Annotated in this window: 97 protein-coding genes, 10 tRNA genes, 1 other RNA gene and 1 pseudogene (1 of these 109 only partly in view); 28 read left to right on the top strand and 81 right to left on the bottom strand. The window is 67.6% G+C overall.

The window, feature by feature from the left end:
• The 9 genes from MKD50_RS06900 to MKD50_RS06860 all read right to left on the bottom strand — a co-directional run.
• On the bottom strand, positions 1–366 hold the start of the coding sequence (locus MKD50_RS06900) for an ABC transporter substrate-binding protein (RefSeq protein WP_115703712.1). It extends 678 nt beyond the left edge of the window; the window shows 366 of its 1,044 coding nt (coding positions 1–366); it begins with the start codon at positions 364–366; its stop codon lies beyond the left edge, outside the window.
• A gap of 178 nt (positions 367–544) precedes the next feature.
• A complete protein-coding gene (locus tag MKD50_RS06895; RefSeq protein ID WP_252666711.1) occupies positions 545–1,561 on the bottom strand; it encodes a Bug family tripartite tricarboxylate transporter substrate binding protein in 1,017 nt (338 codons plus the stop codon).
• A 52-nt stretch (positions 1,562–1,613) separates the two neighbouring features.
• On the bottom strand, positions 1,614–2,585 hold the full coding sequence (locus MKD50_RS06890) for a hydroxymethylglutaryl-CoA lyase (RefSeq protein WP_240072294.1): 972 nt from the start codon (positions 2,583–2,585) through the stop codon (positions 1,614–1,616).
• On the bottom strand, positions 2,582–3,778 hold the full coding sequence (locus tag MKD50_RS06885) for a CaiB/BaiF CoA transferase family protein (RefSeq protein ID WP_115703717.1): 1,197 nt from the start codon (positions 3,776–3,778) through the stop codon (positions 2,582–2,584). Before MKD50_RS06885 ends, MKD50_RS06890 begins: the two co-directional genes overlap by 4 nt.
• 189 nt (positions 3,779–3,967) lie before the next feature.
• The gene (locus MKD50_RS06880) at positions 3,968–4,873 is read right to left on the bottom strand and encodes a LysR family transcriptional regulator (RefSeq protein WP_012353186.1); all 906 of its coding nucleotides are present in this window, start codon (positions 4,871–4,873) and stop codon (positions 3,968–3,970) included.
• A gap of 76 nt (positions 4,874–4,949) precedes the next feature.
• Entirely contained in the window at positions 4,950–5,564 is a 615-nt protein-coding gene (recR, locus tag MKD50_RS06875; protein WP_010814257.1) for a recombination mediator RecR, read from the bottom strand.
• Between the two features lie 7 nt (positions 5,565–5,571).
• A complete protein-coding gene (locus MKD50_RS06870) occupies positions 5,572–5,904 on the bottom strand; it encodes a YbaB/EbfC family nucleoid-associated protein (protein WP_062800650.1) in 333 nt (110 codons plus the stop codon).
• Positions 5,905–5,972: 68 nt separating this feature from the next.
• Positions 5,973–8,270: a DNA polymerase III subunit gamma/tau gene (locus MKD50_RS06865; RefSeq protein ID WP_252666710.1), complete on the bottom strand. Its 2,298-nt coding sequence runs from the start codon at positions 8,268–8,270 to the stop codon at positions 5,973–5,975.
• Between the two features lie 120 nt (positions 8,271–8,390).
• Positions 8,391–10,877, bottom strand: a complete 2,487-nt coding sequence (locus MKD50_RS06860; protein WP_252666709.1) for an adenosylcobalamin-dependent ribonucleoside-diphosphate reductase — start codon at positions 10,875–10,877, stop codon at positions 8,391–8,393.
• Between the two features lie 167 nt (positions 10,878–11,044).
• Between MKD50_RS06860 and ffs the strand changes: the two genes are divergently transcribed.
• An RNA gene (gene ffs / locus MKD50_RS06855) (signal recognition particle sRNA small type) lies at positions 11,045–11,143 on the top strand.
• A 186-nt stretch (positions 11,144–11,329) separates the two neighbouring features.
• On the opposite strand, the gene MKD50_RS06850 is transcribed toward ffs, so the two are convergent.
• The 3 genes from MKD50_RS06850 to MKD50_RS06840 form a co-directional block, all read right to left on the bottom strand.
• A complete protein-coding gene (locus MKD50_RS06850) occupies positions 11,330–14,947 on the bottom strand; it encodes a UvrD-helicase domain-containing protein (protein ID WP_252666708.1) in 3,618 nt (1,205 codons plus the stop codon).
• A complete protein-coding gene (locus tag MKD50_RS06845; RefSeq protein ID WP_252666707.1) occupies positions 14,944–17,817 on the bottom strand; it encodes a PD-(D/E)XK nuclease family protein in 2,874 nt (957 codons plus the stop codon). The genes MKD50_RS06850 and MKD50_RS06845 overlap by 4 nt, the downstream gene beginning before the upstream one ends.
• A 150-nt stretch (positions 17,818–17,967) precedes the next feature.
• Positions 17,968–18,240, bottom strand: coding sequence for a hypothetical protein (locus MKD50_RS06840; protein WP_115703724.1), 273 nt, complete (start codon positions 18,238–18,240; stop codon positions 17,968–17,970).
• Positions 18,241–18,702: 462 nt separating this feature from the next.
• On the opposite strand from MKD50_RS06840, the gene trxA reads away from it, so the two are divergent.
• The 6 genes from trxA to MKD50_RS06810 all read left to right on the top strand — a co-directional run bounded on the left by trxA (position 18,703) and on the right by MKD50_RS06810 (position 25,388).
• The gene (gene trxA / locus MKD50_RS06835) at positions 18,703–19,029 is read left to right on the top strand and encodes a thioredoxin TrxA (RefSeq protein WP_029046118.1); all 327 of its coding nucleotides are present in this window, start codon (positions 18,703–18,705) and stop codon (positions 19,027–19,029) included.
• A gap of 180 nt (positions 19,030–19,209) precedes the next feature.
• Positions 19,210–20,472, top strand: coding sequence for a transcription termination factor Rho (rho, locus tag MKD50_RS06830; protein WP_012353193.1), 1,263 nt, complete (start codon positions 19,210–19,212; stop codon positions 20,470–20,472).
• 76 nt (positions 20,473–20,548) lie between these two features.
• A complete protein-coding gene (locus MKD50_RS06825) occupies positions 20,549–21,400 on the top strand; it encodes a M90 family metallopeptidase (protein WP_115703726.1) in 852 nt (283 codons plus the stop codon).
• Between the two features lie 195 nt (positions 21,401–21,595).
• Positions 21,596–21,856 (top strand): type B 50S ribosomal protein L31, encoded by a 261-nt coding sequence (locus MKD50_RS06820; protein WP_012353195.1) that lies wholly within the window; start codon positions 21,596–21,598, stop codon positions 21,854–21,856.
• Positions 21,857–22,120: 264 nt separating this feature from the next.
• Complete coding sequence (locus MKD50_RS06815; protein WP_252666706.1) at positions 22,121–23,908, top strand: ArnT family glycosyltransferase; 1,788 nt, start codon at positions 22,121–22,123, stop codon at positions 23,906–23,908.
• Positions 23,909–24,035: 127 nt separating this feature from the next.
• Positions 24,036–25,388 (top strand): MATE family efflux transporter, encoded by a 1,353-nt coding sequence (locus MKD50_RS06810; protein ID WP_252666705.1) that lies wholly within the window; start codon positions 24,036–24,038, stop codon positions 25,386–25,388.
• Between the two features lie 228 nt (positions 25,389–25,616).
• Here the strand turns inward: MKD50_RS06810 and MKD50_RS06805 are convergent.
• From MKD50_RS06805 to gltX, 7 genes are all read right to left on the bottom strand, one after another.
• Positions 25,617–25,693 (bottom strand) — tRNA-Asp (locus MKD50_RS06805).
• 69 nt (positions 25,694–25,762) lie between these two features.
• Positions 25,763–25,838: transfer RNA gene (locus tag MKD50_RS06800), tRNA-Glu, on the bottom strand.
• Positions 25,839–25,943: 105 nt separating this feature from the next.
• Positions 25,944–26,019 (bottom strand) — tRNA-Ala (locus MKD50_RS06795).
• Between the two features lie 192 nt (positions 26,020–26,211).
• A tRNA-Asp gene (locus tag MKD50_RS06790) sits at positions 26,212–26,288 on the bottom strand.
• Positions 26,289–26,358: 70 nt separating this feature from the next.
• A tRNA-Glu gene (locus MKD50_RS06785) sits at positions 26,359–26,434 on the bottom strand.
• Positions 26,435–26,500: 66 nt separating this feature from the next.
• Positions 26,501–26,576: transfer RNA gene (locus MKD50_RS06780), tRNA-Ala, on the bottom strand.
• A gap of 292 nt (positions 26,577–26,868) precedes the next feature.
• Positions 26,869–28,269, bottom strand: coding sequence for a glutamate--tRNA ligase (gene gltX, locus MKD50_RS06775; protein WP_240072302.1), 1,401 nt, complete (start codon positions 28,267–28,269; stop codon positions 26,869–26,871).
• 262 nt (positions 28,270–28,531) lie between these two features.
• Between gltX and MKD50_RS06770 the strand changes: the two genes are divergently transcribed.
• Entirely contained in the window at positions 28,532–29,461 is a 930-nt protein-coding gene (locus tag MKD50_RS06770) for a patatin-like phospholipase family protein (RefSeq protein ID WP_252666704.1), read from the top strand.
• Between the two features lie 74 nt (positions 29,462–29,535).
• Here the strand turns inward: MKD50_RS06770 and MKD50_RS06765 are convergent, their stop codons facing one another.
• The 5 genes from MKD50_RS06765 to MKD50_RS06745 form a co-directional block, all read right to left on the bottom strand.
• The gene (locus MKD50_RS06765; RefSeq protein ID WP_115703736.1) at positions 29,536–30,216 is read right to left on the bottom strand and encodes a C40 family peptidase; all 681 of its coding nucleotides are present in this window, start codon (positions 30,214–30,216) and stop codon (positions 29,536–29,538) included.
• Positions 30,217–30,624: 408 nt separating this feature from the next.
• Entirely contained in the window at positions 30,625–32,238 is a 1,614-nt protein-coding gene (locus tag MKD50_RS06760) for an ABC transporter ATP-binding protein (RefSeq protein WP_420703894.1), read from the bottom strand.
• A gap of 44 nt (positions 32,239–32,282) precedes the next feature.
• Entirely contained in the window at positions 32,283–33,419 is a 1,137-nt protein-coding gene (locus MKD50_RS06755) for an ABC transporter permease (RefSeq protein WP_062800670.1), read from the bottom strand.
• Positions 33,416–34,465, bottom strand: a complete 1,050-nt coding sequence (locus MKD50_RS06750) for a microcin C ABC transporter permease YejB (protein WP_115661775.1) — start codon at positions 34,463–34,465, stop codon at positions 33,416–33,418. The genes MKD50_RS06755 and MKD50_RS06750 overlap by 4 nt, the downstream gene beginning before the upstream one ends.
• A gap of 52 nt (positions 34,466–34,517) precedes the next feature.
• The gene (locus tag MKD50_RS06745) at positions 34,518–36,419 is read right to left on the bottom strand and encodes an extracellular solute-binding protein (protein WP_240072303.1); all 1,902 of its coding nucleotides are present in this window, start codon (positions 36,417–36,419) and stop codon (positions 34,518–34,520) included.
• Between the two features lie 209 nt (positions 36,420–36,628).
• On the opposite strand from MKD50_RS06745, the gene fabI reads away from it, so the two are divergent.
• A complete protein-coding gene (fabI, locus tag MKD50_RS06740; protein WP_115703742.1) occupies positions 36,629–37,417 on the top strand; it encodes an enoyl-ACP reductase FabI in 789 nt (262 codons plus the stop codon).
• Between the two features lie 94 nt (positions 37,418–37,511).
• On the opposite strand, the gene MKD50_RS06735 is transcribed toward fabI, so the two are convergent.
• From MKD50_RS06735 to MKD50_RS06700, 8 genes are all read right to left on the bottom strand, one after another.
• Complete coding sequence (locus tag MKD50_RS06735) at positions 37,512–38,756, bottom strand: MFS transporter (RefSeq protein ID WP_115703744.1); 1,245 nt, start codon at positions 38,754–38,756, stop codon at positions 37,512–37,514.
• Between the two features lie 186 nt (positions 38,757–38,942).
• Positions 38,943–39,392, bottom strand: coding sequence for an ion channel (locus MKD50_RS06730; protein WP_115703746.1), 450 nt, complete (start codon positions 39,390–39,392; stop codon positions 38,943–38,945).
• 10 nt (positions 39,393–39,402) lie between these two features.
• Positions 39,403–40,452, bottom strand: a complete 1,050-nt coding sequence (locus MKD50_RS06725) for a DUF2955 domain-containing protein (protein ID WP_115703748.1) — start codon at positions 40,450–40,452, stop codon at positions 39,403–39,405.
• Complete coding sequence (locus MKD50_RS06720; RefSeq protein WP_115703750.1) at positions 40,442–41,617, bottom strand: HlyD family secretion protein; 1,176 nt, start codon at positions 41,615–41,617, stop codon at positions 40,442–40,444. Before MKD50_RS06720 ends, MKD50_RS06725 begins: the two co-directional genes overlap by 11 nt.
• Positions 41,618–41,627: 10 nt before the next feature.
• Positions 41,628–43,169 carry an efflux transporter outer membrane subunit gene (locus MKD50_RS06715; RefSeq protein ID WP_252666703.1) on the bottom strand — a complete coding sequence of 514 codons (1,542 nt, stop codon included), beginning with the start codon at positions 43,167–43,169 and terminating at the stop codon, positions 41,628–41,630.
• A 17-nt stretch (positions 43,170–43,186) separates the two neighbouring features.
• A complete protein-coding gene (locus MKD50_RS06710; RefSeq protein WP_115703754.1) occupies positions 43,187–44,290 on the bottom strand; it encodes an AI-2E family transporter in 1,104 nt (367 codons plus the stop codon).
• A gap of 293 nt (positions 44,291–44,583) precedes the next feature.
• Positions 44,584–44,660 (bottom strand) — tRNA-Arg (locus tag MKD50_RS06705).
• A 51-nt stretch (positions 44,661–44,711) separates the two neighbouring features.
• Positions 44,712–45,977 (bottom strand): GGDEF domain-containing protein, encoded by a 1,266-nt coding sequence (locus tag MKD50_RS06700; RefSeq protein WP_252666702.1) that lies wholly within the window; start codon positions 45,975–45,977, stop codon positions 44,712–44,714.
• A 409-nt stretch (positions 45,978–46,386) separates the two neighbouring features.
• On the opposite strand from MKD50_RS06700, the gene MKD50_RS06695 reads away from it, so the two are divergent.
• A tRNA-Pro gene (locus MKD50_RS06695) sits at positions 46,387–46,463 on the top strand.
• Positions 46,464–46,583: 120 nt separating this feature from the next.
• Here the strand turns inward: MKD50_RS06695 and MKD50_RS06690 are convergent.
• Positions 46,584–47,327, bottom strand: coding sequence for a DNA polymerase III subunit epsilon (locus MKD50_RS06690; protein ID WP_252666701.1), 744 nt, complete (start codon positions 47,325–47,327; stop codon positions 46,584–46,586).
• A 111-nt stretch (positions 47,328–47,438) separates the two neighbouring features.
• Complete coding sequence (locus MKD50_RS06685) at positions 47,439–47,960, bottom strand: hypothetical protein (RefSeq protein ID WP_115703759.1); 522 nt, start codon at positions 47,958–47,960, stop codon at positions 47,439–47,441.
• A 591-nt stretch (positions 47,961–48,551) separates the two neighbouring features.
• On the opposite strand from MKD50_RS06685, the gene infA reads away from it, so the two are divergent.
• From infA to MKD50_RS06670, 3 genes are all read left to right on the top strand, one after another.
• Positions 48,552–48,773 carry a translation initiation factor IF-1 gene (gene infA, locus MKD50_RS06680; RefSeq protein WP_008641674.1) on the top strand — a complete coding sequence of 74 codons (222 nt, stop codon included), beginning with the start codon at positions 48,552–48,554 and terminating at the stop codon, positions 48,771–48,773.
• 199 nt (positions 48,774–48,972) lie between these two features.
• Positions 48,973–49,449, top strand: coding sequence for a SixA phosphatase family protein (locus MKD50_RS06675; RefSeq protein ID WP_252666700.1), 477 nt, complete (start codon positions 48,973–48,975; stop codon positions 49,447–49,449).
• 159 nt (positions 49,450–49,608) lie between these two features.
• Positions 49,609–50,451, top strand: a complete 843-nt coding sequence (locus MKD50_RS06670; RefSeq protein ID WP_252666699.1) for a GNAT family N-acetyltransferase — start codon at positions 49,609–49,611, stop codon at positions 50,449–50,451.
• A gap of 70 nt (positions 50,452–50,521) precedes the next feature.
• Here the strand turns inward: MKD50_RS06670 and ppx are convergent, their stop codons facing one another.
• A complete protein-coding gene (ppx, locus tag MKD50_RS06665) occupies positions 50,522–52,054 on the bottom strand; it encodes an exopolyphosphatase (protein WP_240072312.1) in 1,533 nt (510 codons plus the stop codon).
• 154 nt (positions 52,055–52,208) lie between these two features.
• Here ppx and ppk1 point away from each other — a divergent pair, with 154 nt between their 5' ends.
• On the top strand, positions 52,209–54,335 hold the full coding sequence (gene ppk1 / locus MKD50_RS06660) for a polyphosphate kinase 1 (RefSeq protein ID WP_256461655.1): 2,127 nt from the start codon (positions 52,209–52,211) through the stop codon (positions 54,333–54,335).
• A gap of 52 nt (positions 54,336–54,387) precedes the next feature.
• Here the strand turns inward: ppk1 and phoR are convergent, their stop codons facing one another.
• From phoR to MKD50_RS06605, 11 genes are all read right to left on the bottom strand, one after another.
• Complete coding sequence (gene phoR / locus MKD50_RS06655) at positions 54,388–55,770, bottom strand: phosphate regulon sensor histidine kinase PhoR (RefSeq protein WP_252666698.1); 1,383 nt, start codon at positions 55,768–55,770, stop codon at positions 54,388–54,390.
• 112 nt (positions 55,771–55,882) lie between these two features.
• Positions 55,883–56,590 carry a phosphate regulon transcriptional regulator PhoB gene (phoB, locus tag MKD50_RS06650; protein WP_012353221.1) on the bottom strand — a complete coding sequence of 236 codons (708 nt, stop codon included), beginning with the start codon at positions 56,588–56,590 and terminating at the stop codon, positions 55,883–55,885.
• Positions 56,591–56,618: 28 nt separating this feature from the next.
• On the bottom strand, positions 56,619–57,323 hold the full coding sequence (gene phoU, locus MKD50_RS06645; protein ID WP_062800696.1) for a phosphate signaling complex protein PhoU: 705 nt from the start codon (positions 57,321–57,323) through the stop codon (positions 56,619–56,621).
• A gap of 47 nt (positions 57,324–57,370) precedes the next feature.
• Entirely contained in the window at positions 57,371–58,159 is a 789-nt protein-coding gene (gene pstB / locus MKD50_RS06640) for a phosphate ABC transporter ATP-binding protein PstB (protein ID WP_012353223.1), read from the bottom strand.
• A 51-nt stretch (positions 58,160–58,210) separates the two neighbouring features.
• Positions 58,211–59,113, bottom strand: a complete 903-nt coding sequence (gene pstA / locus MKD50_RS06635; protein WP_252666697.1) for a phosphate ABC transporter permease PstA — start codon at positions 59,111–59,113, stop codon at positions 58,211–58,213.
• A 5-nt stretch (positions 59,114–59,118) separates the two neighbouring features.
• Positions 59,119–60,087, bottom strand: coding sequence for a phosphate ABC transporter permease PstC (pstC, locus tag MKD50_RS06630; protein WP_115703771.1), 969 nt, complete (start codon positions 60,085–60,087; stop codon positions 59,119–59,121).
• Between the two features lie 88 nt (positions 60,088–60,175).
• Positions 60,176–61,207 (bottom strand): phosphate ABC transporter substrate-binding protein PstS, encoded by a 1,032-nt coding sequence (pstS, locus tag MKD50_RS06625; RefSeq protein WP_115703773.1) that lies wholly within the window; start codon positions 61,205–61,207, stop codon positions 60,176–60,178.
• 219 nt (positions 61,208–61,426) lie between these two features.
• On the bottom strand, positions 61,427–62,770 hold the full coding sequence (glmM, locus tag MKD50_RS06620; RefSeq protein ID WP_240072316.1) for a phosphoglucosamine mutase: 1,344 nt from the start codon (positions 62,768–62,770) through the stop codon (positions 61,427–61,429).
• Between the two features lie 62 nt (positions 62,771–62,832).
• Positions 62,833–63,624: a dihydropteroate synthase gene (gene folP, locus MKD50_RS06615; RefSeq protein ID WP_252666878.1), complete on the bottom strand. Its 792-nt coding sequence runs from the start codon at positions 63,622–63,624 to the stop codon at positions 62,833–62,835.
• A 206-nt stretch (positions 63,625–63,830) separates the two neighbouring features.
• The gene (ftsH, locus tag MKD50_RS06610; protein ID WP_012353229.1) at positions 63,831–65,714 is read right to left on the bottom strand and encodes an ATP-dependent zinc metalloprotease FtsH; all 1,884 of its coding nucleotides are present in this window, start codon (positions 65,712–65,714) and stop codon (positions 63,831–63,833) included.
• A gap of 157 nt (positions 65,715–65,871) precedes the next feature.
• A complete protein-coding gene (locus tag MKD50_RS06605) occupies positions 65,872–66,537 on the bottom strand; it encodes an RlmE family RNA methyltransferase (RefSeq protein WP_092309409.1) in 666 nt (221 codons plus the stop codon).
• 264 nt (positions 66,538–66,801) lie between these two features.
• On the opposite strand from MKD50_RS06605, the gene MKD50_RS06600 reads away from it, so the two are divergent.
• The gene (locus MKD50_RS06600) at positions 66,802–67,305 is read left to right on the top strand and encodes a YhbY family RNA-binding protein (protein WP_115703781.1); all 504 of its coding nucleotides are present in this window, start codon (positions 66,802–66,804) and stop codon (positions 67,303–67,305) included.
• Positions 67,306–67,389: 84 nt separating this feature from the next.
• On the opposite strand, the gene MKD50_RS06595 is transcribed toward MKD50_RS06600, so the two are convergent.
• The 15 genes from MKD50_RS06595 to gloB form a co-directional block, all read right to left on the bottom strand.
• Complete coding sequence (locus tag MKD50_RS06595) at positions 67,390–67,893, bottom strand: DUF4149 domain-containing protein (protein ID WP_115703782.1); 504 nt, start codon at positions 67,891–67,893, stop codon at positions 67,390–67,392.
• A 54-nt stretch (positions 67,894–67,947) separates the two neighbouring features.
• The gene (gene greA, locus MKD50_RS06590) at positions 67,948–68,424 is read right to left on the bottom strand and encodes a transcription elongation factor GreA (protein WP_115703784.1); all 477 of its coding nucleotides are present in this window, start codon (positions 68,422–68,424) and stop codon (positions 67,948–67,950) included.
• Between the two features lie 248 nt (positions 68,425–68,672).
• Positions 68,673–71,921: a carbamoyl-phosphate synthase large subunit gene (carB, locus tag MKD50_RS06585; protein WP_115703786.1), complete on the bottom strand. Its 3,249-nt coding sequence runs from the start codon at positions 71,919–71,921 to the stop codon at positions 68,673–68,675.
• Positions 71,922–72,010: 89 nt separating this feature from the next.
• Positions 72,011–72,688 (bottom strand): leucine efflux protein LeuE, encoded by a 678-nt coding sequence (gene leuE / locus MKD50_RS06580; RefSeq protein WP_252666696.1) that lies wholly within the window; start codon positions 72,686–72,688, stop codon positions 72,011–72,013.
• 35 nt (positions 72,689–72,723) lie between these two features.
• Positions 72,724–73,860 carry a glutamine-hydrolyzing carbamoyl-phosphate synthase small subunit gene (gene carA / locus MKD50_RS06575; protein WP_115703788.1) on the bottom strand — a complete coding sequence of 379 codons (1,137 nt, stop codon included), beginning with the start codon at positions 73,858–73,860 and terminating at the stop codon, positions 72,724–72,726.
• A gap of 334 nt (positions 73,861–74,194) precedes the next feature.
• A complete protein-coding gene (locus MKD50_RS06570; protein ID WP_240072318.1) occupies positions 74,195–74,605 on the bottom strand; it encodes a RidA family protein in 411 nt (136 codons plus the stop codon).
• A gap of 48 nt (positions 74,606–74,653) precedes the next feature.
• Complete coding sequence (locus tag MKD50_RS06565) at positions 74,654–75,079, bottom strand: acyl-CoA thioesterase (RefSeq protein WP_115703792.1); 426 nt, start codon at positions 75,077–75,079, stop codon at positions 74,654–74,656.
• Positions 75,076–76,779: an AMP-binding protein gene (locus tag MKD50_RS06560; RefSeq protein WP_252666695.1), complete on the bottom strand. Its 1,704-nt coding sequence runs from the start codon at positions 76,777–76,779 to the stop codon at positions 75,076–75,078. Before MKD50_RS06560 ends, MKD50_RS06565 begins: the two co-directional genes overlap by 4 nt.
• Positions 76,780–76,828: 49 nt before the next feature.
• A complete protein-coding gene (locus tag MKD50_RS06555; protein WP_252666694.1) occupies positions 76,829–77,998 on the bottom strand; it encodes an acyl-CoA dehydrogenase family protein in 1,170 nt (389 codons plus the stop codon).
• A 6-nt stretch (positions 77,999–78,004) separates the two neighbouring features.
• On the bottom strand, positions 78,005–78,856 hold the full coding sequence (locus MKD50_RS06550) for an enoyl-CoA hydratase family protein (protein ID WP_240072321.1): 852 nt from the start codon (positions 78,854–78,856) through the stop codon (positions 78,005–78,007).
• Positions 78,857–78,890: 34 nt separating this feature from the next.
• On the bottom strand, positions 78,891–79,694 hold the full coding sequence (locus MKD50_RS06545; RefSeq protein ID WP_252666693.1) for an SDR family NAD(P)-dependent oxidoreductase: 804 nt from the start codon (positions 79,692–79,694) through the stop codon (positions 78,891–78,893).
• Positions 79,691–82,045, bottom strand: coding sequence for a bifunctional salicylyl-CoA 5-hydroxylase/oxidoreductase (locus MKD50_RS06540; RefSeq protein ID WP_252666692.1), 2,355 nt, complete (start codon positions 82,043–82,045; stop codon positions 79,691–79,693). The genes MKD50_RS06545 and MKD50_RS06540 overlap by 4 nt, the downstream gene beginning before the upstream one ends.
• Positions 82,046–82,233: 188 nt before the next feature.
• Positions 82,234–84,159 carry a propionate--CoA ligase gene (locus tag MKD50_RS06535; RefSeq protein ID WP_371925307.1) on the bottom strand — a complete coding sequence of 642 codons (1,926 nt, stop codon included), beginning with the start codon at positions 84,157–84,159 and terminating at the stop codon, positions 82,234–82,236.
• A 143-nt stretch (positions 84,160–84,302) separates the two neighbouring features.
• Entirely contained in the window at positions 84,303–85,979 is a 1,677-nt protein-coding gene (locus tag MKD50_RS06530) for a transglycosylase SLT domain-containing protein (RefSeq protein WP_240072325.1), read from the bottom strand.
• Between the two features lie 105 nt (positions 85,980–86,084).
• Positions 86,085–86,885: a hydroxyacylglutathione hydrolase gene (gene gloB, locus MKD50_RS06525; protein WP_115703808.1), complete on the bottom strand. Its 801-nt coding sequence runs from the start codon at positions 86,883–86,885 to the stop codon at positions 86,085–86,087.
• Between the two features lie 12 nt (positions 86,886–86,897).
• Here gloB and MKD50_RS06520 point away from each other — a divergent pair, with 12 nt between their 5' ends.
• The 4 genes from MKD50_RS06520 (at position 86,898) to MKD50_RS06505 (ending at position 89,169) form a co-directional block, all read left to right on the top strand.
• The gene (locus MKD50_RS06520) at positions 86,898–87,698 is read left to right on the top strand and encodes a methyltransferase domain-containing protein (RefSeq protein WP_115703810.1); all 801 of its coding nucleotides are present in this window, start codon (positions 86,898–86,900) and stop codon (positions 87,696–87,698) included.
• Positions 87,699–87,770: 72 nt separating this feature from the next.
• Positions 87,771–88,208 carry a ribonuclease HI gene (gene rnhA / locus MKD50_RS06515; protein WP_018007845.1) on the top strand — a complete coding sequence of 146 codons (438 nt, stop codon included), beginning with the start codon at positions 87,771–87,773 and terminating at the stop codon, positions 88,206–88,208.
• A 56-nt stretch (positions 88,209–88,264) separates the two neighbouring features.
• On the top strand, positions 88,265–89,005 hold the full coding sequence (dnaQ, locus tag MKD50_RS06510) for a DNA polymerase III subunit epsilon (RefSeq protein ID WP_252666690.1): 741 nt from the start codon (positions 88,265–88,267) through the stop codon (positions 89,003–89,005).
• An 89-nt stretch (positions 89,006–89,094) separates the two neighbouring features.
• Positions 89,095–89,169 (top strand) — tRNA-Val (locus MKD50_RS06505).
• Positions 89,170–89,221: 52 nt separating this feature from the next.
• Here MKD50_RS06505 and MKD50_RS06500 read toward each other — a convergent pair.
• On the bottom strand, positions 89,222–89,827 hold the full coding sequence (locus MKD50_RS06500; RefSeq protein WP_252666689.1) for a cysteine hydrolase family protein: 606 nt from the start codon (positions 89,825–89,827) through the stop codon (positions 89,222–89,224).
• Positions 89,828–90,085: 258 nt separating this feature from the next.
• On the opposite strand from MKD50_RS06500, the gene MKD50_RS06495 reads away from it, so the two are divergent.
• Positions 90,086–92,086: a sensor domain-containing diguanylate cyclase gene (locus MKD50_RS06495; RefSeq protein WP_252666688.1), complete on the top strand. Its 2,001-nt coding sequence runs from the start codon at positions 90,086–90,088 to the stop codon at positions 92,084–92,086.
• A gap of 105 nt (positions 92,087–92,191) precedes the next feature.
• Here the strand turns inward: MKD50_RS06495 and MKD50_RS06490 are convergent, their stop codons facing one another.
• The 6 genes from MKD50_RS06490 to MKD50_RS06465 all read right to left on the bottom strand — a co-directional run bounded on the left by MKD50_RS06490 (position 92,192) and on the right by MKD50_RS06465 (position 98,386).
• Positions 92,192–93,931 carry an ABC transporter substrate-binding protein gene (locus tag MKD50_RS06490; RefSeq protein ID WP_256503586.1) on the bottom strand — a complete coding sequence of 580 codons (1,740 nt, stop codon included), beginning with the start codon at positions 93,929–93,931 and terminating at the stop codon, positions 92,192–92,194.
• A 139-nt stretch (positions 93,932–94,070) separates the two neighbouring features.
• A complete protein-coding gene (locus MKD50_RS06485; protein ID WP_115703817.1) occupies positions 94,071–94,379 on the bottom strand; it encodes a DUF2160 domain-containing protein in 309 nt (102 codons plus the stop codon).
• Between the two features lie 28 nt (positions 94,380–94,407).
• Positions 94,408–95,274, bottom strand: a complete 867-nt coding sequence (locus MKD50_RS06480) for a carbohydrate ABC transporter permease (RefSeq protein ID WP_252666687.1) — start codon at positions 95,272–95,274, stop codon at positions 94,408–94,410.
• On the bottom strand, positions 95,267–96,151 hold the full coding sequence (locus tag MKD50_RS06475; protein ID WP_112774264.1) for a carbohydrate ABC transporter permease: 885 nt from the start codon (positions 96,149–96,151) through the stop codon (positions 95,267–95,269). The genes MKD50_RS06480 and MKD50_RS06475 overlap by 8 nt, the downstream gene beginning before the upstream one ends.
• Positions 96,148–97,254, bottom strand: a complete 1,107-nt coding sequence (locus MKD50_RS06470) for an ABC transporter ATP-binding protein (RefSeq protein WP_252666686.1) — start codon at positions 97,252–97,254, stop codon at positions 96,148–96,150. Before MKD50_RS06470 ends, MKD50_RS06475 begins: the two co-directional genes overlap by 4 nt.
• Before the next feature lies 1 nt (position 97,255).
• Entirely contained in the window at positions 97,256–98,386 is a 1,131-nt protein-coding gene (locus MKD50_RS06465; RefSeq protein WP_252666685.1) for an ABC transporter ATP-binding protein, read from the bottom strand.
• Positions 98,387–98,543: 157 nt separating this feature from the next.
• On the opposite strand from MKD50_RS06465, the gene MKD50_RS06460 reads away from it, so the two are divergent.
• Positions 98,544–99,314: a DeoR/GlpR family DNA-binding transcription regulator gene (locus MKD50_RS06460; protein ID WP_240072333.1), complete on the top strand. Its 771-nt coding sequence runs from the start codon at positions 98,544–98,546 to the stop codon at positions 99,312–99,314.
• 169 nt (positions 99,315–99,483) lie between these two features.
• Here MKD50_RS06460 and purU read toward each other — a convergent pair whose 3' ends face one another.
• The gene (gene purU, locus MKD50_RS06455; RefSeq protein ID WP_252666684.1) at positions 99,484–100,350 is read right to left on the bottom strand and encodes a formyltetrahydrofolate deformylase; all 867 of its coding nucleotides are present in this window, start codon (positions 100,348–100,350) and stop codon (positions 99,484–99,486) included.
• Positions 100,351–100,470: 120 nt separating this feature from the next.
• Entirely contained in the window at positions 100,471–101,358 is an 888-nt protein-coding gene (locus tag MKD50_RS06450) for an NUDIX hydrolase (RefSeq protein WP_252666683.1), read from the bottom strand.
• Between the two features lie 56 nt (positions 101,359–101,414).
• On the opposite strand from MKD50_RS06450, the gene glpK reads away from it, so the two are divergent.
• The 4 genes from glpK (at position 101,415) to MKD50_RS06430 (ending at position 105,587) form a co-directional block, all read left to right on the top strand.
• Positions 101,415–102,986 (top strand): glycerol kinase GlpK, encoded by a 1,572-nt coding sequence (gene glpK / locus MKD50_RS06445; RefSeq protein WP_115680598.1) that lies wholly within the window; start codon positions 101,415–101,417, stop codon positions 102,984–102,986.
• 76 nt (positions 102,987–103,062) lie between these two features.
• Complete coding sequence (locus MKD50_RS06440; protein ID WP_252666682.1) at positions 103,063–104,667, top strand: glycerol-3-phosphate dehydrogenase/oxidase; 1,605 nt, start codon at positions 103,063–103,065, stop codon at positions 104,665–104,667.
• A gap of 70 nt (positions 104,668–104,737) precedes the next feature.
• A complete protein-coding gene (locus MKD50_RS06435) occupies positions 104,738–105,115 on the top strand; it encodes an MliC family protein (protein ID WP_240072336.1) in 378 nt (125 codons plus the stop codon).
• Between the two features lie 91 nt (positions 105,116–105,206).
• A complete protein-coding gene (locus MKD50_RS06430) occupies positions 105,207–105,587 on the top strand; it encodes a hypothetical protein (protein ID WP_012353264.1) in 381 nt (126 codons plus the stop codon).
• A gap of 43 nt (positions 105,588–105,630) precedes the next feature.
• Here MKD50_RS06430 and MKD50_RS06425 read toward each other — a convergent pair whose 3' ends face one another.
• The 6 genes from MKD50_RS06425 to MKD50_RS06400 form a co-directional block, all read right to left on the bottom strand.
• The gene (locus MKD50_RS06425) at positions 105,631–105,915 is read right to left on the bottom strand and encodes a hypothetical protein (protein ID WP_115703837.1); all 285 of its coding nucleotides are present in this window, start codon (positions 105,913–105,915) and stop codon (positions 105,631–105,633) included.
• Between the two features lie 89 nt (positions 105,916–106,004).
• Positions 106,005–106,229, bottom strand: coding sequence for a hypothetical protein (locus MKD50_RS06420; protein ID WP_012353266.1), 225 nt, complete (start codon positions 106,227–106,229; stop codon positions 106,005–106,007).
• 118 nt (positions 106,230–106,347) lie between these two features.
• On the bottom strand, positions 106,348–106,773 hold the full coding sequence (locus tag MKD50_RS06415) for a YXWGXW repeat-containing protein (protein ID WP_115703839.1): 426 nt from the start codon (positions 106,771–106,773) through the stop codon (positions 106,348–106,350).
• A gap of 138 nt (positions 106,774–106,911) precedes the next feature.
• Entirely contained in the window at positions 106,912–107,115 is a 204-nt protein-coding gene (locus MKD50_RS06410) for a hypothetical protein (RefSeq protein ID WP_018007863.1), read from the bottom strand.
• 67 nt (positions 107,116–107,182) lie between these two features.
• On the bottom strand, positions 107,183–107,590 hold the full coding sequence (locus MKD50_RS06405) for a lysozyme inhibitor LprI family protein (protein WP_252666681.1): 408 nt from the start codon (positions 107,588–107,590) through the stop codon (positions 107,183–107,185).
• A 61-nt stretch (positions 107,591–107,651) separates the two neighbouring features.
• Entirely contained in the window at positions 107,652–108,113 is a 462-nt protein-coding gene (locus MKD50_RS06400) for a CopD family protein (RefSeq protein WP_252666680.1), read from the bottom strand.
• Between the two features lie 320 nt (positions 108,114–108,433).
• Between MKD50_RS06400 and yfiR the strand changes: the two genes are divergently transcribed.
• The 3 genes and pseudogenes from yfiR to MKD50_RS06385 form a co-directional block, all read left to right on the top strand.
• Positions 108,434–109,036, top strand: a complete 603-nt coding sequence (gene yfiR / locus MKD50_RS06395) for a regulatory sequestration protein YfiR (RefSeq protein WP_252666679.1) — start codon at positions 108,434–108,436, stop codon at positions 109,034–109,036.
• Positions 109,033–110,298, top strand: coding sequence for a diguanylate cyclase DgcN/YfiN (dgcN, locus tag MKD50_RS06390; protein ID WP_240072339.1), 1,266 nt, complete (start codon positions 109,033–109,035; stop codon positions 110,296–110,298). Before yfiR ends, dgcN begins: the two co-directional genes overlap by 4 nt.
• Before the next feature lie 22 nt (positions 110,299–110,320).
• Positions 110,321–110,428, top strand: a pseudogene (locus MKD50_RS06385) (OmpA family protein); the annotation flags it as partial.
• 9 nt (positions 110,429–110,437) lie between these two features.
• Here the strand turns inward: MKD50_RS06385 and MKD50_RS06380 are convergent.
• The 5 genes from MKD50_RS06380 to MKD50_RS06360 form a co-directional block, all read right to left on the bottom strand.
• Positions 110,438–110,710, bottom strand: a complete 273-nt coding sequence (locus tag MKD50_RS06380; RefSeq protein ID WP_115680608.1) for a hypothetical protein — start codon at positions 110,708–110,710, stop codon at positions 110,438–110,440.
• A gap of 61 nt (positions 110,711–110,771) precedes the next feature.
• Positions 110,772–111,620: a D-amino acid aminotransferase gene (locus tag MKD50_RS06375; RefSeq protein ID WP_252666678.1), complete on the bottom strand. Its 849-nt coding sequence runs from the start codon at positions 111,618–111,620 to the stop codon at positions 110,772–110,774.
• A 128-nt stretch (positions 111,621–111,748) separates the two neighbouring features.
• Positions 111,749–112,240 (bottom strand): GNAT family N-acetyltransferase, encoded by a 492-nt coding sequence (locus MKD50_RS06370; RefSeq protein WP_252666677.1) that lies wholly within the window; start codon positions 112,238–112,240, stop codon positions 111,749–111,751.
• A gap of 131 nt (positions 112,241–112,371) precedes the next feature.
• Positions 112,372–112,462: transfer RNA gene (locus MKD50_RS06365), tRNA-Ser, on the bottom strand.
• 61 nt (positions 112,463–112,523) lie between these two features.
• Positions 112,524–114,575 (bottom strand): VC_2705 family sodium/solute symporter, encoded by a 2,052-nt coding sequence (locus MKD50_RS06360; RefSeq protein ID WP_115703851.1) that lies wholly within the window; start codon positions 114,573–114,575, stop codon positions 112,524–112,526.
• Between the last annotated feature and the right edge of the window lie 124 nt (positions 114,576–114,699).

The following is a 114,699-nucleotide window of genomic DNA, read 5'->3' as shown; positions in this document are numbered from 1 at the left end:
CACAATCTGCGGGGCGCGGCCCTGCAGCACGAATTCCTGGTAGCGCTGGCCCTTGGCCTGCAGGTTGATGGTGTGCTCGTAGGCGCCCGAGACTACGTCGGCGCTGCCGCCCACCACCGCCTGCAGCGCCTTGGCGCCGCCGGCGAAGTCGACAATCTCGACCTCAAGGCCTTCTTCCTTGAAGTAGCCGAGGCGCTCGGCGATGGTCAGCGGCAGATAATAGAACAGGTTCTTGCCACCCACCGCGATGGTGACCTTGGTCTTCTCGGGCTTGCCCTGTGCCAGGGCATGGCCGAAGGTGAACCAGCCGGCCAGGAACAGCGCCAGCGCGATCAGGAATTGCTTCCAGAACTTTTTGTTATACATGCGAGATCTCCTACCCGTGTGGACTGGCGCCGCGGCAACGAGCGCTTGAAAGGGGGGCGCCGCGGTGCGGCAAATTGCCATGCTACCGGGCGGCGCGGTGCACCGCATCGGTATCTATACCTAGCAAACCCGCCAGCTTAGCGCCCTTACCTTTCGATCACCTTGCCGCAGCGCCGCGTCATTCGGCGTGGATGTCGGCGGACTTGATCACCTTGGCCCAGCGCGCCAGCTCGGCCTTCTGGTATTGCGCCAGCTGCTGCGGATTCATGTACCTGGCCTCGGCGCCCAGTTCCTCGGCCTTCTTGCGGAAGGCCTCGGTGCGCATGATCTTGTCGATCTCGCCGGTCAGCTTGTCGACCACCGGCTTGGGCGTGCCCGCCGGCGCGTACATCGCAAACCACGACGACACGTCCAGGTCGGGGTAGCCGGCCTCGGGCGCCGACGGCACGTCCTTCAGGCTGGGCAGCCGGGTCTTGCTGGTCACCACCAGCGGACGCAGCTTGCCGGCGGCGATATGGCCCATCAGCGGCGGCGGCGTGGTGATGGTCAGGTCGACCGAGCCGCCCAGCAGGTCGGTCATGGCCGGGCCGGTGCCCTTGTACGGCACGTGGGTGATCTTGGTGCCGGCCATCTGGTTCAGCAGCTCGGTCGACACGTGCTGCAGCGAGCCGTTGCCCGACGAGGCATAGTTGAGCTTGTCCGGGTTGGCCTTGGCATAGGCCACCAGTTCCTTCAGCGACTTGACCGGCAGGCTCGGGCGCACCACCAGCACCTGCGGCGCCGACAGGATATTGGCCACCGGCGCAAAGTCCTTGACCGGGTCCCACGACAGGTTCTTCACCAGCAGCGGCGTGATCACGTGGAAGCCCGAGTACTGCAGCATCAGCGTGTAGCCGTCGGGCTTGGCGCGCGCCACCAGGCTTGCGGCGATGCCGCCGTTGCCGCCGGGACGGTTGTCGACCACCACCGGCTGGCCGAGCGCCTTGGACAGCGGCTCGGCAATCATCCGGGCGGCGAGGTCGGTGGTGCCGCCGGCCGCGGCGGATACTACCAGCGTTACCGGCCGGGCGGGATAGCTGCCGTCCTGCGCCAGTGCTGCGGGAGCGAACCACGCCGCGCCGATTGCCGCCAGCGTCGAAACAATCGCCTTGCGACGTGCCGGCACGGCGGGCTGGTGTTGATGGGCTTGCTTCATGAGGGTCTCCGTTTGGTCTTGTGGATACGTTGTCGTTATGTCGCGTGCAGGGCTACGCCTGCCCGGCAAAATGCTCGGCCAGCCAGGCCGGCGCCTGGTGCGTGCGCAGGCGCGGGCCCGCGCTGAGCAGCTGACTACGCAGGTCGCGGCCGACCAGTTCCGGCATGCCGGCCACCACGTCGAGCAGCGCGCCGAGGTCGACACCGGTCTGCACGCCCATGCAGTCGAACATGTGGACCAGGTCTTCGGTGCTGACGTTGCCGCTGGCACCGGGCGCGTACGGGCACCCGCCCAGGCCGCCGGCGGCAGCGTCGAAGCGCGTCACGCCGGTCTGCCAGGCGGCCACGGCATTGGCCAGGCCCATGCCGCGGGTGTTGTGCAGGTGGATGGTCAGGCCAGTGGCGGGCAGCGCGGCCTGGAAGGCCTGGCACAGCGCCGCGACCTGGTTCGGATAGGCCATGCCGGTGGTGTCGCACAGCGTGATGCCGGCCGCGCCGGCGTCGGCGAAGGCGCTGGCCAGCGCCATCACCTCGGCGACATCGACCTCGCCCTCGAACGGACAGCCGAATACCGTCGACAGCGACACGTTGACCGGCACGCCGGCCGCGCCCGCCTCGGCAATCATCGCCAGCAGTTGCTGCCGCGACTGCGCGCGCGTCATGCGCAGGTTGGCGCGGTTGTGGGTCTCGCTGGCCGACATCACCAGGTTGACCTCGTCGGGCCGGCACGACAGCGCGCGCTCGAGCCCGCGCAGGTTGGGCACCAGCGCGGTGTAGCGCACGCCCGGCTGGCGCCGCATGCGGTGCATCAGCGCCTCGGCATCGGCCAGCGCGGGAATGGCGCGGGCCGAGGTGAACGAGGTGGCCTCGATGCGCGCGAAGCCGCAGGCCGACAGCGCATCGACGAAGGCCACCTTGGCATCGGTCGGCACCACCACCGGCTCGATCTGCAGGCCGTCGCGCGGCGCGACTTCGTTGATCTCGACGCGGGCCGGACCGCGCAACGGGTTGGCGGCGGCGCTCATGCGATCACCTTGCGCGCGCGCAGGTCGGCAATGGCGGCGTCGTCGAAGCCGGCCTGCTTCAGCACCGCATCGGTATGCTCGCCCAGCGCCGGCGCACGGTCATGGATGGCGCCGGGGCTGGCCGACAGCTTGGGCACCACGCCCGGCACCTCCACGGTCAGGCCGCCGGCCGAGGTCACCGACTCGATCACGCCGCGGGCGCGGTAGTGCGGGTCTTCGGCAATGTCCTTGACGGTATAGATGCGGCCCGACGGCACCTGCGCGTCGCGCAGCACCGCCAGCGCCGACTCCACCGTCTGCGTGCGGGTCCAGTCGGCGATCGCGGCATCGATCTCGTCGACGCGCGCGACGCGGCCGTCGTTGCGCTCCAGCGCGGGATCGTCGGCCAGGTCGGCGCGACCGATGGCAAGCATCATGCGCTTGAAGATGGCGTCGCCGTTGGCCGCCACCAGCACGTATTCGCCGCTGGCGCAGGGATAGGCATTGGACGGCGCGATCCCCGGCAGCGCACCGCCAGCGGGCTGGCGCACCGCGCCGAAGGCGGAGTATTCCGGCAGCAGGCTTTCGCTCAGGTTGAACAGCGACTCGTACAGCGCCACGTCGATCACCTGCCCCTCGCCGCCGCGCGCATCGCGCTGGTACAGCGCCAGCAGCACGCCCATGGCGCCGTGCAGGCCGGCGATGGTGTCACCCAGCGACAGGCCGGCGCGCACCGGCGCGCGGCCGGGCTCGCCGGTCAGGTGGCGCAGGCCGGCCATGGCCTCGGCCACGGCCGCAAAGCCCGGCTCGTCCTTCCTCGGGCCGGTCTGGCCGTAGCCCGACACGCGCAGCATGATCAGGCGCGGGTTGTCGGCATGCAGCACGTCCCAGCCCAGGCCCCACTTCTCCATGGTGCCGGGGCGGAAATTCTCGATCAGCACATCGGCTTCGGCGGCCAGCTTGCGCACCAGCGCCTGGCCTTCCGGCTGGCGCAGGTCGATGCAGACCGACTCCTTGTTGCGCGACTGCGCCTCCCACCACACCGAGGTGCCTTCATGCAGCATGCGCCATTTGCGCAGCGGGTCGCCCTGACCGGGCGGCTCGACCTTGATGATGTGGGCGCCAAAGTCGGCCAGGGTCTTGGCGGCAAAGGGGCCGGCGATGAGTTGTCCGAGTTCGAGGACGCGAATGCCCTCAAGGATCTGTTGCGCCATGGTTGTCTCCGTGCGGTGCGGCAGTCTTGTTGCAGTGCGGCAGCGCCATTGACTGGCTTGCCATACATTGCGTTCGGACGGAGTTTGCCCCAGCGCGGGGCCGGCCAGGAATCGGCAATCGGAGAAGCGGGCTTTCTCGGAACGCGAAAGGTTGTGGCTACTCGAGGTTCCGGCCGCGGCGCCGGCGCGTCAGAACGGCGCGCGATCCCCGCACAGGTGGGTGATCAGCAGCCGCGCCGAGACCGTCAGGCCGGCCGGATCGCGCAGCCCGATCAGCAGCGAGCGGCGTGCCCACGCGTCCTGCAGCGTCACCAGCGACAGCCCCATCGACTTGACATGCGGCTCGGCCGCGATGCGCGGCAGCACGCCCACACCCAGTCCGGCCATCACCATGCGGCACATGGCGTCGAAGCTGCGCACCTGGATGCGCAGCCGGAACGGCCGGTCGAGCCGGCTGCTCTCCTCCAGCAGGCGCGCGGCCAGCGAGGTCTCCTGCGGCAGGCTGACGAAATCGAATTCGAGCGTATCGGCGTAATGCACCGGGCCGCGCGCGGCCAGCGGATGGTTGGGCGGGGTGATGATGACCAGCTCGTCCTGGCGGTACTCGACCGTCATCAGCCCGGCGGCGGGAGTGCGATCGGCAAAGATGCCGACGTCGGCGCGGTTCTCGACCAGCGCGGCAACGATGTCGCGCGAGTTCTGCTCTTCCAGCTCGATGCGGATGGTCGGGTGGCGCTGCATGAACGAGGCCAGGTCATCGGGCAGGAATTGCGTGATCGCCGAGGTGTTGGCGCACACCCGCACCTGCCCGCGCACGCCGGAGGCATAGTCCGACATCACGCCGGCCATGCGCTCGACATCCTGCAGGATGGTCAGCGCATGGTGGAAGCAGGCCTGGCCGGCCTCGGTCAGCTGCACGCCGGCGGCATGGCGGAAGAACAGCGGCGCGCCGACCGCGGTCTCGAGGTCGGAAATGCGCTTGCTCGCCGCCGCCACCGCCAGGTGCGACTGGCGCGCGCCGGCCGAGATGCTGCCCTGCCGGGCCACGGCAACGAACAAGCCAAGCGTGACGAGATCGAAGCGGGCCAGGTTCATGGAAGCGGATGGGAAATGAAAGCGGGCGCGCCGGTGGCAGTGCCTGCGGCAGGCACGACCGCCGGCGCGACGGCGCTCAGAGGTTGCGGCGATCCATCACCGCGCGGGCGATGGTGCCGGCATCGACATATTCCAGCTCGCCCCCCACCGGTACGCCGCGCGCCAGGCGCGACACCTTGAGGCCGCGCGCCTTGAGCATCTCGCCGATGTAGTGCGCGGTGGCCTCGCCTTCGCTGGTGAAATTGGTGGCGACGATGACCTCGCCGACCGGGCCGCCCAGCTCGGGCTCGGTGGCGCGCGCCAGCAGCCGGTCCAGGTGGATCTCGCGCGGACCGATGCCGTCCAGCGGCGAGAGCCGGCCCATCAGCACGAAATACTTGCCGCGGTAGGTCAGGGTCTGCTCGATCATGACCTGGTCGGCCGGCGTTTCCACCACGCACAGCACCGAGGCGTCGCGGCGGTCGTCCAGGCAGGTCTCGCAGATCTCCTGCTCGGTGAAGGTGTTGCAGCGCTGGCAGTGGCGGATATGGTCCGCCGCGCCGCGCAGCGCATCGCCAAGCTTGCGCGCGCCCTCGCGGTCGTGCTGCAGCAGGTGGTAGGCCATGCGCTGGGCGGACTTGGGCCCGACGCCGGGCAGCACCCGCAGCGCCTCGACCAGCGCCTGCAGCGAAGTCGGCGACGACGCTTTCACAATGGCCTTAGAACGGCAGCTTGAAGCCCGGAGGCAGCGGCAGGCCCGAGGTCATCGAGCCCATCTTTTCCTGCGTGGTGGCCTCGGCCTTGCGCACGGCGTCGTTGAAGGCCGCGGCGACCAGGTCTTCCAGCAGGTCCTTGTCCTCGCCCTCGGCCAGCAGGCTGGGGTCGATGGTGACGCGCTTGACGTCGTTCTTGCAGGTCATCACCACCTTGACGAGACCGGCGCCGGACTGGCCCTCGACCTCGATCAGGGCCAGCTGCTCCTGCATCTTCTTCATGTTTTCCTGCATCTGCTGGGCCTGCTTCATCAGCCCGGCGAGTTGACCTTTCATCATGATGGAATGCTCCTGGATTCGGTAAGAGTTCGGTGACGGAAATTAGGTAACGCCAGCCTGGCCGCCGGTCAGGCGGCGCGCGGCTGGATCGAGCCTGGCACGATCTGGCCGCCGAAGTCGCGCAGCAGCCCCTGCACGAAGGGATCGGCCTCGATCGCAGCCTCGGCCTGGCGCTGGCGTTCGGCACGGGCCTCGGCGTCGGCGGCGGCGGCGGTGACCGTGACCCCGCCGACCTCGCAGACCACGCGCACCGGCTCGCCGAAGTGGTCGCCCAGCGCCTGCTGCAGGCGCTCGGCGACGCCGTTTTCGCCCAGCGCCGCAACCGGGATGCGCAGGTGGAAGGTCCGCCCCACCACCTGCGTCAGTTCACTCTGGTACGCCAGCTGTTGCGCCAGGCCCTTCAGCGGCAGGCCGGCGGCCAGCACCGGCCAGTCGCCGGTGAAGGCCGGCGGGGTGCCGTCCTCGCCCGCGGCGGGCGGGCGCGGCGCGACGAATCTGGTCGACTCCGGCGCGGCCGGGGCCGGCGGCACGGCAGCGGGCTCGCGCGCGGGTCCGGCCTCGCGCGCCGGGGACGGCGCCGGGCGCGAGACGTTGCGCGGCGCCGCAGCACGCGCTGCGGGTTCGCTGAAACCGTAGTCGTTGTAGCCCGGATCGCTGTCATAGGGCCCGATCAGCGGCAGGTCGGGCGGCAGTTCTTCCCACGGCGGCACATCGCTGCCACCGGCGACCTCCCAGGGGGGCACGGATTCTGGCTGCGGTTTGGCAGGCACGGGGCGTGCCGCGGGCGCTGCCGCTAGCGCGGGCGCCTGCGATGCCGCCGGCCGCGCAGCCGGGGCCGCGGCGGGACGGCTCGCGACTACGGCCGCGGGCGCGCGCAGCGGCTGTGCAGGCGGTCGTTGCGCAGCGGCCGGCGTGGCAGGGATGGCCGGCGCCGGCGCCTTGCGGGCGCCGCCGCGGGCGGCGGAAGCCTGGCGCGCGGCGGCCAGCGCCGCAGCCGCAGGCGACATGGCGCCGCCTGCCGCGCGCGCCGGCGCGGGTTCGGCCGCGGCAGCCTGCGCCGACGCAGCGGCAGGCCCGGCCACCGGCGCGGCTGGCGCAGCCGTGGGCGGCACCGCGGCTGGCGCCGGAGTGGAATCGGTAATGGAGGCAGCGGCGGCAGTCGCCGCCTGGCGTGCCTCGGCCGGTCGCGCCGCCGTCGGCATGCCAGCATTGCGGGGGCGCGCGGGCGCTGCGCCGCCGCCCTGCCCGGCCGTGGCGGCCGGTTCGGACGACGGCCGGAATGCCAGCATGCGCAGCAGCGTCATGGTGAAGCCGGCGTATTCGTCCGGGGCCAGCGCCAGCTCGCTGCGGCCCAGGTTGGCAATCTGGTAGAACAGCTGCACTTCCTGCGCGTCGAACACGCCGGCCAGGCGCCGCACCTCGCCGGCTTCGGGCCACTCGTCCTGCACCGACGCCGGCACGGCCTGCGCCAGCGCCACCTTGTGCAGCAGTGAGCCCAGGTCCTGCAGCGCGCCCGCGAACGACAGGCTGCGGTCGGCCATGGCATCGGCGATCGCCAGCATGGCGGCGCCGTCCTCGGCGGCCAGCGCATCCAGCAGCTGCACCAGGTAACCCTGGTCGATCGCGCCCAGCATGCCGCGCACGGCTTCCTCGGACACCTGCCCCGCGCTGTAGGCGATGGCCTGGTCGGTCAGCGACAGCGCGTCCCGCATCGAGCCATGCGCGGCCTGAGCCAGCAGCCGCAGCGCATTGCCGTCGTGGGCAATGCCTTCCTGCGCCAGGATATGGTCCAGGTGCGAGACGATATGTCCCGGCGGCATCTGCTTAAGGTTGAACTGCAGGCAGCGCGACAGCACCGTGACCGGGATCTTCTGCGGGTCGGTGGTGGCGAGGATGAACTTGACGTGCCCGGGCGGCTCTTCCAGCGTCTTCAGCATGGCGTTGAAGGCGTGGTTGGTCAGCATGTGCACTTCGTCGATCATGTAGACCTTGAAGCGCCCGGCGGTGGGAGCGTAGACGGCCTTGTCGAGCAGCTGCGCCATCTCGTCGACGCCGCGGTTGGAGGCGGCGTCCATCTCGATGTAGTCGACGAAGCGGCCACTGTCGATTTCCTGGCAGGCCTTGCACTGCCCGCACGGCTCGGCGGTGATGCCGCCGCTGCCGTCAGGGCCGGTGCAGTTCAGGGCCTTGGCCAGGATCCGCGACAGCGTGGTCTTGCCGACCCCGCGCGTGCCGGTGAACAGGTAGGCGTGGTGCAGCCGCTGTTGTTCCAGCGCGTGCGTGAGCGCGCGGACCACGTGCTCCTGGCCGACCAGCGTGGTGAAATCCCTGGGGCGCCATTTGCGCGCTAGAACTTGATAACTCATGGCGGCGATTGTAGCAAAAGGCGGCCCCGCTCCGGCCGCCCCGGCGCCGGCCCCGGCGTCTTTATCCAGCCCCGGCAGCGGCGGCCCGCGCCGGTGGCCGCCAGCCGTCCCGGGCGCGGCTCAGCCGCACTCGCCGACGTAGCCGCAATTGGCGCATTTGGCGCAGCCATCGACCTTGTGCAAGGCGTGCGCGCCACACTCCGGGCATGGCTTACCGGTGCCAACGCCGGGCGCGCCCGGCGCCGCGCTGGCCGGCCCGGCCAGGTCGGACCCGGCCGCCAGCGCCAGCGCGCCGCCGTCGCGCTGCGCCAGCCGCGCGGCTAGCGCCGTCACCGGCACCTGGCCGCCGTCGGCATCGAGGAAGCCGCGCTTGATCAGGATGCGCTGCAGCGCATAGCCCAGCGCCGCGACCTCGGAGTCATGGAAGCGCGGCACCTCGGTGCCGTCCTGGCGCACCAGCGTGCCGTAGCGCACCGTGCCCTTGTCCCACACCACGTTGCGCATGTCGGCCAGCGCCTTGGCCACCGAACCGCCCGAGCGCGCCACCATCGACAAGAGCCGCATGGTCGAGGTGATCCATTGCTGGCCCTCGCTGCGCTGGCCCGCCGGCATGAAGAACTCCACCGGACGCTCGATCTCGACCGGCCTGCCTTCGGCGACGCCGGCGACGCGCATGAAGTTGACGGTCAGGTAGACGGTCTTGTGGCCCTCGTAGGTCAGGTATTCGACCTTGGACGTCACGCCCTCCAGGTCGCCCACCGGCCGGCTGCCGAACGGGCGCACCAGCGGGTTGTCGTCGGCCGTGGGCACGGCCGGGGCGGCGGGCGCCTCGACCGACAGCACCGCGCCCAGCACCGAGTTCGGCCGATACGTCGCCAGCCCCTTCAGACCGGCCTTCCAGGCCTCGAGGTACAGGTTGCGGAAAGCTTCGTAAGGATAGTCCTCCGGCACGTTGACGGTCTTGCTGATGCTGGTGTCGATATACGGCTGCACCGCTTCCAGCATCCGCATATGGTCCAGCGCCGACATCTGCAGCGCGGTCACGAACGCGTCCGGCAGTTGCGCCATGTCGGCCCCCATGTGACGGTAGAGCCGCCAAGCATGGTCCGCCACCTCGAAGCTGCGGTAGCTGTTGTCCGGCATGCGTTTCTTCCGGTTGTAGGTCCACGAGAACGCCGGTTCGATGCCATTGGACGCATTGTCGGCAAAGGCCAGCGTAATGGTGCCGGTCGGTGCGATCGACAGCAGGTGCGAGTTGCGCAGCCCATGGCGGCCGATGGCCTCGCGCACCGGCTCCGGCAGCCGGCTGGCAAAGCCGCTCTGCAGGTAGGCGCCGGCATCGAACAGGGGAAAGGCACCCTTCTGCACCGCCAGCTCGGTCGAGGCCAGGTAGGCCTCGTCGCGCATGCGTTCCGAGATCCGCGCCGCCAGCTGCCGCGCCGGCTCGGTGTCGTAGCGCAGGCCCAGCATCACCAGCGCGCTGCCCAGCCCGAGGAAGCCCAGACCGACGCGACGCTTGGCGTGTGCCTCGGCCTGCTGTTCGGGCAACGGCCAGAAGGTCACGTCGAGCACGTTGTCGAGCATGCGCGCAGCCACCCGCACTACCTCGGCGAAGGCGTCGAAATCGAATGCGGCCTGCGGCGCGAACGGCTGGCGCACGAAGCGGGTCAGGTTGATCGAGCCCAGGCAGCAACAGCCATAGGATGGCAGCGGCTGCTCGGCGCAGGGGTTGGTGGCCTCGATGCGCTCGCAGTAATAGAGGTTGTTGTCGGCGTTGATCTGCGACAGGAACAGGATGCCCGGTTCGGCATGGTCGTAGGTGGCCTGCATGACCTGGTCCCACAGGTTGCGCGCCGGCACGCGCCGGTACACCCATTGCCCGTCGTCGCGGCGGTACGCGCCGGCGGCGATCATGTCGGCGCCGGGCTCGGCCTCGTGCACCAGCTCGACCTCGGCGTCGGCCTGCACCGCCTGCATGAAGTCGTCGGTGACGCCGATGGAGATATTGAAGTTGCTGAGCTCGCCCTTGTCCTTGGCGTGGATAAAGCTCTCGATATCCGGATGGTCGCAGCGCAGCACGCCCATCTGCGCGCCGCGGCGCGCGCCGGCCGATTCCACCGTGGCGCACGAGGCGTCGAACACCTTCATGAACGACACCGGCCCCGACGCGCGCGAATGCGTGGCGCGTACCAGCGCGCCGGCCGGACGGATTGCGGAGAAGTCATAGCCCACGCCGCCGCCGCGGCGCATGGTTTCCGCGGCCTGCGCCACCGCGGTGTAGATGCTGGGGCGGCCATCGCGCGGCTCCGACACCGAATCGCCCACCGGCTGCACGAAGCAGTTGATCAGCGTGGCCTGGATGCCGGTGCCCGCCGCGGAATTGATGCGTCCGGCCGGCACGAAGCCGTTTTCCTGCGCCCACAGGAAGCGCGCGCTCCAGGCTTCGCGCTGGTCCTCGGGCTCGGCCTGCGCCAACGCGCGCGCCACGCGCTGCCTGACCTCGGCGATGCTGCGCTCTTCGCCCTTGGCGTATTTCTCGAGCAGGACTTCGGTGGAGATTTCCTGCGGCGCCAGCGCGCCGCGAATGATCTGGTCGTTTGCGTTCATGTATTGGCTCACCATGTGTGCGGGTTGGTGAATGGTCGGGCCAGCGCGGCGCGCATTGCCTGCGCCAGATCAACCCGGCGCCATGGCGCGGGCAATGACCCGCGCGTGCCAAGGGCATTCGATGCAAATTCTGCGCGCACGCGCGCTCTGGGGTACAATGCCGCTCGGACGGGCCTCCTCGCATGGTGGCGCGGTCAACCTGGTCAGGTCGGGAACGAAGCAGCCACAGCCGTTTTCCGCCAGTGCCGAGGGTCAGGCTCGTCCACCTCACACTTCCCTTCCGCAGTACCGCTTCCCGCTTATCCGTCTACGCTACGCCACGCAGCATCCCGCGCGCCAGCGGCTAGCAGCGCCGTCCCTGTCACTTTAGTACAGCCGGGCCGCCACCGCGCGCGCCATGCGCCCCATTCTGCGCCGATTCCGCTGCCCTTGCCGGCGCGCCGCGCCAGCCTTCAGAACAGCGAACCCTGTTGCGGAACCGGCGGTGCCAGGTGCTCGGCGGGAATCCATTCGCCCTCGGCGGTGGCCACCCCAGCCTCGATGCGCCTGCCGGGGAACATCGGCGCGATCGCCGCCGCGTAGCGGCCCAGCTGCGCGCGATAGGCGGCGTGCTCCTGCGGCAGCAGGCGCAGCTTGTAGTCGATGACGACGACGCGGTCGTCGAATTCCACCAGCCGGTCGATCCGCAGCAGCCGGCCGTGCGCGTCGTACAGTTCGACCTCGTTGCGCGCGCTGCGCGCCCCGTCCGCGGTCAGCAGGCACGCCAGCGCCGGCGCACGCAGCATCGCGGCCACGGCAGCCAGCGCCTGTTCCACCTGTTGCCGCCAGGCTGACCGTGCCGCCGCGGTGTGCGCGCCAGTCAGCGGGAACCACCGCAATACCGTATCGATCGCGGGCACGCCGGCAAAGGCGTCGGGATAGCGCGTCAGGCGTTCTAGCAGCGCATGCACCAGTTCGCCATGGCGGGCCGCCGCGGCGTTGAAGACAATGCCCTCCGATTCGTCCGTGGCTTGCGCGTCTTCGTCGGCAAAGGCGGCCTGGCGTGGATCCTCGACGGCATCGCGGTAGCGCAGCCGGAAGTCGGTGAAGCGCACCGGCTCGCTCAGTCGCGCGGGCAGCAATGCTTGCGCAGCGGCCGCATCGCCCTGCGCGTCCGCGTCCGCGTCCGGATAGGCCGGCACCATTTCGCCGACGCCCGCGGCCTGCAGCCGCACATACCAGCTGCCGGCGATCTCGGCATTGCCCTCGCCCGCACTGGCGCGGCTGGCGCGGCCCTTGACCCCGCTAACCAGCAGCCCCTGCTGCGCGCGCGTCATGGCCACGTACAGCAGGTTCCAGTTCTCGCGCTCGCCCAGCGCCGCCTCGGCTTCGAACAGCGGCGCGCGCGCCAGCCCGCGCTCGCTGCGCTTGCCGTACGCAGAGAAATGGCGCGGCACCGGCGACGACGGCGGCCAGTCGACCAGGATGCCGCCGCGGTCCGCGGCCGGCTCGCTGTGGTTGGCATCGAGCAGCACCACGAACGGCGCTTCCAGTCCCTTGGCGGCATGCACGGTCAGGATATGGACCGCGTCGAGGCCCGCGTAGGCCGGATCGTCCGCGGCCGGCTCGAGGTCTTCGGCGCGCTCGCCCATGCCGCCTTCGTCGGGGCTTTCGCCTTCGTCGCCGCGGCGGATTTCCTGCAGCTCGTCGATAAACTTCGGCAGGCTCGGATAGCGCCCGCCGTCGAGGTCGAGCGACAGCTTCAGGAAGGCGTCGAGGTTGGCCAGCACCTGTTCGCGGATATCCGGCGGCGCGGCCTCGGCGTAGCGCCGCCGCACCTCGCCGCCGTGGAAGATCTGGTCGATCAGGTCATGCACCGGCTGGTGCGGCGCGACGCGCAGCCACTGCCGCAGCCGCGGCACGCCTTCGCGCAGCGCGTCGGAAACCTGTGCCGGCAGCCCGGCGGCCTCGATGCGCGCCCACCACCCGCCCTCGCCCTCCATTTGCGCGAGCGCCAGCAGATCATCGTCGGTCGCGCCCACCAGCGGGCTCTTCAGCACGTGCGCCAGGTCCAGGTCCGACTCGGGCGTCATCAGGAACGCCAGCAGCGCCGACAGGTCCAGCGCCTCGAGCGTGGCCAGCAGGCCGCCGCGACGCGGACTCAGGCACGGGATGCCGGCCTCGCGCAGGGCGCGCTCATAGTCGGCCAGATGAGTCTTGCGGCGCACCAGCAGGTGCATGTCGCTCCAGCGCGCGGGCCGCTGGATGTTGCCTTCGTGCACCGGCACGGTATCGCGCACCAGCCGCAACCACGCCGCCACGCGCCGCCCTTCTTCCAGCCGCAGCGAATCGCCGGCCTGCCGGCGCGGCTGCAGCAGCGTGTCGCGATGCGCGCTGGCGGCATGCGCCGGTTCGTCGTCAGCATCCTCCGTCGCGCTTTCACTGGCGCCATCGGGCTCCACCAGTGGCAACAGCCACACCGGGCCGCCGCAGCCGCCCAGCGCCGTGGTCTGGGTCGAGTACAGCGGGTAGCGGCCGTCGGCGCGCGCGCTGTCGAACACGGCGTTGACCCAGTCCAGCACTTCGGCGCGATTGCGCCGGGTCCGGTTGGTCCGCAGCACGGTGGCGCCGAACGCGTCGCGCAGCATCTCGCCGGCGGCGCCGAAAAGCCTGGCATCGGCGCGGCGGAAGCGGTAGATCGATTGCTTGGGATCGCCCACCAGGAATACCGTCGGGCGCTCGCCCAGACCCGCATAGCCGGCCAGCCAGCCTTGCAGGATGCGCCATTGCAGCGGGTTGGTGTCCTGGAACTCGTCGAGCAGCAAGTGGCGGTAGCGCGCATCGAGCCGCACCTGCAGGTAGGTGGCGGTTTCCTCGTCCGACATCAGCCGCGCGGCCTGCCATTCGAGGTCGGCGAAGTCCATCGCGCGCTGCTCGTCCTTGTGCTGCTGGTAGCGCGTCAGCAGCGCATCGCCGATGCGGAACAGGGCCCGATTGATCGCCAGCACCGCGGCTTCGCAGCAGCGCGCGCTGATGTCGTCGAGCATCGCGCAGATCGCGGCATGTTCGTCCAGCAGCGCATCCACCATGCCCTCACCGCCCGCGGCCTTGGCCAGTGCCGCGGTGCGCCGCAGCGAGCGCGGCCCACCCGTGGCGGTGAAGAACGCGGCGCGCAGCTGCGCGAACACGCGTTCGGCGGGCTTGCCGGGCGCGGCGCCGGCCTCGCGCCAGGCGGCGATCGCCATCAGCGCCTCGGTGATGCGGCCGGCGTGGGCCTGCTCGCTCTTGCCCGCCGCGCCCAGGCGCGCCGCCAGCGCTTCGCAGGCATCGCGCCAGCCTTCGTCGGCCAGCGCCTGCAGCAACACGTCGCCTTGCGCGTCCTCGCCCAGGCAGTCGGACAGCGCCTGCAGCGGGTCGCCGCCCTCCTGCATCGCCCACCACTCGCTGCGGGCGTGGAACATCGCGTCGAGCAGCGCGCGCGCCTGGAAGTCGCCCACGGTATCGACCAGCGTTTCCCACGCCGTGCGCAGCTCGGCGTAGGGCGGCGTGGCCAGCGCGCGCCATACCGGCGCCCAGGCTTCGCGCTTCATGCGCAGCGCATCCTCGCGCAGCGCCGCGCCCGGCACGATGCCCGACGCCAGCGGCGCGCCGCGCAGCAGCGTGCCGAACCAGCCGTGGAAGGTGTCGATCGCCATGCGCCCCGGCGCGGCCAGCACCTGCGCATGCAGCCGGCGCGCGCGCGGCAGCGCCTCGCGCGCGGCGTCAGCGGAGAGGCCGCGCTGCACCAGCGCGGCGATCACGTCGTCGTCGCTGTCGCGCGACAGTTGTGCCAGCACCTCGAGCAGGCGGTCGCGCATTTCTTCGGCGGCCTTGCGCGTAAAGGTGATCGCCAGGATCTCGTGCGGCGCCGCGCCGGCCAGCAGCAGGCGCACCAGGCGCGCCACCAGCAGCCAGGTCTTGCCGCTGCCAGCGCAGGCTTCGACCACCACCGAACGCGCCGGATCGCAGGCCGCGCGCGTGAATTCGGCTTCGGAAACCGGCGCGCCATCGCGCTGGTAAGGCTGGATCTCGTGCAGATCGTGAGGCGTCATGATGTCAGCGCCGGCACGGCGGTGGAGTCCCAGAAGCCCTTGCGGCACAGGCCGCGGGCGGTGCAATAGACGCACGCCGAGGCATCGCCGAAGGCGGGCAGCCTGGCGCCCTGGCGCAGGCGCATCACGTCGTCGCGCATCTGGCGTTCCAGCCAGGTGACCGCGGCTTCGAAGTCCGGCAGGCCGACCTCGCGCTGCGCCGCCGGCGCGCCGTCGCGCGCGCCTTCGAGCGAGACCCAGCTGCCCGCCGCGGCATCGGCGCGCAGCAGGCCGTAGAACGGCAACTGGCAGTCTTCCTCGACCTCGGCCAGCTTGCGCTTCAGGCGCGTGGCGCTCTGGGTCTTGTAGTCGAGCACGGCATGCGCGCCGCCTGGGCCCTGGTCGAGCCGGTCGATGCGTCCGGTCAGGCGCAGCGGCTGGCCGTCGGGCATCGGCAGGTCGATGCCGGCGTCAAGCTCGCCGCCGCGCCAGAACCAGCCCTCGGCCTCGCGCGCGGACTGCCACGCGACATACGACGGCAATACCTCGCGCCAGCGCCGGTAGTAGGCAATGGCGTTGCCGTCCTCGGCCATCAGCGTGCCGAAGACCTCGTCGGAGATCTCGCCCAGTCGCGCCAGGCGCTGGTCTTCGCTCAGCGTTTCGCCGCGCTCGCGCCGCGCGTGCAGGTCCTTGTGATAGGTCAGCAGCACGCGGTGCAGGGTCTCGCCGATCTCGCGCTTCTCCAGCTCGTCGCTGACCGTCTCCAGCCCGGCCAGGCCCAGCATGCGGCCGGCGAAGAACTGGTAAGGGCAGCGGCGCAGCGCGTTGTACGCCTGCGCGCTCCAGCGCACCGGCACCAGCGCGGGCTCGGCCGAGGGGGCCGGCATGCCGCGCACATCGGCGAAGGTCTGGTGCGCCTGCGGCGCGGCGGTGCCTTCGATGCTGACCCCGGCGCGCGCGCAGCACGCCGCCAGCCGCTCGATCCAGCCCGACACGTGGTGCGGCTCGCCGCGGCTGCCGTAGCGCTGCCAGGTCAGCATCACGTCGTCGTTGTTCAGCAGCACCTCGGCCAGGTCGCGCGCCTGCTGCGCAAAGCGTGCCTCGCGGTCTTCCAGGTCCAGCTCGCGCCGCATCTGGTTGGAGAAGAACATCAGCTCGGCGGCGCTGGACGGCAACTGGGCATCGTCGCAGCCGACGATCACCACGCCCTCGAAGCGCCGCATGCGTGCCCCGTTCAACGGCAGGATGGTAATGCGCGCGGCCCCGCTGGCCGACGGCTCCTTGTATGCGACCGATTCCAGCAGCGCCGACAGCATCGCGCGGAACTCGCCCTGCGACAGCGTGGCATGGCCGCCGGTCTCGTCGCGCGGCAGCTCCTGCAGCCGCGCCAGGGCATCGAGCAGCTGGCTGCCGGCGTCGTCCGCGGCCAGCGCGGCGCGCATGCCGAGGCCATCGAGCATGCCGTCGAGCCGCTCCAGCCACGTCCCCAATGGATGCTGCGCAAGGCCGCGCGGCCAGCGCGCGGCCTCGTCGGCGAGCACGCCGATCAGGCCATGGGCCGCGCGGCGCGGCGCCTGGTCGGCATCCTCGTCGTCAGCGGCGGCCTGCTGCGAGTTGACCGGCGCGTGCGCGAACATCTGGCGCAGCCGCGCCCAGCCGCCGGTAATGCCCTCGCGCCGCACCTGGCGCTCGAGCAGCGCAATGGCCGCGCCGCGCGCGGCCACATCGGGCAGGCAGAACGGGCTCTTGAGCAGGTCCAGCAGCGCGGCGGTATCGCCATCGCGCACCAGCAGGTCGAACCAGCGCATCAGCGCGGCAGCGGCGCGCGTGGTCGAGAGCTTCCAGCCGGTCTCGTCGCGCACCGGCGCGCCGGCGCGTGCCAGCAGCGCGCGCGCGCGGCGCGCCACCACCCGGTCGTGCGCGACCAGCGCCACCTGGCGGCGGCCCTCATTGAGCCATTGCACCAGTTGCGCGGCCGCGGCGGCGGCTTCGTCCTCGAAGCGGGCACAACCGACCACGCGCACCGACGGGCGCTGCGGCGGCAGCGCGGGCATCGCGGGCGAGGTCTCGCGGAGCGCGCCCTCGTCGTCGCCGACGATCCTGGCTTCCGGCCACAACGCCATCAGCGCGTGGTACCAGCCGGCCTCGCCTTGATCCTGCCCGCTCCAGTCATAGCCCACCTGCAGCACCGGCACCAGCTCGGCGGCATCGCGCAGGAACGCGGCCTCGAGCGGCGTGGGCGGGGTCGGCGCAATCCAGACCACCGGGCCGCGCAGCTGCTGCGACAGTTCGCGCAGCACGCGGCGCTTCGCCGGCAGCGGATCGTCGGGCCCGGACAGCGCCTGCCAGAACGCCAGCACGATGCGGGCCTCCTCGCCCAGGAAACGTTCCGACAGATGCGCATAGGTCCGCGCCAGCGCGCCCTGCAGCAGGCCCGCGCGATCGTCGCCGTCGACCTCGTCGTCGTCACGGATGGCGGCGTCTTCGAGCCAGCGCGCGCTGAGCTCGTCGCAGATCGCCAGCAGGGTCTGCGACAGGCCCCATGCCGCGGTTTCGTTCTGCGCGCCGAAGGCCCGGCGCAGCCAGTCCTGCCCGCGCACCGCCTGCTGCACCGCGAGCAGGCGCGCGGCCGGGCTGCGCACCGGCGCGCCCTCGGGCGGCAGGTCGAGCAACCAGTGGCCCAGCGTCAGCACGCGTGGCAACAGCCGCGGCCGCCCGGCCGCACGCGCCGCGGCGTCCAGCGCCTGGCGCACGCCCGGAATCTGCGCGGCGGTCGGCACCACCACGTGCGCAGCCGCCTCGGACGCGCCGCAGCGGTCGAGGAAATACCAGGCAGCGGTGGCCGCCTGCTCAAGAAAATCAGGACCGGGGCGAAAGCTTAGCGACGTCATGGACCGTCATTGGGGCGTTGGCCGCAAGGATGCGGGAACGGCGTCGGGTTGGAGCGAATCAGGAACAACGCGTGGCAACAATGACGCGGCGCCGCCGGCCGGCACGTCCGGCGGCGAAGGCACCGCGGTATGGGGACAGGCCGCGCCGCTTCAGTCAGGACCGCCTTCCAGGCGGGCGCGGATTTCGCGCGCGGTTTCGAGCAGGCCTTCGTAGCCGGAGCGCGCATGCTCGGGCAGGTCGGGGTCGCCCACCAGCGTGCCGAGCGTTTCGATAATGCTGTAGACCAGCCCGCGCGCCGCGCCGGTGGCGATGCTGTTGGTCTCCACGGCGCTGCTGAGATGGTCCAGCGCATCGCTCAGGTGGTCGACGTCCGGCGCCTGGCCGGGCTCGGACTGCGAAGGCTTGCGGGGATCGGTGTTCATGTCGATGACCTAGTCAGGGGCGCAGGTGCATGGATGGTGCGCCGCGGGTCGCCCGGCGGGCGTCGTGCGGACCGCTTCTATTCTACGCGCACGCCGCACCCATCCGGCACCCCGGACGCGCAAGTGCATCCCATGACACCCACCGCTGGCGGCGGCGATTGGGCAAAACTCTCGCCGCGATTGAAAATAAGCATTTCAATGAATTAAACCTTTGCACCAGAATGACGGCATTGTTTGCGGGCCCTTATGCCTCGTTGCCGCAGGTTTGGCGGATGTGCCGGCGGCCGGTCTTGAAAATCGGCAAACTGGTAACATATCGGCAGCACCGGGCGCGGCAGCGGCCTCCACCGCCTGCTTCAGGCGTAAAGAGGCGGCCCGACGGGTCCGCGCAATCTCGTGTAAGGTAACGGTTCGGCCGTCCAGCCTTCAACATAAACAGAGCGAAACCAGAGGTTTTCCGCCATGAGCGAACAAATCAAGTATGTGAGCGACGCCTCGTTCGACGCCGACGTCCTCCAGTCCGACAAGCCCGTCCTGCTCGATTTCTGGGCGGAATGGTGCGGCCCCTGCAAGATGATCGCGCCGATCCTGGACGAAGTCGCCAAGGACTACGGCGACAAGCTGCAGGTCGCCAAGATCAATGTCGATGAAAACCAGCAGGTGCCGGCCAAGTTCGGCATCCGCGGCATCCCGACGCTGATCCTGTTCAAGAACGGCGCGGTCGCGGCCCAGAAGGTCGGCGCGCTGTCCAAGTCGCAACTGACTGCCTTCCTCGACGGCAACCTGTAAGCTGCGCGCCGGGACCCGACCCGCGGTCCCGGTTTCGTCACGATCCGACGTGCGTGCGCCACACCCTGGCGCGCCGGTCGGATTGTGCTAAGATGCCACCAACAACTCCCCGAGCGTTCGCTCATTTTCTCCCCCTTCCTTTAGGTCTCGCCCGTCCGGGCCCATCTGTACCCCTCGTCTATGCACCTGACAGAACTCAAATCGCTTCACGTGTCTGCGCTTCTCGAAATGGCGGCTACGCTCGAGATCGACAACGCACAGCGGATGCGCAAACAAGAACTGATGTTTGCGATCCTGAAGAAGCGCGCCAAGATGGGCGAAACCATCTACGGAGACGGCACCCTGGAAGTTCTGCCTGACGGCTTCGGTTTCCTGCGCTCGCCCGAGACCTCCTACCTGGCCAGCACCGACGACATCTACATCAGCCCGTCGCAGATCCGCCGCTTCAACCTGCACACCGGCGATTCGATCGAGGGCGAGGTGCGCACGCCCAAGGACGGCGAACGCTATTTCGCGCTGGTGAAGGTGGACAAGGTCAACGGACAGGCGCCCGAAGCGGTCAAGAACCGCATCATGTTCGAGAACCTGACGCCGCTGCATCCGAACCGGCCGCTCACGCTCGAACGCGATATCAAGGCGGAAGAAAACATCACCGGCCGCATCATCGACATGATCGCGCCGATCGGCCGCGGCCAGCGCGCGCTGCTGGTGGCGTCGCCCAAGTCGGGCAAGACCGTGATGCTGCAACACATTGCACACGCGATCGCCAACAATCATCCCGAAGCCGACCTGTTCGTGCTGCTGATCGACGAGCGTCCGGAAGAAGTGACCGAGATGCAGCGCTCGGTGCGCGGCGAGGTGGTGGCCTCCACCTTCGACGAACCTGCCATCCGCCACGTACAGGTCGCCGAAATGGTGATCGAGAAAGCCAAGCGCCTGGTCGAACTGAAGCGCGACGTGGTGATCCTGCTGGACTCGATCACCCGCCTGGCGCGCGCCTACAACACGGTGGTGCCGGCCTCGGGCAAGGTGCTGACCGGCGGTGTCGACGCCAACGCGCTGCAGCGCCCGAAGCGCTTCTTTGGCGCGGCGCGCAACCTGGAGGAAGGCGGCTCGCTGACCATCATCGCTACTGCGCTGATCGAAACCGGCAGCCGCATGGACGACGTCATCTACGAAGAGTTCAAGGGCACCGGCAACATGGAAGTGCACCTGGAACGCCGCCTGGCCGAAAAGCGCGTCTATCCGTCGATCAACCTGAACAAGTCCGGCACGCGCCGCGAAGAGCTGCTGATCAAGCCGGACATCCTGCAGAAGATCTGGGTGCTGCGCAAGTTCATCTCCGACATGGACGAAGTGCAGGCGATGGAATTCATCATGGACAAGATGAAGGCCACGAAGAACAACGCAGAGTTTTTCGATATGATGCGCCGAGGCGGCTAAGCCTCGCTGCGGCCGTGCCGCAACGCAGACAGGAAGGCGTGCCGCGGCACGCCTTTTTTGTTTTTTCGACGATGTCATGCTGGGCAAACTGACCACATTCCTGCGCTCGCGCTCGCGTGCCCGCAAGCTGGAGCACTACGCCATCCCCGATGCGCTCTGGTCGCGCACCGTGGCCACGCTGCCGTTCGTGCAGCGCTACGGCGGCGAGGACCTGGCGGCGCTGCGCGAACTGGCCACGCTGTTCATTGCCGAGAAGGAATACTCCACCGCGCACGACTTGCCGCTGGACGACGACATGGTGGTCAGCGTCGCCGTACAGGCCTGCGTACCGATCCTGAAACTGGGGCTGCCGTGGTACCGCGGCTGGCATGGCATCGTGCTCTACCCGGGCGAGTTCATCATCCGACGGACCGTGCAGGACGAGATCGGCCTGGTACACGGCGTAGTCGAGGAAGCCAGCGGCGAAGCCTGGGAGCACGGGCCGGTGATCCTGTCCTGGCCCGATGTGCACAGCCCCGGCGCGGGCATCGACAGCGACCATGAACTGCCGGCGGACACGTATAACGTGGTCATCCACGAATTCGCCCACAAGCTCGACATGCTCGACGGCGAACCCGACGGCGTGCCGGCATTCTCGCGCGTGCTGCATCCGGAGGTCGACGCCGAGGCCTGGGCCGAGACCTTCCTGAGCGAGTACGATCGCTTCGCCGAAGCCTGGGACGCCCGCGACGAGGCGGACTGGGAGCACCCGGAGCGCTTGCCCGCGGCGCTGCGCATCATCGACCCCTACGGCAGCGAGGCGCCGAGCGAATTCTTTGCAGTGACCTCCGAGTCATTTTTTGTCGAGCCGGCCGGACTGGCGCGGCACTGGCCGCTGGTGTACAAGTCATTGGCGGCATTCTATCGGCAGGATCCCGCTGCAATGTGAAATAAGGATCGCTTTCTGGCGCAACACTTTGTTGGGCCAGAGCCCTTACGCGCTTCCCCAAGTATTTGTTTTTCTGCCATAATCCCGGTTTGCCCGTAATCGGCAAGTGGTTCGTTCGTCGCCGCACCATCTCTTCTCCCTGGCGGAGAACCGCGGATTGCAACGGACTGGCTACCCAACCAGAAAGGACTCATCATGAAAGAAGGCATTCACCCGAATTACCGCGAAGTCGTGTTCCAGGACATGTCCAGCGACTTCAGCTTCATCACCCGCTCGACCATCCAGACCAAGGACACGATCGTGAAGGACGGCAAGGAATACCCGCTGGCCAAGATCGAAGTCTCGTCGGAATCGCACCCGTTCTACACCGGCACCCAGAAGATCATGGACACCGCCGGCCGCGTGGAAAAGTTCCGCCAGAAGTTCGGCAACAAGCTGGGCAAGGCTGCGAAGTAATCGCTTTCAGCGACCCCGCTTCGCGCCAGCCGCGGACAAGTTCCGGGCGCGCGCGAACCAGCAAAGAGGCAGCATCGGCTGCCTCTTTGCATTTGTGCCGGAGCGCCGCACAGGCAAGCCCTGGCAGCCCGCCCGGCACTGCCCGCTATTTGGATTTACCCCCACATTCCGTGAGGCTTCCACGCCATGCCACGGCCACGCGGCCGCCGCATGCGCGATACTGTGGCCTTCGCGCCATGGCGCCACGGCCCGACCTGAGCATCGATGCGTCAAGCCAATACCTCACCCGTCCAGTTGACCGCAGCCGCCACCGGCGCCCTGCCGCGCGCGCTGCTGCTGGCCATCTGCATCATCTACGGCCTGGTCGGCCTGTTCGGGCGCGACCCCTGGAAGAACGAGGACGCCGCGGGCTTCGGCGTGATGTGGCAGCTCGCCACCGGCGGCACGCACGACTGGCTGATGCCGAACATCGTCGGCCGCCCGTACAGCGAGGACGGCCCGCTGGTGTTCTGGATCGGCGCGCTGATGATCCGCGGCTTTGGCGGCTGGCTGGGCGCAACCGACGCGGCGCGGCTGGCGACGGCACTGTTCTTCTTCGCCACCTGCGCCTGCATCTGGTACACCACCTACCTGCTGGGCCGGCGCGATGAGGTCCAGCCCTTTGCCTATGCCTTCGGCGGCCAGCCCAATGCGCGCGACTACGGCCGCACGCTGGCCGACGGCGCGCTGCTGATCTTCCTTGCCTGCGTGGGCCTGGCCATGCGCGGGCACGAGACCACGCCGCAGGTCGGGCAGGTCGCGTTCATCGCGCTGGCGTTGTACGGCATGGTGCGCAGCCTCGACAAGCCCACCCAGGGCAGCCTGATCTATGGTGCCGCGCTGGGCGGCCTGACGCTGGCCAGCGGGCCGCTGCTGGCGCTGGCGCTGCTGCTCGGCACGGCGGTGTGCGCGCTGGTGTGCAAGCCGCTGCCGTGGCGGCGCCTTGCCGTGGGCGCGATTCCGCTGGCGCTGCTGATCGTGGCGGCGTGGCTGGCAGCCGCCTATTTCGGCGCGGCCGACCGCAACGAGGCCGTGACCTTTATCCGCGAATGGTCGCGCTATGACCGCCGCAGCTACGGCTCGCCCAATATGGCGACGTTCGGCTTCAACATGCGCAACCTGTTCCTGTATACGTGGCCGGTGTGGCCGATCGCAGGCTGGGCCTGGATCGCCTGGACCGGCATGCGCCGGGCGCCCCATGTCGCGGCTCCGCTGGCGCTGCTGCTGCCGGTGCTGGTCCTGCTGTTCCTGCAACGCAGCGCCGGCGACGTGCAGTTCATCCTGCTGCTGCCGCCGATGGCCGTGCTGGCCGCCTTTGCCCTGCCGACGCTGGCGCGCGGCGTGATCAACGCCATCGACTGGTTCGCGCTGCTGTTCTTCACCATCTTCGGCGGCACGGTCTGGTTCATGTGGATCGCCAAGACCACCGGCTGGCCGCCGCGCATCGCGCGCAACGTGTTCCGCCAGCTGCCGGGCTACCAGCATGAATTCACCATCGCCGCGGTGGTGTTTGCGCTGGCGGCGACGGTGGCCTGGGTGCTGATTGTGCGCTGGCGGCTGTCGCGCGCGCCCAAGCAGATCTGGCGCCCGGTGGTGATTTCCGCGGCCGGCACCACGCTGATGTGGGTCATGGCGATGACGTTGTGGCTGCCGTCGATCAACTACGGCAAGACCTATCGCGACGTGGCCCAGGCGGCGTCGATGGCGCTGCCGCCGGCCTACCAGTGCGTGCAGCCGATCCGCATGGGCGATGCGCAGCTGGCGTCGTTCGCCTACTTCGGCCATATTCGCTTCGGCGGACCCAACGACGGCTGCGACGTGCTGCTGCGCCACGATTCGGTCGACTACGGCGAGCCGGGCAATATCTCGCACTTCGAGTGGCGGCTGATCTGGGAAGGCCGGCGCCCGGCCGACCGCGACGAGCGCTTCCGCATGTACCGCCTGGTCGATACCGCCCGCGCCGTCCACCCGCGCCCCGACCTGCCGCGACGCCGCCTGCCGCGCCAGCCTTGAGCCTTGTCTGCTCGCCGTCGCCACTAGCCGCACCCCGATACATCGCAGCGCCTGACGCGCCCACGAACCATTCCGGCCGCAGGCGGCTGCGGGGCTGGATTTCCAGCCCGCCCCTGCCGAGCCCTGAATGACACTGTTCCAAGACCTTCGCCGCATTGCCGCCCTGGCCGCACCCGTGCTGGCCGGGCAACTCGCCGTGATCGCCTTCGGCGTGATCGATACCGTGATGGCCGGACGCGCGTCCGCCACCGATCTCGCCGCCGTGGGCCTGGGCGGGTCGATCTACGTCACCATCTATATCAGCCTGATGGGCGTGCTGCAGGCACTCTCGCCCATCGCCGGCCAGCTCTATGGTGCCGGCCGCCTCGAGGCCATCGGTGCGGAAGTGCGGCAGGCCGCCTGGCTGGGCATCGCGCTGGCGCTGCCTGGCGTGCTGCTGCTGGCGTTTCCCGGCCCGCTGCTGGCCTTCGCCAAGGCGCCTCCGGAGCTGGTCGAGAAGGCCACCGCGTACCTGCATTTCGGCGCCTTCGGCTTGCCGGCGGCGCTGGCCTTCCGCATCTACTCGGCGCTGAACAATGCGCTGTCCCGGCCGATCATGGTGACGGTGCTGCAGGTCGCGGGCCTGGCATTGAAGGTGCCGCTCAATGCCTGGTTCATCCACGGCGGCCTGGGCGTGCCGGCAATGGGTGGTCCCGGCTGCGGCCTGGCCTCGACGCTGATCAGCTGGACCTGGTGCATCGCCGGGCTGCTGATCCTGCGCCATGGCAGCGCCTATCATGCGCTGCGCATCTTCGACGCCTGGAGCTGGCCCGCCGCCGCGCCGCTGCGCGCGCTGTTGCGCCTGGGCGTGCCAATGGGGCTCACCTACCTGATTGAGATCACGTCGTTCACGTTGATGTCGATCTTCATTACGCGCCTGGGCACCGTGACGCTCGCCGGCCACCAGATCATTGCCAACCTGGGGGCAGTGGCCTACATGCTGCCGCTGTCGCTGGGGATTGCCACCTCGACCCTGGTGGCGCAGCATCTCGGCGCGCGCGACCGGGCCGACGCCGGCCGGCTCGCCTGGCGCGGCATCCGCATGGCGGTGGTGCTGGCGGTGCTGACCGGCGCGCTGCTGTGGGTGCTGCGCAAGCCCGTGCTTGACGCCTATGCCAGCGATCCCGCTGTAGTCGCCGCGGCGCTGCCGCTGGTTCTGTTCGTGGCGTTCTACCAGGCCTTCGACGCGGTGCAGGTGATGACGGCCTTTATCCTGCGTGCATACAAGATCGCGCTTGTCCCGACGGTGATCTACGCCGGCTCGCTATGGGGCATCGGGCTGGGGGGCGGGTACGTGCTGGGCTTCGGCCTGATCGACGGCATGCCGGACTTCACGCGCGGCGCGAGCGGCTTCTGGCTGGCCAACAGCATCAGCCTGGCCATTGCAGGCGTGCTGCTGGTGCGGTATTTCAGCCGGGTCAGCAGGGATCCGGAAAGCTGAATCGCACCGAGCCGTCCCAACCGGCCGCAGCAATTTGGACGAGTAGAAAAGAAAAAGCCCGCTTGCGCGGGCTCTTCAAAATTGGCGGAGTGGACGGGACTCGCCTACGTGCCGCAGGCCGCTGCTGCGCCTGCAGGCGCAGCCCTTCTCGTCCCGCCGCGAGCCGCGCAGGCGGCTCGCTCCACTCCGTACAAAAGAAAAAGCCCGCTTGCGCGGGCTTTTCAAAATTGGCGGAGTGGACGGGACTCGAACCCGCGACCCCCGGCGTGACAGGCCGGTATTCTAACCGACTGAACTACCACTCCTTAGTCGGCTGCCGGCTCAAGCTATTGCTCGAGACGACATGCTGGACGTCTGATTACGCCCGGCTGTTTTGGCGTCCCCTAGGGGATTCGAACCCCTGTACTCACCGTGAAAGGGTGATGTCCTAGGCCTCTAGACGAAGGGGACAGAAACTTGTTCTTCAACGCGTTTTCTGTCTTGCGCTGGAAAGTCTGCCATCATAGCAGGCTTTTTCGCGCTTGGGAAGCTTCTTTTCAGACGCTCCCCAGATTCTGGTGGAGCTAAGCGGGATCGAACCGCTGACCTCTTGCATGCCATGCAAGCGCTCTCCCAGCTGAGCTATAGCCCCGTATCCGGTATTCTGGACGGTTACTGCATTCTTCCACCGCCGCCGCTTGCGCAGCGTTTGCAGCGAAGACAGGATTATATAGCGGTTTTGGCAACGAATGCAACATATTTTATTGCATTTACTGCGATTCAAAACATAATCCCTCACCCAAAAGAAAAACCCGCATGGTAAATGTCCATGCGGGTTTAGTTTTGGCGGAGTGGACGGGACTCGAACCCGCGACCCCCGGCGTGACAGGCCGGTATTCTAACCGACTGAACTACCACTCCTTAGTCGGCTGCCGGCTCAAGCTAAACGCTTGAGACGACATGCTGGACGTCTGATTACGCCCTGCTGTTATGGCGTCCCCTAGGGGATTCGAACCCCTGTACTCACCGTGAAAGGGTGATGTCCTAGGCCTCTAGACGAAGGGGACAGAAACTTGTCTTTCAACACGTTCCGTCTGGCATCAGCCGATACTGCCTGGCTGACGCCTCAATCTTGGTGGAGCTAAGCGGGATCGAACCGCTGACCTCTTGCATGCCATGCAAGCGCTCTCCCAGCTGAGCTATAGCCCCATGGTACTTCCATTTACTGCCACTTGCTGCGCTGTCACTTGAATTAACTACCGTTTCAAGCGAAGCCAAGATTATATATCAATCATTAATCTTTGCAAGTTCCCGTTTCAGCTTTTTCGCCTGCTCTGCACTTCAATAATCCGCTCAGAGAAAACGAGGATCCTTGCGGATCCACCGGCCCGCTTGGTCGCTTTGTAAGCTGCCGCGCTGCAGGGAGAACGAGATTATGCGCAAGTCCAAGCCGAAGCGCAAGCCCCGACACGGACTTTTTTTGCGTCTTTTCAGGCAGCGCTCAAGCCGCGGCGGCCAGACGGCGCAGCACCGTGTCGCGCCCGAACAGCTCCAGCACCGCGTCGATGCTTGGCGTCTGCAGCTGCCCCGCCACCAGCAACCGTACCGGCATGGCCAGCTTGGGCATCTTCAACCCGAACTCGGCCAGCACGGCCTTGAAGGCGGCGCTGATCTCCGCGCGTGTCCACGCCGGCAGCGCGGCCAGCCGGGCCGACAGTGCGGCCAGCGCCGGCTGGATCTCCGGAGTCAGGTGTTCCGCCTTGAGCGCGGCATCGGCCTGCGGCTCGCCGCGATAGAACAGCAGCGCGGCCTGCGCGACTTCCTTGAGCGTGTTGGCGCGGTCCTTCACCAGCGCGATCACGCCCACCAGGTCCGCCCCCTCCACCTTGCCGCCCAGCGCCTCGATAAAGGGCTGCGTCAGCGTGGCCAGGCGCTGGTTGTCACCAGCCTTGATGTAGTGGTTGTTGAGCCAGGCCAGCTTCTCGGGGTTGTACTGGGCCGGCGACTTGCCCAGGTGCTCCAGGTCGAACCATTCGACGAACTGCTCGCGCGAGAAGATCTCGGCATCGCCGTGGGCCCAGCCGAGCCGCGCCAGGTAGTTCAGCACCGCCTCCGGCAGGTAGCCCTCGTCGCGGTAGCCGGTCACGCTCATCGCGCCATGGCGCTTGCTCATTTTCTCGCCCTGCTCGTTGAGCACGGTCGGCAGGTGCGCGTAGACCGGCGGCGTGCCGCCCAGCGCGCGGATGATGTTGATCTGGCGCGGCGTGTTGTTGACGTGGTCGTCGCCACGGATCACGTGCGTGATCTGCATGTCGAGATCGTCCACCACCACGCAGAAGTTGTAGGTGGGCGTGCCGTCGGGGCGCGCGATCACCAGGTCGTCGAGCTCGTCGTTGGCGATCTCGATGCGGCCCTTGACCGCGTCATCCCACACCACGCTGCCGCCGATGGGGTTCCTGAAGCGAATCACCGGGTCCACGCCGGCCGGCGGTTCAGGCAGCACCTTGCCCGGCTCCGGCCGCCAGAAGCCGTTGTAGCGCGGCTTCTCGCCACGCTCGCGCTGGGCTTCGCGCAGCGCGTCCAGTTCGGCCGTGCTCATGTAGCAGCGGTAGGCCAGCCCGGCCTCGACCATCTGCGCCACCACCTCGCGATAGCGGTCCATGCGCTGCATCTGGTAGAACGGCCCTTCGTCGATATCCAGTTCCAGCCAGGCCATGCTTTCGAGGATCACGTCGACCGCTTCCTGCGACGAACGCTCGACGTCGGTGTCCTCGATGCGCAGGATGAAGTCGCCCTGCATGCGGCGGGCAAAGGCCCAGGGATAGAGCGCGGAGCGGATGTTGCCGAGATGGATGAAGCCGGTCGGGCTCGGCGCAAAGCGGGTGCGGACGCGTTGGGTCATGGTCAGGGCAAAAACAAGAAAGCCCGCGCGCGGCGGCGCGCAGGCTGGTGTATGTGCGGGCCCTGCATTATACCAACGCGTATTGCCTGACCCCTGCGCCCTCGCCCGCGCCCCTGCGCGCACCGGCGCCGCGCGGAATCATTTATGCTTGCGCCGGTCTGAACTGTGGCCGGCAGCCAGCCCGCGACGCGAGCGTGTATGGAGAAGCACCCGCATCGCATCGCCGCCGTCCGGTCCCACCTTGTTACCGATCCCCCGCTGCATGCAACGACGTCATTTTCTCGGCATTTCCGCCGCCGCCCTGCTGGCGGGCTGCGCCTTCGGACCGCGCTCCGCACCACCGGGCGCGGCCATGCCCGCCACGCCACCCACCCCGCGGCCCATCAAGATCGGCCTGGCGCTGGGCGGCGGCGCGGCGCGCGGCTTTGCTCATATCGGCGTGATCAAGGCGCTCGAGGCCCAGGGCATCCGCGCCGACCTGGTCACCGGCACCAGCGCCGGCGCGGTGGTGGCGGCGCTGTACGCCAGCGGGCTCAATGGCTTCGAGCTGAACAAGCTGGCCCTGACCATGGACGAAGCCGCAATTGCCGACTGGGCGCTGCCATTCGGCACCCGCTTCGGCGGCTGGCTCAAGGGCGAGGCGCTGCAGAACTACGTCAACCGGCTGGTGCAGAACCGCCCCATCGAAGCCATGAAGCTGCCGCTGGGCATCGTCGCCACCGACCTAAAGAGCGGTGACAAGATCCTGTTCCGCCGCGGCAACACGGGCCAGGCCGTGCGCGCTTCCAGCAGTGTGCCGGGCGTATTCCAGCCGGTATCGATCCAGGGGCACGACTATGTCGACGGCGGCCTGGTCGAGCCGGTGCCGGTGGATTCCGCGCGCGCCATGGGCGCGGACTTCATCATCGCGGTCAATATCTCGGCCGACCCGTCGGCGCAACAGCACGCCGGCCAGAGCGGCGTGCTGCTGCAGACCACCGCGATCATGGGCCAGTCGATCAACAAGATGGCGCTGGCGCGCGCCGACGTGGTGATCCGGCCCGAGCTGCCCGACATGGGCGGCAGCGATTTCAACGCACGCAACCGCGCCGTGCTGGCGGGCGAACAGGCGACCGCGGCGGTCATGGCAACGCTGCGGCAGCGGCTGGAACAGGCCCGGCTGGCGCCGGCCGGCAAGGTCGCGGCGCAGTAGCCGCGCCGTCGCCGCTTCGGAAAACAAAAAGGACTGCCGCAGCAGTCCTTTCTTGTTTAACGCGTCGCCAGCCGTCAGCCGCCGTACAGCGACGCGCGAGCCGCCTTGGGATCGTAGCGCTTGAGCGTCTCGACCATGTCGCCCAGGCCCTCGGCACTGCGCTCCTTGCCTTCGTCGATGCGGCGGGCGCCGTTGTAGCGGGTCACCCAGTAGGCCGCGCGCATGTCGTCGACGCGGATCTTGCTGCCGGTGGACGGCGCATGCACGAACTTGTTGTCGCCGATATAGATGCCGACATGCGAGAAGGTCTGGCGCATGGTGTTGAAGAACACCAGGTCGCCCGGACGCAGGTCGCTGGTGGCCACGGTGGTGCCGACGCGGCTGATTTCGACGGAGCGGCGCGGCAGCATGAAGCCGAAGGTGTCGTGGAACACGTAGCGGACGAAGCCGCTGCAGTCCAGGCCGGATTCGGGCGTATTGCCGCCGAAGCGGTAACGCACGCCGATCAGGCCCAGCGCGTTCATGACCAGGTCGCCAGCCTTGCTGGCAACGTTGCTGGTGGAATTCACCACCGACGACAGCAAGCCGCGCTTGCCTTCCGGATGCGAATCGACGGCCTGGGCCGCGGACTCGATACGGGTGTCGGCATCCTTGAATACCGTATCCGCCAGCACTCCATTCGACACAGTCGCACCGCAGGCAAGGGCAAATCCGACGGCGGCGTGCGCCAGGGAATGAAGCACCGATCGCTGCATTGGTTCTCCTGTTGATCGTTCCAAAGCAAGCCCCGGCACAAGGTCCGGGGCAGCTGGGTATTGGGTGGATGTCGCGCGAACGTTTCAGTGACGTCGGGCGATCATCGTGTGAACTACGGGGACAAACCCTGCGCAACCTTCGTGCCAGGCCGTCATGTCGGCTGCCGCACCGCAAGCGTGCACGGCATGCGCCAATGCGCCGGACGGACCACCCCCAAAACTAGTTCTGGCGGGATGGTAAAGGGTTGTCATTCACATGTCAAAGTTCGTTACAAATTCGACGGATTTGGCTTCCGAATCAACGATATAGACCGTTTTTCGCATCTTCTTTATCGGATTAATCGCATGGTTCGGTGCTAACTGGCGGGTACGCAATGTCGCCGCACTGCAACAGAAAGTCCGGCCGCATCACGCGGCACCCACCTGCGCCGCCGCCATCAGCTTGCGCGTATAGGGATGTTGCGGTGCCCCCAGCACCGCTTCGGTATCGCCGGCCTCGACCACTTCGCCCGCCTTCATCACGATGACCCGGTGCGCCATGGCGCGGATCACCGCCAGGTCGTGGCTGATGAAGAGGTAGCTGAGGTTGTACTTGTGCTGCAGCTGGGACAGCAATGCCAGCACCTGCTGCTGGATCGACACGTCCAGCGCCGAGGTGGGCTCGTCCAGCACCAGTATCTGGGGCTTGAGGATCAGCACGCGGGCGATGGCGATGCGCTGGCGCTGCCCGCCCGAGAACTCGTGCGGATAGCGGCCCAGAGCGGTACGGTCGAGGCCGACCTCGCGCAGCGCCTCGATCACGCGCTGGCGCGTGGCCTCGCGCGACAGGCCGGGCTGGTGCAGCGCCAGGCCTTCGCCGACGATCTGCTCGATGGTCATGCGCGGCGCCAGCGAGCCGAACGGATCCTGGAACACCACCTGCATGCGTGCGCGCAGCTTGCGGCGGTCGTCGCGCGTGGCGGTGTCGAAGCTGCGACCCAGGAAATGGATGGTGCCCGCGCTCTTGCGCTGCAGCGCCAGCACGGTATGCGCCAGCGTGGTCTTGCCCGAACCGGACTCGCCCACGATGCCCAGGGTCTCGCCCTCGCGCAGCTGGAAGTCGACATCCTTGACCGCCGCGAACTGGTCCTTGCCGAACCACCCTGCCAGGCCGCGGCGCTTGCGCGCATAGGTGACGCCGAGCTTGTTCGCCTCGAGCAGCACCGGCGCCAGCGGCACCAGTGGCAGCACCTCGCGCCGCGGGCGGCTGTCGATCAGCTTGCGGGTATAGGGGTGCTGGGGCGCGGCGAATACGCGGGCGGTCTCGCCGGTTTCCACCAGCACGCCCTTCTCCATCACGCCGACCCGTTGCGCGAAGGCGCGCACCAGGTTGAGGTCATGGGTGATCAGCATCACCGCCATGCCGAACTCGGCCTGCAGGTCGCGCAGCAGGTCGAGGATCTGCGCGCGGATGGTCACGTCCAGCGCCGTGGTCGGCTCATCGGCCAGCAACAGCTTGGGCCGGCACGCCAGCGCCATGGCGATCATGGCGCGCTGGCGCTGGCCGCCCGAGAGCTGGTGCGGGAAGCTGTCGAAGCGATGCGCGGCATCGCTGATGCCGGTGCGCTCGAGCAGCGCGATGGCGCGCTCGCGCGCGGCGCGGCGGTCGAGGCCTTCGTGCAGGGCCAGGGTCTCGACGATCTGGTTGCCGATGGTGTACAGCGGATTCAACGCGGTCATCGGCTCCTGGAAGATCATCGCAATCTCGGCACCGCGGATCGCGCGCATTTCGCGGTCTGAGACCTCCAGCAGGTTCTTGCCCTCGAAACGGATCGCGCCATCGTAGTAGGCGTCTTCCACCAGCCGCAGCATGGCCAGCGCCGTCACGGTCTTGCCCGAGCCCGACTCACCCACCAGCGCATAGCGCTCGCCGGCACGCAGGTCGAAGCTGACGTCGCGCACGGCACGGGTGGCATGTTCGCCGTGGCCGAAGGTGACCGACAGCTTGTCGACGCACATCAGCATCGATCCCGGCGCGGGCATCGGCGCCGGCTCCACGTCCGGCAAGGTCATCGGCGACACCGCGGTCATGGCGTGGCCTCCGGTGCCGCGCCGGTGGGGGCGCCTGCTGGAACCTTGGGTTCGACCCGGCCGCGCAGCGCGGCCAGGCCCAGCCGGGTATCGAAGGCATCGCGCAGCGCGTCGCCCATGAAGGTCAGCAGCAGCAGCGTCACCACCAGCACCGCGAAGGTCGACAGCGAGATCCACCACGCGTCGAGGTTGGCCTTGCCCTGCGCCAGCAACTCGCCCAGGCTCGGCGTGGTAGGCGGCACGCCCAGGCCGAGGAAGTCCAGGCTGGTCAGCGCCAGGATGGCCGCGCTCATGCGGAATGGCAGGAAGGTGATCACCGGGGTCAGGCTGTTGGGCAGGATGTGGCGCCACATGATCTGCACGTTGGACAGTCCCAGCGCGCGCGCGGCCTTGACGTAGTCGAGCGAGCGGTTGCGGTAGAACTCGGCGCGCACGTAGTCGGACAGGCCCATCCAGCCGAACAGCGACAGCAGGATGATCAGTAGCGCCAGGCTGGGCTCGAAGATGGAGGCGAAGATGATCAGCAGGTAGAGCTCGGGCATCGAACTCCAGATCTCGATGGCGCGTTGCGAGAACAGGTCGAAGCGCCCGCCGAAGAAGCCCATCAGCGCCCCGGTCAGCGTGCCGACCAGCACCCCGATCACGGTCAGCGCCAGCGCGAACAGCACCGACACGCGGAAGCCATACAGCAGCCGCGCCAGCACGTCGCGGCCGCGGTCGTCGGTGCCGAGCCAGTTCTCGGCCGAGGGCGGCGCCGGGTTCGGTTCCTTGGCGAAGTAGTTGAGCGAATCGTACGAATACCGGTTCAGCGGAAATACCGCGAAATTGCCGTTGGTGGTGATGCGGTCGCGGATATACGGGTCCAGGTAATCGGCCGGCGTGGCGAAATCGCCGTCGAAAGTGGTTTCGGGATAGACCTTGACGATGGGGAAATACCATTCGCCCTTGTAGTGCACCACCAGCGGGCGGTTGCTCGACAGCAACTCGGCGCCCAGGCTGAGCACGAAGATGACGACGAAGATCACCAGGCTCCAGTAGCCGCGCCGGTTGCGGCGAAAGCGCTGCCAGGCACGCTGGCGCGGCGAAGGCGAATGCGGCAGGCCGTTGGGCGCCGCGTGCGAGAATGGTTTCATCGGTGCAAGCCCTCGAAATGGATGCGCGGATCCACCAGCACGTAGCAGACGTCGGAGATCAGGCGCGTGACCAGCCCGATCAGCGTGAACAGGTAGAGCGTGCCGAGCACCACCGGATAGTCGCGCCGCAGCACCGCCTCATAAGACAGCAGGCCCAGCCCGTCGAGCGAGAACAGCGTCTCGATCAGCAGCGAGCCGGTGAAGAAGGCGCCGATGAACGCCGCCGGGAAGCCGGTCACCAGCGGGATCAGGGCATTGCGGAAGACGTGCTTCCACAGCACGCGGCGCTCCCCCAGGCCCTTGGCGCGCGCGGTCAGCACATACTGCTTGCGGATTTCCTCGAGGAACGCGTTCTTGGTCAGCATGGTCACCACCGCGAAGCTGCCCACCACCGACGCCGTGATCGGCAGCACCAGGTGCCACAGGTAGTCCATCACCTTGCCCATCAGCGACAGCTGCTCCCAGTTGTCGGAAGTCAGCCCGCGCAGCGGGAACCACTGCACGAAGGTGCCGCCGCCGAACACCACCAGCAGCAGCACGCCCAGCACGAAGCCGGGAATGGCATAACCCACCAGCACGATGACGCTGGTCACCACGTCGAAGCGGCTGCCCGCCCGGATGGCCTTGGAGATGCCGAGCGGCACCGATATCAGGTAGGTCAGGAAGAAGGTCCACAGGCCCAGGCTGACCGATACCGGCAGTTTGGACTTGACCAGCTCCCACACGCTGCGGTGCTGGAAATAGCTCTCCCCCAGGTCGAACTGTGCAAAGCGCTTGAGCATCAGGAAGTAGCGCTCCAGCGGCGGCTTGTCGAAGCCGTAGAGCGCCTGGATCTCCTTGATCTTGTCGGGGTCGACGCCGCGCCGGCCGCGGTATTCGGCGCCGCCGCCGCTGGCTTCGCCAGCGCCGCCGCGCCCTTTCAGCTCCATCATCATCTGTTCGACCGGGCCGCCCGGCACGAACTGGATCACGACAAAGGTCAGCGTGATGACCCCGACCAGCGTCGGAATCATCAGCAGAATGCGTTTGAGCAGATAGGCAAGCATGGGGGGCCGTCTCTTTCCTTGTCCGCGCTGAACCTGCCAGCGCCTGAGCGCCTCAGCGGGCTTGCGCCTGCACGTCGGTGCGCCACCAGTGGCTGAGGATCCAGCCTTCCGCCGTGTAGAAATACGGCAGCCGCTCCGGGTACGCCAGCGTCTTGCGGTAGGCGACCCGGTGCGACGCGCTGTACCAGTTAGGCACGATGTAGTAACCATGCATCAGCACCCGGTCGAGCGCGCGGCCGGCAGTGACCAGTTCCTGCCGGGTATCGGCGCGCAGCACGTTGTCGACCAGCTTGTCGACCACCGGCGACTTCAGCCCGAACAGGTTGTCGGAGCCCGGCGTGCCGGCGGCCTCGCTGGAAAAGCGGTCGCGCAGTTCATTGCCCGGGCTTTGCGAATCGGGGAAGCGGATCGACACCATGTCGAAGTCGAAGTCTTCCAGCCGCTTCTGGTACAGCGCGAAATCGGTGGTGCGCTGGTGCACCTGGATGCCGAGCTTCTCGAGGTTGCGCACGTAGGTGGTGATCACCCGGCTCATGGCGCCACCATCGTCGAGGAACTCGAACACCAGCGGCTCGCCCTTGGCGTTGCGCAGCGCGCCGTCGGTATAGGTCCAGCCGGCCTGGGCCAGCAGGCGCCGCGCCAGGCGCAGGTTGTCGCGCAGCGAGCGCGGCGCCGCGGTGCTGGGCTGGACCACGTCCGGGCCGAACACCTCCGGCGGCAGCTGCGCCCGCAGCGGTTCGAGCAGCTGCAGTTCGCCGGGACCGGGACGGCCGTCGAAGGTGGCGCTGGCCGACAGTTCGCTGTTGGAGAACCAGCTGTCCAGGCGCTTGTAGGCGCCGTAGAACAGCTGCCGGTTGAGCCATTCGAAATCCAGCGCCAGGATCAGCGCCTGGCGTACGCGCACGTCCTGGAACACTGGCTTGCGCAGGTTCATGACATAGCCCTGCATGCCGGCCCCGTTGCGGTGCGGGAACTCGGTCTTGAGCAGCTCGCCGTTGCGAAAGCGCGTGCCCTGGTAGCTCTTGGCCCAGTTCTTGGCCTTGTATTCGACGATGGCGTCGAACTCGCCGGCCTTGAAGGCCTCGAGCCGGGCGGTCTCGTCCTTGTACAGGCGGTAGACCACGCGCGCGAAATTGAAGGTGCCGCGCCGCACCGCGAGGTCCTTGCCCCAGTATTTCGGGTCGCGCTGGAAGATGATGCCGCGGCCGGCGTCGAAGCGCTCGATCAGGTAGGGGCCGCTGGTGACCGGCGGCTCGAAGGTCAGCTTCTCGAACGGAACCTTGGCGGTCCACTTGCGCGAGAACACCGGCAGCGAACCGACGATCAGCGGCAGCTCGCGGTTGCGCTGCTTGAAATCGAAGCGCACGGTGCGCTCGCCGGTCACGACCACCGCCTTCACGTCGGTGCACATGCTGCGATAGCCGGGGCTCGAGGCCTTGCTCATGAGCATGTCGTAGGAGTACTTGACGTCCGAGGCCAGCACCGGATCGCCATTGGAGAAGCGTGCCTGCGGGCGGATCGTGAAGGTGACCGACAACTCGTCCGGCGCCACCGTGACGTCCTCGGCCAGCAGGCCATAAGCGCTCGCACTCTCGTCGGCGCTGCTGATCAGCAGCGACTCGAACATCAGCGCGTTCAGGCCCGGGGCCGAGGTGCCCTTGAGCGTGAACGGATTGAATTTATCGAAACTGGTGCGCCGGTCAGGATTGGCGAGCGTCAGCGTGCCGCCGACCGGCGCGCCAGGATTGGCGTAGTCGAAGTGCGAGAAATTCGGCTGGTACTTGAGGTCCCCATGCAGCGCAAAGCCATGCGCCGCCCATGCCGGATCAGAAAAGAGCGAGACCCCCGCCGCCAGCGTCAGCGCCAGCTTCATTGCCGCCCAACCACGCAGTACTGCATCCCGCCGGAAGCACTGCCATGCCGCCTGAAGCGGCCAACGTGCTTGAATAGGCATCCTGTTGGATTCCTCCACTGTCACCTGTGGGGCCCGGCGTTCTGCGGCCGGGCCAAGTATGAGACAATTTTACATGCGTCCGGGGTGGCCCCAGCCATCCGGACATTCCCTCTGCGCGGCGCAATAAAAGGGCCGCAGGACAGCCCGGCACCCGCACGGCCGCACGGCGGACGCACGAAGCGTGCCTGATACACCACCTTGGAGAATTTATGGGATTTCTGGCAGGTAAGCGGATCCTGATCACCGGCTTGCTTTCGAACCGCTCGATCGCCTATGGCATTGCCTCGGCGTGCAAGCGCGAAGGCGCCGAACTGGCCTTCACCTACGTCGGCGAACGGTTCAAGGACCGGATCAGCGACTTTGCCAAGGAATTCGGCAGCGACCTGATTTTCGAATGCGACGTCGGCAGCGACGAGCAGATTGCCGCCACCTTCGCCGCGCTGGGCCAGCGCTGGGAAAAGTTCGACGGCCTGGTGCATTCGATCGGCTTCGCGCCGCGTGAAGCGATTGCCGGCGATTTCCTCGACGGCCTGTCGCGCGAAGGCTTCCGCATCGCCCACGATATTTCCGCATACAGCTTCCCGGCGCTGGCCAAGGCTGCCCTGCCGCTGCTGTCGGACAAGGCCTCGCTGCTGACGCTGACCTACCTGGGCGCCGAGCGCGTCGTCCCCAACTACAACACCATGGGCCTGGCCAAGGCATCGCTCGAAGCCAGCGTGCGCTACCTGGCCTCGTCGGTCGGCCCGCGCGGGATCCGTGCCAACGGCATCTCGGCCGGCCCGATCAAGACCCTGGCCGCTTCGGGCATCAAGGGCTTCGGCAAGCTGCTCGGCCATTTCGAGCAAGCCGCGCCGCTGCGCCGCAACGTCACCATCGAAGAAGTCGGCAACGTCGCCGCCTTCCTGCTGTCGGACCTGGCCAGCGGCGTGACCGGTGAGATCACCTATGTCGACGGTGGCTTCAACGTGGTCGGCGCGAGCGTGGCGGACGCGGAGTAAATCCGGCGCTGGCAACGCGCGCAATAAAAAGGGGGTGCCGGTATGGCACCCCCTTTTTGCTTCGGGATTCCGACCAGGCGTACACACCAGCCTGCTAGGCCGCGGCGGGGACGCGCCGCTCCATGCTCAGCATCGACCAGGCATAGATCACCAGCCCGCCAAGCGCCAGCAGCAGGCCGACCCAGCCGGTCGACTCCCAGCCGAAGCCGGCGGCAATGGTCAGCCCGCCCAGCCAGGCGCCCAGCGCATTGGCCAGGTTGAAGGCTGAATGGTTGAGCGCCGCCGCCAGCGTCTGCGCATCGCCGGCAACGTCCATCAGCCGGATCTGCAGCGCCGGGCCCAGCGCCACGGCGGTGCCGACCAGCAGCACATTGAAGGCGGCCAGCCAGGCATGCGACGCGGTAAAGGTAAAGGCGCCCAGCACCAGTGCGGTCCAGACCAGCACCCCGCCCACCGTGGGCATCAGCGCCTTGTCGGCGAGCTTCGCGCCGGCCAGGTTGCCCGCCACCATGCCGATGCCGAACAGCGCCAGCACCACCGGGATGCCGGCCGCCGGCATATGCGCCAGCTCCAGCATGGTCGGCTTGATATAGCTGAACACCGCGAACATGCCGCCAAACCCGATTGCACCGATGCCCAGCGTCAGCCACACCTGCTTGCGCCCGAGTGCGGATAGCTCGCGCAGCGGACTGGCACGACGGTCGGCCGGCACGAACGGCACCCAGCGCCATACCAGCAGCGCCGTCAGCGCGCCGAGCGCGCCCACGATCACGAAGGCCGAACGCCAGCCCAGCCAGGTGCCGACCGCCGCCGCGATCGGCACGCCGACCAGCGTCGCGGTGGTCAGGCCCAGCATCACCAGACCCACCGCCTGCGCGCGCCGCTCGCGCGGGACCAGGCTGGCTGCGACCAGCGCCGCGACGCCGAAGTACGTACCGTGCGGAAAACCCGTGAGCAGGCGCGCCACCATCATCGACAGGTATGACGGCGCCAGCGCGCTGGCGATATTGCCGGCGGCAAACACCGCCATCAGTGCGATCAGCAGGTTGCGCCGCGGCCAGCGTGCGCCCAGCACCGCCAGCAACGGCGCGCCGACGACCACGCCGAGCGCATAGGCGCTGATCAGGTGGCCGGCTTGCGGGATCGAGATGCCAAGGTCGGTGGCGGCATCGGGCAGCAGGCCCATGATGACGAACTCGCCGGTGCCGATGCCGAAGCTGCCGACGCCGAGCGCCAGCAGCGGCAGCCGCCCGCCCGCATGGCGATCGCGGCAAGACAGGGAAACGTCAGCGGGGCCGCGGTCGGAATCCGCGGCGGAGGGGGCATGTGGGGCGGCCATGTACAGGATTTGCAGGGGGTTCGACGAAATGCCGCCCGCTGCCGGACGAGGTCTTGCCCTCGCCTCTGATCGATCCAGCGTGCTCCTGTGCGGCGCGCAGGCCGTATTGTGCGGCAAAAACGCGAATCCTGCCGGCGCCACCCCGGCAGGGCCGGGTCGAGCCCGCGCCGGGCGCCGGCATCATCGCTATGGCTCGACGTCCTTGCCCAGGCTGGCCAGGTTTTGCTTGATCACCTCCAGCACCGCCGCCGTCATCACCGAACTGGAGACGCCGAACATCAGGATGCCGTTGGCCGCCTCCAGCGGCCCCAGCAGGCGCCACGTGGAAGACATGACGATATCGCCATAGCCCAGCGTGGCAAAGTTGACGCCCGAGTGATACAGCGCGGTAGCGAAATCGGCGAACTCGCCCAGCTGCATGAAGAGGATGGCCCAGATCGCCATCTGGACGAAGTTGCCGATCAGCGTCAGCACCATCACCACCGACAGCAGCAGGATCTCCTCGCCCAGCGACAAGCGCCCGTGCCGCGCATGCTTGAAGCGCGCGTAGTAGCGCAGGCAGACGGCCACAAACACCGCCTGCAACAGCAGGCAGGCCAGCATCACGGGAAGGCCGACCGCCAGGTTGTGCAGCATGATCGCCCCTTCATCCAGACAATTGCCGTACGCCGCGTGGCTGGTCGAGCCACGCGACCATCAGCCACGCATACAGCGTGACGCCGACGAACAGGCCCATGCGCACGGCAAAGGCGGTATAGACGTCCTTCCCCGCAGCGCTGTCCTGCACGGACTGGCCCAGCAGGATGATCAGCGTCACCAGGGTATTGAGCCAGAAGCCTGGCCGGTACCGCGACGGGCTCAGGCGATACAGCTTGCGCCCCACCAGCAGGCCGAACAGCAGCATCCACAGGAAGTACATCCACAAATGCACGAACAGGCTGAGCGCGCCCCAGAACAGGATCGCCAGCACACCGCCAAGCAGGGTCGAGCCCAGCAGTTCCCGCCCCGCGCCGCGCGCCGAGGTGGTGCAGGTTTGCCGGCCCAGCGTCGCCGCCTTCATGATGACCGGCAGGTACGCCGCCGGATCGTTCAGCGCGAGCAGGAATGCCGGCATGACCACCAGCGCGGCGCGCAGCGCGATCCGGTCAGCCTGGTCTTGCGGCAGGTCCGCGGGTGCAGGCGGGGCACCCGCGCCAGCGGGTTCGGGAAACAGCCAGTGGCCAAGCCCCAGCGCCGCCAGGGCGACGAGCAAGCCCTTGACCAGCGCTTCGATCACCGTGACCGCCAGTCCGAAATCGAAGGCCCCCGCCGCCGAAATCATGGTCAGGCCCACCACCAGGAAGGTCGAGACCAGGCCATTGCCGCCGCGCAATCCGTAGCGAAACGCCAGGAACAGGCACAGGCCGACCAGCAGCACGCCACTGGCGGGGTAATAGCGCAGCAGGGGGATCAGCAGCAGGCCGGTGCCCGTGGTGAGCATTACCACCAGCGCCAGGCCCAGCCCGGCCCGGGGCGACATCGGGCGGTTGAGGGTGGCCAGCAGGAACACGCCGAGCACCGGCGCGACCATGGGCACCGGCAGGGCCAGTCCAAAGCTGGTCGCCAGGCACAGCGCGGTGCCACTGGCCAGGCGCAGGCAACGCCGGCTGCGCGGATCGCGCGCGGGCCATGGCGGCTCCCGGCTGTCAGTAGACATAGGAAAGCCAGCTCATCAGGTACAGGAACAACCGGCCCAGCGGATTGAGCGGGTTGCCCTCGGTGGGAAACGCCATGACCTCGGCCTGCCCGCCCACGCGAATGCCGCGCAGGGGCGGAAACTCGCCGCGGTCGAACTCGACGATGACCGGGAAGCGTTGCGCCGGGCGCAGCCAGTCACGACTGTTCTGCACCGTCGGCAGGCTGCCCGGCGGCGTGCCGGGCCCGACGTTGACGCCGTAGCCGACGCTGCGCACCCGGCCTTCGAAGACCCTGCCCGGCAAGGCATCCAGCACGATCGCAACCGGCGTGCCGGGCTCGACGCGGCCGAGGTTGTTTTCGGTCATTTCGGCGCTGATCCAGACGTCGTGGATGGCGATCAGCGTCATGACCGGATTGCCGGCCGCGGCAAACTGGCCGGCATCGGTGCGCAGGTCGGTGACCAGCCCGGCGGCGCGCGCCCGCACCTGCGTATTGGCCAGGTCCAGTTCGGCCTTTTCCAGCGCCGAGGCGGCGCTGCGCAGCTTGGCGTTGTCTGCGTCGCTCCCCCCCTCCTGCTCGCGCGCACGCTGGACCTCGGCCCTGGCGGCGGCGACCTGGCTGACGGCCTGCTCCAGGCTGGCCCGCGCCACCTCAAGGCGCCGCAGCGAAATGGTGCCCGGGTCCTCCCGGTACAGCCGCTCCAGACGCTCGCTATCCTGCCGCGCCTTGACTTCGTTGGCACGGGCCGCGCGCAGAGATGCCTGCGCCGACTCGATGCCAGCCGTGCTGGCCCCGATCTGCCGGCGCGTCGACTCCAGCTCGGCGCGGGCGCGGTCCACCGCGATGCGGTATTGCTGCGGATCCACCTCGAACAGCACCGTGCCCGCCGCAACGTCCTGGTTGTTGCGCACATGCACCTTGGTCACGCGTCCGGACACTTCCGCGGCCACCGGCACCACGAAGGCCTGCACCCGCGCCTGTTGCGTGTATGGGGTCAGGCGGTCGGCCAGCAGGTACCAGGCGAGACTGATCACTATCAGCAACAGCACCCAGCGCACGCCCTTCCTTGAAGTGTCGGCCGCGGACGCCGGCGGCGCTGGGGGTGCAGGCGGCACTGGCGCGGAGGCGGGTGCGGGAGTGGGCGTAACCGTCGGCTCTGCGGAGGGCTGCGGGCTGTCGTTCATCGGCACTTGCTCAGGGGTTACCGTTGCCTGACGGGGAAACCTGCGCGGGCCCGGGCTCGTCGAGCAGGGTTCCCCAGTCAGTACGTTGCCGCATCTGCTCGCGCGTGGCGGGGTCGAGCAGCGGCTGTTCGCTGGACCAGCCACCGCCGAGCGCCTTGTACACGGCGATCAGGTCGCTGACGGCATTGCTGCGGTTGACCACGTAGGCATCCTGCTGGGCCGCCAGCGCGCGCTGCGCATCCAGCACGCGCTGGAAGTCCGAGTAGCCCTCGCGGTAAAGCGCGTTGGCCAGCGTCAGCGAACGCCTCGCGGCCAGCGCGCTGTCGCGCAGGATCTGCTCGCGCTCCAGCGCCTTGATCAGCGCGCTCGCGGCGTCGTCGGCTTCGCGCGCCGCCTGTCGCACGGCATCCTGGTAGGCGATGATCAACTGCTGCAGCCGGGCGTCCTGCACGCGCACGGTGTTCTTGATGCGACCATAGTCGAAGACATTCCAGCGCAGGCTCGGCCCGCCGACCAGCGCAAGGCTGTTGGGCGTGCCCGCCAGTGTGCTGGCGGACCAGACAATGCTGCCCAGCAGCGTCAGCGACGGATAGAGATCGGCCTCGGCCACACCGATCAGCGCCGATTGCGCGGCGATCTGCAGCTCGGCGGCGCGGATATCCGGCCGGCGCTGCAGCAGGCTGGCAGGCACGTCCTGCAGCACTGCGCGATCGATCAGCGGCATCAGGCCTTCGTTGCCGGACAGTTCCGGCAACTCCGGCAACGGCCCCGGCGGGCGGCCCACCAGCACCGCCAGGGCATTGCGGGTGCGCGTGATCTGGCTTTCGAACTCGGGGATGGTGCTCAGGGTGCCAAGGTATTGGGTCTTGGCTTGCTGCAGGTCGAGCTCGTCGGTCTCGCCGCTCTTGAACAGCCGCTCGGTGATTTCAAGGCTGCGCCGCTGCAGCGCCGCGTTGTCGCGGGCGATGCGCAGGCGTGCCTCGGCCGTGCGCAAGGCAAAGTAGGTCTCCGCCACCTGGGCGCGCAGCAGCACCAGCACATCCTCGCGGTTGGCGCGGGCCGCAAAGTAGGCGGCATCGGCGGACTCGATGGCGCGGCTGAAGCGCCCCCAGAAATTTAGCTCCCAACCGATATCGAAGCCTGCGCTGTATTGCCAGAAGCGGTTGTTCTGAGGATTGCGGCCGCCGGCCTGCCGGCGATCCGTGTACAAGACATCGGCACTGGCCTGCTGCAGTTGGGGGAATCGCCCGCTCTGGGCAATGCCCAGCTGGGCGCGCGCTTCCATCACGCGCAGGCCGGCAATCTTCAGGCTGGCATTGTGCGCATCGGCTTCGGCGATCAGGCGCTCGAGTGCCGGGTCACCGAAGACCTGCCACCACTCGCGGATGTCGGGCAGGGCTCGCTGCGCCGTCGCCTGCTCGAGCGCCGGGCTGCGCCACTGCTGTGTCCACGGTTCCAGCTGTGGCTGGAAATCCGGCCCGAGGCGCGCGCAGCCCCCCACGCAGCAGGCGGCGGCCAGCAATGCGCGCAGAGGACGGTGCCGGCGCGTCATGGGCGGCCCGGATGGCTTCAGGTCTGTTGCTGGCTGCCAGGCCCGGTCTGCGGCGGCGGATCTTCCACCCATTGCCAGAACAGCTGGTAGCCGACCGCCAGCACCACTGGGCCAATGAACAGGCCGATCACGCCGCCGGTCACCATCCCGCCCAGCGCACCGATCAATACCACCGGCATCGGCACATCGACGCCCCGCCCGAGCAACAGCGGCTTGAGCACGTTATCGGCCAGCCCGGCCACGAACACATAGATGGCGAAGACGATGGTGGCCACGCTGGCCCCTTCGCTGGCAAAGACATAGATGATCACCGGCACGGTGATCAGCGTGGCCGGCAACTGCGCGATGCCCAGCAGCAGCACCACCAACGCCAGCACGCCCGCGGCCGGGACACCCTTGACCACGAAGGCAACGCCGACCAGCAGCATCTGGATAAAGGCGATGCCGACCACGCCCTGGGCCACCGCGCGAATGGTCGCCGTGCACAGCGAAGCGATGCGCTGGCCCCGCTCCGGGCCAAAGACACGCGCGGCAATCTGCACGGCGCTGCGGTTGCCGGCCTCGCCGTAGGCCATGAAGATGCCCCCGATGATCAGGGCGAAGACGAATATCAGCAGCCCCTTGCCGATGCCGGCGGCGGCGGCGAGCACGGCCAGGCTGATTTCCCGGACCTGGGGCGCGTGGGTCTGGATCACGCCAGTCAGGTCGGAGGCGGCCTGCAGCCAGACGTCGTACAGGCGCTGGCCCACCAGCGGCCAGCTGGCAACCGACTCGGCCGGTGGCGGAATATGCAAGCCTTCTTTCTTGACCATGGCCATGGCGCTGGCCACCGAGTCGACCATGGCGGCGCCCAGCAGGTATGCCGGCAGCGCGATGATGGCAATCGCGGCCAGGACGATCAGCGTGGCGGCGCGCCCGTCCTTGTTGCCCAGCTTGCCCCTGAGCCTGACCTGCAGCGGATAGATGGTCACGGCCAGGATTACCGACCAGACAATGAGGTCGAGAAAGGGCCGGAATATCTGGAAGCAGAAGATCGCCAGCACCGCAATCAGCCCCGCGCGGATCAGCACATCGAGTAGTCCGCGCGACAGCATGCGCTCCGAAGTTGGCGTAGGCATCATCGCTTGTCTCCCTGCAGATCATCGCCAAGACCCAGGACCGGCAACCTCGCCGCCGCGCATTCGGCAGGTCAGGTTAAGTACTGACCGCTTGGACGGATGAAATCCAGTCTAGATGAGGGGTGAGGCCCGGACAACCTCAAAAGGTATGCCTATCGCTACATGGCCTGCATGCGTTGCGCTATAGCCGGACTAGCCTTGGACAACCCATGGGACCGCAGGATGGCGCCGGATGATGTCGGCGAAGCGGCAGGGACTGGACCCGGGACGATTCGGCGACCCGAATCACTGGGCTTTGGCGCGTCCTAGAGGATTCGAACCTCTGACCGCTCGCTTAGAAGGCGAGTGCTCTATCCAACTGAGCTAAGGACGCGAAGGCGTGCATTCTACCGCAGCGCCCGGCCGCGGTGACAAGCGATGCGCCTCAGGACGCGGCGCGGGGCTGACCGCGCGTGACGTAGCGGCCGGCGCCGGCGGAGTCGGAGGCCGATTCCGCGGCATCGCCGCCGGCCGGGTGCAGCGACACGCAGTTGCGCCCCTTCAGCTTGGCGTCATACAGCGCGCGATCTGCCCGGCGCATCAGCGCATCGGCACCCTCGCCGGGCTGGCGCGCGGCCACGCCGATGCTGACGGTATAGGCAATCGGATCGGGCTCGGACGGGCACGGCGTGGCGCGCACCGCCGTGGCAAGCCGCAGGCACGCAAGCCGCCCGGTCTCCAGCGCGGTATCCGGCATCACGATGGCGAATTCCTCGCCACCCAGGCGCCCGGCCAGGTCGCCGTGGCCGAGCGTCTTGCGCAGCAGGCCGGCAAAGTGCCGCAGCACGCTGTCGCCAGCCAGGTGGCCATAGACATCATTGATGGCCTTGAAGTGATCGAGATCGACAAACGCGACCGTCATCGGCTTGCGCAGCCGCTCGGCCTGCAGGCAGGCGGCCTCCAGTTCCTCCCAGAAGGCGCCGCGCAGCAGCACATCGGTCAGGTCGTCGTGGCGCGCGCGCCGCTCAAGCATGCGGCGCAGCCGGTCGTGCGCCATCAGTGCAAAGCTCACCGACACCCCGACCAGCGCAAAGACGTTGAACACGGCCAGTTCGCCGTCCCACGGCATTGGCCGCGGCCAGGCGCCGCCCTGCGCCATTGCCGCCAGCGGCCGCAGCACGGTCCAGGCATTGATGGCCGCGGCGGCGATCACGATCGCCGCCAGCGACCACGCCGCCAGCCGGCCGGTGCCGCGCGTGGCCGGCACCGCCGGCACCACGCTGCGCGCGAGATCCAGCAGCAGCACGATATGGCAGGCGCTCAGGACCGGCGCCAGATCGGGCAGCGCCGCCGCCGTGGCGAGGTAGCGCGGCGCCAGGTCGCCCCAGGCCACCGCTGCCGCGGCCGCCAGGTTCAGCCCCAGCAAGCCGGCGGCACGGCCCGGCCGCTGCGCAAAGTGCCGGGCACCCACCGCCATCACCGAAAGCGCCGCGAGCAGCGCCAGGTCGGTCGACTCCGGCACCAGCCACATCGGCCGCAATGCCTGCACCGCCGCCAGCGCCGCGGCAAAAGCCGCCAGCACGCTGCCCAGCGCCCAGGATGTCAGGCCGCTGCGCTCCATGCCCGACGAGCGGCGCAACACCACGCAAACCACTGCCATCTGCAAGGCAAACAGCCCCGCGATGAGCACAACCACGTGCGACTGAAACATCTTTATTCCCGTCCAAGGCAAGCCGCGGCGCTCCGCGTGCCGCCGCGCTTCCCTGCTTCTTTGCCGATCCTGTGCCGGATCGTTGTTATCGAATGCCGCATTGCCTGTTTCAGGCCGCCCGTGCCGCCTTTTGGCGAAGCAGCGACCGAGCCGCTCGCCCAGGGCGGGGAGCGCCGTTCTTGTCGTGGTGATCAGGTCAGTCCGGAAGGAACTACGCAAAACCGGGCGTTCCCAACAGCACGCCGGTCGGACTGGGGCGGTGTGCGGATTATCGCAGCGCGCAAACCCAAGTCAAGACAAAGCGCCCCCGCCGGAAGGGGGAGCATCGCCGCATGCCCGGGCGGCCCGAACCCGCCGGCATCGACGCACATTGACCGGGGCTCGCCGACGCGGCTACAATGGCCGGCTTCGGAGCGTAGCGCAGCCTGGTAGCGCATCTGATTTGGGATCAGAGGGTCGTAGGTTCGAATCCTATCGCTCCGACCAGAAATACCCAACGGAAACAACGGCCTGGATCGGGAGATCCGGGCCGTTTTTCTTTTTCCGGCGCGCCTGCGCCGCGCAGCTACGTCATGCCGTGCGGCATGCGGCGCTTGCACCCTCCTGTCACCACGGGAACAAGTCCGGCCAGATCACGGCGCCGGCGCACAGCATCAGGATCACGGCCGCCATCACCAGACCCCGCCCGGGGCCATGCTGGCTGGCTTCGACTTGCGGCGCCCATGAAGACGCGACCTCCGGCGGCGGCGGCGCCAAGGGCGGTGGACCCGGCGCGCTGCCGGTGTGCGGGGCGGCGCTCATCGCGAAATCGGCTTCGGCCAGCAGGAAGGCCATCGGCGTCGCCTGCTGGGGGGCGCCGATCGGCCGGAACAGCAGCTTGGACAGCGCCAGACAGTCATCCAAAGCCACTTGCGGCCGGGGACGGAAGATATGCAGTTGCTCGCACAGCGTATCGAGCTTGTGGTTGGCGGCGTGGAAATACTGGGACCAGCGCACCTGCCGCACCGAGCAGCGCCAGCGCTTGTGCTGGATGCCGGGCAGCACTTTCTCCAGCATCCTGGCATTGAAGGCCGCGCCGTGGGCCACCAGCACCTCGGCATCGTCGACGATGGCGCGGATGGCGCCGAGGTCGAAGCAGCGCCCGCGCAGCATGTCGACGGTCAGGCCGTGGGTATCGGTGGCGGCCGCGCTGATCGGCACGGTCGGCTCCTGCGAACCGTAGTACTCCGCCACTTCGCGCACCAGGCCGCCGGCGCGCGGCGACACCTCGACCAGCAGCAAGCCGATGCTGACGGGCTCGTCGGCTGGCGTGAACCCGGTGGTTTCGGTACTGACGATTGCGACCCGCATGGGCACTCCGGTGTGGCTGTGCGCAGGCGTGCCAGCCAGCCGTCATGGTGGTGTGCCTCTAGCGTAGTGCGAGCGCGTTAATCGTCATATCAACCAGATGGGCTAAACGGTTCAGGCGGGGGGCAGCGCCTCCGTCCCGCCGCGCCGCCGTTCCAGGTTGCAGTACACGTCGGCAGCGACCAGTCCGAACAGCGCGTGCGCGAACAGGCTCTCCCAGCCGCGCGCCTCGTCGAACCAGTTCATATAGCGCCCGAGCACATAGAAGTTGACCAGGTACACCACCACGCCGAATACGATCCCGACCACCGAGGCCAGGCCCAGGCTGGAGTCGAGCCGGAACGACGACAGGATCAGCGCCAGCACCGCCGCCAGGATGATCGACAAGGCAAAATGCACCGTGCCCGCGGCCAGCACGATGGTCCAGCTGAAGGCATCGGCCGACAGCGCCTCACGGCCCAGGATGATGGCGGCAACCATCTTCACGGTGCCCCAGGCGCCCTGGTACAGCAGAAAGCGCGCGGTCAGCAGCTCCAGCACCATGTAGACCGCGCCCGCAATCAGCCCCGCCAGGACCGCGGCGCGCCAGTCGGGACGGCAGCGGACATAGCGGTGCGATTCCAGATGAAGTTCCATGGCAGTCTCCTTGCGAGATCCGGCCCGGCACGGCCGTACGCGTTAGTTCTAGCTCATATGGAACAAATACCAAGCGGACCGCAACACGATTTGCGACTTTATCGTCATTTTATTGCGGCAAGAGCCAGGCAGGTGCAACCGACTCGCCGGCAATGCTGCATCCGCGTACGTGATACAATGTCGGAGTAGCCCCCGGGGTGTCCGAGCATCCCTGTAACCGGGCGTTCTCACCAGCGCGCTCCTGCGAGCGAACAGCAGCCGCCGGCGCGGGCCATCCGCGACGACACCGAACTGGCGAACCACCGGGTACACCTGCCCGCCTGCTCCACGTAGCATACGGCCTCTCCGGCTGTCAGCGACCAGGTTTTCGCCCACGCAATCCGCGCCCGCAGGGCGACACCGCTGATGCCGCCGACTGAACCGGTCCCGCAGGCGCCAGCCGGCAGCATGCGCGCCCTGCCCCGACCGCCTCAGGCGCGATTGGCCATATCGGCGCAAGGTGCTGCGATTGGGCGCAGTGGCGGGCGTATCGAACAGAATTTTTGAAACGTAACCATGCAGCCTTCGCGGGCTGCCGAAAAGGAAGACAGATTGGCTAAGGAAGAACTCATTGAATTTGGCGGCGTGGTGTCGGAAGCCCTGCCTGACAACCGCTATCGAGTCACGCTGGAAAACGGCGTTGAAATCTGGGCATACGCTTCGGGCAAGATGCAGAAGCACCGCATCCGCATCCTGGCCGGCGACCGCGTAACCCTGGAAATGTCGCCCTACGACCTGACCAAGGGGCGCATCAACTTCCGCCACAAGTCCTGAGTTTCCCGACGGCGCCGATGGCAACGCATTGCCATCGGCGCCGCCGCTGTATTGCGCCGACGCGCTGTCATGCCGCTGACACCGCGCCCGGAGACACTTGCGGGCTGCCCTGACCGGGCAGCCCGCTTTTGTTTGCGCCGCGCTTGCGCCGGTCGGGCCGCTTCACCATACTCGAAGCACGCTCATTGCCCCGTCCGACATGAACCTGATCCTGTGGCGCCATGCCGAAGCCGAAGACCTTCCCGACGCCCTCAGCCTTAGCCGCCATGCCGATCTGCAGCGCCCGCTGACGCGCCGCGGCCGCAAGCAGGCGGAGGCCTCGGCCAAATGGCTGCGGGCCCACCTGCCCGCCGATACCCGCATTCTGTGCAGCCCCGCCGTGCGCGCCCGCGAAACGGCGGCGGCACTGACCGGCGATGCGCAAATCCTGGATGCGCTGGCCCCCGGCGCCGACGTCAGCGCCGTGCTCGCCGCGGTCGATTGGCCGGAGCGCCCAGAACACGTGGTGGTGGTCGGCCATCAGCCCTGGATCGGCCGCGTCGCCAGCCTGCTGCTGGCGGGCACCGAAATGGACTGGAGCGTGCGCAAGGGTGGCGTCTGGTGGCTGACCGGCCGTACACGCGAAAGCGAAGCCCAGACGGTGCTGCGCGCGGTCATCAACCCCGAATTCCTCTAAGTCCGGTAGGGGTGCGGCATCCGCCCAAGGGTGCCTCTTGAGGCTTCCCGGACGGAGCTGGCTGTCGAAGTCACGCAACCGTCATCGCCGGGTCACGGCATTGTCACCGGCCCTCACTACATTGCATCGCAACAGTTTCGTCACCAAAAGGACATACTGATGCGAGATCTGCCGACGCCTACCCAGCCGCTCTTCGACGCTCTGCCCAATGGCCTCGGCGGCCAGACGGCGCGGAGGCGTCTTCATCGCCCATCGGATACACCGGCACATGAGTCGCCTGTTCTCAGCGTGGCGTGGGCGCGCCACCAGGATGAAGTAGTCGAGGCCCAGCGCCTGCGCTACAAGGTCTTCGCCGAGGAAATGGACGCGCGCCTGACCTCGTCGGTGCCGGAACTGGACATCGACATGTTCGATGCCTATTGCGACCACCTGATCGTGCGCGACCTGGCCACGCTGCGCGTGGTCGGCACCTACCGGGTGCTGCCGCCGCACCAGGCCAAGCGCCTGGGCTGCCTGTACGCCGAATCGGAATTCGACCTGGTGCGCCTGTCGCACCTGCGCCCCAAGATGCTGGAACTGGGCCGCTCGTGCGTGCACCGCGACTACCGCTCCGGCAGCGTCATCATGGCGCTATGGGGCGGGCTGGGCGAGTACCTGCAGCGCTGGGGCATCGAGTCGATGCTGGGCTGCGCCAGCGTACCGATGAGCGACGGCGGCCACTACGCGGCCAGCCTGCACCGGTTGTTCACCGAGCGCTCGCTCGCGCCGATCGAGTACCACGCCTTCCCGCGCCTGCCGCTGCCGGTGGAAGACCTGAACCAGCAGTTGGCGGTCGAGCCGCCCGCGCTGATCAAGGGCTACCTGCGCCTAGGCGCGAAGATCTGCGGCCAGCCCGCGTGGGACCCGGACTTCAACGTGGCGGACTTTCTCACGCTGCTGCGCGTGAACGACATGAACCCGCGCTACGCCCGCCACTTCCTGGGCCTGAACAACGCCGCCTGAGCGGCGTCCCCGCCAGGAAGCCCTTCCGGTCACGGCCGCCGCATCGGCGGCCGGCCGCCCCCCTGCCCTGTCAGTCGTAGACCACCTTGTAGCGCTTGCCGATGCGCTGCCATTCGTCGGCTTCCTGCGCCAGGCTGTATTCGATCAACGGATTGGCGTCGATCCACGCCTTCGGCAAGCGCACGGTGAAGCCTTCGTCCAGCGCTTCGGCCAACTGCGTGACGCGGATGTCCGGCAGCGCCACGTCCGAGCGGCGCCGGCACAGCACAAAGGCCAGGCGCAGGCTGAACAGCATGCGCCAGTCGACGAACTTGCCGCTGCCCGAGAGCTTGCCCAGCTTGCCTGCATGACCCAGCAGCAGCGTCGCCAGCCGCGCCTGGTCGGTCTTGGAAAAGCCCGGCATGTCGGCATGCGTAGCGATATAGGCGGAATGCTTGTGGTAGCCGCTATGTGAGATTGACATGCCGATTTCGTGCAGGCTGGCGGCCCAGCCGAGCAGCGCGAGGTTGTCCTCGCGCCGTTCGTTGGCCGGGTCCGGGAACTGGGACAGCAGGGCCTGCGCGGTGCGCCGCACGCGGCTGGCCTGCGCGCGGTCGACACCATAGCGGCGCATGAACTGATCCACCGTAACCGTGCGCATGTCCTCATGGTGGCTGCGTCCGAGCAGGTCGTACAGCACGCCCAGCCGCAGCGCGCCGTCGGTCACGTCCATGCGCTCGATATCGAGTTCGGCGAACACGCCCAGCATGATCGACAAGCCCCCCGGCAGCACCGGAATGCGGTCCGGCTTGAGCCCGGTCAGCTTGACGCGATTGGTGTTCTCGGCCTTGATCAGCGCACGCTTCAGGCGCTCCAGCCCTTCACGCGTGATGCCGTGCTCGGCATTGCTGTCGTTCATGCCGTTGAGTTCGATCAACTCGGCCAGCGCGCGCGCGGTGCCCGACGAGCCCACCGCCTGCTCCCAGCCCGCGGCACGATACTGGCGCACCAGCACCTGGATTTCGCGGCGCGCCGCCAGTTCGGCCTGCTTCATCGCGTAGTCGTCGACATTGCCGCTGGGGAAGAACTGGCGGCTGTGCGACACGCAGCCGATATACAGGCTTTCCATCAGCCTGGACTGGTAGCCGTTGCCGATGATGAATTCGGTCGAGCCGCCGCCGATATCGACCACCAGGCGGTTGCCCTGGCAGGCCGGCGCATCGTGCGAGGCGCCCAGGTAGATCAGCCGCGCTTCCTCGCGTCCGGCGATCACTTCGATCGGAAAGCCCAAGGCCCCCTCGGCCTCGATCAGGAACTCGGACGCGTTCTTTGCGACCCGCAGCGTATTGGTGGCAACCGCGCGCACCTGTCCCGGCGCGAACTCGCGCAGGCGATCGCCGAAGCGCCGCAGCGCATCGATGCCGCGCCGCCGCGCAGGCTGGTCCAGGTATTTGTCAGGGGTCAGCCCGGCTGCCAGCCGCACCGGCTCGCGCAGCGCGTCGACCTGGAAGATCTGGCTGGCCGGGCCATTGGCCGTCGGGGTCTCGTCCACCCGCCCGATCATCAGGCGGAAGCTGTTCGAGCCCATGTCGACGGCGGCCAGCAGGCGTGGAGTGTTGTTCATCGTGTGCTTGGAGGGCAGGTTCGCATTGGCGTTGCGAAGCACGGCAGGGACACGCTGGTGCCTGGGCCTGCCGCGATTCGGGCCCGGAGAAAATATGTCGTGGTCATGTCCGCATCATGACAAAATCAAACTGTCATGAAAGTGACACGATTCTATGAAAAAGTCGCCACATTACCAAAAGAAGGTCATGACCATGTCGACGACTCCGTCCAGTACGCTGCTCAATCGCGAACTGGGCATCCTGGAATTCAATGCCCGCGTGCTGGCGCAAGCCGCGGACCCGAAAGTCCCCCTGCTGGAACGGCTCAAGTTCATCTGCATCGTGTCCAGCAACCTGGACGAGTTCTTTGAAATCCGCATGGCGGGCCTGAAGGAACAGATGCGCGACAATGCCTCGGGACTGACGCCGGATGGCCTTTCGTTCCAGCAGACCTACCAGCTTGTCACCGAGCGCACGCAACGGCTTGTGGCCTCGCAGTATGACATGCTGCAGAACACCATTTTTCCACTACTTGAAAAAGAAGGGGTCTTTTTCCACCTGACCACCACCTGGACCGACGCCCAGCGCGAGTGGGCGCGAGAGTTCTTCCAGCGCGAGCTGGCGCCGGTGCTGACCCCCATCGCCCTGGACCCGGCCCACCCCTTCCCGCGCGTGCTCAACAAGAGCCTGAACTTCGTGGTGGAGCTGTCCGGCAAGGACGCCTTCGGGCGCGACGCCGATCTCGCCATCGTGCAGGCTCCGCGCGCGCTGCCGCGCGTGGTGAAGATGCCGGAGAAGCTGTCGGGCTATCCGTACGGCTTTGTCATGCTGTCGTCGTTCATGCAGGGCTTCGTGCACGAGCTGTTCCCCGCCATCACCGTGCATGGCTGCTACCAGTTCCGCGTCACGCGCAACTCGGACCTGTTCGTTTCGGAAGACGACATCACCGATTTGCGCGAAGCGCTGCAGGGCGAACTGCCCGCGCGCCATTTCGGCGACACGGTGCGGCTGGAAATCTCGTCGGATACGCCGGCGGCGCTGGCGCGCCGGCTGCTGCTGGAATCCGGACTGGCCGAACAGGATCTGTACCGCGTCTCCGGCCCGGTGAACCTGGTGCGGCTGATGCAGATTCCCGACATGGTCGACCGGCCCGGGCTCAAGTTCGCGCCGTATGTACCGGCGCCGGTCAAGGCCTTTTCCGGCGGCGCGTCGATGTTCGACGTGATGCGCCAGCAGGACGTGCTGCTGCACCATCCGTACGAGAGCTTCAGTTCGGTGCTCGACCTGCTGCAGCTGGCCGCGGCCGACCCCAACGTGGTGGCAATCAAGCAGACCGTCTACCGCACCGGCAACGAATCGCTGGTGATGGAAGCGCTGATGACCGCGGCGCGCAACGGCAAGGAGGTGACAGTGGTGGTGGAGCTGCTGGCGCGCTTCGACGAGGAAACCAATATCAACTGGGCCGAGCGGCTGGAATCCGCCGGCGCGCACGTGATCTACGGCGTGGTCGGCCACAAGTGCCACGCCAAGATGCTGCTGATCGTGCGGCGCGAGCCCACCGGGCCCAAGGCCAAGCAGGTCAAGCTGCGCCGCTACGCCCACCTGGGCACCGGCAACTACCACCCCCGCACCGCCCGGCTCTATACCGACTTCGGACTGCTGACCGCCGACGAGGCCATCTGCGAAGACGTGCACCATGTGTTCCAGCTGCTGACCGGCACCGCCGGCACGATCCGGCTGAACCACCTGTGGCAGTCGCCGTTCACCATGCAGAGCAACCTGGTCGACCATATCCGCGCCGAGGCCCGCAACGCGCGCGCGGGCAAGCCGGCACGCATCATCGCCAAGATGAACGCGCTGCTGGAACCGTCGATCATCGACGAGTTGTACAAGGCCTCGCGCGCCGGCGTGAAGATCGACCTGATCGTGCGCGGCGTGTGCGCGCTGATGCCGGGCGTGCCGGGCATGTCCGAGAACATCTCGGTGCGCTCGATCATCGGGCGATTTCTCGAACACCATCGCGTCTATTACTTCCACGCCGCCGGCGAAGAGGTGCTCTACCTGTCCAGCGCCGACTGGATGGACCGCAACCTGTTCCGCCGCGTGGAAGTCGCGTTCCCGGTGCTGGACAAGGCGCTGAAGGCGCGCGTCATCAAGGAGAGCCTGCAGGTCCACCTGCGCGACAATGCCTCCGCGTGGATCATGCAGTCGGACGGCAATTACGTGCGCAGCCAGACGCGTTCCAAGCATCCGCATGTCAGCCAGAACGATATGCTGGTGATGTTTGGCGGTACGCCCTGAACGCGCGCCGCGAGCAAGAGAAACCCCGCCGCGGCGGGGTTTTTCTTTGAGATCAGGCTGCGCGCCGGGAATGGTCCGGTGCCTGGGGCGTTACCGTCGGACCCGCGCTCGGCGCCGGGCTGTCCGCGCTTGCGGCAGCGGAGCGCAGGCTGCGCTCCAGCGGGAACACCACGCGGAACACGCTGCCCCGGCCCTCCTCGCTGGTGACGCGCAGTTCGGCATGGTGGCGCGACAGCACATGCTTGACGATGGCCAGCCCAAGGCCGGTGCCCCCGGTGTCGCGCGAGCGGCTGCGGTCGACGCGGTAGAAGCGTTCGGTCAGCCGGGGAATATGCTCGGCAGCGATGCCCAGGCCGGTATCGGCCACCGAGAACACCGCGTGGCCGTCTTCCCAGGCCAGCCGCATGGTGATGCGCCCGCCCTCCGGCGTGTAGCGCACGGCGTTCGACACCAGGTTGCCCAGCGCCGACATCAGCTCGGTCTCAGCGCCGCGCATGCCCACGGTGGGATCGATCTCGGCGGCGACGTGGTGCCGGCCCTGCGACAGCGCCTCGGCATCGTGCCTCAGGTGCGCCACCATGGCGCGGACCGGCACCACGTCGTGGCCCGGCGGCTGCGCGTCGCTTTCCAGCTTGGCCAGCGCCAGCAGGTCTTCGACGATGCTCTGCATGCGCACCGACTGCGCCAGCATCATGTCGATGTAGCGGCGGCGGTCCTCCTCCGACACCGGCAGGTCGCGCACGGTCTCGAGGAAGCCGGTCATCACGGTCAGCGGGGTCTTCAGCTCGTGCGAGACATTGGCGACGAAGTCGCGCCGCATCGCCTCGGTGTTTTCCAGCTTGGTGATGTCCTGCGTAATCACCAGCTTGCGGTTGTCGCCATACGGCAGGATCTGCACCGCGATCGCGCTGTGCTTGTGCTCGCCCATGTCGCGCATCACCAGCGGGTCGTCGAACTGCTGCCGCGTCAGGTAGTGGACAAACTCCGGCCGGCGGATCAGGTGGGTAATGCGCTGGCGCACATCGCGCCGCGCGTTCAGGCCGAAATGCTGCTCGGCGACGTCGTTGCACCACTCGATCTGGTCGGCGTCATCGAGCATCAGCACACCGTTGGGCGAGGCCTGGATCGCCTGGATAAAGCGGGTGTGCTGCTGCTCCACCTGCAGCACCTGGGTGCGCCAGCGCTTGACCAGCCGGTGCAGGCGGTAATACACCTCGCCCCACAGGCCGAGCGCGCTGGGGATCTCGCCGTAGACGGGCGCGTCCAGCACCTTCCACAGCCGGTTGATCTGGTACAGGTAGTAGAACAAAAGACCGAGCAGCGACACGCAGGCCAGCGCCAGCGCCGGCACCGGGCCGGCGACCAGGTAGACGCCGGCGCACAGCACCAGCAGGCTGATCAGGATGGCCGCGGAACGGGCCCAGATGACATTCATGCGCAGGGTTCAGGCTCGCAGGCAGCCGCGCAAACGGCTGCCTGCAGGGTTGCGACGGAGTGTGCCATGATTTCGCCGCGCCCCGCCAGCGGCTCGAGACCCGTGCGGCGGCTCAGGCGCCAGGGGTGCGCGCCAGCCGGTAGCCGCTGCCACGCACGGTTTCGATCATGTTGCTGTAGCCGCCGGGCGTCAGCGCGGCGCGCAGGCGCTTGATATGGACGTCGACGGTGCGTTCCTCGACAAAGACATGGTCGCCCCAGACCTGGTCGAGTAATTGCGAACGGCTGTGCACGCGCTCCGGGTGCGTCATCAGGAAGTGCAGCAGCCGGAACTCGGTCGGACCCAGGTCCAGCTTGATCGGGCCGCTCTCGTCCTGGCCGGTCACGCGATGCGTGGCCGGGTCGAGCCGCAGCCCGTTGATCGCCACCACGTCGTCGGTCAGCTGCGGCGCGCGACGGCGCAGCACGGCCTTGATCCGCGCCAGCAGTTCCTTGGGCGAGAACGGCTTGGTGACGTAGTCGTCGGCACCGGCTTCGAGCCCCATCACCTTGTCCTGCTCCTCGCCGCGCGCGGTCAGCATGATGATGGGGATCTGGCGGGTGCGGTCGTTGGCGCGCAACTCCTTGGCGAAGTTCGCGCCTGACTTGCCCGGTAGCATCCAGTCGAGCAGCACCAGGTCGGGCAGCACATCGCTCATCAGCGACAGCGCCTGCTCGGCGTTATAGGCCCGGATCGGATAATGCCCCGCGTGCTGCAGGTTCACGGCGATCAGTTCGGCGATCGCCGGTTCGTCTTCGACAACGAGAATACTGCTTGGCATGTGTATGGTTCTCCGTGGGCGGCTGACCTCAGCTCAGCGCTTCGCGCTCCATGTCCTCGCGCGAGACATGGCGGACGTCCGTCCCCTTTACAATGTAAATGATAAATTCCGCGATGTTCTTGGCATGATCGCCGATGCGCTCGACGGCCTTGGCGATGAACAGGAAATCCAGCGCAACCGAAATCGTGCGCGGGTCTTCCATCATGTACGTGATCAGCTTGCGCACGAAGCCGCGGAATTCTTCGTCGATGGCCTTGTCGTCCTTGACGATGCGCGCCGCCGCGACCGTGTCCAGGCGCGCAAAGGCATCGAGCGCCTGGCGCAGCAACGCGATCGCCATCTCACCCGAGAGCTTGACCTCGGCGTAGTTGATGCTGTGCGCCGACGCATCTTCCATGATGTGCTTGGTGCGCTTGGCGATCTTCTCCGCCTCGTCGCCGGCGCGCTCCAGGTTGGTGATGGTCTTGGAGATGGCCATCACCAGGCGCAGGTCGCGCGCGGTCGGCTGGCGCCGCGCGATGATGTTGCCGCAATCGGCGTCGATCTCGACTTCCAGCGCATTGAGCTGGATCTCCCGGGCGATCACCTGGTCGGCGATCTCGGCGTCGAAGTCGGTCAGCGCACGCATGGCCAGCTCGATCTGCGACTCCACCAGCCCGCCCATCTGCAGCAGCTTGGTGTTGATGGCGTTGAGGTCTGCGTCGAACTGGGTCGACAGGTGCTTGTCAGTCATGGGATTCTCCTGGGCGCTTATGGATATGCTAGTCCCTGCCCTGCCTGTCAGCCGAAGCGGCCGGTGATGTAGTCTTCCGTTTCCTTGCGGTGCGGCTTGATGAAGATCTTCTCGGTCTCGCCGAACTCGATCAGTTCGCCCAGGTACATGTAGGCGGTGTAGTCCGAGCAGCGCGCCGCCTGCTGCATGTTGTGCGTGACGATCACCACGGTGTACTCGTCCTTCAGCTCGGCGATCAGCTCTTCGATGCGGCCGGTGGAAATCGGATCCAGCGCGGAGCACGGCTCGTCAAGCAGCAGCACTTCGGGGCGGATGGCGATGCCGCGCGCGATGCACAGGCGCTGCTGCTGGCCGCCGGACAGGCCATAGCCCGACTGGTGCAGCTTGTCCTTGGCCTCGTTCCACAGCGCCGCCTTGGTCAGCGCCCATTCCACTCGGTCGTCCATTTCCGAGCGCGAGAGCTTCTCGAACAGGCGCACGCCGAAGGCGATGTTGTCATAGATCGACATCGGGAACGGCGTCGGCTTCTGGAACACCATGCCGACCTTGGCGCGCAGCAGCGCGATGTCCTGCTTGGCGGTCAGCAGGTTGTCGCCGTCCATGTTGATCTCGCCCTCGGCGCGCTGCTCGGGATAGAGCGCGTACATCTTGTTGAAGGTACGCAGCAGGGTCGACTTGCCGCATCCCGACGGTCCGATGAAGGCCGTGACCTTGCGGTCCGGGATCGACATGTTGATGTTCTTCAGGGCATGGAACTGGCCGTAGTAGAAGTTCAGGTTGCGCACGTCGATCTTGGCGCGAACCGAATCGGGAATGTCGATGACGGTAGAGGTCATTGCGTTTTCTCGCTTGCAGTCTTGGGGCGGTCCGGATGACGGGCGCGCCGCTTATTTCTTGAACAGGATGCGCGCCAGGATATTCAGGGCCAGCACGCCGATCGTAATCAGGAACACGCCCGCCCAGGCCAGTTGCTGCCATTCGGTGAACGGGCTCATGGCAAAGCGGAAGATCGTCACCGGCAGGTTGGCCATCGGCTTGTTCAGGTCGCTGGTCCAGAACTGGTTGGACAGCGCGGTGAACAGCAGCGGCGCGGTTTCGCCGGCGATACGGGCCACCGCCAGCAATACGCCGGTCAAAATCCCCGCGTACGATGACTTCACCGTGATCGACAGCACCATCTTCCACTTGGGCGTGCCGAGCGCGAACGCGGCCTCGCGCAGCGCGTTGGGTACCAGGTTCAGCATGTTCTCGGTGGTGCGCACCACGATCGGCACCTGCAGCAGCGCCAGCGCGCAGATGCCGGCCCAGCCCGAGAAGTGGCCCATGCGGGTCACCACCAGCGCGTAGACGAACAGGCCGATCACGATCGACGGCGCCGACAGCAGGATGTCGTTGATAAAACGGATAAGGCTGGCCAGCGGCGAGCTCTTGCCATACTCGGCCAGGTAGATGCCCGCCAGGATGCCCAGCGGCGTGCCGAACAGCGTGGCCATGCCGACCATCACGAAGCTGCCGAAGATGGCATTGGCGAGGCCGCCGCCGGCGGTATTGGGGGCCGGTGTCATCTGCGTGAACAGGTCCAGCGACAGCCCGCCCACGCCCAGCGTGACGGTGGTCCACAGGATCCACGCCAGCCAGAACAGGCCGAAGCCCATCGCCACCAGCGAGGCGGTCAGCGCATACAGGTTGACGCGGCGGCGGCGGCCCTGCAGGCGCGCGCGCACGGCATCGGCATCGGGACGGACGGCGGGAATCGATACGGAAGACATGGCCTGGCTCGCTTGGGTCATTTGCCTCATTTTGCGCCCTCATTCTTGGCCAGTCGCAGCAGCAACAGCTTGGACAGCGCCAGCACCACGAAGGTAATGAAGAACAGGATCAGGCCCAGTTCCATCAGCGCGGCCGTATGCAGGCCGGCGCCGGCTTCGGCGAACTCGTTGGCGAGCGCCGAGGTGATGCTGTTGCCCGGCGAGAACAGCGAGGCGCTGTCCAGCAGGTTGGTGTTGCCGATCACGAAGGTGACGGCCATGGTCTCGCCCAGCGCGCGGCCCAGGCCCAGCATCACGCCGCCGATCACGCCGGCGCGGGTGTAGGGCAGCACCACGTTCCACATCACTTCCCAGGTGGTGCAGCCCACGCCGTAGGCGGATTCCTTGAGCAGCACCGGGGTGACTTCGAACACGTCGCGCATCACCGAGGCGATGTACGGAATGATCATGATCGCCAGGATCACGCCCGCGCACAGCAGGCCAATGCCCAGCGGAGCGCCCTGGAACAGCTTGCCGATCAGCGGCAGCTGGCCCACCGTGGCCGCGAGCGGCTTCTGGAAATACTCGCCGAAGATCGGCGCGAACACGAGCAGGCCCCACATGCCGTACACGATCGACGGCACCGCGGCCAGCAGCTCGATGGCGGTGCCCAGCGGGCGGCGCAGCCAGGCCGGCGACAGCTCGGTCAGGAACAGGGCGATGCCGAAGCTGACCGGCACCGCGATGATCAGTGCGATCAGCGAGGTCACGATGGTGCCGTAGATGGGCACCAGCGCACCATAGACATCGGCGGGAGGATCCCACTCCGCGGACCACAGGAAGCGCGCGCCGAAGGCCTCGATCGAGGGCCAGGCGCTGATCGCGAGCGAGACGATGATGCCGCCCAGCAGCAGCAGCGTCACGATCGCGGCGCCCCGCGTCAGGCCGCCGAACAGGATGTCGCCCATGCGGCTCGGGGGCCGGACGTTGCGGGTGTCGGAGGGGATAGTCGCCATGTCGGAGAATTCAGGATGGATCGCCGCTCCCGCCGCGGCGGGAGCGGATGCCGGCCGCGCGCGGACGCGGGCCGGCGATGCCTTCAGATCAATACAGCGCCTTGCCCGAAGCGTCCTTCACGATGGTCTTCCAGGTCGTGCGGATCTGGTTGACCACGTTCTCAGGCAGCGGCACGTAGTCCAGGTCGGCAGCCATGCCGGTGCCGTTCTTGTAGGCCCAGTCGAAGAACTTCAGCACTTCCGCGCCCTGCGCCGGCTTGTCCTGGTGCTTGTGCACCAGGATGAAGGTGGCGCCGGCGATCGGCCAGGCGTCCTTGCCCGGCTGGTTGGTCAGGATCTGGTAATAGCTCTTGCTCCAGTCCGCGCCGGCGGCGGCGGCCTTGAAGGCGTCGTCACCCGGCTTGACCACGGCACCCGACGCGTTCTTCATGTTCACGTGGGTCATCTTGTTCTGCTTGGCATAGGCGTACTCGACATAGCCGATCGCACCGTTCAGGCGCTGCACGAAGGCGGCCACGCCCTCGTTGCCCTTGCCGCCGGTGCCGCCGCCCGGCCAGTTGACCGTGGTGCCCTCGCCCACCGTGCCCTTCCAGTCAGCGCTGACCTTGGACAGGTAGTTGGTGAAGATGAAGGTGGTGCCCGAACCGTCGGCACGGCGCACCGGCAGGATGTCCTGGCTCGGCAGCTTGGCTTGCGGGTTCAGCGCCTTGATGGCGGGATCGTCCCACTTCTTGATCTTGCCCAGGTAGATGTTGGCCAGCAGCTCGCCGGTGATGGTCAGCTCGCCCGGCTTTACGCCCTGCAGGTTGATCACCGGCACCACGCCGCCGATCACGGTCGGGAACTGGACCAGGCCCTGCTTGTTCAGGTCCTCGTCCTTCAGCGGCGCGTCCGAAGCGCCGAAATCGACCGTCTTGGCGCCGATCTGCTTGATGCCGCCCGACGAGCCGATGGATTGATAGTTGACCTTGTTGCCCGTTGCTTTGTTATACGCGTCGGCCCACTTGGAATACACGGGCGCCGGGAAGGAAGCGCCTGCACCGGTAATTTCCGCCGCGAACGCAGTACCCGCTACCACCATCGAAACGATGCCTGCCACGGCAGTCTTGACCAGCTTCATATGTCCTCCAGAGAACATTGGTTGGGAATGACAAATTTTTGACAAGACGAACTGTATGCTGCGTCTATGACAATTCCGTGACATCTTCAAATCTTCTTGAAACTGGCCTGCAGCAAGGTAATGACGGCCTGGTCCGGTCTTGCCACACGGCGGTTAATTGCGAAACAAGATAAAAAAACGCCGGGCAAACCCGGCGTTCGTTTCTCGGTTCAGGGGCTATCAGGCACCCAGCGCGTCGGCCAGCTTCCTGGCTGCGCGCTCGGCCATCTCGGCCTGCTCGGCCTCGACCATGACGCGCACCACGGGCTCGGTGCCCGAAGCGCGGATCAGCACCCGGCCGCGGCCCTCCAGTTCCGGCTCCACCTCGGCCCGCGCGGCCTGCAGGCCGGCATGAGTTTGCCAGTCGAAACCCTTCTGGACGCGCACATTGATCAGCGTCTGCGGGAACAGCTTCACGCCGTCGAGCAGTTGCGCCAGAGTCTTGCCGCTGCGGCGCAGTGCGCCCAGCACCTGCAGCGCCGACACGATGCCGTCGCCGGTGCTGTGGCGATCCAGGCACAGCAGGTGGCCCGAGCCCTCGCCACCCAGCGTCCACTTGCGCTTGTTCAGCTCCTCCAGCACATAGCGGTCGCCAACTTTGGCGCGCACGAACTCGACGCCCTCGCGCTTGAGCGCCAGTTCCACTGCCATATTGGTCATCAGCGTGCCGACCGCGCCGGGTACTGCCTGCCCGGCGGCCTGGCGGTCGCGCACGATCAGATACAGCAGCTCGTCGCCGTTGTAGAGGCGGCCATCGGCATCGACCACCTGCAGCCGGTCCGCATCGCCATCGAAGGCCAGGCCCAGGTCCGCGCCGTTGGCCTTGACCGCCTCGATCAGCTTCTCCGGCGCGGTGGCGCCGTAGCCGGCGTTGATATTGCGGCCGTTCGGCTGGTTGCCGATGGCGACCACGTCGGCGCCCAGCTCGTGGAACACCGGCGGCGCAATGTGATAGGCCGCGCCATGGGCGCAGTCGACCACCAGCTTGAGCCCATGCAGGTCCTGCTCGTACGGGAAGGTGCTCTTGCAGAATTCGATATAGCGGCCGGCGGCATCGTCGATGCGGCGGGCGCGCCCCAGGTCGTCGGACGGGGCGCACACCATGGGCTCGTCGAGGGCCGCTTCGATCGCCGCCTCGACCGCGTCGGGCAGCTTGTCGCCGCTGGCCGAGAAGAACTTGATGCCGTTGTCGTAGTAGGGATTGTGGCTGGCCGAAATCACCACGCCGGCCGACAGCCGCAGCGCCCGCGTCAGGTAGGCGATGCCGGGGGTCGGCAGCGGGCCGGTCAACAGCACATGCACGCCCGCCGAGGTAAAGCCGGCCTCCAGCGCGGCTTCCAGCATGTAGCCCGAAATGCGCGTGTCCTTGCCGATCAGCACAGTCGGCTTGCCTTGCCCGGTCCTGGCGCCGTGCGCCAGCACCTTGCCCGCGGCATGGCCAAGCCGCATCACGAAGTCCGGCGTGATCGGCGCATCGCCGACCTTGCCCCGCACGCCGTCGGTCCCGAAATACTTGCGTGTCATTCTTTGTTTCCCTTTCTCTTCTGTGTTCTGTCTTGGTGGCGCTGGCCGGTGCCGGCGTCCGCTCAGCCCGCGCTGACGGATTCGTTGCGCACGGCCCACCAGGTCTTCACGGCATCGACGGTCTGCTGCACATCATGCACGCGTACGATCCACGCACCGCGCTCCACCGCACAGACCGCCGCGGCAATGCTGGCGGCGATGCGCTGCTGCGGCGGCCGGCCGCCCAGGATGGCGCCCAGCGTGGACTTGCGCGAGATGCCCGCCAGCACCGGCAGGCCGTCGAGCGCCAGCTGCGGCAACTGCGCGAGCAGGCGCAAATTATGATCCGGTGTCTTGCCGAAGCCAAATCCCGGATCGAGGCAGATCCGGGCGTCGTCAATCCCGGCGGCGCGCAGCACGGCGACGCGCTCCGCGAGGAACTGCGCCACTTCGGCGACCACATCGTCGTAGTGCGGGTCTTCCTGCATGGTCTGCGGATCGCGCTGCATATGCATCACGCACAGGCCCGCCTGTCCCGCCGCCACCGCTTCGACCGCGCCCGGCATGCGCAAGCCCCAGATATCGTTGATGAGATCGGCTCCGGCCGCAAGCGCGGCGCGCATGACCTCGGGCTTGTAGGTGTCGATCGAGAGCGGCTTGCCGCAATCGCGCAGCGCTTCCACCACGGGGATCACGCGCGCCAGTTCGTCTGCCAGCGGCAGCGCGGCCGACCCGGGCCGGCTCGATTCCCCGCCGATGTCGATGATGTCGACGCCCTCGGCAATCATCTGCTCGGCATGGCGCAGCGCCGCATCACGGCTGGCATGCTGGCCGCCGTCGGAAAAGGAGTCGGGCGTGACGTTGAGGATGCCCATCACCAGCGGACGCTGGTCCAGGGCAAAGCGGAAACGGCCGCACTGGAAGTGCCGGGTCTGAGTCGTCTGCTGCAAGGTAGGAAGGCTTTGGCGATGCGCGCGGCTGGGGCCGCACAAAAAGGAAAAGCCGGTGCGCCAGGCACCGGCTTCAGGGACAGGCACTACACAGCCATCGCTACAGCGTCGTCAGTGGGACGAGCGCCGGGTCAGGCCGTGGCGGGCGCGTTGGTCGGCGCCACCGGCGAGCCGCCCGAGGGCGTGCTGCCGCCACCGTTCGGGCCCGACGCGCTGCGCGGCGGACGCGGCGGCTTGCCGGCCATGATGTCGTTGACCTGGTCGGCGTCGATGGTTTCCCATTCCATCAGCGCGTTGGTCATGGCTTCGACCTTGTCGCGGTTCTCTTCGAGCAGGCGCTTGGCCAGCGCGTATTGCTCGTCGATGATGCGACGGATCTCGGCGTCGACCTTCTGCTGCGTGGCTTCCGACACGGTCTTCGACGACAGCTTGCCGAACATGCCGTCCTGCTCGGTATCGACATAGACCATGGCGCCGAGCGAATCGCTCATGCCGAAGCGGGTCACCATGTCGCGCGCGATCTTGGTGGCACGCTCGAAGTCGTTGGAAGCGCCGGTGCTCATGGCGTTGAGGAAGACCTCTTCCGCCGCGCGGCCGCCGAACAGGATGGCCACTTCTTCCAGCATGCTGTCCTTGTACTTCGAATACTTGTCATGCTCCGGCAGCTGCCAGGTCACGCCCAGCGCCCAGCCACGCGGCATGATGGTGACCTTGTGCACCGGATCCGCCTTGGGCAGCAGCTTGGCCACCACCGCATGGCCGGATTCGTGGTAAGCCGTGGCGCGGCGCTCTTCCTCGCGCATCACCGTCGACTTGCGCTCCGGACCCATGTAGATCTTGTCCTTGGCGTCCTCGAAGTCCTGCATGTCGACCACGCGCTTGTTGCGGCGGGCGGCAAACAGCGCGGCCTCGTTGACCAGGTTGGCCAGGTCGGCGCCCGAGAAGCCCGGGGTGCCGCGTGCGATCACCGAGGCGTCGACGTCGTTGCCGATCGGCACCTTGCGCATATGGACCTTCAGGATCTGCTCGCGGCCGCGGATGTCCGGCAGGCCCACGTAGACCTGGCGGTCGAATCGGCCCGGACGCAGCAGCGCCTTGTCGAGCACGTCGGCACGGTTGGTCGCGGCGATCACGATCACGCCCGAGTTGGCCTCGAAGCCGTCCATCTCGACCAGCATCTGGTTCAGGGTCTGCTCGCGCTCGTCGTTGCCGCCGCCCATGCCGGCGCCACGATGGCGGCCGACCGCGTCGATTTCATCGATGAACACGATGCAGGGGGCCTGCTTCTTGGCGTTCTCGAACATGTCGCGCACACGCGCCGCGCCCACGCCGACGAACATTTCAACGAAGTCGGAACCGGAGATGCTGAAGAACGGCACCTTGGCCTCGCCGGCGATGGCACGCGCCAGCAGCGTCTTGCCGGTGCCCGGAGGGCCGACCAGCAGCACGCCGCGCGGGATGCGGCCGCCCAGCTTCTGGAATTTCTGCGGGTCCTTGAGGAAGTCGACCAACTCGACCACTTCTTCCTTGGACTCGTCGCAGCCGGCCACGTCCTGGAACGTGACGGCGTTCTGGTTCTCGTCGATCAGCCGCGCACGCGACTTGCCGAATGAGAATGCGCCGCCTTTTCCACCACCCTGCATCTGGCGCATCATGTAGAACCAGAACACGATGATCAGCAGGGTCGGCCCGAGGTAATACAGGGCCTGGACCAGCACGTTGGGTTCGTCGTCCGCCTTGCCGGTGACCTGCACGCCGTACTTCATCAGGTCGCCGACCATCCAGATGTCGCCCGGCGAGATGATGGTGTACTTGGCCCCTTCCTTGGGCGAGACCACCAGGTTGCGGCCCTGCACGTCGACGCGCGACACCTTGCCGTTCTTGGCGTCATCCATGAACTGCGAATAGGTGACGCTGTCCTGCGCACGGGGCTTGTCGAACTGCTTGAAGACGGTAAACAACACCAGCGCGATCACGAGCCAGATTGCCGCCTTTTGAAACAGGTTGTTATTCAAGGCCGAACTCCTTTGCAATTGCCTTGCCAACGGATAGCTGCATTGTAATGCAGCCCCCGCCCTCGAGGGGAAACAGAGAAACTATGATGCCGATAGCACCGGGTGAGGGTATTTCCCTCTACATTTCTTATTCCGCCCTGGCTTGTATCGAGATCGGTCAATCCACTGCCTTGAGGTAGCGCCCAAGGATAAAGGTTTCGGAAGACTTGTCGCGCGACGCCTTGGGCTTGCGCTTCGCGACCACTTTGAACTGCCGTTTGAACTTTTCCACGATCTGGCTGTAGCCGCTCCCGTGGAAACACTTTACCAGCAATGCCCCCTCCGGCTTAAGGTGGGCCTGCGCGAATTCAAGCGCCAGGTCGCACAGGTACTCGATCCGGGCGGCGTCGGCGGAGGCCACACCGGACAAGTTGGGGGCCATGTCGGACAAAACAAGGTCGATCTTGTTGCCGCCTGAGGCGTCCAGCACCACACTTTCAAGTTCGCGGAAGACCGACTCCTCACGGAAATCGCCCTGGATGAAAGTGACGTCTGCGACAGGCTCCATGGGCAGCAGGTCGATCGCCACGACCGCGCCGTCAATCCGGCCATCCTTGGCCCGCGGGGAGTCCGCCAGCTTGTTGCGGGCGTACTGGCTCCAGCTGCCGGGTGCCGCGCCCAGGTCGACGATGACCTGGCCCGGGCGGATCAGCTTGTCCTGTTCGTCGATCTCCTTGAGCTTGTACGCCGCGCGGGCACGGTAGCCTTCGCGCTGCGCCATTTTGACGTACGGATCGTTGATGTGGTCGTGCAGCCACGAATGGTTGAACTTGTTCTTTGCCATGCCAGATACCAGCCTGTTCCCTGCCCGCGCGCGCCGGTCGGGCCGGCGGCGCAGGTTTTCCTACTGTTTTGATGATTTTGCTGCCCGACAGTGCCGGATTGACGGATAATACGCGCCAATCCGCATCCCGGCTTGCCGCCAACCGGCGGCCGTCGGCAGCCTGTTCCCGCCCGCCGTGTCACGACCGGCGCGGGCGGCAGCGCCCGATTACCAGCGCGCCAAGCGCTCTATCACTATTTCAAGCGCCTTATCCGGCGCCAACCTATGCCCGCTCTACAACTAGTCCCCGCCCAGCGCTCCGACCTGCGCTCCCGTGCCCATGCCCTGAACCCGGTCGTGATGGTCGGCGCCGAAGGCCTGACCCGCGCCGTGCTGGCCGAGATCGACCGCAGCCTGGCCGCCCACGACCTGATCAAGATCCGCGTGTTCGGTGACGACCGCGAAGCGCGCATCGCCATTTACGAAGAAATCTGCGACCAGCTCGGCGCCGCGCCGATCCAGCATATCGGCAAGCTGCTGGTGGTGTGGCGTCCGGGCGAAGCGCGCCTGAAGGAAAACCAGGCCGAAGACCTTGGCCGGCACACGCCCGCCCGCCGCGGCGGTGCCGCCCCGCGCACGGTGACGGTGAAGAAGCCCAGCGCCGCGCCCAACCGCCGGCCGACCCGCAAGGAAGTCACGGTGCTTGGCAACGAGCGCGTCACCGCCGGCGGCAATGTGAAGCGCTCGCGCGCCCGTCCGACCAGCCAGAAGAAGAAGGCGCTGGGCTGAAACCCCGGCAGCCACCAACAAGCGGGCGCCGCCAGGCGTCCCGATGCCGGCGCACCGCACCTGCGGCAGCGCCGGTGGTCGGCCTCACTCCCCGGCCGAACGCGGCGCCGAAGCGCGCCACACCAGTGCCAGCGCCAGCAGGCTTTGCAGCAGGTAGAAGGCGCTCGACACGCCGTGCAGCATGCCGAATTGCGCCTTGTACGGCGATTCCGACACCCCCACGCCCAGCGCCAGCGCCTTTTCCTTCAGGCTGCCCATGAACGGCTGGGTAGCGAAATAACCGACCAGCACGCAGCACAGCATGCCCAGCACCAGCCAGCGCAGACCGCGATAGCGCTGGGCGCCGCGCCGGATCATGACGTTGCACAGCACCAGCTGCAGCACGCCAATGGTCACGCCGACGATGGCTTCGGTATGGAACAGGTGCCCGGCGATCATGCCCGCCATCTCGCGGCTGGGCAGCACCGAAAACAGCGTCGGCGCCACCATGTAGCCGACGGTCCACAGGCTGCCGGCCCACACCACCGTCAGCAGCAGGAAGATGCGGTGCGGCAGCGGCGGCAGGTTGTTATAGGAAGTGGAGAACACAAGCCGGCCTTTCCGGTGGCCAGCGCAGGCGCAAGCCCGCCGGCCGGGCCGGCATCAGATGTAGCGAACGGTGATGACTTCGTACTCGCGCTCGCCGCCTGGGGCCAGCACGGTCGCGACGTCGCCTTCAAACTTGCCGATCAGCGCGCGTGCAATCGGCGAGCTGACCGAGATCTTGCCGGCATCGAGGTCAGCCTCGTCATCGCCGACGATCTGGTAGCTGACCGGACTGCCGGACTCCAGGTCCTCCAGGTCGACGGTCGCGCCAAAGACGATGCGGCCATCGGTATCGAGCTGGGTCGGGTCGATGATCTGCGCGGTCGACAGCTTGGCCTCCACTTCCAGGATGCGGCCCTCGATAAAGGCCTGCTTTTCCTTGGCGGCGTCGTACTCGGCGTTTTCAGACAGGTCGCCCTGGGCGCGCGCTTCCGAGATGGCATTGATCACCGCCGGACGCTCGACAGCCTTCAGGCGCTGCAGCTCCTCCTTCAGGAGCTCTGCGCCACGCTTGGTAATCGGAATGGTGCTCATGTCTTCGTTCAACAAAAAAATGAGCCGCAGCGGAGCTGGAGCCAACCCCGGCAAACCCCGCCAGGGCACGTCCGCTCAACCGCGGCTTTCAGACAGGATCGAACGCGGGCACGCCGGTTCGATCGACGAATTTGACGTAGTTTAGGCCAGGAAGCCCGCCGGCAGCAACTCCGGCGGGCTTCCTGGGGCAGGGCCGCCGCGACGCGGACGCCCCTGTTGCGATGTGTTGCGTCCTTACCTTGACGGCATCAGGCCAGCGAGGCATGCAGGCCCTGAAGGTCGTAGACCTCCAGGCTCTGCATGTGCTTCAGCCCTTCCACCGCGGCGCGCGCGCCGGCGATGGTGGTGTAGTAAGGAATGCGGTGGGCCAGCGCCGAAATCCGGATCGAGCGCGAATCGGCGATCGCGCCGCGGGTTTCGTCCACGGTGGTGAACACCAGCGCCAGTTCGCCGTTCTTGATCATGTCGACGATATGCGGACGGCCGTCCTTGACTTTGTTGACCACCTTGACCGGGATGCCGGCGGCCTCGATCGCCGAGGCGGTGCCGCGCGTGGCGACGATCGGGTAGCCCATGTCGTGCAGCATGCGGGCCACGGCCACGGCGCGCGGCTTGTCGCTGTCCTTCACCGTGATCAGCACGGCGCCCTTCTCCGGCAGGCGCGAACCCGCGGCCAGCTGGCTCTTGAACAGGGCCTCGCCGAAGCTCTTGCCCACGCCCATGACTTCGCCGGTCGAACGCATTTCAGGTCCGAGGACCGGATCCACGCCCGGGAACTTGTTGAACGGGAACACCGCTTCCTTGACGCTGTAGTACGGCGGGATGACCTCGTCGGCGATGCCCTGCTCGTCCAGCGACTGGCCGGCCATGCAGCGCGCGGCGATCTTGGCCAGCTGCATGCCGGTGGCCTTGGACACGTACGGCACGGTACGCGAGGCACGCGGGTTCACTTCCAGCACGTAGACGGTGTCGACACCGTTGTTCTGCTGGATCGCGAACTGCACGTTCATCAGGCCGACCACGTTCAGCGCGCGGGCCATGGCTGCGGTCTGGCGCTTCAGCTCGGCCACGGTCTCGGCCGACAGCGAGTACGGCGGCAGCGAGCAGGCGGAGTCGCCCGAGTGCACGCCGGCCTGCTCGATGTGTTCCATCACGCCGCCGATAAAGACGCGCTTGCCGTCGCACAGGGCGTCGACATCGCACTCGATGGCGTCGTTCAGGAAGCGGTCGAGCAGCACCGGGGAATCGTTCGAGACCTTGACCGCCTCGCGCATGTAGCGCTCGAGGTCGCGCGGCTCATGCACGATTTCCATGGCGCGGCCGCCCAGCACGTACGACGGGCGCACCACCAGCGGGTAGCCGATTTCTTCCGCGAGGCGCAGCGCTTCGTCCTCGGCGCGCGCGGTGCGGTTGGGCGGCTGGCGCAGGCCCAGGTCCTGCAGCAGCTTCTGGAAGCGCTCGCGGTCTTCGGCCGCGTCGATCATGTCGGGGCTGGTGCCGATGATGGGCACGCCGTTGGCTTCCAGGTCCAGCGCCAGCTTCAGCGGGGTCTGGCCGCCGTACTGCACGATCACGCCGACCGGCTTCTCGATCGCGACGATCTCCAGCACATCTTCCAGCGTCACCGGCTCGAAATACAGGCGGTCCGAGGTGTCATAGTCGGTCGACACGGTTTCCGGGTTGCAGTTGACCATGATGGTCTCGTACCCGTCTTCGCGCAGCGCCAGCGCGGCGTGCACGCAGCAGTAGTCGAACTCGATGCCCTGGCCGATCCGGTTCGGGCCGCCGCCCAGCACCATGATCTTCTTCTTGTCGGTCGGCGCCGCCTCGCACTCGCCGTGCTCGGCCTCGTAGGTCGAGTACATGTAGGCGGTGTTGGTGGCGAATTCGGCCGCGCAGGTATCGACGCGCTTGTAGACCGGACGCACGTTCTGGGCGAGGCGCGCCGCGCGCACGGCCTTGGCGTCGGTCTTCAGCAGCCGCGCCAGGCGGCGGTCGGAGAAGCCCTTCTGCTTCAGGAAGCGCAGTTCGGCGGTCGACAGGCTGTCGAGCGTGCGCGACTTGACCAGGCCTTCGGTGCGGACGATATCTTCGATCTGGGCCAGGAACCACGGATCGATGGCGGTCTCGTGATAGACCTCTTCCAGCGACATGCCCAGGCGGAACGCGTCACCCACGTACCAGATGCGGTCCGGGCCCGGCTCGCCGATCTCCTCGACGATCTCGTCGCGGTCGGTGGACTTCTCGTCCAGGCCGTCGACACCCACTTCCAGCCCGCGCAGGGCCTTCTGGAACGATTCCTGGAAGGTGCGGCCCATCGCCATCACCTCGCCCACCGACTTCATCTGGGTGGTCAGGTGGCTGTCGGCCTGCGGGAATTTCTCGAAGGCAAAGCGCGGCACCTTGGTGACCACGTAGTCGATCGACGGCTCGAACGAGGCCGGGGTGGCGCCGCCGGTGATCTCGTTCTTCAGCTCGTCCAGGGTGTAGCCGACCGCCAGCTTGGCCGCGACCTTGGCGATCGGGAAGCCGGTGGCCTTGGAGGCCAGCGCCGACGAGCGCGACACGCGCGGGTTCATCTCGATGACGATCATGCGACCGTCCTTCGGGTTAATCGAGAACTGCACGTTGGAGCCGCCGGTGTCGACGCCGATCTCGCGCAGCACGGCCAGCGAGGCATTGCGCAGGATCTGGTATTCCTTGTCGGTCAGGGTCTGCGCCGGGGCCACCGTGATCGAGTCGCCGGTGTGGATGCCCATCGGGTCCAGGTTTTCGATCGAGCAGATGATGATGCAGTTGTCCTGCTTGTCGCGGACCACTTCCATCTCGTACTCTTTCCAGCCCAGCAGCGATTCCTCGATCAGCAGCTCGCGCGTGGGCGACAGGTCCAGGCCGCGCTTGCAGATCTCTTCGAACTCTTCGCGGTTGTAGGCGATGCCGCCGCCGGTGCCGCCCAGCGTGAACGACGGCCGGATCACGATCGGGTAGCCGCTGGTGCCGGTGTCCTGGGCGATGCGGGCCTGCACGGCCACGGCCTCGTCCATCGAGTGGGCGATGCCGGACTTGGCCGAGCCCAGGCCGATCTTGGTCATCGCGTCCTTGAACTTCTGGCGGTCCTCGGCCTTGTCGATGGCTTCGGGCGACGCGCCGATCAGTTCCACCTTGTACTTGTCCAGCACGCCATGGCGATGCAGGTCCAGCGCGCAGTTCAGCGCGGTCTGGCCGCCCATGGTCGGCAGGATGGCATCCGGGCGCTCCTTCTCGATGATGCGTTCGACCACTTCCCAGGTGATCGGCTCGATGTAGGTGACATCGGCCGTGGCCGGGTCGGTCATGATGGTCGCCGGGTTGGAGTTGACCAGGATGACCTTGAAGCCTTCCTCGCGCAGGGCCTTGCAGGCCTGGGCGCCGGAGTAGTCGAACTCGCACGCCTGGCCGATGATGATGGGGCCCGCGCCGATGATCAGGATGCTCTTGATGTCTGTGCGTTTTGGCATTGCACGCTCTCTTTATGGGCCGGCCCGCCTTGCCTGCGGACCGCGCCGGTAATCAGGGAATCCGTCCGGATTCGAAAATGTGGTCTGGCTCAGTTCATCGTGGCGGTCGCCAGCTTGGCGCCGAAGCCGATAAACATCGCCCCTACCCCGCTGGCCATGCCGGCCGACAGCCGGCGGCGGCGCCGGAACGCCTCGGCCAGCTTCGCGCCCACGAAGATGATCGTGGTCAGGTAGGCAAAGCTGCAGATCTGGCACACCAGCCCCAGCACCCCGAACGACAGCACCGGGTAAGCAAAGGCCGGGTCGACGAACTGGATGAAGAACGAGATGAAGAACAGGATCGCCTTCGGGTTCAGCAGGCTGATCAGCAACGCCTTGCGGAACGGGTCGGACTGGTCCGGCGATGCCGCCGGCACTGCCGCCACCCCGGCGGCATCGCCGCGCGCGGCCCAGCTGCGCAGCGCGCCGCGCAGCATGTTGAAGCCGATCCACGCCAGGTAGGCCGCGCCGATGTACTTCACCACGTAGAACAGCGCCGGGCTGGCCTTGAGCAGCGAGGCCACGCCCGCCGCCGACAGCACCATCAGCACCGCGTCGCCCAGGAACACCCCGCACGCGCCCTTGTAGCCGGCGCGCACGCCGCGCTGCGCCGCCACCGACAGCACGTACATCGAGTTCGGCCCCGGCAGCAGCACGATGAAGATCGTGCCCAGCACATAGGTCCAGAAGTCGGTGATGCCGAAAGCGGTATGCATGAAGGCGTTCATGGGATGTCCCGGGGTCTCTCGCTGTTCCCGGGCGCTTACTTGCGCGCGTCGGTCATCAGCTGGATGAAGCGGTCGAACAGGTAAGCCACGTCGTTCGGGCCGGGCGAGGCTTCCGGGTGGCCCTGGAAGCAGAACGCCGGCTTGTCGGTCAGCGCGAAACCCTGCAGCGAGCCGTCGAACAGCGACTTGTGCGTGACGCGCACGTTGGCAGGCAGCGTGTCGGCGTCGACCGCGAAGCCGTGGTTCTGCGACGTGATCACCACGCGGCCGTCGTCCAGGTCCTTGACCGGGTGGTTGGCGCCGTGGTGGCCGAACTTCATCTTCAGGGTCTTGGCGCCGACCGCCAGGGCCATGATCTGGTGCCCCAGGCAGATGCCGAAGGTGGGGACGCCGCGCTCGATGAACTCGCGCGTGGCGGCGATGGCGTAGTCGCACGGCTCGGGGTCGCCGGGGCCGTTGGACAGGAACACGCCGTCCGGATTCAGCGCCAGCGCGTCGGCCGCGCTAGCCTGGGCCGGCAACACCGTGACCTTGCAGCCGCGCTCGGCCAGCATGCGCAGGATGTTGTACTTGACGCCGTAGTCATAGGCGACCACGTGGAACTGCGGCTGCTGCTGCTTGCCGTAGCCCTCGCCCAGCTTCCATTCGGACTGGGTCCATTGGTACGGTTCCTTGACCGACACCACCTTGGCCAGGTCCATGCCGGCCAGGCCGGGGAACGAGCGGGCCAGGTCGATGGCCTTCTGGACGTTGTCCTCGCCGGCCAGGATGCAGCCGTTCTGGGCGCCCTTTTCGCGCAGGATACGCGTCAGCTTGCGCGTATCGATGCCGGCAATCGCCACCACCTTTTCCTGCTTCAGGTAGTGGGCCAGGGTGTGTTCCTTGCGGAAGTTGGAGGCCAGGATCGGCAGATCCTTGATGATCAGGCCGGCGGCATGGACTTTCGTGGCTTCGACATCCTCAGGATTGACACCGTAGTTGCCGATATGCGGATACGTCAGCGTGACGATCTGCCGCGAGTAACTCGGGTCGGTGAGGATTTCCTGGTAACCGGTGATGGCGGTGTTGAACACCACTTCGCCGATGGTATGGCCGGAAGCGCCAATGGAATAGCCACGAAAGACCGTGCCGTCTGCTAGCGCGAGAATGGCGGACGGGAAAGACGGTAACACGGGTAGGCTCCTGCTGGACTCACCCCGTGACCGACCAATCGACGCCTCGTGCCCCCCAGGCTAGATCCGTGACGGCGGCAGCGGCATTGCGCCGATGCGGTCGGATCCGGTCGCGGCATGCACTTTGCATCACATCAAATATGAACGGCAAAGGCGGCGCGGATGGGGGCGGCGGAAGGTGGAAAGCGGTTGGCGCTAGGGTGAAGGGTTCTGAAAGCGAAACTTTCGAATTATATCCCGAGCCACCCAATTTCTCAAGTTTTCAAGGACTTGCGCGCGGCAGGCGGCGGCGCCGCCTCGTCACGTGCCGCCGCCCTGCCGCTTGCCTGACAGGTTACGGCCGCGGCGGCACGACCGCCGTCACTTCGATTTCCACCTTGGCGCGCGGCTCCACCAGGTCCGCAACCTCGACGGCAGTCATGGCCGGAAAGTGGCGGCCGATGATGGCCCGGTAGTGCTGGCCGATGGCCCCGTAGGCGCCCACGTATTCCGCCTTGTCCTTCACATACCAGGTCATGCGCACGATGTGCTCCGGCAGCGCGTCGCCGGCGGCCAGCACGGCAACCACGTTGCGCAGCGCCTGCGCCACCTGCAGGCCGAAGTCGTCGGTCTCGAACTCACATTTGCCGGTCCAGCCGATCTGGCCGCTGATAAAGAGCAGTCGGCTGCCGACCTGCATTTCGGTCATGGTGCCGTTGGCGTAGCCACGCGGGGGCGCCCACTCGGGCGGCTGCAGGATTTTCATGGTGCTTCTTCCTGTTGATATCTGTCTGAGTGAATGGAATACCTGGATTCAGGCCGTAGCGACCAGGTAGGCCGACATGGCCTCGCGCACGGCATCGGGCAATGGCTGCGGAGCAATCGAGCCAGTATCGACGCAGACCAGCCGCTGCGTCACTTCCATGCGGGTATCGTCATGCGGGCCGGCGAAGCGGATCGCAAGGGTAAAGCTGGACTGGCCCAGTTTCAGCACGCGCAGCTCGCGCGTCAGCACCTCGCCCAGCCGGCTGGGCGCCAGAAAGCGGCACTCCAGTTCGGCAGTCGGCACGCCGGCACGGCCCTCGCCATGCATGACATCGAAAGGCCAGCCGAGCGCCTCGCCAAACCAGTCTTCGATGAAGTCGTTGAGCATCTCGAAATAGCGCGGGTAGAACACGATGCCCGCGGCGTCGCAGTGCTTGAAGCGCACCAGCACGGTGCTGCGGAACACGGGACTCATGGCTTCCCCGCACCGTTGTTGCTGCGACCGTTACCACCGCTGCCACCGCTACCCTGCTCCGCCATCTGGCGCAGCCGGAAACGCTGCAGCTTGCCGGTCTCGGTGCGCGGCAGCGCCGGCACGAACTCGATGCGGCGCGGGTACTTGTATGGCGCGATCTGCCGCTTCACGTAGTCCTGCAGCGCGGTGCGCGTGACGTCGTCCGCGGGCACGCCTTCGCGCAGCACCACGTAGGCCATTACCACCTGGCCGCGCCCGTCGTCCGGCGCGCCGACCACGCCGCATTCGGCCACCGCCTCGTGCTGCATCAGCGCGCTCTCCACCTCCGGCCCGGCGATGTTGTAGCCCGCCGAGATGATCATGTCATCTGAGCGTGCCTGGTAGAAGTAATAGCCGTCCGCGTCGGCGACGAAGGTATCGCCCGGCAGGTTCCAGCCGGCCTTCACATAGTTGGCCTGGCGCGGGTCGTCCAGGTAGCGGCAGCCGGTCGGGCCCTGCACCGCCAGCTTGCCGACCTGGCCGGGCGGCAGCGGTCGCATCTCCTCGTCGACGATCTGCGCCACGTAGCCGGGCACCACCTTGCCGATCGCGCCCGGCCTGACCTCGGCGCCGGCGCTGGAGATGAAGATGTGCATCATCTCGGTGCCGCCGATGCCATCGGTCATCTCGATGCCGGTGGCAGCCTTCCAGCTTTGCCGGGTGGCGTCGGGCAGCGCCTCGCCGGCCGACACGCTGTGCCGCAGGCTGGAGATATCGAAGCGCGGCGCCAGCGCCGCCATCTGCCGGTAGAAGGTGGGCGCGGTGAAGACGATGGTGGCGCGGAAGTCGTGGATCAGTTCCAGCAGCGATTCCGGCGTGAGCTTCTCAGCCAGCACCGTGCTGGCGCCGATGCGCAACGGGAAGCACAGCATGCCGCCGAGCCCGAAGGTGAACGCGATCGGCGGCGTGCCGCAGAAGATATCATCCGGCACGGAGCGCAGCACATGGCGCGGGAACAGGTCGCACATGGCCAGCACATCGCGGTGGAAATGCATGGTGCCCTTGGGCTGTCCGGTGGTGCCGCTGGTGAAGGCGATCAGGCAGGTATCGTCGCTGGCGGTGTCGCAGGCGTCGAAGCTGTCGGGCTTGCCCGCCATCGCGGCTTCCAGCGAACCTTCGCCGGTGCCGTTGAAATACAGCGCGCGGGCCAGGGTCGGACAATGGAATTCCCCGCCGGCGCGCTGGTTGGCGTCGAGGTCCTCGCGCAGCCGCGCATCGCAAAGCGCCGCGGTGACCTGCGCCTTGTCGACAATCTGCTTCAGTTCCCTGGCGCGCAGCAGCGGCATGGTCGGCACGGCAATCAGCCCGGCCTTGATGGTGGCGAGCCAGCTTGCGGCCATCATCAGGTTGTTGGGGCCGCGCAGCAGCACGCGGTTGCCGGGCACCAGCGCCATGTCCTCGACCAGCACGTGGGCGATGCGGTTGACCAGCGCCGCCAGCTGCGCGTAGGTGACCGTCTCGATCTGGCCCGTCTGACCGTTGCGATGGCGAATGGCGATGCGCTCCCCGCGGCCTTCGCGCACGTGGCGGTCGACCAGTTCCACCGCGCAGTTCATTCGCGCCGGGTAGTCGGTGTCGGCATTGAAGCGGAACACCGGCCACTGCTCGGGCGGCGGCAGGCGGTCGCGGGCGAAGGTATCGAGGTGGGCGGTGGTCGCCATGGCTTGTCTCCTGTCTGCTCTGTCGGTACGGCAGTTCCGGGCGCATGGCTCAGGCCTTCCGGCCGGCCAGTGTTTCGCGGGCGATGATCAGCTTCTGCACTTCGGTCGCGCCTTCATAGATGCGCAGCGAGCGGATCTCGCGGTACAGGCTTTCCACGCGCGTGCCGACCTTGACGCCGAGGCCGCCGAACATCTGCACCGCGCGGTCGATGACCTGCTGCGCGTTCTCGGTCGCGACCATCTTGGCCATCGCCGCTTCGCGCGTGGTGCGCTCTTTCCTGACGTCCCGCAGCCAGGCCGCGCGATAGGTCAGCAGCGCGGCCGCGTCGATGGCCGTCGCCATGTCGCCGATGGCGGCCTGCGTCAATTGCAGGTCGGCCAGCACGCCGCCGAACATCGGGCGCTCGCACGCACGCGCCAGCGCATCGTCCAGCGCGGCGCGGCCGAAGCCCAAAGCCGCCGCGGCCACCGAGGCGCGGAAGATGTCGAGCGTCATCATCGCCACCTTGAAGCCCTGCCCCGCCTCGCCCAGCCGGTTGCCGACCGGCACGCGGCAGTTGTCGAAGCGCAGCGTGGCAAGCGGGTGCGGCGCGATCACGTCGATGCGCTCGGCAATGGTCAGGCCTGGCGTATCCGCATCGACCACGAAGGCCGAGATGCCGCGCGCGCCCGGCGCTTCGCCGGTGCGCACGAACACGCAGTAGAAGTCCGCGATGCCGCCGTTCGAGATCCAGGTCTTGGCGCCATCGATCACATAGTGGCTGCCGTCTTCGGACAGCCGCGCGCTGCATTGCATCGCCGCCACATCCGAGCCGGCTTCCGGCTCCGACAGCGCGAACGCGGCAATCGCCTCGCCGCGGGCCACGCGCGGCAGGTAGCGCGCGCGCAGCGGGTCGCTGCCCGCCAGCGAAATCGCCCCCGAGCCCAGTCCCTGCATCGCGAAGGCAAAATCGGCCAGGGCGTCATGGCGCGCGAGCGTCTCGCGCAGCAGGCACAGCGAGCGCGAATCCAGCGCCGGCAGCGCGCCGCCATGCGCGGCCGGCACGCAATAGCGCAGCCAGCCGGCCTCGCCCAGCTGCCGCACCAGCGCGCGGCACGCGGCGTCGGTATCGCTGTGGTCGACGCGCAGGTGTTGCCCGCACCATGCGTCGAGTTCCCGCTCCAGCGCGCGGTGGGCGTCGTCGAACAGCGGCAGATCGAGGTAGGTCTTGTCGGACATGGCGCTTCAGTCCCCTTCGAACACTGGCTTGGTCTTGGCCACGAAAGCCTCGTAGGCGCGGCGGAAATCGCGCGTCTGCATGCAGATCGCCTGCGCCTCGGCTTCGGCCTCGATGGCCTCGTCCAAACCCATGTTCCATTCCTGGTGCAGCAGCCTCTTGGTCACGCCATGGGCGAAGGTGGGGCCGGCGGCCAGTTGCGCGGCGAGCGCCTGCGCCTGCGCCAGCACCGCGTCGGACGGGTGCAGCGCGTTGAAGAAGCCCCACTGCAGCCCTTCCTCCGCGCTCATCGAACGGCCCGTGTACAGCAGCTCGCTGGCGCGGCCCTGCCCGATCACGCGCGGCAGCAGCGTGCATGCGCCCATGTCGGCGCCGGCCAGGCCGACGCGCGTGAACAGGAACGCGGTCTTGGCCAGCGCCGTGCCCAGGCGCATGTCGGAAGCCAGCGCCATCATCGCGCCGGCGCCGGCGCAGATGCCGTCGACCGCGCTCACCACGGGCTGCGGGCAGGCGCGCATCGCCTTGACCAGGTCGCCGGTCATGCGCGTGAAGTCGAGCAACTCGGGCATCGACATGCGCGTCAGCGGGCCGATGATCTCGTGCACGTCGCCGCCCGAGCAATAGTTGCCGCCGGCGCCGGTTACCACCACCGCCTTGATGTCGCTGGCGTAGCACAGGCCGCGGAACAGGTCGCGCAGCTCGGCGTAGGAATCGAAGGTCAGCGGGTTCTTGCGTTCGGGCCGGTTCAGCGTGACGGTGCCGACCTTGCCGTCGGCGGACACCGACCACAGGAAATGCTCGGGCTGGAAGCCGGCAAAGCTGCGCTTGTGGTGGCGCATGTCGAGTGCGATCTCTGTCATGGGTTCTCTCGTTGTCTGCTGCAGTCAGTGTGCTTCAGCCCGCCATCACTTCGCCGCCGGCGACGGGGATGGCCTGCCCGGTGATCGCCGCCGCGGACGGCTGGCACAGCCAGGCCACCGCGTCGGCCACTTCGTCGGGCTGCACCAGCCGGCGTTGCGGATTGCGCGCGGCCAGTTCGGCGCGCGCCTGGTCCTCGCTGCGGCCGGTCTTGCCGACGATATTGGCGACGGCGTCGCGCACGATGTCGGTTTCGGTATAGCCCGGGCATACCGCGTTGACGGTCACGCCCCTGGTTGCGGTTTCCAGCGCCAGCGCGCGGGTCAGGCCAATCACGCCGTGCTTGGCGGCGCAGTAGGCGCTGACGTAACCATAGCCGATCAGCCCTGCGGTGCTGGCTACGTTGACGATGCGGCCCCAGCCCGCGTCGAGCATCGCCGGCAGCGCCGCCTGGGTGCACAGGAAGGTGCCGGTGAGGTTCACATCGAGCATGCGCTGCCACAGCGCGGCGTCGGTCTTCAGGAATGGCGCGCTGTGCGCCTGCCCGGCGTTGTTGACCAGCATCGCGACCGGGCCGGCCTGTTCCGTGGCCGCGGCGAAGGCGTGCGCCACGCTGACGGCATCGGCAATGTCGGCAGTGACGAACGACACGCTGGCGCCCGCCCGCGCCTGCCCGCGCAGCGCCTGCACCGTCGCCTGCAGCGTGCCGGCCTCGCGCCCCAGCAGCGTGACGCTGGCGCCGTCGGCCAGCAGCCGCCGCGCGATTGCCGCGCCGATGCCGCGCCCGCCGCCGGTCACCAGCGCGTGCCGGCCGGCCAGAGTTGACGTGCTGCCCGTCATGCCTGCTTCTCCTGCGCCGCGGCGCGCTCGAGATTGGTTTCCAGCTGCCGCTTGCCCGCCAGGTATTGCTTGGGCCAGGCAATGTCGCGGTAGCCGATGCGCGCGGCCTCCTGCAGCGTCCAGGCCGGGTTGGCCAGGTGCGGCCGCGCGATCGCGCACAGGTCGGCGCGGCCTGCGGCGATGATCGAGTCGACATGGTCCGCCTCGAAGATCGCACCCACCGCGATGGTGGCGATGCCGGCCTCGTTGCGGATGCGGTCGGCGAACGGGGTCTGGTACATGCGGCCGTAGACCGGCGCCTGGTCGGGGCTGACCTGGCCCGACGAGCAGTCGATCATGTCGGCGCCCGCGCCCTTGAAGGCGCGCGCGATCTCGACCGCATCATCGGGCGTGATGCCGCCCTCGACCCAGTCATGCGCGGAGATGCGCACCGACATCGGCTTGTCCTGCGGCCACACCGCGCGCACCGCGGCGAACACCTCGAGCGGATAGCGCAGCCGCGCCGCCAGCGAACCGCCGTATGCGTCGTCGCGCGTATTGGTCAGCGGCGAGATAAAGCTCGACAGCAAATAGCCGTGCGCGCAGTGCAGCTCGAGCCAGTCGAAGCCGGCCTCGGCCGCGCGCCGCGCGCTGGCGACGAAATCATCGCGCACACGGTCCATGTCGGCGCGCGTCATCGCGCGCGGGGTCTGCGATTCGCCCGGCAGGTAAGGCAGCGGCGAGGCCGAGATCACCGGCCAGTTGCCCTGCGGCAGCGGATGGTCCATCGCCTCCCAGCCGAGCTGGGTCGAGCCCTTGCGGCCCGAGTGGCCGATCTGCATCGCGATGCGGGCATCGCTGCTGGCATGCACGAAATCAACGATGCGCTTCCAGGCGTCGCGCTGCGCATCGTTCCACAGGCCCGGGCAGCCGGGCGTGATGCGCGCATCGGGGGACACGCAGGTCATTTCCGCCACCACCATGCCGGCGCCGCCGAGCGCACGCGAGCCCAGGTGGACCAGATGGAAGTCGCCCGGCACGCCGTCGGTGCAGGAATACATCGCCATCGGCGACACCACCACGCGGTTCTTCAGCGTGACGCCGCGCACGCGGAACGGCGTGAACATCGGCGGCAGCGGCTGGTGCGCCTGCAGCTTCAGGCTGTCGGCCGGCACCCCGGCCTGCTGCGCCAGCCAGTGCTCGAACTGCGCGACATAGCCGGCATCGCGCACGCGCAGGTTCTCGTGCGAGATCCGTTGCGAGCGCGTCAGCAGCGAATAGGCGAACTGCTCCGGCGGCAGGCTGCCGGCATAGCGCTCGACGTTCTCGAACCACTCGGTCGAGTTGCGCGCCGCGTTCTGGATCTTCAGCACTTCCACGCCGCGCGTGGCTTCATAGCGCGCCAGCGCATCGGGCAGGCCGTCGTGGCCGCTGCCACGGATCTCTTCGGCCAGGTCGATGGCATCCTCGAGTGCCAGCTTGGTCCCGGAGCCGATCGAGAAATGCGCGGTGTGGGCGGCATCGCCCATCAGCACCACCGGCACGCGGCGGCCGTCCGGCAAGGTGTTCCAGTGCACCCATTGCCGGCAGATCACGCGCGGGAAGCGGATCCAGATTGCCGAGCCGCGCAGGTGCGCCGCGTTGCTGATCAGCTTGTTGCCGTCGAGGTAGCGCGCGAACAGCTTCTCGCAGTAGGCCACGCCCTCTTCCTGGCTCATCTGCTCGATGCCGGCGGCGCGCCAGACCGCTTCCGGGGTCTCGACGATAAAGGTCGAGGTGTTGTCGTCGAAGCGGTAGGCATGCGCCTGGAACCAGCCGTGCTCGGTCTTTTCAAAGGCAAAGGTGAAGGCGTCGAACAGCTTGTGCGTGCCCAGCCAGACAAAGCGGCACTGGCGCGTATCGATGTCCGGCCGGAAACTGTCGGCATAGCGGGTGCGGATGCGGCTGTTCAGGCCGTCCGAGGCGATCACCAAGTCGGCCCGGTATTGCATCGCCAGCGCCTGGTCGTCGGACACATCGGTCTCGAACACCAGCTTCACCCCGAGCGCTTCGCAGCGCGCCTGCAGGATGTTCAACAGGCGCTTGCGGCCGATGCCGATAAAGCCATGCCCGCCCGAGCGGATGGTGCGCCCGTCGATATGGATGTCGATATCGTCCCAATGGTTGAAGGCGGCGTTGATCTCGCTGGCGCTGGCCGGGTCGGCTTGCTTCAGGTTGTCCATGGTGGCGTCCGAGAACACCACGCCCCAGCCGAAGGTGTCGTAAGGTCGGTTGCGCTCGACCACGATGACCTCGTTGGCCGGATCCTGCAATTTCATCAGCAGGCCGAAATACAGGCCGGCGGGGCCTCCGCCAATACAAAGCACGCGCATTCTGTTGCCTCCTGCGGGCTGTGCCGGGCGCGCCGCATATTGCGCACCGTCCCGGAATACACGGCCATCTAGATCAAGATTAAATATTTTATGCTTCAAATATTAGACTGCATCACGACCAATGGCAAGGCGGCGATGCGGTGTGGCGTGCGCGACACCGCCACCGCCCCTCCTTCCGCCCTGCCCCGCTAGCCCTTCAAGGCGGCCTGCAGCTGTTCCAGCGCGCCCGGATCTTCGATCGTCGTCAGGTCGCCCGGGTCGCGGCCCTCGGCCACGGCCTGCATGGCGCGCCGCAGCAGCTTGCCGGAACGCGTCTTCGGCAGCGCATTGACGAACAGCACGCGCGCCGGGCGGGCCACCGCGCCCAATTGCTGCTCGACTGTCTTCATCAGCTCTCCCTCCAGCGCCAGCCGCGCCTGCGGCGTGGCCGTGCGCGCCGGATCGCGGGCGATGCAGAACGCCATTGCCACCTGCCCCTTGAGGGTATCCTGCACGCCGACCACGGCCACCTCGGCCACGGCGGGGCTGGACGACAGGCTTTCCTCGATCTCGCGCGTGCCCAGCCGGTGGCCGGCGACGTTGATCACGTCGTCGGTGCGCCCCAGGATAAAGACGTAGCCGTCGGCATCGCGCACGCCCCAGTCGAAGGTCGAATAGCACAGTCGGTTCGGCACCGCCTGCCAATAAGTGCGCACGAAGCGGTCGTCGTCGCCCCACACCGTGCTCATGCACCCCGGCGGCAGCGGGCCGTCGATGGCGACCACGCCCTTCTGCCCGGGCGGGCATTCCGCGCCGGTGTTCTCGTCGACGATCTTCAGGTCATAGCCGTAGGCGGGCACGCCCGGCGAGCCCAGCTTGGGCGGCAGAGCCTCGAGGCCGCGCTGGATCGCGATGATGGGCCAGCCGGATTCGGTCTGCCAGTAGTTGTCGACCACCGGCTTGCCCAGGCCGTCCTGGATCCAGCGCGCGGTCGGCTCGTCGAGCGGCTCGCCGGCCAGGAACAGCAGGCGCAGGCTGGACAGGTCGTAGCGCGTCAGCCACGCCGGGTCCTGCTTCTTCAGCACGCGGATCGCGGTGGGCGCGCTGAACATCAGGTTGACCCGGTATTGCTCGACCAGGCGCCACAGGATGCCGCCATCGGGCCGGATCGGCGTGCCTTCATACATCAGCGTGGCCATGCCGGCCAGCAGCGGGCCATAGACGATATAGCTGTGCCCCACCACCCAGCCGATGTCCGACGCGGTGAACATGGTGTCGCCGGCCTTGCCGCAGAAGATGTATTCCATCGAGGTGGCCAGCGCCACCGCATAGCCGCCGGTATCGCGCTGCACGCCCTTGGGCTTGCCGGTGGTGCCCGAGGTATACAGCACATAGGAGGGCTCGCTTGACTCAAGCCACACGCATGGCACCTGCACGCCGCCGACGCGCTCGCGCCACGCGGCATAGTCTTCATCGCGGCCTTCGGTGCGGGGCATGTCCGCCAGTTGCCGGTCCACCAGCAGCACCTTCTCGGGCTGGTGCGACGACAGCCGGATGGCCTCGTCCAGCAGCGGCTTGTACGGCACCACCTTGCCCGCGCGCGAACCGGCGTCGGCGCTGACCACCACGCGCGGCCGCGCATCCTCGATGCGCGCGGCCAGGCTGACCGAGGCAAAGCCGCCGAACACCACCGAATGGATCGCGCCGATGCGCGCGCACGCCAGCATGGCGAAGGCGGCTTCGGGGATCATCGGCATATAGATCAGCACGCGGTCGCCCCGCTGCACCCCCAGTTGCTGCAGGATCGCGGCCATGCGGCTGACCTCGTCGTGCAGCTCGGCGTAGGTGAAACTGCGGGCCTGGTCGGTCTCGGTCGAGACCCAGTGCAGCGCCGGCTGGCTGGCGCGGGCCGCGAGGTGGCGGTCGACCGCGTTGTGGCACAGGTTGGTGCGCCCGCCGACGAACCAGCGCGTGAAGGGTGCGCGGCTGTTGTCGAGCGCCGGGCTGAACGGGGTTTCCCAGTCGATGCGTGCCGCCTGTTCGGCCCAGAACCCCTCGGGGTCGGCCAGCGAACGGGCATGCGCGGCATGGCTTGCCGTCATGTCTGTCTCCTCCGCGTCTGCGGTCGTTGGAATCTGCCCGTAGTTTGCCACCGGCCCGGGCGCTCGTGGCCACGGTTTCAGCGCGCTGCCGCACGGGGCGGCGCAGGCACATGAAAAAAGGGGCGTGCCGACGGCATCGCCCCTTTTTGCTGTCCAGCGTCGCGCCGGCGGTTACGTCAGCGCGTCTTGACGCCTTTGGCGCTGGCCTTGGTGGTGGTCTTTGCCGACACCTTGGCGACTGCCGGCGTCTTGGACGCGCGTCGCGGCGCGGCCTCGACCACCACCCGCTGGCGCGCCTCGCCCTTGCCCTTGGCGGAAACCCGGACCACCCTGGCGCCCTTGCCGGCCTTGCCCGATGGTTCCTTGCGGCTGGCCTGTTCGCTGCGCTCGGCCCGCTCGGCCCGGTCCGCGCGTTCGGCACGGGCCGCGCGCACGGCGCCGGCGCCGCGCACCGGCACCATCAGCACCAGGCTCTGCCCGGCCACCAGCTTGGTGCCGGCCAGCTTGTTCCACGACTGCACCTGCCCCGCCGAGACGCCATAGCGCCGCGCCACCGAGGTCACGGTATCGCGCCGGCCGGCGCGCACCACCACGCGGCGCGCATCGGGCAGGTCCGGCTCCATCGCCAGCATGGCGCTGTCGGCGAGGGTGGCGCTGATGTCCTGGTCATGCCGGCCCGAGCGCGGGATCATCACGGTCGAGCCCGCCTTCAGGCGCATGCCCTTGGGGATGCTGTTGATCTCGCGCAGCGTGTCGGCATCGACATTCAGCCGCGCCGCCAGCGATTCGACGCGCTCGCGGCTGTCCACCGTCACCGCGGCCCAGCTCGACAGGCCGCCGCGATAGGTATTCAGGTTGTACTGGAAGCGCTCGGCGTTATCGAACGGCAGCAGGATCTGCGGGTTCGACGCGCCCAGGATCACCGGCCGGTTGAACGACGGGTTCAGCGCCTTGAATTCCTCCACCGACATGTCGGCCAGCTTGGCGGCCAGGTTGACGTCGATGTCGCGCGAGGTGGTCACCGTGACGAAGTAAGGGTGGTCCGGGATCTCGGGCAGCTTGACGCCGTACGCGGCCGGGTTGGCGATGATGTTCTTGACCGCCTGCAGCTTGGGCACGTAGTAGCGCGTCTCGTTGGGCATCGGCAGGCTGGCGTAGTCGGTCGGCAGCCCGCGCGCCTGGTTGCGCGCAATCGCGCGCGACACCGCGCCCTCGCCCCAGTTGTAAGCCGCCAGCGCCAGGTGCCAGTCGCCGAACATGTCGTAGAGCCGCGCCAGGTAGTCGAGGGCGGCGTCGGTCGAGGCCAGCACGTCGCGGCGCTCGTCGCGGAACATGTTCTGCTTCAGGTTATAGAACTTGCCCGTGCTCGGGATGAATTGCCACATCCCGGCCGCCTTGGCGGTGGACTGCGCCTGCGGGTTGAAGGCGCTCTCGACGAACGGCAGCAGCGCCAGCTCGGTCGGCATCTTGCGCTGTTCCAGCTCCTCGACGATGTGATAGAGGTAGCGGCTCGAACGCCCGACCATCCGTTCCATGTACTCCGGCCGCTGCGCATACCACTGGGTGCGATCGTCGACCAGCGTGCCCTCCAGGTCCGTCATGGCAAAGCCGCGCCGGATGCGGTCCCAGATATCGTTGGACGGGCCGCGCAGCCAGTCCAGGCCGCCCTGGTCGACATTGATGGTGGAAGTGGAAGAGAGCGCGGACTTGTCGCTGAGGGTGTTGAGCGGGTCCCGCTTGGCAGTCTGGGCGGTCGCGGCACCGTCGGCGCCTTCAGGCGGCGTGGGGGTGCTGGCGCACGCTGCAAGCAGCGCGGCGCACGCGACCACCGCCAGTAATCGACCAATTTTCATTAAGTTCTCAAATCGTGACGCTAAAAGGTTGCGTGATGCTAAAAAAAACCGCGTATCGCGTCAATCAGATTTTCCACATAGCCGGTATCCGGAGCCGACCCAGCCTCAGCGGAAGTTGTCCTTCCAGCCGCGCAGCGCGCCGAATGCCTGCGCATCGCCTGCGGTGGCGCCTCCATGGGCCGACACCGCGGCGCGCACCGCCGGTTCGCGCGAACGCAGGAAGGGGTTGACCTGGCGCTCGTGGGCGATGGTGGTCGGCAGCGTCGGCCGGTCCGCGGCGCGCAGCGCCTCGACGCGCTGCTCCCATGCCTCGAGCGCGGCGTTGCCGGGCTCCACCGCGCGCGCGAAGCGCACATTGCTGCGCGTGTATTCGTGCGCGCAATAGACGCGGGTATCGCCGGGCAGCGCCGCCAGCTTGTCCAGCGACGCGAGCATCTGCGCCGGCGTGCCTTCGAACAGGCGCCCGCAGCCGCTGGCAAACAGGGTATCGCCGCAGAACACGGCCGGGCCGGCTGCACCGAGGTCCGCGACGTAGGCGATATGGCCGGCAGTGTGGCCGGGCACGTCCAGCACCCGCAGCGTCAGCGCCGGCGCCTCGAGCGTTGCCACGTCGCCCTCGCGCAGCGCCCGGGTGCGCCCGCCAATACGCTCGCCCGCCGGCCCAAGCACCGGCAGCGGTTCGCCCGAGGGCGCGCGCGGATGCGCCGCCAGCAGCTCGGCCACGCCGCCCTGGTGATCGCCGTGGTGATGGGTGATTACAATAGCGCCCAGAGCCAGACCGCTTTGCGCCAGGAAGCGCTCCACCGGCGCGGCCTCGCCAGGATCGACCACGGCGGCGCAGTGCCCGTCGTGGATGGCCCAGATATAGTTATCCTGGAACGCCGGGATCGGCTCAACCTTCAACATGCGCATGCTCCTATGTCCAATCGTCCCAATCACCCGATTGTAAGCTGGGAAGACTGGCTGGCCTCGCCGCCCGGCGAGTACATGCTGCGCTGGGAGGCGCAGCAGTACGACCGGACCGTGACCGACATCTTCGGCTATCACGCGGTCCAGCTGGGCTTGCCCTATATCGACACCCTGCGCGAGAACCGGATGCCGTTCTCGGCGCTGGCGCTGGACCCGTCCAGCGGCCCGCACGGGCCCCGTGCCGCACATCCGGACGCACGCCAGCTGCTGTGCCGCTTTGACGAACTGCCGTTCGACACCCAGAGCATCGACCTGGTCACCCTGCCCCATATCCTGGAGTTCGCCGAAGACCCGCATGAAGTGCTGCGCGAAGTCTCGCGGGTGCTGATGCCCGAGGGTCGCGTGGTCGTCACCTGCTTCAACCCGATGAGCCTGTGGGGCGCGCGCCAGGGCATGAACCGGCTCGGCGCCACGCCGTTCCTGCCGACCGACGCACAGCAGATCGGCTTCGTGCGCATCAAGGACTGGCTCAAGCTGCTTGGCTTCGATATCATCCGCGGCCGCTTCGGCTGCTATTGCCCGCCGTACCGTACCGACCGCTGGCTGCAGCGCGCCGCCTTCATGGAAAAGGCCGGCGACCGCTGGTGGCCGATCTTCGGCGCGGTCTATATGATTTCGGCGATCAAGCGCGTGCGCAATATCCGGCTGGTCGGACCGGCCTGGAAGACCAAGCCGGCGCTGGCACCGGTGTCGGCACCGGTGGCCACGCCGACCGGCACGCATGGCAAGACCCCGGGCAGGGAACGCTGACGCGGTGCGGCCGCGCGTTCCCCCCTGCCCTCAATGCGCCGCCCGACCCGCGGGCGGCCACCACGGAATCACATGCAAGAAGTCACGATCTACTCCGACGGCGCCTGCAAGGGCAATCCCGGCCGCGGCGGCTGGGGCGCAGTGCTGGTCGCCGGCACCAGCGAAAAAGAGCTGTTCGGCGGCGAGCCGAACACCACCAACAACCGCATGGAAATGACCGCCGTGATCGAAGCGCTGCGCGCGCTCAAGCGGCCCTGCGTGGTGCGCGTCTATACCGATTCCCAGTACGTGCAGAAAGGCATCAGCGAATGGCTGCCCGGCTGGAAGGCGCGCGGCTGGAAGACCGCCGACAAGAAGCCGGTCAAGAACGCCGACCTGTGGCAGGCGCTGGACACCCTGGCGCAACCGCACCAGATCTCGTGGCACTGGGTGCGCGGCCACAACGGCCACCCCGGCAACGAACGCGCCGACGCGCTGGCCAACCGCGGCGTCGAATCGATCGGCCGCTGACCGATCCCGCAACACCGCCAACAACAAGCGCGGAACGCCCGCCCCGCTCCGCTAGAATGCCCGCCATGCGACAAATCGTTCTCGATACCGAAACCACCGGCCTGAATGCCGCCACCGGCGACCGCCTGATCGAAATCGGCTGCGTCGAACTGATGAACCGCCGCCTGACGGGACGCCACCTGCACTTCTACGTCAATCCGGAGCGCGACATCGACGAAGGCGCGATTGCCGTGCACGGCATCACCGTCGAGTTCCTGGCCGACAAGCCGCGCTTCGCCGAAGTTGCCCACGACATCCGCGAGTTCGTGCAGGACGCCGAGCTGATCATCCACAACGCGCAGTTCGACCTGGGCTTCCTCGACATGGAATTCCAGCTGCTCGGCCTGCCGCCGTTCCGCCAGCATGTCGGCAACGTGATCGATACCCTGCGCGAAGCGCGCCAGATGTTCCCCGGCAAGCGCAACTCGCTCGATGCGCTGTGCGAGCGCCTCGGCATCAGCAACGCCCACCGCACGCTGCACGGCGCGCTGCTGGACGCTGAGCTGCTGGCGGAGGTCTACCTGGCCATGACGCGCGGCCAGGATTCGCTGGTGATCGACACGCTCGACAGCGCCAGCGGCCAGGGCGGCATGGTCACCACCGCCGACCTGTCCCGGCTGGTCCTGCCGGTACTGCGCGCGACGGACGACGAGCAGCAGGCCCATCTGGCCCTGCTGAAGGGACTGGACAAGGCCAGCGGCGGCAAGACGGTATGGCAGGAAGATCCTGCCGAAGCCCCCGGAACGCTGGCCGCGTAAGAAAATTCAAAAAAAGGGCTTTACAAGATACAAGAACCTCTGCATAATCTCATTTCTCTGCTGCAAGACGGCAACGACGACGCAGACAGGGGTGGTTAGCTCAGCGGTAGAGCACTGCCTTCACACGGCAGGGGTCACAGGTTCAATCCCTGTACCACCCACCAGATTCAAAAAAAGCCAGCCTCGCGCTGGCTTTTTTCATTTCGGCACCTGCCGTCAGGGTCGCCAGGCAGCTGCATCGGCAACGACCGTGGCAAACCGGTCGTTCAGCGCAGCGAGCGTGCTGCGATGCAAATCTGCCGCCGGCACCGCCGGCCCACCCAGCGGATCCGGCAGGTCGCGCGTGGCGCAGGCCGCGGCAACGACGGTGCTGCGAAAACCGTGGTCGAGCGCGGCCCGCACCGTGGCGCTGACGCACATATGGGTCTGGAAGCCCGCAACGATCAACTCCTTGCGGCCAAGCCGCGACAGTTCATCGGCCAGCGTGGTACCAGCGAAGCTGTTGGGCAAACTCTTGATGACCGTGATCTCGCCACCTTCCGGCCCCACCCCTTCGATAAAGGCCGCATACGGGCCGGTCGGATCGAAGGCCGGGCTGCCCGCGCGGCCATGGTGCGCCACATGGATCACGGGCGTGCCGTGCGCGCGCGCCAGCCCCAGCAAGTCCGCGCAGGCAGCCACGGCGGCCGGCATGCCGGCCAGAGGGAGGCGACCATCGACATACTCGCGCTGATGGTCGATCAGGATCAGGACAGAGGAATCCCAGGCGGAAGGAATGCGGCTGGCTCCGGCAAGGTCGAGCAGTGTTGTGGGTGCGGTCATGGGCGTTGGACTTGTTTGTCTGGAGGGATCGGCCCGCGCGCAAGCGGGGCCAGCCAGCATCCTAACGGGTGACGCCAATGCGTGCTGCGCAGCGCTGGTCGACTTCAAGCCCGCACGCACCCGCGCTGATTGATGTTGCAAACAGTTTCGAAATCTCGCTTGACTTCTGCTAACCTCCCTATCACACCTTCGCGAACCCTGATCGGCCAGCGCGGGACGCGAAACGGGCCAGTGCGCACAAGAAAAAAGAAGTCAATCATGCAGCACTCTTTGAAGTATCGGATGGCCTTGGCCACGGCGGGGGTGGTGACGCTGATCATCGTGCTGCGCGCGCTCTACGCCCAGTATTACGCCTATGACAGCCTGAAGAACATGCTGCAGGCGCAGCAGGACAGGCTGGTCGAGATGGTCGCCGAGCAGCTCGATGAAAAGCTGCAGGGCCGCGCCGCCGTGCTGCACCGGCTGGCACGCCAGTTTGCCGCCATGCCCACGCCCATGCCGGCGGACTTGCGCCGGGCGTCGCAAGGCCTGGTCGACATTCCCGACACCTTCAACGCCGTTTTCCTGGCCTCGCCCGATGGCGAACTGACGTTCAGCACCGCCGTGCCGGATGGCGTGCGCCTGCGCGTCAACGACCGCGACTATTTCCGCGATGTCCTGCACGGCCAGTCGTTCGCGGTGTCGGACCTGATCCAGGGCAAGCAGACCAACGCACCGGGCGTGGTGCTGGCGGTGCCGATGCTGGGGCCCGCCGGCGAACTGCGCGGCGTGGTCGGCGGCGTGCTGAACCTGGCGGACAGCAACTTCCTGCGCGAGCTGTCGCACAGCCGGGTCGGCACTACCGGCAGCTTCTGCCTGGTGTCTTCCGGCACCAATCCCCGCTATGCGATGCATCCGGACCTGTCGCGCCTGCTGGCGCCGGCGCGCGCCATCGGCGAGGCCTGCGGCGCCGAGCAGCCGCCCGCGCTGCTGGAGATCCTGACGCCGACCCAGCCGATCGTCGCACGCTACCTGCTGGCCTCCAACGGCTGGGAGGTGGTGGCCGTGCTGCCCGCTGCCGAAGCCTATGCGCCGCTGCTCACGGTGCGCAAGCGGACCCTGGTGATGGGGGCGATCACCATGGCGATCGCGGCCGGATTGATGTGGCTGGTGATGTGGCGGCTGCTGGCGCCGCTGCAGCGGCTGCACCGCGCGGTGCGCCAGCTTGGCACCCACCCGGCAGCGGTGGCGGACCTGCCGGTCGGACGCGCCGACGAGATCGGCGAACTGGCGTCGAGCTTTGCCGAGGTCGTGGCGCAGCTGTCGGAGCGCGAGGCCGCGCTGCAGGCCGCCAAGGACCGTGCCGCCGCCAGCGAGAAGCGCATCGAGGCGATTGCCAACCATGTGCCGGACTTTATCTCCTTCATCGACATGCAGCAGCGCTACGTCTTCGTCAACGAGGCGTATGCACGTCGCTACGGCTTGCCGGCGCAGCAGATCGTAGGCCTGTCGCTGCGCGAGTTGTGGGGCACGCAGGAATACATGGCCTGCCAGGCCTACCTGCAGCAAGCCGGCACCGGCCAGGCCGTGACCTTTACCCGCGAAAGCGCGGCCGGTAACGAATGCATCGAAATCACTTGCCAGCCAGCGTGGAACGATGCTCAGGACACCGTGGTCGGCCTGCATATGTTCGGGCGCAACGTCACGCACGAGCGCGAAAAGCTGCGCAGCCTGGAAGCACAGACCGTCTCCGACTACCTGACCGGCCTGCTTAACCGCAAGGGCTTCGACCGGCGCCTGGCCGAAGCCATGGCGCGCGTCGGCGCCAGCGCATGCCCGCTGGCGCTGCTGCTGGTGGACCTGGACGACTTCAAGGCGGTCAACGACAACCACGGCCACCCCATCGGCGACCAGTTGCTGGTGGCATTCGCGCAGCGCCTGCGCGAATGCGTGCGCAAGGGCGATGCGGTCGCGCGCATCGGTGGCGACGAATTCGCGGTGATCCTTGATGGCATTGCCGATCGCCATGCCATGGCGTCGGTGGCCAACACCATCGTGCAAGCCGCGCGCATGCCCTTCGTGATCGATGGCCAAACGCTGGCGGCGTCGGCCAGCGTCGGCGCGGCCCTGCGCGATGCGCGGCACGCCATGACCGTGAGCGAACTGTTCCTGCACGCAGACATGGCGCTGTATCAAGCCAAGCGGCACGGCAAGGCGCGTTATGCCGCGCAGTCGGCGGATACGGCGGAGCCGTCCGGCCTGGCATCGCAAGCAGGCTAGCGCCGGCGGAATGAATGCGGCGGGTTCGCTCCCCTCTCCCGCAGGCGGGAGAGGGGAGCACCCAATGGGTCATTCACCCCGAGGTTCGCCGCAGCCTCAAACCCCTCAGCGCACTTGCCCCTCCTTCCACGCCTGCAGCAGCTTGTCGTACGGAATGGTCTCGCCCTTGGGCTTCTCGTTGGCGAGCTTCTTCCACGGCGCGTGGTCGTTCGACAGCCACTTGCCCGGATCGCCCTTCGTGTTCAGCTTGGGCGCGCAATGGCTCATGCCGGCGCGCTGAAGCCGCGCCATGACCTGGTCCATCTCATCGGCCAGCGTGTCCATCGCGGCTTGCGGCGTCTTCTCGCCGGTCACGGCGGTGGCCACGTTCTTCCACCACAGCTGGGCCAGCTTCGGATAATCCGGCACGTTGGTGCCGGTCGGGGTCCACGCCACGCGCGCGGGGCTGCGGTAGAACTCGACCAGGCCGCCATACTTGGCCGCGTTCTTGGTCAGGTAGTCGTGATGGATGTCGCTGTCGCGGATAAAGGTGAGCCCGGTCAGCGACTTCTTCAGCGATACCGTCTTCGAGGTCACGAACTGCGCGTACAGCCAGGCGCCGGCCAGCTTGTTGGGATCGGTGTTCTTGAAAAACGTCCACGAACCCACGTCCTGGTAGCCATTCTGCATGCCCTGTTTCCAGTACGGGCCATACGGCGACGGCGCCATGCGCCACTTGGGCGAGCCGTCGGCGTTGACGACCGGCAGGCCCTTCTTGGTCATGTCGGCGGTAAAGGCCGTGTACCAGAAGATCTGTTGCGCCACCTGGCCCTGCGCCGGCACCGGCCCGGCTTCGGAGAAGGTCATGCCCATCGCCTGCGGCGGCGCGTACTTCTTCATCCAGTCGATGTACTTGGTGAGCGCGTAGACTGCCGCCGGACTGTTGGTGGCGCCGCCGCGCGCCACCGAGGCGCCGACCGGCGTGCACTTGTCCTCGGCCACGCGGATGCCCCACTCGTCCACCGGCATGCCGTTGGGCAGGCCCTTGTCGGCGGTGCCGGCCATCGACAGCCAGGCGTCGGTGAAGCGCCAGCCCAGCGACGGGTCCTTCTTGCCGTAGTCCATATGGCCGTAGACCTTCTTGCCGTCGATCTCCTTGACGTCGTTGGTGAAGAAGTTGGCGATGTCCTCATAGGCGGACCAGTTGGTCGGCACGCCCAGGTCGTAGCCGTACTTGGCCTTGAACTTGACCTGCAGGTCCTTGCGCGCGAACCAGTCGGCGCGGAACCAGTACAGGTTGGCGAACTGCTGGTCGGGCAGCTGGTACAGCTTGCCATCCGGCGCGGTGGTGAACTTGGTGCCGATGAAGTCCTTCACATCCAGCCCGGGATTGGTCCATTCCTTGCCGGCGCCGTTCATGTAGTCGGTCAGCGGCAGGATCGAGCCATAGCGGTAGTGCGTGCCGATCAGGTCGGAGTCGGAGATCCAGCCGTCGTAGATCGACTTGCCGGACTGCATCGAGGTCTGCAGCTTCTCGACCACATCGCCTTCCTGGATCAGGTCATGGTTGACCTTGATGCCGGTGATCTCCTCGAACGCCTTGGCCAGGGTCTTGGACTCGTACTCATGCGTGGTGATGGTCTCGGACACCACGTTGATCTGCGTGACGCCCTTGGCCTTGAGCCTTGCGGCGGCATCGATGAACCACTTCATTTCCGCCGCCTGCTTGTCCCTGGACAGCGACGAGGGCTGGAACTCGTTGTCGATCCACTTCTTCGCTTCCGCTTCGCCCGCCCAGGCCGAACCGCAAGCCAGCGCGGCCGCGCAGGCAAGGGCTGACATCCCCAACGTCACGTGCACTTTCATCGGTGTCTCCTCAAGAATCCCCTGCCCCGGTGTTGGTCTGGATGGCGGCCCCGGGGTGGGGACAAGCCGCGTTTCCCGTGATTGCTTGTCGGTGCGTGTTAGTGCTCGTCGATGCTGGCCAATGCGGGCCGGCGCGGCGCTAGCCCTTGCGCAGGATCAGCGCCAGCACCAGCATCGAAGCCACGAAGCTGATCCACACCGACGGCTCTTCCGGCAGCGCCAGCCATGCGGCGAGCTTTTCGCCCAGGCCGACCCACGCCAGGTTGATCCATGCCGCGCCCATGAGCCCGATGAAAAGCCGGTCGCCGCGGGTGGTAGCGATCGGCAGGAAGCCCTTGCGCAGCACCGACGGCGAGCGCAGTTCCAGGATCGTCATGCCGATCAGCATCACTACGATGCAGCCAAAGAACACCGCCACCGGTGTGGTCCATACCATCCAGCTCAGCATTGGCGCCGTCTCCCTGCGAAGGCCTGCGTTAAACGCGGCCCATCGCGAAGCCCTTCGCGATGTAGTGCCGCACGAACCAGATCACGATGCCGCCGGGCACGATGGTCAGCACGCCGGCCGCGGCCAGCACGCCCCAGTCCATGCCCGAGGCCGACACCGTGCGCGTCATGGTGGCAACGATGGGCTTGGCGTTGACCGAGGTCAGCGTGCGCGCCAGCAGCAGTTCGACCCAGCTGAACATGAAGCAGAAGAAGGCGGCCACGCCCACCCCGGCCTTGATCAGCGGCAGGAAGATGGTCAGGAAGAAGCGCGGGAACGAGTAGCCGTCGACATAGGCGGTCTCGTCGATCTCGCGCGGCACGCCCGACATGAAACCCTCCAGGATCCACACCGCCAGCGGCACGTTGAAGACCAGGTGCGCCAGCGCCACGCCCAGGTGCGTATCCATCAGCCCGATGGTGCTGTAGAGCTGGAAGAACGGCAGCAGGAACACCGCCGGCGGCGTCATGCGGTTGGTCAGCAGCCAGAAGAACACGTGCTTGTCGCCGATGAACTGGTAGCGCGAAAAGGCATAGGCGGCCGGCAGCGCCACGCCGATCGAGATCACGGTGTTCATCGCCACGTAGATCATCGAGTTGAGGTAGCCCGAATACCAGGAAGGATCGGTGAAGATGGTCTTGTAGTGCTCGAGCGTGAACTGGCCCGGCCACAGCGACAGCGTCGAGACGATCTCCTCGTTGGTCTTGAACGACATGTTGACCATCCAGTAGATCGGCACGATCGCGAACACCAGGTAGGCCAGCAGGAAGCCGGCGCGCCACCAGGCGGCGCGGCCGGCCTGCGCGGGGACCGCGGTGGGGATCACCGCAGGGGCTGCCGAAGAGATCTCAGCCATGGGGCATGTCCTCGCTGCCGGCGGTGCCCGCGCGCTGCATCCAGTTGTAGAGGATGAAACACATGAGCAGGATGATCAGGAAGTAAACGATGGAGAACGCGGCGGCGGGACCCAGGTCGAACTGGCCGACCGCCTTCTGCGTCAGGTATTGCGACAGGAAGGTGGTGGCGTTGCCGGGACCGCCGCCGGTCAGCACGAACGGCTCGGTGTAGATCATGAAGCTGTCCATGAAGCGCAGCAGCACCGCGATCATCAGCACGCCGCGCAGCTTGGGCAGCTGGATATAGCGGAACACCGCCAGGCGCGAGGCGCCGTCGATCTGCGCGGCCTGGTAATAGGCGTCGGGAATCGCGCGCAGGCCGGCGTAGCACAGCAGCGCCACCAGCGGCGTCCAGTGCCAGACGTCCATCACCAGCACCGTGATCCAGGCGTCGAAGGCGCTGCCGGTGTAGTTGTAGTCAAAGCCCAGCCCTGCCAGCGCGGCACCGAGCAGGCCGATGTCGGTGCGCCCGAAGATCTGCCAGATGGTGCCGACCACGTTCCACGGAATCAGCAGCGACAGCGCGATGATCACCAGCACCGCCGACGCCTTCCAGCCCCGGGCAGGCATCGACAACGCCAGCAGGATGCCGAGCGGGATCTCCACCAGCAGCACCGCCAGCGAGAAGCCGAGCTGGCGCAGCAGCGCGTCGTGCAGCTCGCCGTCGCGCAGCACGGTGCGGAACCATTCGGTGCCGACGAACACGCGCCGCTCGGGCGAGATGATGTCCTGCACCGAGTAGTTGACGATGGTCATCAGCGGCAGGATGGCGGAGAACGCCACGCACGCCACCACCGGCAGCACCAGCAGCCAGGCCTTCTGGTTGACCGGTTTCATGTCACCAGCTCCTCGTTGACGTAGTAGCAGGTATGCCGGTTGAACACCGACAGCCACGCAGTGTCGCCGGCGCGCAGGCCGGCGGCCTCGGCTCCCAGCCGCGCGCGCAGCGTGCCGGCCTGCGCGCCCGCCTCTTGCACCGCGCCGGTCAGCAGCCAGTAGGTGCCGATGTCCTGCGCGCGCTGCACCTGCACCGGCACCGCCTGGGTGTCGCGCTCGGGCGCCAGTTGCAGATATTCGGGGCGGACCCCGATGCGGAAGCTGCCGGCCGCGCGCAACGCCGCTTCCACCGGCGGAGCCAGCGACGGCAGATAGCGCCGCCCGGCCACGTCGATGGCGCCGTCGCGCCATTGCCCGGACAGGAAGTTCATGCCCGGTGAGCCGATAAAGTGCCCGACGAAGGTGTGCGCGGGCCGCTCGAACAGCGCATCGGCCGGCCCCACCTGCACCGCCTTGCCGCGCGACATCACCACCACCTGGTCGGCAAAGGTCAGCGCCTCGGTCTGGTCGTGGGTCACGTAGATCAGCGTCAGGCGAAACTCGTGATGGATCTCCTTGAGCTTGCGCCGCAGCTGCCATTTGAGCTGCGGATCGATCACCGTGAGCGGCTCGTCGAACAGGATCGCCGACACGTCCTGGCGCACCAGCCCGCGCCCGAGCGAGATCTTCTGCTTGGCATCGGCGGCCAGGCCGCTGGCGCGGCGCCCGAGCGTCGCCGACAGGTCCAGCATCTCGGCGACGCGCCCGACCCGCTCGCGCACCTGCGCCTCGGGCACGCCGCGGTTGCGCAGCGGGAAGGCCAGGTTCTCGCCGACGGTCATGGTGTCGTAGATCACCGGGAACTGGAACACCTGGGCGATATTGCGCGCCTGCGGCGTGGCGCCGGTGACGTCGCGGCCATCGAAGGCGATGGTGCCGTGCGACGGGCGCAGCAGCCCGGAAATGCAGTTCAGCAGCGTGGTCTTGCCGCAGCCGGACGGGCCCAGCAGCGCATAGGCGCCACCGTCTTCAAAGGTGAAGCGCAGCGGCAGCAGCGCGTAGTCCTCGTCGCTGCGCGGATCGCGCACGTACGAGTGCGCCAGGTCCAGGTCGATGCGCGCCATCTCAGCCTCCTGCCGCTGCTGCTGTTGTGGCGCCGCCGGGCACCTCGGCCGCGAGCCCGCCGGGCCGGCGCGGTGCATGGATGCGGCGGCCGTCGGCGTCGAACAGGTAGAGCTGTTCGGGCAGCAAGTGCAACGTCACCGGTGCGCCCAGTTGCAGGTCGAGCACGCCCGCGAACTGCGCCACCAGGTTGCCGACTGGAGTATCGGCGTGGACAAAGGTGTCGGATCCGGACAGCTCGGCCAGCGCCACGCGGCCCGGCACCGCGACCGCGCCGGTCGCGCTCGCCAGGCGCAACGCGGAGGCGCGCACCCCCAGCGTTACCGGTCCGTCCTGCGCCGTCACGCCGGGCACGGGCACTTCGATCCCTCCCGGCAGCACCACCTTGCCGCCCGCCAGCCGGCCTTCGACCAGGTTCATCGGCGGATCGTTGAAGGCGCGCGCCACGCGCAGCGAATCGGGATAGTGGAAGACCTGGGGCGTGGAGCCGTACTGCAGCAGCTCGCCGGCATCGAGCACCGCGGTGTGCCCGCCCAGCAGCAGCGCCTCGCCGGGCTCGGTGGTGGCGTAGATCACGGTGGCGTCGCCGTGCGCGAACAGCTGGGTCAGCTCTTCGCGCAGCTCTTCGCGCAGCTTGTAGTCCAGGTTGACCAGCGGCTCGTCCAGCAGCATCAGCGGGGCTTCCTTGGCCAGCGCGCGCGCCAGCGCCACGCGCTGCTGCTGGCCGCCGGAAAGCTCGGCCGGATAGCGCTCCAGCAGGTGGTCGATATGCAGCCGCGCGGCCAGCTCGCGCACGCGCGCGGCGATTTCGCCGGCCGCCGCCTGGCGCCGCAGCCGCAGCGGCGACGCGATGTTGTCGAAGACCCTGAGCGACGGGTAGTTGATGAACTGCTGGTAGACCATCGACACATTGCGCTCGCGCACCGGCATGCCGGTGACGTCGGCGCCGTCGACCAGCACGCGCCCGGCGCTGGGCCGGTCCAGGCCTGCCATGACCCGCATCAGCGAAGTCTTGCCCGCCTGCGTCGCACCCAGCAGGATGGTGACCGCGCCGGGAACCGGGGCCAGCGTCATCGGATAGAGATACGCCTGCGAACCTGCCTGCTGTGCGACGCCTTCCAAACGTAGCTGCATCCGGTCTCCATGTTCGATATGCTGCCGGCATCACTGCTTGCGTTCGATGCAGGCGCACCAATCTTGGCTTCACGCTCGTTTTAGCAACAAAACGAACATAAAACAATAGTGCACCGCATCATTTTGTTTTCGTTTGTGTTTGAACTAGAATCCCCGCATGACCCTCAATCCCCGCCAGACGGCCCTGCTCGAAGAAGTCCGCAACCAGGGCTTTGCCTCCATCGACGAACTCGCGCGCAAGTTCGGCGTCACGCTCCAGACGGTGCGCCGCGATGTCAACATGCTGGCCGAGAACGGCATGCTGGCGCGCTTCCACGGCGGGGTGCGGGTGGAAGACTCCACCACCGAGAACATCGCCTACCGGCAGCGGCAGGTGCTCAATGCCGAAGGCAAGGCGCGCATCGCGCGCGCGGTGGCGGCGGCAGTGCCCGAGGGGTGCTCGCTGATCCTGAACATCGGCACCACGGTGGAAGAGATCGCGCGCGGCCTGGTGCACCATCGCGGCCTGCGCGTGATCACCAACAACCTGAACGTGGCCAATATCCTCGCCGACAACTCCGATTGCGAAGTCATCGTCGCCGGCGGCGTGCTGCGCTCGCGCGACCGCGGCATCGTCGGCGAGGCCACGGTGGAGTTCATCCGCCAGTTCAAGGTCGATATCGGGCTGATCGGCATCTCGGGCATCGAGGCCGATGGCACGCTGCGCGACTATGACTTCCGCGAGGTCAAGGTGGCGCGGACCATCATCGAGCATTCACGCGAGGTCTGGCTGGCGGCGGACGCCAGCAAGTTCAACCGCCAGGCCATGGTCGAGCTGGCGCATGTGTCGCAAGTGGACCGGCTGTTTACCGACGCGCCGCTGGCGGCGCCGTTCGACCAGATCCTGGCCGACAGTGGGGTGAAGTGTGTGGTGGCAGAGCGGGAGTGAGCGTGCCGGACGTCCGGCTGCCGCTGCCGCGCTGGCGGGAGCGGAGCTGGTGTTGATCGTGGGGGGCAGGGCATGGCGGGGCGCGTCGGCATTGCGACGCGCCTGCCCTCACCCCCGGCCCCTCTCCCGCGGGCGGGAGAGGGGAGCAAACCTTCGGCAAATCGAAGGCTTACTTGAACACCACGGTCTTGTGGCCGTTCAGCAGGATGCGGTGTTCGGCATGCCACTTGACCGCGCGCGCCAGCGCCACGCATTCGACGTCGCGGCCGACGGCGGTGAGCTGGTCGGGGTCCATGCTGTGGTCCACGCGCTCGATCTCCTGCTCGATGATCGGGCCTTCGTCGAGGTCGGCGGTGACGTAGTGGGCGGTGGCGCCGATCAGCTTCACGCCGCGGTCATGCGCCTGGTAGTACGGCTTGGCGCCCTTGAAGCTGGGCAGGAACGAATGGTGGATATTGATCGCGCGGCCGGCCAGCTTGCGGCACAGGTCGTCGGACAGCACCTGCATGTAGCGCGCCAGCACCACCAGGTCGATCTTCTGCTCCTGCACCACGTCGAACACGCGCGCTTCCTGCGCGGCCTTCTGCTCCGCCGACGCGTTCATCAGCGGCAGGTGGAAGAACGGCACGTCGTACGACGCCGCCAGCTGGTAGAAGTCGCGGTGGTTCGAGACGATGGCCGCGATCTCCACCGGCAGCCCGCCCGCCTTGGCACGGAACAGCAGGTCGTTCAGGCAATGGCCGATCTTCGACACCATGATCATCACGCGCGGCTTCACCGTGGCGTCGTTCAGCTCCCACTGCATGCCGAACTGGTCGCCCACCGGCGCGAACGCGGCCTTCAGCGTGACGAGGTCGGGACCACCGGCGGCCGGGGTGAAATGCACGCGCATGAAGAAGCGGCCGGCGAACTCGTCCCCGTACTGGTCGGAATCGACGATATTGCAACCGTGCTGAAACAGCAGGCCCGAGACAGCGTGGACGATGCCCGGCTGGTCAGGGCACGAGAGGGTCAGGATAAATCCGGTGTTGCTCATGGTGTGTGGTTCTGTCGGGATGGCGCGGCGCAGGGCCGGGTAAGCCAGGGGGGCTCGGTCAGTGCAATGGTCAATACGGCGGGCAATACCGGGACAAGCGGCGATGGACCCTGCGGCGGCTCACTCGTGGAGGCCGGCGTCGAGCCAGCCACGCCGTCCAAGGGCATCCAGCGTCACCAGTGTCGCATCGACCGTCATGGCGCCGGCCGACATGATAGCAAGCAATGGCGCCAGCCCGACGCGCCGGTGCTCGCTGACCTCGCCGTCCTGGTTGTGCGGAATGAAGTCCGGCGGCAGCAGCAGGTCGTAGACATAGACCTGCTCCCACTGCACGCCTTCGGGCAGGTCGCGCAGCACCTCGATCATGCCGTGCGCCTGCACGCCCCGCACCAGGTCGGGCGGCATGCCGGACTCCTCCCCGCACTCGCGCACCAGCGTCGCCAGCGGGTCGCTGCCGTGGGGCATGCCGCCGGCGACCAGGTTGTCCCACATGCCGGGGTCGACGGCCTTGGCCGGGCTGCGGCGCGAGATCCACAGGGCGGGCTGGTCGCCCGCGGCGCCGTCGACGATGCCGTTCATGTGCGAGGCAAAGGTCAGCAGCCCCAGGAAGCGCGCCGCGGCGCGCTCCACCACCGCGACCGACGGCGCATCCAGCGCGGCGGTGACCGCGAACAGCTCGTCGCGCCAGCCGCGCACATGGCCGGCGTCGGCCAGCTGGCGCGCCAGCGCCAGCAGCGCGGCGCTGCGCGCCTCGAAATCGTCGCGGCCGGGCAGCAAGGCCACCGCCACGGAGCCATCGGCGAGCGCCTGCTCCGGGCCCAGCACGGCGCCAAGGCCGATGTCGATGCCGCGCAGGATGCCGGCATGCGCGCGCGGCAGCCAGCCGACCTGCCGGCCGTCGGCCATCAGGCGCAGCTTGGCGGCGGCATCGAAGCCGCTGCGCGCCGCCAGCGAGGCGGCGGTCCGTGCGGTGGCCCCGGCCGCCGGCAAAGAAGATGTTTCAGCCATCAGGATTCCATGCACCGGCCACGCCGGCGCGCATTGTCATTGTCAGGATCGAACGCATGAACCAGCCCGCCGCGCAGGCGCAGCGCCCTGCCCCGTCCCAGCTTCCCGCCGAGCCGCAATACGTGCTGGCGCTCGACCAGGGCACCAGCAGCTCGCGCGCCATCCTGTTCGACCATGCCGGCAACGTGGTGCGGCTAGCGCAGCGCGAGTTCCGCCAATATTACCCACATCCCGGCCACGTCGAGCACGACCCTTACGAGATCTGGCAATCGCAGCTGGCGGTGGCGCACACGGTGCTGGCCGACGCCGGCATCGGCGCCTCGCAGGTGCGCGCCATCGGCATCACCAACCAGCGCGAGACCACCGTGCTGTGGGACCGCAAGACCGGCGAGCCGGTCGGCCGCGCGCTGGTCTGGCAGGACCGCCGCACCGCGCCGATGTGCGAGGCGCTGCAGGCCGCCGGCCACGGCGAGCTGTTCCGCGAGAAGACCGGCCTGGTCATCGACGCCTATTTCTCCGGCACCAAGCTGCGCTGGATGCTCGACAACATCGAAGGCGCGCGGGAGCGCGCGCAGCGCGGCGAACTGGCCTTCGGCACCGTCGACAGCTGGCTGATCTGGCAGCTGACCGACGGCGCGCGCCATGTCACCGATGTCTCCAACGCCTCGCGCACGATGCTGTTCAACATCCACAGCTTCGAGTGGGACGACGCGCTGCTGGCGCTGCTCGACATCCCGCACGCGCTGTTGCCAGAGGTGGTGCCCTCCAGCGGCGAGGTCGCGCGCACGTCGGCGCGGCTGTTCGGCATGCCGATCCCGATTGCCGGCATCGCCGGCGACCAGCAGGCCGCCACCTTCGGCCAGGCCTGCCTGGTGCCCGGCATGGCCAAGAACACCTACGGTACCGGCTGCTTCCTGCTGATGAATACCGGCGCGCAGCCGGTCACCTCGCACAACCGGCTGCTGACCACCATCGGCTGGCAGTACCGCGGCCAGACCCAGTATTGCCTGGAGGGCGGCGTGTTCATGGGGGGAGCCACCATCCAGTGGCTGCGCGACGGCCTCAAGATCATCCAGAGCGCGCCCGAGGCCGAGGCGCTGGCGCGCCAGTGCGACGACAGCGGCGGCGTGGTGCTGGTGCCGGCCTTTGCCGGGCTGGGTGCGCCGCACTGGGACGCCTTTGCGCGCGGCACGCTGGTCGGCATGACGCGCGGCACCGGCAGGCCGCAGATCGCGCGCGCGGCGCTGGAATCGATCGCGCTGCAAAGCGTGGACGTGCTCGAGGCCATGCAGAAGGACGCCGGCATCGCGCTGGCCGAGCTGCGCGTGGACGGCGGCGCCTCGCGCAGCGACCTGCTGATGCAGATGCAGGCCGACCTGCTCGGCACCCCGGTGGTACGGCCGCGCGTGACCGAGACCACCGCGCTGGGCGCCGCCTACCTGGCGGGCCTGGCCACCGGCTACTGGAGCGACCCGGTGCAGATCGCGCAGCAATGGCAGGTGGAGCGGCGCTTCGAGCCCAACCTGTCGGCCGACCAGCGCGGCCACCGGCTCGCGCGCTGGCACCGTGCGGTCGAGCGCGCACGCGACTGGGCGCGCGAGGACGACGCCGGCGCCGGCCACGGCTGAGCGTCGATCAAACCCGCCCCGCGCCACGTCCGGACCATCCGAACATTTTAGCCAGCACCCACCACACACCAGCGTCATGCAAAGTCTTCCCACACCGATCCAGCCGCCCAGCCGCGCCGCCCTGCTCGCCACCCTGGAGCGCGAGCCGCGCTGGGACGTGATCGTCATCGGCGGCGGCGCCACCGGCCTGGGCACGGCGGTCGATGCCGCCTCGCGCGGCTACCGCACGCTGCTGGTCGAAGCCGCCGACTTTGCCAAGGGCACCTCGAGCAAGGCCACCAAGCTGGTGCATGGCGGCGTGCGCTACCTGGCGCAGGGCAATATCGGCCTGGTACGCGAGGCCCTGCACGAGCGCGGCCTGCTGGCGCGCAACGCGCCGCACCTGGTGTGGCCGCTGGGCTTCGTGGTGCCGGCCTACCAGATGTTCGACCAGCCCTTCTATGGCATCGGCCTCAAGCTCTACGACATGCTGGCCGGCAACCTCAACCTGTCCGGCAGCCGCTGGCTGAACCACCGCGAGGTGCTGGCCGCCGCGCCCAACCTGGCCGAGCACGTCGGCGGTCGCCCGCTGCGCGGCGGCAACCTTTATTTCGACGGCCAGTTCGACGATGCGCGGCTGGCGGTGGCGCTGATGCGGACCCTGTTCGACGTCGGCGGCACCGCGCTCAACTACATGCGCGCGACCGGGCTGAGCCAGCAAGGCGGCGTGATCAGCGGCGTGACGGTGCAGGACGTGCTCGGCGGCGCCACCTTCCGGCTGCGCGCCGACTGCGTGATCAATGCCACCGGCGTCTGGGTCGATGCCATCCGCCAGATGGAAGACGGGCATGCCCGCACCATGGTCGCGCCCAGCCAGGGCGTGCACCTGACGCTGCCGCGCAGCTTCCTGCCGGGTGAGCGCGCCATCCTGATCCCCAAGACCGATGACGGGCGGGTGCTGTTCGTGGTGCCGTGGAACGGGCACACCATCGTCGGCACCACCGACACGCCGCGCCGCGACCTGCCGCTGGAGCCCGATGCAGGGGCCGACGATGTCGATTTCATCCTGGAAACGGCGTCGCGCTACCTGGCCAAGGACCCCACCCGCGCCGACGTCACCAGCGTCTGGGCCGGCCTGCGGCCGCTGGTGCGGGCCACCGGCGAAGCCTCCACCGCGTCGCTGTCGCGCGAGCATACGATCCTGGTGTCCAGGGCCGGACTGATTACCGTCACCGGCGGCAAATGGACCACCTACCGCAAGATGGCCGAAGACGTGATCGAGACCGCGATCCAGCGCCAGATGGTGCGCGCGGCGCCGTGTGTGACGGCGGAGTTGCCGCTGCATGGCGCGGCCGGGTTGCCGGCCGACCTGCCGCCGCCGGATTCGGGTTCGCCGGACCGCTATTACGGCAACGAGCTGGGCCTGCTGCGCGCGCTGCCGGGACACGACCGCATGCTCGCCGGCGCCTCGGGCCTGACCGAGGCCCATGTTCGCTTTGCCGCCCGGCATGAACTGGCGCGCCGGGTCGAGGACGTGCTGGCACGGCGCAACCGTGCGCTGTTCCTGGACGCCCGCGCGGCGGTCGATGCGGCACCGGCGGTGGCCGCGATCCTGGCCGAAGAGCTCGCCGAGGACGAAGCCTGGCAAGCCCGCGAGGTGGAGAGCTTCCGCGCGCTCGCGGCCGGCTACATGCTCGGCTGATTGCCTGGCGCAGCGGGGCTGCCTCGATCCGGCTCCGTCAATCAACATCAACTTGCAACCAGACCACGCCATGCCCGATCGCCTGATACTCTCCGGCACCCGCATCGTTGCCCTGCTGGCCTTCCTCTGCGCCAGCGCCACGGCCCTGCCCGCCCGTGCGCCCGGCATCGACGGCGTGCGCTTTCCCGAAGTGCGCACCATGCGCTACCAGTGCGAGGGCGGCAAGACGCTGACGGTGCGCTATTTCAACAGCCAGGACAACCAGGCCGCGGTGTTCCGCATCGAGGGCACGCCGGTGCTGGCGGTCAGCACGGTGGCGGCGTCCGGCGCGCGCTATGTGGGCGGCCGCTACGAATGGTGGACCAAGGGCGAGTCAGGCACGCTGCGCGACCTGATGCAGGCGGAAAACGCCGCGCCGGTGCTGGCCAGCTGCCACGCCGGTCCATAAGAGGCACGGTAGACGGCACGGCTCTGCCGGCCACCTTTTGAAGCCGCGGCGTTCCGGGCGATAATGCGGGGATTGAATCAGGGAGAACACCATGGACGAGATTGAAGATCTGTCCGATCTGCCGATGCCCCGCTTTATCTGGGGCTTCGCCGTGATCGCGGGCAAGGGCGGCGAGGTCATGCACGACGAATTCGAGTACCTGACCCACACCCGCAGCCCGCGCTTCACCTGCCGCGTGGTCGAGCTGGAAGACATGCCCGCCGAAAGCGAAGAAGACGCCATCGACGGCCGCATCGTCCACGATGACGACCCGAGCCGCATGTTCTACATCACCGATGCCGGCATGGCGCTGGTCAATTTCCAGCTGTTCGACAAGATGCCGGACAAGCAGAAATTCAAGCGCATCTGCGACGAGGCCATCGCCAACTGGATGCTGCGCCGCGAGTTCCTCGACGACGAGGAAGAGGACTGAGGCCAAACCCCGGGCCAGCGGCGGCGCGGCCGCCGCGCTACGCTCAGGCCTGGCCCGTTTCCGGCGGCAGCGCGCCGGCCAGCACTTCATTGAGCAACCCGGTCATGCCACCCGGATGATCGGCGGCCAGCGCCTGCAGGCGCTTCACCAGCGTGCCGTCGAGCTTGCACGCGAACGGCACCAGGCCTTGCTCCTGGTCCAGCCGGCGCTGCTCGCGCCGGTCCGGACGCGCCGCGGCGCCGGGAATGCCGCCCCGCCCCGCGGCCGCCTGCTTCAGGCTGTTGGCGATCTTCAGGCCCTTGTTTTTTTCCAGGTCCGTTTTCTTCACGGCAATATCCGAAAGTCTGTAGAGGGCGGTATTGTACGCACCCGCGTGACCCGCCGGCCGGCGCTACGGTGGCGGGGTCCGTTGCCGGCTTATTCGTCGCTGACTTCGATCAGCTCGGCCGCCACCCGCTGGATTTCCGCATAGACCGGTATCGCGTCCATCGGGCCGGTGCAGCCCACCGCCGTGGCCTGGCTGGCATCGGCGCCGGGCGGCAGGAACACAAAGGCCATGCCAGGCTGCCAGCCGGGATGCTTGCGCAGGCTGTCGTTGAGGATGTCGAGATACTGCGCGCGCGTGAAGACGTGCCTTGCCATCGCTACCTCCGGAATCCGCTGCCGATGCGCCGCGCGGGCGCGGGTGTCATGGCGGGGATCGTAGCATGGCAGGGACGGCCGGCGTCACGGTGCGGCACCGGCCAGCGGGCCGGCCTGGTCAGCACTCGCCCTTCTTGGCCTGGCCGGGCGGGCAATGGCTGCCCTTGTTGTTGCCCTTATTGCTATTGCCCTTGCCCTTGTCCTTATATCCGCCCTGGTCCCAGCGGCCCGGCACCATCACCCAGCCGTCGCGCGACTGGATCCAGCGGGGAGACTCATAGACATAACCCGGGCGCTCACGCTCCCAGCGGCCCTTCTTCCAGGCGTGCTTGCGGTGGTGATCGTCCCAGTCCCAGTAGCCCGGCATCCAGACATAGCCGGCGCGCGGCGCGGGCACGGCCTCGTAGATCGGCGCCGGCGGCGGGACACCGATGGCTATGTTGACCGAGACCTGGGCCAGCGACCCCGCACTGAGGGTCAGGCCCGAACCAAGCAACGCGGCCAGCAGCAAGGCCCTGGCCGGGCGAAGCGCGCAATCCGTCATGGGAGTCCTTTCTTGTGGAGGAACATGCCCATAGTCTAGTGCGCCGTGAGCCGCCGGCAAGGCAAGAATCGATATCGGCCAGCCATGGATGCCGCCGCGCAACACGTCAGTGCAAGCCACGCTTGCACTCGGCCAGGGCTAGTGATCCTCGGCCATCGCCTTGAGCTGGGCCTCGCCGGCAACGCGCGCGGCATCGGAGGTGGTGAAGGTATCGTCCGACACGATCGCGCGCCTGACCTGCTGCGCGCTGAAATCCACCAACGCAATGACCCACACATAGCGCCCCGACTGGGGTGCGGTCTGCACGAAAGCCTTCAGGTTGTGGCGCGATTCGGTTGCCATGATCCATCTCCGGTTGAGACGTGCCGCAGCACAGGGGTCAGGCAACTCTAGCACAAGGCCCGCCAGCTCACCGGCCGGCGGCCTCGGTGGCGAACGAGCGCAATTCGCGCACGCGCGCGGCGGTCATCTCCAGCAGGCAGGACGCGCCCGCCACGCGCGCCGCGCTGCCGCCGGCCGGGTTGGAGACATAAGCGCAATTGGCCTGGCGGTACTCGAGCCAGGCCCGCTGCGCCACCCGCAACTGCCCGGTGCGCGGCGCCTCCAGCCGCCGCAGCAGCGACTGGTAAGCGCTGTTCAACGCCGTATCCTGGACCCGCGACTCCAGCGCGGCGCAGCTGAGCATGTCGGCGGTCGATACGGCCTTGCCCACGCAGCGCTCATAGTCCGCGCTCAGGCCGCCATTTGCCGCCGCGGCGGCGGGGGGGATGGCCGCCACCGCCAGACCGACGACGGCAACATATGCGAGGACATGCATAGCAGTTCTCCGTTTGCGTGGTTGTGACAAGACGAGCCAAGCCTGGCGTTGCGCGGCGAGCTCAGGCGAGCCAGCGGCCCAGCGTCGCCACGGCGATATTGAGCAGCCCCAGCACGAGGTTGGTTCCTACCGCCTGCCGGATGCGGTTCAGGGCGGCACCGGCGCCTGGCCAGTCCTGAGCATCGACGGCCCGGCCCAGCACCCGGTAGGGGCCGAACCAGACGTAGCAGAAGATGCCGGCCATGACGACGCCGATGCCCAGCATCAGGTGCCAGTTGCGTGGTGCGCCCGCCATGCCCGTTGCGGCCATCATCGCGCCACCGCTCAGCAGGATCGCCACCACCGAGGCCCACACCCATGGGAAGAACCGGGCAAACACGCCGCGCCACAGGCGCAGGCGTGGCGGCGGCTCCAGCAGGCTGCCGGCCACCGGCCGCAGGCACAGGTAGGCGAAGAACATGCCGCCGACCCAGACGGCGACGCCGGTCAGGTGCAGCAGGCGGAGAACAGGATCGGCGATCATGGCGGCAAGGGGGCGAGTTGGACGAGCTGGACGAGTTGGGGCGATGGCCACATTCTAAGTGTTGTGTCCGCCACGGCGAAGCCTGGCATGCGCGCAACAGCGGTCACAGCGGGGTTCAGGAAAACAACAGCGGGGCCGATAAACATTTCGTATCACGCCGCGCCACGAGCCGCTCTCTGCAGAAGCCCGCTCGTGCCGCCCGTTTTCGCACGATCCACCGCAAGGCCGGACGCTTGACCGCCCGGAAGCCAGCCCCAGACAATACGCGCGGCCAGACCTCCACACCGCCACCGGCCGCCCCGCCCCCTTCGTTCCAGACCATGGCGCCTGCCCCAGCCAGCCCCCCGCCGACCCCGCCCGCTGCCCGTGCACGGCCGCTGCTGCGCCGCGGCCTGACCGCGCTGCTGCTGGCCGTAACGCTGGCGGTGCTGCCGGCCATGCTGCCCCCGGCGGTCACCGCGCAGCCCGCCCCGCAGCGGTCCGACCTGGTCGCGCGCGTGGTCATCAGCCTGCTCGGCTACGCGCGCTGGCCGGTGGAGCGCGATCCGGTGCGGCTGTGCGTCGATCACGCCAGCCGCTATGCGCCCCGGCTGAAGGCAGGCGGCACGCTCGCCAATGGCCGCACCGTGCAGACCCGCCAGGTCGACGTGCTGGCCGACATGCTGCACCCGGCGTGCGATGCGCTGTACGTGGGCACCATGAACGAACCGCGCCGCAAGCGCCTGTCGGCCGAACTGACCGGCCGCCCGGTGCTGGTGATCGCCGAGGAAGACTTCGAGTGCGAGGTGGGGAGCATGTTCTGCCTCAACATCCGCGACAGCCAGGTCTCGTTCCGCGTCAACCTCGATACCCTCGCCCGCAGCGGGGTGCATATGCACCCCGGCGTGCTGCAACTCGGCCGCCGCAAGGGAGCGCCGTCATGAGCCCAGCCCAGCCGGTGCGCGGGCAAGGCGCGCGCCCTACCCTCTACAGCGTGCTGCGCCGCATCCACCTGGGCGTGGCGCTGATCGCGGTATGCACCGCGGGCCTGGCGCTGACTGCGATCGGCGTCACCGCGCTGCGCGTCTACGCCGACCACAACGTGCGGCTGGTGGCGCGCTCGATCGCCTACACGCTGGAAGCACCGGTGGTGTTCCGCGACCAGGCCGCCACCGCCGAAACGCTGGCCGCGATCGCGGCCTCGGAAGACATCGCCCGCGCCACCGTCTATGACCGCGACCACCACGTGCTGGCGGTGTGGCAGCGCCCCGGCCAGGCCCCGCTGACCGGCCTGCGCCACGCGCTGGTCGAATGGCTGGGCACCGATGCAGTCGGGCAGCCCATCCTGCACCAGGCGCAGCAAGTGGGCATGCTGCGCGTCAGCGGTGACCCGCGCAACCTGCTGCACTTCCTGCTGCAAGGCGCGCTGGGGCTGCTGGCCTGCCTGCTGCTGACCGCGGTCGGCGCGCATTACCTGGCCAGCCGGTTGCTGGTGCAGATCATCGAGCCGTTGCGCAACCTGATGCGGGTGGCGCACGCGGTGCGTTCCCAGCGCGACTTCGCGCAGCGCACGCCACCGGCCAGCATCGCCGAGCTCAATGCCCTCAGTGAAGACTTCAACGGCCTGCTCGATGAACTGCAGACCTGGCAGAACCAGATGCAGCACGAAAACCGCTCGCTCGCCCACCGCGCCAACCACGATGCCCTGACCGGGCTGCTGAACCGCGCCGCCTTCGTCGAAGCGCTGGAACACGCGGTGCGCCACGCCGCCGCCAACGACGAATATGCCGCCGTGCTGTATCTGGACAGCGACGATTTCAAGCACGTCAACGACCGCCACGGCCATGCCGCCGGCGACGCGGTGCTGGTCGCGGTGGCCCAGCGCATCCGCGCCAGCCTGCGCGGCCGCGACACCGTGGCGCGCATCGGCGGCGACGAATTCGCGGTGCTGGCCACCGCGCTGCGCGCGCCGGCCGACGTCATCCAGATCGCCGAACATATCCTGCAGGCGATGGCTCGCCCGATCGACCTGCCCGACGGCAGCCCGGTGCAGGCCTCGCTCAGCATCGGGCTGGCTGTCTTCCCGGTCCACGCGCAAGGCAGCCAGGCCCTGCTGCACGCCGCCGACGCCGCCATGTACGGCGCCAAGCGACGCTCCGGCGGCATCTGGCAAAGCGCCGAGCCGCGCCTCGACGTCACGCAGTGAGAATCCGCATGCTTGCAAGCCGTCCATCGAAGTACCCGGGCTAGGCAAGATCCGCCCGATGGCGGAGAACCGTACCGCCGCGGGACGCGCCGAGAACCGGCGCGTCGCCATCATCGTTTCGGTGGACTAGCGCGCCGGCTCAGTCACCGAAGGGATTGGGTGCGCGGTTTTCCAGCGCCTCGTTCAGGTCGAACTCGTCGCGCACCTTGTCGACCACCGCGCGCACACTGGCGGCATAGCCGTGCAGATTGTCGAAGGCCATATCCCAGTTGCGGCCGCGCGCGTCGCGCGGATGGGGCTGCGGGGCCGGCACGCGGATCCGGGCACCGTCTTCGCCGATTTCATCGATCTGCTGGATACGCCGGCCGACCTCGTCCTGCAAGGCACGCCGGCCGCGCTCACGCTTGGCCATGACTGACTCCTGGCTGAATCCCAACGCATCCTAGCACGCGTCGGGAGACCCTTCCAGGCACTTACAGCGCCGCTTTGGCCGCCTGGTAAGCCGCATACAGGCGCGCGAACACCGGCCCCGGCACGCCCTTGCCGATCGGACGGCCATCGATGCTGACCACCGGCAGCAACTCCTTGCTGGCCGACGACAGCAGCACCTCGTCAGCGGCAAATACCTCGTCCCTGGCGATCCGGCGCGACTCCAGCGCAAGCCCCATCGCCTCGCAGATTTCCTCCATGAAGCCGTAGCGGATGCCTTCCAGGATCAGGTTATCCTTGGGCGGCGCCGACACGCGGCCATCGCGCACCACCCACACATTGGACGCCGACGCCTCGGTCAGCCAGCCGTCGCGGAACTGGATCGCCTCGGTCACGCCCTGCTCCACCGCATGCTGCGCCGCCAGCACGTTGCCGAGCAGCGAGGTCGACTTGATCTGGCAATTCAGCCAGCGCCGGTCCTCCATGGTCACGCACGCGACACCCTGCTCGACCATCTGTGCCGACGGCAGCGCCATCGGATTGGTCATGATCAGCACCGTCGGCACCACTTCCTTCGGGAACGCGTGCGTGCGCTTGGCCACGCCGCGGGTCACCTGGATATAGACCAGCTGATCCGACAAGCCATTGGCCTGGACCACCTCGCCGACACGCTCCAGCCACTGCGCGGCGCTGTACGGGTCGGGAATGCCGATGCCCTCCAGGCTCCGGTGCAGCCGCGCCAGGTGCTGCGCGCCGCGGAAAGGCTTGCCGTGGTAGTACGGGATCACCTCATAAATACCGTCGCCGAAGATAAAGCCGCGGTCCAGCACAGGGATGCGGGCCTCGGAGAGCGGGGTCAGGGTGCCGTTGAGGTGGACGATAGGGTCGGACATGGGATGCACGGGAGCGTTCGAAAGAGATGCCCGATTCTTTCACGCGCGGCCCGGCAAGGTCATGCAATCTACGCATGAGCCCGGCCCGCAACTCCCACACCGGCCACGGCGGCCACGGCGGCCCGGATTCAGACCGGCGCCAGCGCCTTTGACAGCAGCACCGTGGTGAAGCCGCTGTCCCAGCTTTCATCGGGATAGAAATCGATCTCGGCATAGCCCTGGCGTCGATAGAAGGCGCGGCTCTGCTGGTTGAACGTATCCGTCTCCAGCCGCGCCTCGCGCTGCCCGGCGCGGGCCATCTCGGCTTCCGCATGCGCCAGCAGCGCCGCACCGAGCCCCATCCGCTGCCATGCACGGCCAACATGCAATGCCCAGATGAAATTGTGTTCCCAATCCACCATGGCGGCCGGCACGCCATCCACGCAGGCGACACGGAATTCCTGCAATCGTGCTTCGACGTAGCTGCGGGTCTTGCCTTGCAGTTCAAAGGCCGCTGCGGCCGCGGGAGTCAGTTGCGGCTTCCAGGTGCCGAGGTGGGTGTCGATGAGAATGGCCTCCACGGCTTGCGCGTCCGAGGGCAAGGCGGGGCGGATTTCGAAATTGGGGATGAGGTTGGTCATGGGGCGAGAGCATAACCGGGACGGGTGTGAAGCGGCAGCCCTTGCACAGACCCGCTCGAAGCCAGCTGACCGCCGGGAAGCAAAAAGCCGCCCGTGAAACGGGCGGCTTTGCGGGGTCTTGCACAGTGTTCTGGCGGAGAGAGGGGGATTCGAACCCCCGATAGGCTATTAACCTATACACGCTTTCCAGGCGTGCGACTTAAACCACTCATCCATCTCTCCGGGAAGTCCGCGATTATAGCAGAGTTGCCCGTCGAATCCAGTCCCTCGTCGCCACCCTGCCCTACCCCTTGCGCAGGTAGGTCACCAGCCGGTCGATCACCGGCGCGTTGCGCGGCGTCAGCAGGCTGACCACGATCGCGACCGCGAAGCCGGCCGGGACGCCGAAGGCGCCTGAGGCGATGGGGTCGACGCCGAACCAGCGGTTGCCGAAGATGCCGGTCATGCGGGTGAAGAAGGGATAGTTGACGAAGATGTAGTACACCGCCACGCCGAGCCCGGCGACCATCCCTGCGACCGCTCCCGCGGCTGTGGTGCGGCGCCAGAAGATGCCCAGGATCAGGACCGGGAAGAAGCTGGAGGCGGCCAGCGAGAAGGCGGCGCCGACCAGGAACAGGATATTGCCGGGGCGCAGCGATGTGACGTACGAGGCAAACAGTGCCACCGCCAGCAGCACGATCTTGGCCGTGGTGACACGCCGCTGGTGGCTCGCCTGGCGGTCGACCATGTGATAGAAAACATCGTGCGAGAGCGCGTTGGCGATGGTCAGCAGCAGGCCATCCGCCGTCGATAGCGCGGCCGCCAGTGCGCCGGCGGCGATCAGCCCGGAGATGACGTATGGCAAGCCGGCGATTTCCGGCGCGGCCAGCACGATCATATCGGGCTGCAGCAGGATTTCAGCCCATTGCACGATGCCGTCGCCGTTGACGTCGCGAATGCCGAACACCGGCGGATCCACCTTGCGCCATTGCACCACCCACTGCGGCAGGTCGGCGTACGGGGTGCCGACCAGGTGCTCGAAGAACTCGTATTTCACCAGCGCCGCGAGCGTGGGTGCCGACACATACAGCAAGGCGATGCAGAACACCGCCCAGGCCACGGAGTTGCGCGTTTCCCGGACCGAAGGCGTGGTGTAGAGCCGCGTCAGGATGTGCGGCAGGCTGGCGGTGCCCACCATCAGGCAGAACACCAGCAGCACGAAATTGAGCCGCTTGGTCTTGCGCTCCTGCTCCGATGCCGCGGGATAGGGTTCGGTGGACGACATCGAATGGCGGCTGCGGGCCAGCGCCTCTTCGCGTTGCTGGTGCCACTGCTGCTGCGCGGCCGCGACGTCGCGCGGGAACTCCAGCCGTTCGCGCTCGAGCGCCTTGATCTCGCGCAGCGGCGCATTGCGGGTGCGCAGGTCCTGCAGGCGGGCATCCAGCGCGTCGCGCTCCTGCGCGAAAGACTCAGGCAAGCGGGCGATGCGTTCCTGCAGCAGGATGGCCTGCTGCCGGTAGTAGTCGCGCACCGCCTGTTCGGCCGGCTCGCGCTCCAGCTGTTGTTCGCGCGCGTCCAGCTGCGTCAGCAGCGTGCCATAGCTGAGTTGCGGCAGCGGTTCCTGGTGATGTTTCCACGCGATCATCGACACCGTGACCAGGAACGCCACGATCATCATGATGTACTGCGCCACCTGCGTCCACGTGACCGCGCGCATGCCGCCGAGGAAGGAGCAGACCAGGATGCCCGCCAGCCCGAAGAAGATGCCGACGGCAAATTCGACGCCGATGAAGCGCGTCACCACCAGCCCCACGCCCTGGATCTGCGCCACCAGGTAGACGAACGAGCAAAGCGAGGCGGCCAGCACCGCGATCGCCCGCACCGGCAGGTTGCCGCCGGGCTTGCCGTTGCCGTAGCGCGCGGCGAGGAAGTCGGGGATGGTATAGCCGCCGTACTTGCGCAGGTATGGCGCGAGCAGGAACGCCACCAGGCAATAGCCGCCGGTCCATCCCATCACATAGGCCAGCCCTTCGTAGCCAGAGGAAAACAGGATGCCGGCCAGGCCGATGAACGATGCCGCGCTCATCCAGTCGGCGGCAATCGCCATGCCGTTGAACATGGCCGGCACGCGCCGCGACGCCACGTAGTACTCGTTGAGGTCCGAGGTACGGCAGATCAGCCCGATGCAGGCGTAGATCGCGATGGTGATGAACAGGAAGACGTAGCCCAGCCAGAGCGCGTCGGCATTGGAGCGTTCCAGCAGTCCCATCATGCCCACGAAGCCGAATAGCCCCAGCGTGAACAGGCCGTAGTAGAGCAGCAACCGTCGGCGAAAGCGCGCCTGGGCTTCGGGCATGAGGGGGCAGTCCGTGTCGGTGGGAAGCTATCGTAACAAACCCGCCGGCGCGCGGGTGCGCGGCGGCGGGTTCAGGTTTCGGCTCCGGCTTGCCGGATCGCCGGCGAATTACTGCGCCTGCTTG

Source organism: Cupriavidus mimosae (genome assembly GCF_023952485.1).
GTDB classification, from domain to species: domain Bacteria; phylum Pseudomonadota; class Gammaproteobacteria; order Burkholderiales; family Burkholderiaceae; genus Cupriavidus; species Cupriavidus taiwanensis_C.
Note: the sequence above shows the minus strand (reverse complement) of the source record. Positions and strands in the feature narration are given on the sequence as shown.

Coding starts and splice junctions, on each gene's coding strand:
- MKD50_RS06760 (WP_420703894.1), bottom strand. CDS start 32,238: ATGCCCGCGCCGGGATCGATGCTGATGTGCGTCGACAAGCTGTCGGTC.
- MKD50_RS06375 (WP_252666678.1), bottom strand. CDS start 111,620: ATGTCCGACCCTATCGTCCACCTCAACGGCACCCTGACCCCGCTCTCC.
- rnhA (WP_018007845.1), top strand. CDS start 87,771: ATGCAAGAAGTCACGATCTACTCCGACGGCGCCTGCAAGGGCAATCCC.
- MKD50_RS06550 (WP_240072321.1), bottom strand. CDS start 78,856: ATGACAGAGATCGCACTCGACATGCGCCACCACAAGCGCAGCTTTGCC.
- MKD50_RS06700 (WP_252666702.1), bottom strand. CDS start 45,977: ATGTTTCAGTCGCACGTGGTTGTGCTCATCGCGGGGCTGTTTGCCTTG.
- MKD50_RS06600 (WP_115703781.1), top strand. CDS start 66,802: ATGCCCGCTCTACAACTAGTCCCCGCCCAGCGCTCCGACCTGCGCTCC.
- MKD50_RS06420 (WP_012353266.1), bottom strand. CDS start 106,229: ATGGCAAGGCACGTCTTCACGCGCGCGCAGTATCTCGACATCCTCAAC.
- glmM (WP_240072316.1), bottom strand. CDS start 62,770: ATGACACGCAAGTATTTCGGGACCGACGGCGTGCGGGGCAAGGTCGGC.
- phoU (WP_062800696.1), bottom strand. CDS start 57,323: ATGACTGACAAGCACCTGTCGACCCAGTTCGACGCAGACCTCAACGCC.
- MKD50_RS06690 (WP_252666701.1), bottom strand. CDS start 47,327: ATGCGGGTCGCAATCGTCAGTACCGAAACCACCGGGTTCACGCCAGCC.
- MKD50_RS06410 (WP_018007863.1), bottom strand. CDS start 107,115: ATGGCAACCGAATCGCGCCACAACCTGAAGGCTTTCGTGCAGACCGCA.
- greA (WP_115703784.1), bottom strand. CDS start 68,424: ATGAGCACCATTCCGATTACCAAGCGTGGCGCAGAGCTCCTGAAGGAG.
- MKD50_RS06500 (WP_252666689.1), bottom strand. CDS start 89,827: ATGACCGCACCCACAACACTGCTCGACCTTGCCGGAGCCAGCCGCATT.
- MKD50_RS06820 (WP_012353195.1), top strand. CDS start 21,596: ATGAAAGAAGGCATTCACCCGAATTACCGCGAAGTCGTGTTCCAGGAC.
- MKD50_RS06710 (WP_115703754.1), bottom strand. CDS start 44,290: ATGATGCCTACGCCAACTTCGGAGCGCATGCTGTCGCGCGGACTACTC.
- ppk1 (WP_256461655.1), top strand. CDS start 52,209: ATGAAAAAGTCGCCACATTACCAAAAGAAGGTCATGACCATGTCGACG.
- phoB (WP_012353221.1), bottom strand. CDS start 56,590: ATGCCAAGCAGTATTCTCGTTGTCGAAGACGAACCGGCGATCGCCGAA.
- MKD50_RS06360 (WP_115703851.1), bottom strand. CDS start 114,575: ATGCCCGAAGCCCAGGCGCGCTTTCGCCGACGGTTGCTGCTCTACTAC.
- MKD50_RS06720 (WP_115703750.1), bottom strand. CDS start 41,617: ATGAACGACAGCCCGCAGCCCTCCGCAGAGCCGACGGTTACGCCCACT.
- pstC (WP_115703771.1), bottom strand. CDS start 60,087: ATGGCGACTATCCCCTCCGACACCCGCAACGTCCGGCCCCCGAGCCGC.
- MKD50_RS06435 (WP_240072336.1), top strand. CDS start 104,738: ATGCCCGATCGCCTGATACTCTCCGGCACCCGCATCGTTGCCCTGCTG.
- MKD50_RS06825 (WP_115703726.1), top strand. CDS start 20,549: ATGCTGGGCAAACTGACCACATTCCTGCGCTCGCGCTCGCGTGCCCGC.
- MKD50_RS06450 (WP_252666683.1), bottom strand. CDS start 101,358: ATGGCTGAAACATCTTCTTTGCCGGCGGCCGGGGCCACCGCACGGACC.
- MKD50_RS06570 (WP_240072318.1), bottom strand. CDS start 74,605: ATGAAAATCCTGCAGCCGCCCGAGTGGGCGCCCCCGCGTGGCTACGCC.
- MKD50_RS06745 (WP_240072303.1), bottom strand. CDS start 36,419: ATGCCTATTCAAGCACGTTGGCCGCTTCAGGCGGCATGGCAGTGCTTC.
- MKD50_RS06555 (WP_252666694.1), bottom strand. CDS start 77,998: ATGTCCGACAAGACCTACCTCGATCTGCCGCTGTTCGACGACGCCCAC.
- pstS (WP_115703773.1), bottom strand. CDS start 61,207: ATGAAGCTGGTCAAGACTGCCGTGGCAGGCATCGTTTCGATGGTGGTA.
- gloB (WP_115703808.1), bottom strand. CDS start 86,885: ATGTTGAAGGTTGAGCCGATCCCGGCGTTCCAGGATAACTATATCTGG.
- MKD50_RS06465 (WP_252666685.1), bottom strand. CDS start 98,386: ATGCAGCTACGTTTGGAAGGCGTCGCACAGCAGGCAGGTTCGCAGGCG.
- gltX (WP_240072302.1), bottom strand. CDS start 28,269: ATGACCCAACGCGTCCGCACCCGCTTTGCGCCGAGCCCGACCGGCTTC.
- dgcN (WP_240072339.1), top strand. CDS start 109,033: ATGAGCCCAGCCCAGCCGGTGCGCGGGCAAGGCGCGCGCCCTACCCTC.
- pstA (WP_252666697.1), bottom strand. CDS start 59,113: ATGACCCAAGCGAGCCAGGCCATGTCTTCCGTATCGATTCCCGCCGTC.
- MKD50_RS06370 (WP_252666677.1), bottom strand. CDS start 112,240: ATGACCAACCTCATCCCCAATTTCGAAATCCGCCCCGCCTTGCCCTCG.
- dnaQ (WP_252666690.1), top strand. CDS start 88,265: ATGCCCGCCATGCGACAAATCGTTCTCGATACCGAAACCACCGGCCTG.
- fabI (WP_115703742.1), top strand. CDS start 36,629: ATGGGATTTCTGGCAGGTAAGCGGATCCTGATCACCGGCTTGCTTTCG.
- MKD50_RS06750 (WP_115661775.1), bottom strand. CDS start 34,465: ATGCTTGCCTATCTGCTCAAACGCATTCTGCTGATGATTCCGACGCTG.
- MKD50_RS06530 (WP_240072325.1), bottom strand. CDS start 85,979: ATGAAAATTGGTCGATTACTGGCGGTGGTCGCGTGCGCCGCGCTGCTT.
- MKD50_RS06895 (WP_252666711.1), bottom strand. CDS start 1,561: ATGAAGCAAGCCCATCAACACCAGCCCGCCGTGCCGGCACGTCGCAAG.
- MKD50_RS06545 (WP_252666693.1), bottom strand. CDS start 79,694: ATGACGGGCAGCACGTCAACTCTGGCCGGCCGGCACGCGCTGGTGACC.
- MKD50_RS06675 (WP_252666700.1), top strand. CDS start 48,973: ATGAACCTGATCCTGTGGCGCCATGCCGAAGCCGAAGACCTTCCCGAC.
- leuE (WP_252666696.1), bottom strand. CDS start 72,688: ATGAACGCCTTCATGCATACCGCTTTCGGCATCACCGACTTCTGGACC.
- MKD50_RS06470 (WP_252666686.1), bottom strand. CDS start 97,254: ATGGCGCGCATCGACCTGGACCTGGCGCACTCGTACGTGCGCGATCCG.
- MKD50_RS06670 (WP_252666699.1), top strand. CDS start 49,609: ATGCGAGATCTGCCGACGCCTACCCAGCCGCTCTTCGACGCTCTGCCC.
- MKD50_RS06755 (WP_062800670.1), bottom strand. CDS start 33,419: ATGAAACCATTCTCGCACGCGGCGCCCAACGGCCTGCCGCATTCGCCT.
- folP (WP_252666878.1), bottom strand. CDS start 63,624: ATGGGCATCCTCAACGTCACGCCCGACTCCTTTTCCGACGGCGGCCAG.
- MKD50_RS06870 (WP_062800650.1), bottom strand. CDS start 5,904: ATGATGAAAGGTCAACTCGCCGGGCTGATGAAGCAGGCCCAGCAGATG.
- MKD50_RS06890 (WP_240072294.1), bottom strand. CDS start 2,585: ATGAGCGCCGCCGCCAACCCGTTGCGCGGTCCGGCCCGCGTCGAGATC.
- rho (WP_012353193.1), top strand. CDS start 19,210: ATGCACCTGACAGAACTCAAATCGCTTCACGTGTCTGCGCTTCTCGAA.
- glpK (WP_115680598.1), top strand. CDS start 101,415: ATGAACCAGCCCGCCGCGCAGGCGCAGCGCCCTGCCCCGTCCCAGCTT.
- MKD50_RS06885 (WP_115703717.1), bottom strand. CDS start 3,778: ATGGCGCAACAGATCCTTGAGGGCATTCGCGTCCTCGAACTCGGACAA.
- purU (WP_252666684.1), bottom strand. CDS start 100,350: ATGAGCAACACCGGATTTATCCTGACCCTCTCGTGCCCTGACCAGCCG.
- MKD50_RS06485 (WP_115703817.1), bottom strand. CDS start 94,379: ATGCTGAGCTGGATGGTATGGACCACACCGGTGGCGGTGTTCTTTGGC.
- MKD50_RS06860 (WP_252666709.1), bottom strand. CDS start 10,877: ATGAACGCAAACGACCAGATCATTCGCGGCGCGCTGGCGCCGCAGGAA.
- MKD50_RS06730 (WP_115703746.1), bottom strand. CDS start 39,392: ATGCTGCACAACCTGGCGGTCGGCCTTCCCGTGATGCTGGCCTGCCTG.
- MKD50_RS06400 (WP_252666680.1), bottom strand. CDS start 108,113: ATGATCGCCGATCCTGTTCTCCGCCTGCTGCACCTGACCGGCGTCGCC.
- MKD50_RS06380 (WP_115680608.1), bottom strand. CDS start 110,710: ATGGCCAAGCGTGAGCGCGGCCGGCGTGCCTTGCAGGACGAGGTCGGC.
- MKD50_RS06810 (WP_252666705.1), top strand. CDS start 24,036: ATGACACTGTTCCAAGACCTTCGCCGCATTGCCGCCCTGGCCGCACCC.
- MKD50_RS06685 (WP_115703759.1), bottom strand. CDS start 47,960: ATGGAACTTCATCTGGAATCGCACCGCTATGTCCGCTGCCGTCCCGAC.
- MKD50_RS06490 (WP_256503586.1), bottom strand. CDS start 93,931: ATGAAAGTGCACGTGACGTTGGGGATGTCAGCCCTTGCCTGCGCGGCC.
- MKD50_RS06560 (WP_252666695.1), bottom strand. CDS start 76,779: ATGGCGACCACCGCCCACCTCGATACCTTCGCCCGCGACCGCCTGCCG.
- trxA (WP_029046118.1), top strand. CDS start 18,703: ATGAGCGAACAAATCAAGTATGTGAGCGACGCCTCGTTCGACGCCGAC.
- MKD50_RS06845 (WP_252666707.1), bottom strand. CDS start 17,817: ATGACGTCGCTAAGCTTTCGCCCCGGTCCTGATTTTCTTGAGCAGGCG.
- MKD50_RS06765 (WP_115703736.1), bottom strand. CDS start 30,216: ATGCAGCGATCGGTGCTTCATTCCCTGGCGCACGCCGCCGTCGGATTT.
- MKD50_RS06715 (WP_252666703.1), bottom strand. CDS start 43,169: ATGACGCGCCGGCACCGTCCTCTGCGCGCATTGCTGGCCGCCGCCTGC.
- MKD50_RS06815 (WP_252666706.1), top strand. CDS start 22,121: ATGCGTCAAGCCAATACCTCACCCGTCCAGTTGACCGCAGCCGCCACC.
- MKD50_RS06415 (WP_115703839.1), bottom strand. CDS start 106,773: ATGACGGATTGCGCGCTTCGCCCGGCCAGGGCCTTGCTGCTGGCCGCG.
- MKD50_RS06460 (WP_240072333.1), top strand. CDS start 98,544: ATGACCCTCAATCCCCGCCAGACGGCCCTGCTCGAAGAAGTCCGCAAC.
- MKD50_RS06475 (WP_112774264.1), bottom strand. CDS start 96,151: ATGAAACCGGTCAACCAGAAGGCCTGGCTGCTGGTGCTGCCGGTGGTG.
- MKD50_RS06840 (WP_115703724.1), bottom strand. CDS start 18,240: ATGAACACCGATCCCCGCAAGCCTTCGCAGTCCGAGCCCGGCCAGGCG.
- MKD50_RS06735 (WP_115703744.1), bottom strand. CDS start 38,756: ATGGCCGCCCCACATGCCCCCTCCGCCGCGGATTCCGACCGCGGCCCC.
- MKD50_RS06850 (WP_252666708.1), bottom strand. CDS start 14,947: ATGACGCCTCACGATCTGCACGAGATCCAGCCTTACCAGCGCGATGGC.
- MKD50_RS06865 (WP_252666710.1), bottom strand. CDS start 8,270: ATGAGTTATCAAGTTCTAGCGCGCAAATGGCGCCCCAGGGATTTCACC.
- MKD50_RS06605 (WP_092309409.1), bottom strand. CDS start 66,537: ATGGCAAAGAACAAGTTCAACCATTCGTGGCTGCACGACCACATCAAC.
- pstB (WP_012353223.1), bottom strand. CDS start 58,159: ATGACCTCTACCGTCATCGACATTCCCGATTCGGTTCGCGCCAAGATC.
- MKD50_RS06540 (WP_252666692.1), bottom strand. CDS start 82,045: ATGCGCGTGCTTTGTATTGGCGGAGGCCCCGCCGGCCTGTATTTCGGC.
- MKD50_RS06430 (WP_012353264.1), top strand. CDS start 105,207: ATGGACGAGATTGAAGATCTGTCCGATCTGCCGATGCCCCGCTTTATC.
- MKD50_RS06880 (WP_012353186.1), bottom strand. CDS start 4,873: ATGAACCTGGCCCGCTTCGATCTCGTCACGCTTGGCTTGTTCGTTGCC.
- MKD50_RS06440 (WP_252666682.1), top strand. CDS start 103,063: ATGCAAAGTCTTCCCACACCGATCCAGCCGCCCAGCCGCGCCGCCCTG.
- MKD50_RS06565 (WP_115703792.1), bottom strand. CDS start 75,079: ATGAGTCCCGTGTTCCGCAGCACCGTGCTGGTGCGCTTCAAGCACTGC.
- carB (WP_115703786.1), bottom strand. CDS start 71,921: ATGCCAAAACGCACAGACATCAAGAGCATCCTGATCATCGGCGCGGGC.
- MKD50_RS06725 (WP_115703748.1), bottom strand. CDS start 40,452: ATGTCTACTGACAGCCGGGAGCCGCCATGGCCCGCGCGCGATCCGCGC.
- yfiR (WP_252666679.1), top strand. CDS start 108,434: ATGGCGCCTGCCCCAGCCAGCCCCCCGCCGACCCCGCCCGCTGCCCGT.
- MKD50_RS06495 (WP_252666688.1), top strand. CDS start 90,086: ATGCAGCACTCTTTGAAGTATCGGATGGCCTTGGCCACGGCGGGGGTG.
- ppx (WP_240072312.1), bottom strand. CDS start 52,054: ATGAACAACACTCCACGCCTGCTGGCCGCCGTCGACATGGGCTCGAAC.
- MKD50_RS06480 (WP_252666687.1), bottom strand. CDS start 95,274: ATGGCTGAGATCTCTTCGGCAGCCCCTGCGGTGATCCCCACCGCGGTC.
- phoR (WP_252666698.1), bottom strand. CDS start 55,770: ATGAATGTCATCTGGGCCCGTTCCGCGGCCATCCTGATCAGCCTGCTG.
- MKD50_RS06405 (WP_252666681.1), bottom strand. CDS start 107,590: ATGCATGTCCTCGCATATGTTGCCGTCGTCGGTCTGGCGGTGGCGGCC.
- MKD50_RS06770 (WP_252666704.1), top strand. CDS start 28,532: ATGCAACGACGTCATTTTCTCGGCATTTCCGCCGCCGCCCTGCTGGCG.
- MKD50_RS06520 (WP_115703810.1), top strand. CDS start 86,898: ATGTCCAATCGTCCCAATCACCCGATTGTAAGCTGGGAAGACTGGCTG.